This is a genomic window from Hoeflea sp. TYP-13, from assembly GCF_040932035.1.
In the GTDB taxonomy this organism is placed as follows: domain Bacteria; phylum Pseudomonadota; class Alphaproteobacteria; order Rhizobiales; family Rhizobiaceae; genus Hoeflea_A.
In genome coordinates, this window is sequence record NZ_JBFRBB010000005.1 from 115,343 (window position 1) to 230,685 (window position 115,343).

Consider the following 115,343-nt stretch of genomic DNA (forward strand, 5'->3'; position numbering starts at 1 on the left):
CTTCCGGTTCCACCGGCGGATTGACGACAATATCCCGAAGCGGATTTTAATGTCCCGGCGTGATTTCCAGTTGCCAATGTTCCTTGCAGCCCGGTCCAACAGCTGGAATCTGCGGTCCTTGGCCGCATTGATGCGGTCGAACCTGTCAGGATCGAACTCCGCTGCTCCGAGATAGGACAGCACGCTCCGATAAACCAGAGCAGGATTTTGTTTAAGGTCGTCAAACAGGATGACATGAAGCTGGTTTTGCGGCACGGTTTCGACAAGACGCCGGAGCTGCCAGCCAAGCGCGCATGAATGGAAGTAGGCGAGATGATCGGCCGGGTAACCTGATCCGACGCCGGTGGTGTGCCCATTCAGCCTTTCGTCATTGAGATCGAGCGCCGCATTCAGATCGCTTACAAGTTCATCGCTGTTGTAGCATTGATGCCTGTGCATTGACGGCACCATTTCGACGGGATTTCGCACCATCGCTATGAATTTGGCATATGGGTTGTATTCAAGGATATTTTGGACCGCAAACGGCGAATACATGTGCCAGACAGAAGCTTCGCATAGCCATTTGCTGCTGGGCCCAGCATCAACAAAGAGCTGTTCGTATGCCCGCAGAGACGGCGTCAGTCGAAATTCAGAGCTGAAATAGTGAGGCTCCTTTGTCGGACAGACGAATATTTCCGGGTGCTCGGACAGCCAGGTCGCCAGGGCCGTCGTTCCGCACTTCGGGGCTCCGACTATAAAGAGATTGGGCTTTCTCATGGTTTCGAGATCGATCTGCGAACCGCAAAGAACGGTGTGCTGTCTATCCCCAGTAGCCGCCGCGCGCTGATCCAGAAACAGATGTTCCACAGGACGACGGAAACTGCTGTTGCTGTGGCCGCGCCTTCGGCACCGTGGAGCGGAATGAGAATTGCGTTAAGAACTACATTCGCCGAGGCCGACGCGGCAAGTCCCTTAAGGTTCTCCCGCTCATGACCGGACATGGCAAGAAGGTTTCCGACCGGACCGAAAAAGGCACTTACACTTTGGCCGAGGCACAAGATGATAAGCGCGACGAAGGCCACGCTGTAATCCACCCCAAACACCAGCGACAGAAACGACTTTCCGCCGAGCGTAAAGAAGATCAAAACCGGCAATGTCGCTCCCATGGAAGCAACCGACCCGATCGACACCAGCCTTTGCAGCCGGACAGTATCGGACAGGGCATGGAACCTGGCGATGTAAGGCTGAATGACAATATTGACCGCCGTCAATCCGAATATGGCGATGCCCGCGGCAGACAGTGCCACACGATAAAGACCGACTTCGGCATCCGACCGCAGCAGGCCTAGCATGAGCAGATCGGTGTAGTGATTAATCAATTGCAGACCGCCGATCATCGACAAAGGTATGATGGCGCGAAGCCACCGACTATTTTCGAAGCGCCTTGTCCGGTTCCCGCGGAACTCGTCCGGACACGCCCTTATCAGCAGCACTGATCCCAAAATAGCGACCAGCAGGGCTGCCAAACCGTGCAGTGCTAGTGCCTGAGTGGCGCCCACGATTCGGGAACCGGCGGCGGCTGCAATCACCACAAAGCCGGCGATCATCAAAGGACGCAGCACATTTTCCGGGAACTGTCCAAGGAAAACGCGGTGAAGTCCCCTAAGCGCCGCCGCGCGCGCTTCTCCGAGAGCAAGAAGCGGAATCAGCGGTAAACTCCAAAGAAGGGCGCGGTATCTGCCGGGCTCCATTGTTTCGCCAAAGATGCCGGCCCACGCCACAATTAAACCGATAACAATGACCGAGCATGCCAGGATCGCTGCGGTTGACCAAACCCATACACCCCGTGCGAGTGGCCAGTCCTCCATTGCGAGAGCGGTCGATGTTTCGCGCACGATCAAAGTGGGAAGCCCCATCTGAACCGGCAGGGAAATGATAGAAACCACAGCCAGGATAAACGCGTAGATGCCGTATTCGGAAGGACCAAGCAACCGGGCCAGCGTAACGGTACATGCGAGCGAAGCCAGCACGGCCAGCACACGCACGAAAACGGACCAGCCGCCATCCCGTAACAGCCGGACCCAGATGGAATCCGAACCGATCAGTCGGTGCAAGCGGACGGTTTTTGCGCTGCCTACGTCAAGGCTCACAGCCTCAGATCACTCTTGTCCGCAGCCATCATATGCTTAAGATCATAAAGCACATGGCCCTCTCGCCCGAAACGGCGCGCGCAGGCCTTGCCTCCTTCGCCGAAAGCGGCGTGAGCCACCGTAAGGATCACACCGTCATATACCCCCGCTTCCGGTTCTTCCACCAGGTCTATTCCGTACGCCTGCCGGGCTTCCAGCGCGTTGGCCCAGGGATCGTGTACATCGACCACAACACCATAATCCCGCAATTCGCTAATGACGTCGACAACGCGGGTATTCCTCAGGTCGGGGCAGTTTTCCTTAAAGGTCAGTCCCATGATCAGTACCCGTGCGCCGTTGACATGAATGCGTCGCTTCATCATCGCCTTTACCATCTGGCTGGCCACATAAGCTCCCATGCCGTCATTGAGCCGCCGTCCCGCCAGGATGATTTCCGGATGGTAGCCGATGGCCTCAGCCTTGTGGGTCAGGTAGTACGGATCGACGCCGATACAATGACCACCGACAAGACCCGGTCTGAAAGGCAGGAAGTTCCACTTCGTGCCTGCGGCTTTCAGAACGGCCTCCGTATCGATGTCCATCCTGTTGAAAATGATTGCCAGCTCGTTGATAAGCGCGATATTGAGATCGCGCTGTGTGTTTTCGATCACTTTGGCGGCCTCGGCGACGCGAATGCTTTCGGCAAGATACGTGCCGGCCTTGACGATGCTGGCATAGAGCGCGTCCACTTGAGCTGCAATCTCCGGTGTCGAGCCTGAAGTGACTTTCTGGATTGTCGTAAGCCGGTGTTGCTTGTCACCCGGATTCATGCGTTCAGGACTATAACCTGTGAAAAAGTCCTCGTTGAATGTAAGACCTGAGGTTCGCTCAAGAACCGGAACACATACCTCCTCCGTAGCTCCCGGATAGACGGTAGACTCGTAGATAACGATGTCGCCCGGCTTCAACATCGGGCCCACGGTTTCCGATGCCTTGATCAACAACTGAAGATCCGGTCGTTTATGCGCATCGATCGGGGTGGGCACCGTAATGATGTAGATACAGCAATCGGCAATGTCAGCTGATTGACTGGTAAATGTGAGATGATAAGCCTCAGCCAGTTCTTCTGGTGTAACCTCCCTGGTGCTGTCGCGCTGCCGCCGCAGCTCATCTATGCGTGCCTCGTTGATGTCAAAGCCAACAACGGGACGGATCTTGCCGAATTCGACCGCCAAGGGTAGCCCGACATAGCCGAGGCCGATCACCGCGATCTTCAACGTTGCTGGCTGCATAGCCGTTGCCAAGTCTGCGACCCTCTACATTCGGTGATATTCACGGAACCAGGCAACAAACCGGGAGACCCCCTCACGGTAGTCAGTTTGCGGACGATAGCCCGTCAAGCTTTGAAGCAACGTCGTATCGGCAAAAGTTGCCGGTACATCACCGGTTTGCATGGGCATGTAGTTACGCTTCGCCTCCATGCCGAGGCTGTCTTCGATTGCTTCGATAAAATCCAGCAGTCGCACCTTCGCTGAATTCCCGATATTCACGATCCGGAATGGCGCGGCACTGGAAAGACTGTCGCCCTCGATGGCAACGCCGTCCCGGTGTTCGGGACTCAGCGGCGCAACATCGATCAGCAGTCGAATTCCGCGCGCAAGGTCATCAACGTAGGTAAAATCGCGATACATATCGCCGTGGTTGTAAACGTCGATGGGCTGTCCTGTGAGAATTGCCCTGACGAACTTGAAGAGCGCCAGGTCCGGTCGGCCCATTGGACCGTAGACGGTAAAAAAACGAAACATGGTGGTCGGCAAGTTCCACAGATGTGCATAGGCATGGGCCATGCTTTCATTGGCTTTTTTGGTCGCCGCATAGATTGTCAGCTGTGTGTCGGCCTTTTCGGTTTCGGTAAAGGGCATTGTCTCATTGGCGCCATAGACCGAAGAGGTAGATGCCATCAACAGATGCCGGACAGACATTCTGCGCGCAGCCTCCATGACATTGAAGGTGCCGATGACGTTGCTGTCGAGATAGGCCCGCGGGTTCTCGAGACTGTAGCGAACGCCCGCCTGCGCCGCGAGGTGAACAATTACATCCGGCTGAAACGTTTTCACCGTCTGCCAGACCAGATCATCGTCCTCCAGCATACCCTCGTTAGCGCTAAAGTCCTCGAATTGGAGCAGCAGATCGTGGCGCTTCCGCTTAAGGCTGACGTCGTAATAATCGGTCATTCCGTCATAGCCGTGCACACGGTGCCCTTCATTCAGCAATAGTCTGGCCAAATGAAAACCGATGAAGCCGGCCGTACCGGTTATCAGGATACGCATCGTCAATTGGCGATCGGCCAATCTTGCCGATAGGCCGTCCGGTGAATCCGGGTGTCCATGGTGACTTGTTTCCCTGCAGCGATTACCGCTTCCAAAGTGTGAAACCGTTGACCAACGCTGTGTTTGTTCGGCAGCAAATAGCAGCGACACGAAATACTCTGAAACCCGAGCACAACAGCTAAACCGCAAATAACGCTGCACATAACAAACACAAACCGGCGGCTGCACGCGTCTTGGAAAAGAAACATTGAGATTGGAGATCTATCGCACGCTACCGCACCTGAGGTGACTGCTTTCCACCTCAGGAATCGAACTGGCGCTGTTCGAATCGCTTTACGATATATTCGCGTTCTATAACCACTGGGATGCGACCATGCAACATCTGGAGCAGAACCCGGACGCGGTTTTTTCCGTCCAGCCTGTCGATGTTGCCTAATGTCTCTGCAAACGGACCGTTTGTTATCCTGATCGCATCGCCAGGCTTCAGATCCTGCGGTGGGCGCACGAAGCCCGATTCATCAACGAGGGAGCGGAGGTTTTCCACCATTCCGTGTGGTGTCGGCAGCGGCCGTTCGCCCTGCATGACCAGGGAGCGTACACCGAAAGTGCCATTGACCGACCGCCATCGGTCGGTCTGCAGGTCTAGCGAAACGAACAGGTAACCGGGAAAGAACGATGCTATTCGTTTGACTGTTTTGCGGGCATGGCGAACAGTTTTCTGCTGCTTTGGAACGAACGCCTGAAAATTCTGATTTTCAAGTTGATCTGCTGCGAAACATTCTCGATTCGGATGGGTATTTACGGCATACCAACGCCGGCTACAACACGTCTGGGCGCACATGTGATGACCTCAACAATTATCATGTCGCCCAAAAATTATCTGTAACTTATAGTAGTCTCTCGGCACAAAACGGTTGCCGAAAGGCGCTAGACGTCGACTCAATTTTCCCCAACGAATGAGAGCTTATACACACAGCGTTCGTTCGTTCAAGAAGCAGAAAATATGCACCAGGATTTTTGAGGACTCACATGCCTTTGATTTTACTATATAATTCAAAATGAATCCCATTGCCTTCCAGTATTCCTATGTGAATAGTCAAAGGTTTGAAAAATTTGTTGCGGAAAAAAAATCCATGCGACCCAGTAAGAGCATGCAACGGCAGCGTGAATTTTCAATAGATTTTTATTAGTGAAGTTTTCTTCATAATATAATCGATGCGTACATGAAAATTCGCACATCAATCGAATTTTTCGTAATAGAATTTACACCCGAAACAAGCTGAAAAAAGACCCAAAAAATTTTTGGAATCGACGCCAAGTTCGTGGAACTTCGGCCGGCACAGGCGGTCGAAGCGCTGTGCTTGCGCCGATGGCGACCCTCAAATGACAACGGAAACGGGTTCGCTGCAATAATTCCAACACAAGAATGCCGGCTGTCATCTCGTCACGCCTTCGCTGCGTTCCAGCCGAGCACAAAGATGGGATGAGTCTCACAAAAATTGGCGTTCTCACGCTACAATCCAAGCGGGAAGACCAGTCGTCATGTCCGTTTTGGGGCTTTCCGTGCTCTATCGTCAGCGGGCTTTCATCAACCGAGCTAAGCCGATATGAAAGTGGAGACGATCAATCGATCTCTCATCGCAACGGTCCACGTTCCGGCGATACCTTTATCCACCCGGTCTCGCATCAAACGGAATGACGGGTATGCTCACAACCACGGGAATGATGCCGGGGCACGTGATCGCCTCATCAATAGGGAGCTCAGATATCACACCGCAATGAATCGGTTCGTGTGCAAGATGAAAACAGTGCAGGATCAATACGAAACGAGACAACCGCAACACATGAGCAATGTCACCCGCCCGTGCGTTCCATGGCGCGTTTGAAGGCCGGTCGCGTAAGGTTGCGCTCCAGATAGGCATTGAGGAGAGGATGGGGCTGCAACTCGCCCAGGCGGTTGGCAAGCTGCAGAATATAGGTCATGCCAAAATCCGGAGCCTGCAGCTGTTCGCCGAGCAGAAACGTCTTGTCGCCGAGAAAATCCTGAATATAGCCGAGCTGCAGCGCCACTTCTCCATTGGCAAAGGCCCCGATAAGCAGCGGATGCGGTTCCTGTTCACCGCGCAGGAGCAGTTTCATCAGCAGCGGCGCGAAAGCCGAACCTTCCGTATAGTGGAGCCATTGCGTCCATTGCGCGCGGGCGGCGACGTCGCTGCGCGGCGGCGCCAGCAGGCCGTCCTTGTCGTATGTGTCGACAAGATATGTGGCAATCGCACCGGATTCGGCAAGTTTCAGGCCACCGTCTTCGATCACCGGCGATTTGCCCAGCGGATGGGCTTCCTTTAGATCCGCCTGTGCGCGAAAATTGCGGTCCCGCTCATAAATCTTGAGCTCGTAATCAAGGCCGAGCTCCTCCAGCAGCCAGACCGTGAAAACCGATCGCCCGATGCGCAAATGGTGAACCAGAATCATCTATCGCCTCTTTGATTGGTCGATTGGCGCTCATTTGTCAGAACTTCACACAATGCCCGGACCTTGGGTGATGCGACACCTTTGGGCCAGATCATCATCGTGCGCAACCGGTCCCGCCCATGGGGCAGCGGCGTCACCCGCAGACGTTTGGCCTCGGGAAAGGTCGAGATAACGCTTTTTGGAACAAGCGCCGCGCCCATGCCGGTCAGCACGCAGCCCAGCATGGCGTGATATGACCGAAGCTCAACCGTTCGTTCCGGCAATTCCTTGCGCAGGGCATACCACTCCTCAAGCCGACGTCGATGCGGACATCCATGCTCGAAAACCAGCATCGTGTCCGGAACATCCTCATCAATCGGCGGGTAATCTTCGGATGTGACGATCACAGGCTCTTCGTCGAATGCGACGATCCAGTCGAATTTGGATTCCGCGATCGGCTCGGCCACAAGCGCGGCGTCAATCTCGCCATTCAGCAGTGCCGTGGAAAGCTGTGTCGGATTGCCGGTGCGCATTTCAAGAACGACTTCCGGATATTTTCGCGAATAATGCGACAGCGGGCCGGGCAAACGCACGGCGGCCGTGCTTTCCATGGACCCCAAACGGAAAAGGCCGCGCGGCTTTTCGTCCTGCAGAGCAGCCTCGGCCTCCTCGGCAAGCGCCAGCAGACGCTCGGCATAATCCAACAGCATATGCCCGGACGGGGTGAGCACGAGTTTCTTCCCTTGCCGCAGAAAGAGTTGCGTGTCCAGACGGTCCTCGAGTTGGCGAATACGCGTTGTCACATTGGACTGCACGCGGTTCAGATGTTCAGCCGCACGTGTGATGCCGCCTTCGTGAACCACCGCAGCAAATATCCGCAGATCTGACAGGTCCATCCATCTCTCCCGGAGAATGAAATCATCTTAATTATTCATTTTTTTGTTGAGACGAAAACCCCTATATCGCCAGGCACAGCAATACCCTCCCGATACCGGGCACCAATAGAATGAAAGGATTTGTCATGCCAATGGGATATTGGGTCGTCCGCGTTTCCGTAAAAAACGCCGAAAACTATCCTGATTATCTTGCTGCTGCAGCGCCTGCATTTGAAAAGTTTAATGCACGGTTTCTGGTGCGCGGTGGACGTTATGTAGCGCCCGAGGGGCAAGCGCGCGACCGCAATGTCGTTGTACAGTTTCAGGATTATGACACAGCGCTCGCCTGTTATCATTCGCCTGAATACAAAGCTGCCCGGGAAATCCGCGTCGCCAATGCGGAAGCGGATTTTCTGATTATAGAGGGCAGTTCGTAAGTGAAATGCACTCGTGCCGCTCGGAAACAGGCGGCACGAGCGCAACAATATAACGACTTTCTATCGTCCCGGCGTTGCGCAGTTTTCATAACCAGCCAATTTCAACTCGGCGTTCGAATGACGAACGTTCCTGAGTTTCGCCTTTTCAGGATTTTCGCCCCGGCCGGAAATCTCCAGCACCAGTTTGCGCCGGATGGAATGGGGAAATTCCTGCCAGCTGAGTGCAGTGACTAGAAACGCACCAAGTCCGCCTATCACGCAGTCGCGGTAATACTGGTCCAGCATTCTCAGATCGAATCCGAAAAAACGCTCATTGGCATTCACCATGATCGGTAATCCATTGATGGTAATGCCGTCATCGACCAGCCTGTCGCGCGCGTCCCTGACATGCATTCCGTGGTTGTTGGGCCCGTCTCCCGAGATATCCAGAATGAGTTTTCCCACCTTGCCGCGTTTGAGATTCAGCAGTTCCTGACCGAACAGCATGGCGCCGGAAATCGATGTCGTGTCGAGCCGCCTGACAGTGTTCTTGTTCAAAAGCTCGGCAAACGCATAGGCGGTTTCCTCGCTGTCGATCACAAACCACGGCACAACAATGGTCGGCTCAATGCCGCCAGACCATTCAAAATAGGTCACGGCAATCGATCCGCGGGGCCCTGATAAAATGGCTTCGATGACCTCACTGGACCGGAAAGCCTCGACATAGCCGCGCCTTTGCAGCAGCTTTTCTTCCTCATTGACCGAAATCGAAACATCCACCGCCAGCGCCAGTGCAATATCCTGGCGGTCCTCGGTACCGGCCGCTTTGACGGAAAATGCAATAAGCAGGTACGCTGTCAGCAGCAATTTTATACCGGTGTGCAATTCACAACCTCCAACGCAAACACCGCGATTGCTTCCCGCGGTCCTCTCAACGACATGCACTGAAGAGCGATCGTAACGGATCACTCGGCACACCTGCTGTCAGCAGTGTTGTTTCGCCTGATCATACACTATCCGGCTCGGAAATCCCTGACAAAACAGCATCCGTATCCGCCCCCATTTGAGGTGGCGCGCGCCGGTAGCTGACCGGTGTTTTCGACAGTTTCAAGGGATTGCCGATGAGCGAAACCCGGCCGTCCTTCGCGGCGGGTGTGTCGACTGCAATCTTCATGTCACGCGCCGCCACCTGGTCGGATCCGAAGACGCGGTCGAGCGTGTTGACCGGCCCAACAGGCACCTTGATTGCTTCAAGCCCTTCAATAATCTCGTCGCTGGCGCGCTCATACAGCAACGCCTGAAGAATGGCGGTTAGCTTATCGCGGTTTTCAAGCCTTGCCGGATTGGTCGCAAAGCGCTCGTCCCCGGCAAGCTCGGCTCGGCCAAGCCAACCTGCGAACCGTTCGAATTGCGCGTCATTGCCAACGGCAACGATCACATGGCCGTCAGCGGTTTCGAACACCTGGTAGGGCGCGATGTTCGGATGTCCGTTGCCGCGCCGCTTAGGTACTTCGCCCGAAGTCAGATAGTTGACGCCCTCATTGATAAGCCAGGCGATCTGGCTGTCGACCAGCGCCAGGTCGATGTGCTGGCCCTCTCCGGTCCGCGCGCGGTGGCGCAGGGCGGCAAGGATGCCGACGGCCGCGTACATGCCACACATGACATCGGCGATACCGACCGCCACTTTCATTGGCTCACCCTCGGGCTCGCCAGTCAGGCTCATGATGCCGCCATAGCCCTGCGCCATCAGATCGTATCCGGGTTTCGAAGCATTGGGACCCGTCTGGCCGAAGCCGGAAATCGAGCAGTAGACGAGATGCGGAAAGTCCCCGAGCATCGTTTCGAAATCAAGGTCGTATTTCGCCAGCGAACCCGGCTTGAAGTTCTCAATTACAACATCGCAACCGGCCGCGAGCCGGCGGACAACGCGCTGCCCCTCTTTGCTGCTGATGTCGAGCGCGACGGATTTCTTGTTGCGGTTGGCGGCCATGAAATAGGCACTGAGATCCGTCGGTTTTCCCGCAGTTCCATCGACAAAGGGCGGCCCCCAATGCCGCGTATCGTCACCGCCCGTCTTCGGATTTTCGATCTTGATCACCTCTGCGCCCAGATCCCCGAGCAATTGGGTGCAGGTCGGCCCCGCAAGAATCCGGCTGAGGTCGAGGATCCGGAGACCTTCAAGAGCGCCTGTCATTGTCACGTCTCCATTGTCTAGATCCGGCCGTCATAGGATTTCGGATCTATAACGGCTGCAATAACCGTGAATGTATCGGCAAGAAGCGCTTGCCTCATTGCGTCGCGAAGCTCCGCCCGGCTTGTCACCGTGTGGCCGTTGCCGCCGAACGCCCTGCCGATGGCTGCGAAGTCGTGCCGGGCGAAATCGACTCCTTTGTTGCCAAGCTGCCGCTGGCGCTGCTTGAGTTCGATCAGAGCCAGGCTGGCATCGACGAATACCACGAAGATGACTTTGCTCTTCAGTTCCGCCGCCGTCGACAGCTCGCCGGCGACCATGAGCATGCCCGCGTCACCGGAAAATGAGACGACCGGCCTGTCCGGTTCGGCAATCCTGGCGCCGATGGCAAGCGGCACGGCGCAGCCCATGGTGCAAAGGGCGGACGACTGCAGCAAAGTGCGCGGCTCATGACATGTCCACATCTGCGACAGAAGAATGCGGTGCGCGCCGGAATCGACCGTCGCGATAGCATCCTTCGGCAGGGTTTTTCGGCACTCGTCGATGACAGCCGCTGGTCCCCATAGATCGTCCGCCGGGAAATCCGCCGCCAGAGCGACCTTGGCCTGTTCAATTTCGCCGCCCTTCCATGTTTCGCCGGCGGCAACACCGGCCTGAAGGGCTTCAATCGTCGCTCCCGTATCGGCAATGAAATGCAGGCCGGCCTGGTGCATATAGTGGTGGTTGGGCGCTGCGGAGATATCAAGGACATGAACCTTCGCCGGATCCCACATTTCCCGCCATCCGGTGCGCATCTCAATCGGATCATAGCCGATACACATAACGAGATCGGCGGATTGAACGAGGGGCACCAGGGTCTTGTCCGCCAGAGGCGAAAGGCCCGCTCCGCCAAGACACAACGGGTGGTCTTCAGGCACAATCCCCTTGGCCTTGTAGGTCGTCACGAACGGGACATTATAGCTTTCGGCAAAGGACAAGATGGCGCTACCGGCTTCGTCCTTCAGGGCATCAAGCCCGATGATCATTAAGGGCCGTCTGGCACGGCGCAGCCACTCGCGCGCGCGGTCGAGATCAGCGCTTTGGGCCGGCACCGTGGACGAAGCCACTGCCCGCCGCCGCAGCCGGACCGTACCCGGCTCCGCATCGGCAACGGAAATCGGAACATCGATATGAACCGGTCCGGCACGGCCTTCCGTTGCGATGCCGATCGCCTTGTCGGCGATGATGTCAGCGCCCGAAGCCGTCAGGCGGAATGTGGCCTTGGTGATCGGTCCCATCACCGCCTGATGGTCCAGAACCTGATGTGTGTAGGTCAGCACCTCGTCCGCATCGACACAGCCAGTCAGCACGATCAGCGGCACCCGGTCCTGATGTGCATTGGCAACAACATTGACGCCGTTGAGTGCGCCGGGCCCGACAGTCGAGACCAGTATGCCCGGCGCACCGGTACGGTGATGAACGCCTTCCGCCATGAAACCTGAATTGTTTTCATGTTTTGCGAGAATGAATTCAATACCGGCTTTTTGAAGGGCATCAACAATGGTCAGCACCTCGCCGCCGGGCATGCCGAATGCGTGGCGGCATCCCGCCTCATAAAGGCGCTGCGCAAGCAGATCCGCTGCCCGGTAAGATCCATCAGTCATGGCGGCCTCCTGACCGGGCGGCGATCTCCTGATAGCCCTGTCGGGTCTGCGGCGTCTTGATGCCCAGAAGCTGACCGGCAACCTGTGTGCGCAAAATCTGCGCCGTGCCGCCACCGATTGTGAACATGCGCACATCGCGATACATGCGCTCCAGCGGTTCCTGGTCGCCATATCCGCGCGCACCGAAAATCTGCAATGCATCGCTGACAACCTTGATGGCCGTCTCGGATGCAAACAGCTTGGCGCGGGCGGCCATCATGATATCGGGAAACGGGCTGCCATTGGGACCGCGCGAACGCGCTGCTTCATGCAGCATCAGACGCGAGGCATGAACACCGGCGTCCATGTCGGCGAACATCCACTGCAATCCCTGGAATTCAGCCAGTGGCCGGCCGAACTGTTGACGCTCGAGAAGATAGTCTCTTGCATGATCCAGAGCGCCGGCAGCAATGCCCATGGCAACAGCGCCGGCACCGACACGCTGGCTGTTATAGGCATTCATCAGATCGGCAAATCCGCGCCTGTAGCCGGACGGCGGCACGACGGCCATTGCGCTATCGACTTCAAGATCGCGGAACGCAAGTTCGGCCTCGGGCATGCCGCAAAGGCCCATCGTGTGTTCTTTGCGAACGATTTCCAATCCCGCCGGCTCGATGCCGTTTTCCGGATCGCGGTGGACAATGAACCCGCCAATGCCAAGCTCCTCGCCGCTCTCGTCCATCACCCGTGCAAAAATCAAATGGAGCTTCGATATCCCACCACCGGTGATCCAGTGTTTTGTTCCATTAAGGACGAACCTGTTACCCGCCTTTCGCGCCGTGGTGCGCATTTCGGTTGCCGCACTGCCGGCCTCTGGTTCCGTAATGCAGATCGCCGGCTTGTCGCCCGCAAGAACGATCGGCGCACAAAAGGCTTTCTGCTCATCGGTGCCGTAGGCCATGATGGCGCTGATGCCGCCCATATTGGCTTCAACCACGATCCTTGCGGAAAGTGTGCAGGCCTTGGCGATCTCCTCAATCACCAGAACCACATCGTGGAAGGACGCGCCCTTGCCACCATATTCCTCCGACAGGGTCATGCCCATTATGCCGGCGTCGGTCAGGTCTTTGACATTGTCCCAGCAGTAAGTCCGGTCCTTGTCCCACCCGCTGGCCCGGGGCGCGAAAATCGCGGCCAGCTCCCTTGCTGTTTCCTGATACGCATTTGTTGAATTGGTCATGTGACGGGTCCCTTCGACAGATGACAAACATCCTATCGTCCATTAAATTCATCACAATCGAATAAAATATGAGACCAAATTCAAAGATTGTAGATTTATGCAGACGCGATCCCTCAGAACACTTGTGAAAATCCGGCAGGTCGGATCCTTTGCGATCGCAGCAGACCAGCTCAATATGACCCTTTCTGCGGTATCGATGCAGATGAAGACGCTGGAAGAGGAACTCAATGCCCTGCTGTTCGACCGCTCCTTCCGCCCGCCCAAGCTGACGCCGCTCGGCAGGGCGGTCTCGGAACGGGCGGTGCAACTGCTCGGAGCCGAGGACGATCTCGTGCGCATCTGCAGTCCCAGCGACAGGCTTGTGGGCAGGTTCCGCGCCGGCTTCGTATCAACGGCGAGTGTCCGCCTGCTGCCCGGCTTTCTGATGCAGGCCGCAGCAGTGGCGCCGCGTGCCCGGTTCGACCTGCAAATCGGCCTTTCGGAAGCGCTGGAAGAGAAGGTTCTTGCCGGACAGCTTGACTTTGCAGTGCTGACGGCTTCCAGCAATCCTGACCCGCGACTCGAATATGCTTTGCTGCGCGAGGAAGAGCTGGCCTTTGCTGTACCCGCCCATGAGGCCGGCAAGCCTCTGACGGCCATTGCTGCGCAAATGCCGTTCCTTCATTTTGCGCCGGGTACCGGCATCGGCAAACTGATTGCAAAATATATGAGCCAATCGGATGGGCAGCGCCCGGAGGAAATCATCGTGCTCGACGGTGTCGAGGCGATACTGGAATGCGTCAAGGCGGGCATCGGCTTCACGCTTCTGCCGGTGCCGGATATCAGCCATTACGGCGATGACCGCATCACGATGCTGCAACCGGACGGCACCGGCCTTACCCGACAGATCGTCCTGACCATGCTCGAAGGAAGCCCGGCCCATGGAAGACGCAAGCTCCTTGAGGCCCTTTTCTAGAGATGTCCTGATTGGAGGAAAAAGACCTAGGGCGGGTCGCGTCTGAGCTCAACCCTGACGGCATTTCCGGTAATATCGAGCGCGCCAAGCCAGGTTTCCGGTCGATGGCCGGACCGGATCCTTGCCAGTTCCTCAGGCCCCGACAATCCGCGCAGAACGGAAATCGCAGCCGGCGACGTTGCCGCGACGGAATGATTCAGGCCCTGGCCATCTGCAAGATCAGTCACGTCTATGACGGTGACATCGATGTCATCCAGCCCGTCCAGATATTCAATCGATCCGAGGCGCTGCTGCGTGCGGGTGATAAAAGCCGACAGGCGCAGCGCGCGGTCCTGCCTAGCCACAAACAGCACAAACGGTTCTGGAAACGGCTTGATTGCCTTGGCCTGGGAGCGGAACACCTCGACATCGATATCCGGTGACATCAAAACAACGCCGTTGAGTTTATTCAGCGCCGCGGTTTTCTTTTGCAGCGACATCTGCCGCAATGTTTCGGTGACGAGGTAGCTTCCCATGGAATGGCCGATCAGAAGGATCTTCTTGTTGCTTTTTTGGGCCAGATCCTCAAGCAGCGACTGCAGCCGATCCCGTGCGTGAACCGCGCTGTCGCGGTCGTAAACATATCCCGCCGCCTGCGCGGCGGAGGGCCAGGAAAAGAGAATTTGTGTTCCCGGCCCTTCAAAATCATGCGTCATCTGGGCAACGCGATAGACGCCTTCGGCAAGGTTGGTGTTGTAGCCGTGAACAAAAATAGTGATCTCGCTACTACCAGACGGCGTGACATTGTTGTGCGCCACGGCCCTGTAAAAGTCCGACGGCGTTCCGAATTTTTCCGCCTTGGCAACATAAAAATGCTTGTCGGGATTAAGCCGATCCTTCGGCCATTCGATTTGACCGGTTTTGTGGCTGCCCGGCACTGAAACATCAAATCTCATAAATTGCGTTTCGTTCGCGCGACCACGGCCATAGGTGTATGGCCCGTCCTCCTGCTTTCTGCTGGTGGCAACCAGAATTGTGTGCTGTTTGGCCTCCAGGGGATTGGCGTCACTGAAAGCAAACTCACCGCGGCTGCCGCATCCGGAGAGAATCAACATGAGGACCACAGTCGGCAACCAAACCGTTCCGGGAGCTATCCGCCTTGATATCATAACCGCACCACATCCATTCCAGCCGGAACTCAATACGCGTGCGCACGGCCTTTAACAAGGTGCGCGCAAACCCCGGAACAACCTTCTTTCGAGCAAGGATCCGGATACGGTCAGCACACATCAAGGCCGCAAACATGGACGCACATCGTATACCGTCGAAATCAGAAAAAAAAAGAAGACCCCCACAGGGAGGGGCCTTCCACCACGCCCGGTAAAGGTTAGGGGTAAGGCGCGGATCAGTTATCCACCGTAGACACACTGCAGGCGTGCTACTTCAAAGAGGTTCCTAAACCGGCGCCATAAGAACCGAACGTTCCACATTTTACGAATACAAAAACTCTAGTGCTGCTATGCCGATTTTGTAATGCTATGAGCTCACGAAACCTGTGCCGGTTCGGGGGCTGTTTTTGCCGCCGATTGCCTGTATTCGGCAAGCACGTCAGGACACGGATAAAGCTCGTCCATCGACATGGATTTTCCATTGTCCTGAACAACACGCACATGCATGCGGCGCAGGAGCCGCGGCCGCCGCACGCCACAGGAATGGGCAATGACCTCGACCTCGTGGATCATGTTTTTGCAGTAACCGGCCACCCGGACGGCCTTGCTTTCCGGATTGAGCCCTTTTTGCAGTCTCGTGTTGTGGGTCGTTATTCCGGTCGGACATGTGTTTCTGTTGCATTTAAGCGCCTGAATGCATCCGAGCGAGAACATGAAGCCGCGCGCGGAGGTAACAAAATCGGCGCCGGCAGCAATCGCCCAGGCAACTTCCGACGGTGTGATGAGTTTCCCGGATGCGACAACGCGGACGCGGTCCCTCAGACCGTATTTCTGCAATATGTCGGCCACCAGCGGCAGCGATTCCCTGACCGGCAAGCCGACATTGTCCATCAGGGCCATCGGTGCCGCGCCGGTCCCGCCGTCGCCGCTGTCGATGGTGATGAAATCGGGCGCGCTTTCGATGCCGCGCTCATGGATTTCCCTGCACATGGTTTCAAGCCAGCCAAACGCACCGATAACGGCCTTGAAGCCCACCGGCTTACCGGTGACATTGCGGATGCGCTCGATCACATCGAGCATCTCGCTGGCATTGTCGATTTCGGGGTGCCTGTTGGGCGAAATCGAATCCTGCCCCTCGGGAATCCCGCGTATGGCGGCGATCTCCGGCGTCACCTTGATCCCCGGCAGGATACCGCCTTTGCCGGGTTTGGCACCCTGGCTCATTTTCAGCTCGAACATCTTGACTTGCGGGTGGGCAGCGACCTCCTTCAGTTTTTCATCGCTCATCGCACCGCTTTCATCGCGCACACCGTATTTGGCCGTGCCGATCTGAAAGACGATGTCGCAGCCGCCCTCCAGATGATAGGGCGAAAGCCCGCCTTCACCGGTATTCATCCAGCACCCGGCCATCCGCGCTCCATTTGACAAGGCACGCACCGCAGGTGTCGAGAGCGCGCCGTAGCTCATACCGGAAATATTGAAGATAGATGGCGCATGAAAGGGTTCACGACAGTAGGGGCCGATTTCCAGCGGTTGGACCTGCGAGGCATCTTCCGAAAGCGTCGGAAACGGACAATTCACGAATATGGCCGTACCGGGCGGCGTCAGGCTCTTGGTGGAACCGAAGGCGATCGTGTTGTCCTTGTTTTTCGCCGCCCGGTCGACCCATTCGCGCTCGGCGCGGTTAAACGGCATTTCCTCGCGGTCCATTGCAAAGAAATACTGGCGGAAGAATTCGCCAAGCATCGAAAACAGATAGCGGAACCGGCCAAGCACCGGATAGTTCCTGCGAACCGCATCGCCGGTCTGGCTCACATCCAGAATAAACAGAATGATCACCACCAGCACCGCCGCCCCTATGGCGACGACGAACAGTGTCGATAGAAACTGCAATGTCGCCACAACGACCTGGTTGGATAGGCTGTCCATCATGATTCAGCTCCCCGGCTTCAGTGCACCGATCAACAATTATGGGAGCCGGACGGCAATTTTACGGTCCGCTTGGGTAGCCGGGATCGAAACCATGGGCGCGGTCATCGGCCAGCCATCCTCCCAATGGCGATTGACTGAGCCTTAATGCTCTTATGCGTCGATCAATCGCAAGACATATTCCGGTGAGAAATCCGTGATCGGCGCCTGCTCAGTCCGGCGCCGTCTCTAGCCGCCGGTAAAGGTCTATCATGATCGCGTCGCGGTTGACGTCATAGGCCTCGCGCATCAGATGACGGCCCTCCGGGTGCTGCCAGTAGAGATCATCATCGAGCACCGGCGAGCGCACGAGCATGGTCGGCACCCATTCTGGATCGAACAGCCAGGCGATGTCGATCAGGTCCCACAACACCCAGCTGCGCTCTTCCGGATCGGTGATCGCAAACATCTCGTGCAGCGGATTGTGCGTATAGAGATGGTGCAGATAGGAGGCGATCGCACTCTTGCCGTGGACGAAACGCTCCATCTCCGGAAGCGACATCTTGAGCTGGGCACCGACAAAATAACCGGGCAGATAGACATGCGGTACGCCGCAATCGAAGATCAGACTCGAGGCCAGTGGATCCTGAACCAGATTGAGAGACGGAGCGTTGCAGTGCGGTGAGTGGCTTGGATAGGCAGAGGTCCAGATGACCACGACATTGCGGATGATGTCTGGCGCCGTCAGGAAAGCCGAAGCGATATTCGTGACCGCGCCCATGGCGCAGATGTAGAGCAGCTCGTCCGGCTTGGCCCGTGCACGTTCGATGATGAAATCAGCGGATGGCGAGGTGATCGGTTCGTCGAGCGATGTCAGATAGCCGGGCGATCCCCGGAACACCCTGCCTTCCGGCGAAACCCGGCATTCATCATAGACCCTCAGGATTTCCTCATAGGAAAGCTCGGCACCCTCGTCGGGAGCGACGAACTTGATATCCTCTGCATTGCGGCCGGCGGCGATCACCCGTTCCGCCCAGCCGCGCAGGCTGCCGACCTTGTCGTCGCTCGCCGAGCGCCCTTCCCGCAAATGGTTCACGCTCTCGATGATCGCATCGCGGTGGTGCTGGAATGAAAACGGCACCGCAGTCACGCCTTCGAGATGCAGTCGGTCGGGCGACAGCAGCGCCCAGGCAATGGCGAACTGATCGTCGATTTCGTTTGCGGCATCGGTGTCGATGATCACGCGGACCGGCTTGCCGGGATGCTCCAGCCGCTGGCGCATCTCGTCATCGCTCAGTGTCGGGAAACGCTCAAGAATGTGGTCCGGTGTTTTCATCTGCCCAGCCTCCTGGTCGGTTGGTCCGCCGCATCGCGGGTTGTTTCTAATTGCCGAAGCCCTTGCCGAAAGCCTCTTCCTTGATGAACCGCTCCGAGATCACCAGAAGGATGATGCCGGGCAGGGAAACGATGAGCGTGATCCCGGCCGCAGAAGCATCCAGCGTTCCGCCGGAGATTTTCGAAAACAGCAATGTCGGCAGGGTGATGATCTTGCCCTGCCCCAAAAAAAAGGTGAGCAGGAAGATGTTGCTGGAGACGAGGAAAGTAAAAAGAGCACCCGCAACAACACCGGGCATCAGCATCGGCAGCGTCACCATCCTCAAAATCTGCCACCGGTTGGCGCCGAGGATCATCGCCTGTTCCTCGAATTCGCGTCCCAGCCCCTGATAGACTGCGGTCAGCATGCGCACCATGTAGGGTATGGTCGGGATGAGATGGGCGATGATGATGCCCACATAGCTGCCGGCAAGGCCAAGATTGATGAAGATCATCAAAAGCGCAATGCCGATCGCCGCTTCCGGCACGATCAGCGGCAAGGACAGGAAAAACTCAAAACCGTTTTTGCCCTTGAAGCTTTCACGCGCCAGCACCCGCGCCGCCGGCAGGCAGATAGCCAGGCAGATGACGGTTACCGCAAGACCGATCGCCATTGTGTTGATAGTCGCCTCGTAGATCCGCGAATAGGGCGAAAGCACATAGTCCCAGGCCAGCGGTATGGGCGATTTCTCGCGCTGTTCCAGCCACCACACGGAAGGCAGGAGATTTGGCCAGGCCCAGCGGAACGCCAGGCTCTGAACAATCAGCGGAGCGAACGGGCCGACAATCAGCGCCGCAACCGCGATCAGATAAAACCGCTGGAAAGGCGAAAGGCGGTTGAACGTGTTGGTGACTTTCCGGCTGGCCATCTCAGGCTCTCCCGCGCATGCGCTCGTAGCGCCGGTAAGTGGCAAGATATCCGAACAGGATCACGCCCGAGACGATGCCGATGGACACAACCGTCGCCATGCCCTGCAGCTGGAAGGCATAGTTGGCATCGTTGAAGTAACGCCAGGCAACCACCGGAAGCGTGTCTGGATAGCCGCCGCCGAGAATGAAAGGAGCCTCGAAAGCACCGACATTGAAGGCAAAGCAGATCAGCGTCGACGAAACGATACCGGGAAGGATCTGCGGCAGGGTGACGGAAAAGAAGATCTGCCGGCGATTGGCGCCGAGAATGGCTGCCGCCTCCTCGGTTTCGCGCCCAATGCCAAGAAGCACCGCATAAATCGCTAACGTCATGAACGGAACCTGTTTCCACACATAGACGGCGATGATGCCCCACCCGTAATGGGTCTTGAGGATCTGAGGGAACTCTCCCGGATTGTCGATCATGCCGACAAAGGCCAGCAGCCTCGACATGATGCCGCCATTTCCGAGCATCAGCACGACAAGCGCGATGCCCACCGTATAGGGGATCATCAGCGGCAGTTTGTAGAGATATTTATAAAGGGTCTTGCCGCGGAACGGCTTGATCAGTGCAAGGCTGAGCACGATCGCCATGATCAGCGCAATGATTGTCGACACGAATCCGTAATAGAGCGTCAGCCACAGCGACACCCAGAAGGCGGAAGATCCCCAAAGCGCACCGAAATAGGAAAAATCCGGAAACGTGTTGACGCCGAACCACGGGGCGAAGCCGAGACTTTGAAGCACGGCAAGCACCAGCGCACCGCCAAACAGAACAAACAGCACGATGACGACCGGCGACAGTTCGGCAATCAGCAGCAGCCGCGCCTTGCGTTGTTCGACAGTCCGCTTGGGCTTAACATTGCGCTGCTCGGCTGTCATGGTCGTCACGTTCATCGGGCACCTTTCCGGATAAAGACCAAGCGCCGCCGGCCGGGGCCGGCGACACCGGATTCGAGCGCTACTGCGCGATTTCCTTGGCCGACTTGGCGACGATCTCTTCAATCGAAGCGGATGAGCCGCGCTCGATATATTCGAGCCACGTGGCTTCGATCACATCGACCAGACTTGCATTGGTGTCCGGCGCCACATTGGCGTCGAGCTCTTCCTGGGTAACGCCATAGTGCTTGGGCGCAGCCTTTTCGACCATGGCGGCCTGTTCTGCGGTTAGTTTCCAGATGTCGATGCCCACCGGCATGCCGGCTTTTTCAAGTTTGGAAGCCTGCGATTCGACCGAAGCCATATAGTTCGCAAAGACAAGGGCGCTTGCCGGGTTCGGGCTGTTTACCGGAATGGCAAGGTAGTTCTTGTTGGCAATCATCAGCCCCTTGGGAAAGATGAATGCTTCAGCCTGCTCCGGATAGGTCCCCGTCTGCAGCCCGGTATGCACCGCGTAGAGACCGAATTTGCAGTCGAAATAGATCTCGCCGTTGAGGAAAAGACCGTCAAGCGCGGCAATATCCTCCGGATAACGCGCCTTCCCGCCATCGGCACCGAGCAACATAGGTTCGATGGATCTGAGATATTCCATTCCCGGTTTGATCAGCCGTGCCAGCTCTTCGGCTCCAAGTTCGTCGATCGACTTCTGGAACGGAATGGCGCCGTTGCCGTCCGGGTTGAAGGCATAGACCACCGACTGCACGAACGTGTTGCCGATATAGTGCGGCGGCTTCACATAGGTGAACTTGCCCGGATTCTTTTCAAGATAGGCCTTCATCTCCTCGAAGGTCGACGGCGTATCGGCCGCATCGACATATTGCCGGTTAACGGCACAGACATATTGCTGCCCGGACCAGGGGATTTCCTGGCTGTTGGTCACGACACCGAAATCGCGCAGGTTCAAGAGCGAACGCGGATCATCCTCATTCCAGTCGAAATTGCCCGAATTCGGCACCTTCTGCGCAAAAGACCCAAACAATGCGTCCTGCTGGGAAAGCGTGTAGAAGTTTTCGCCGTTGAGCCAGATGGCATCGACACTGCCTTCGCCAACGCCCTTGCCCGCGTTCTTTTCCGCAAGCACCAGATCAACCGCATCCTTTGTGCCGGTGATGCGCACCGGATTAAGCGTGACGCCCTCTGCCGCCAGCGCAGGGATAACGACGCTGTCGACCCACACATTGATGGTGTCGCTGCCGCCCCAATAGTAGAAGTTGATCTTGCCCTCCTCAGCGGCGCGTTTCTTCACGTCTTCCCAGCTTGCCTTGCCGTCAAGGAAATCCATTTGAAACTGCTTGGCCGCGTCATCGCCATGGGCAAGTGACGTCATCAGCGCGAGCGCACCCGCTGTCGTCAGTCCTTTGCGCAAAGCGCTCTTTTTCATACCAGTCATGATATTCCTCCCGTTTATGGCGGCTTCCTGCCACCGGTTCAGTTAGCTGGTTCCGTCCGGAAACAGCCAGATCCTGTCGCGCGGCAATTGCAGATAGACCGGAGTTCCGGGCTCCAGCTTCTCTGTTGAATGCTCGTCAACATTGAGTTCGAAATCGCCGACCTGCACGACGTAGGAAACGGTCGCGCCGAAGAAATCGGCGGTGCGGATTGTGCCGGAAAGCTGGTTCTGAACATCGGTTTCCGGCTGTTTCAGAAGTCTGATGGCCTCGCTGCGCACCATCGCCTTGACCTGCGAACCGGCGCTGAATGCACCGCCATCGCCGACACTCAATTCGGCAAATGCCGTGTTCAGCGCACCGTCTGCGACAACACCGTCGATGATATTCGACGCGCCCATGAATTTCGCCACACTCGTCTTGTCGGGCCTGTGGTAAATGCCGTCGGGCGTATCGAACTGCTCCAGACGCCCGTCAAAAAGCACCGCAACCCGATCGGACAGCTCCATGGCTTCGACCTGGTCGTGGGTCACGAAGATCGTGGTGATATTGAAGCGCTGCTGCAGCTCACGGATGAACCGCCGCATCTCTCCACGCAGGTTGGTATCGAGATTGGCCAGCGGCTCATCCATCATCAGGACGGATGGCTTGGTAATAAGGGTGCGGGCGATTGCAACGCGCTGCATCTGCCCGCCTGAGAGCTGCGCCGGAAACCGGTCTCGAAAGGCCGTGAGCTGGACAATATCCAGGATCTCCTCAAGGCGCTCGCCAACCTCTTCAACCGGAATATTGCGTACGCGCAGACCGAAGGTGATGTTTTTTTCGACACTCATATGGGGAAAAAGCGCATAGCGCTGGAACACCATGCCGACATTGCGGTCGCGCACCGGCACGTCCGATACGTCCTTTCCGTCGAAAAAAATCTCACCGCTTGTCGGATTGTCGAGACCTGAAATCATGCGCAACGTCGTCGTCTTGCCGCAGCCGGACGGGCCGAGCAGGGCCACGAGTTCGCCGGATTGGATGTCCAGATCGATGTGCTCGAGCGCAACAAATGATCCGAACTCCTTTCTGACTGCCTTGAGCTGTACCTGCGTCACGGTGTCAGCACCGCCCGGTCAGGCAATGAACAACGCGCCGGATAGGGTCAAATTCTGTTCGCATCAGCGCCTCCCAACAAAATTTGTTATAAACAACTGAATAATACTAATTGGCATTCCTGTCAACAATTCCCTGCACCTGAAAGATGGCTGCGAGGCCCCGGAAACGGGCGGAAAACACCGCCACGACAACAGGGTTTCGCATGACCTGAGCTCCCCCTCGGGTCAGTTTGGATCCGCATCTGAATTCATAGTCGCGGCGGGCACGCCGCCGTCGGTCATTAAAGGCCCGGATCAAGATGATTGCGCGCCGTCAGCCGCTTGAGGGGCGCCAGCCCCGCCCAGGCCGCGAACTCCGCAAGCACCTCATGATGATGTCCGGGAACAAGTACAAAATGATGTTCGACACCGTGCCCCATTACCGTTGTAATCACATCGTCGAGCGATGCCGGTTCGCGGGCGAAGGAAAATCCCCTGAGCCAGCCGCGGCATCCGCTGAAACCGGTCGGCGAACGTCCAACGACACGCGCTTCCATATCAAAGATCGCGGTTGCATCATCTGAAATGCGCATCGCGGTGACCGCCCCGTCGCGGAATACCAGATCGCTGATCGTGCCGAAACGGGGGCCTTCTTCCGTGCCGCGGCCGATCATCGGATGGTTGATCCATCTGGCGCCCGCATCATCTGCCAGATAGAGCGGGCCGCCGCCGCCGTGCCACATCAGGAGATCACCGTGGTCGAGATCCGGCTCGGTCATGTCCAGAAGATATCCGACCTTGCCGGTCATCGACTTGGCTGCGAGCTGGGTTACCGCTCCAAGCAGGTCTCCCTCGGACGCGACGGGAATGCCGTCGACTTCCTCAAGCCAGGTAAAGGCCGCGCCCGGGTGCATGCCGGGTTCGACCTGCAGCGCCGGCCAGTCGGAAACCGCCAGCGCATCGAATTCGCCTTCTGCACATGCGTCGCGCAGCGCCAGAGCCTTGCGGGCGCTCAGCTCCATTTGATCGTCCGTGACGCCATCGACTGTCGCTGCAGCTGCCATTTTGGCAATTTCCGCGCTTGCACGCGACGGATCGATGGCGCTCATGCGGCCGGTGAGTTCCGCCATCTCAAAGGCTTCAACATCGATTTGGAAACGCTGTTTGAGCGTATTGGAGGACACTTCCATATTATAGAAGGTCGGGGCCAGGCCACCGATCAGGGCAATGCGCGCATGGGTCATGGCTTTGACCATGGCAAGCGCGCGGAACGTATGGGTAAATCGCGCCTCGATTTCCGGGCTTCCGGGGGCGCCGAAATACCATTGAAGCGGGTGTTTTTTGAGGTCCCGCACTTTTTTGGCAATCGACATTGTCATATTGAGCGAGACAAAATTATTGAGCTGGATATCGCCTTCAAGCGTTGGCTCGGGCGTTGCCCAAACACCCATCGGAACCGGTATGGTGGCAAGCGTATGGGCGACATCGCCCATGGTGAAGCCGCCATGGATGAGAAGCAGGAAATCGGCGCCTTCCGACCTGCAGAATTCGGCCGCCTTGCGCGCCTCCGACCCGTTCATCGGCCTGTCCGGTGCAACAATCAGCCGCGCGCCTTCCGCATCACACAGTTTTTGAAGACCCTTCTGGCAATCCTCAAAAACATTGTGCTCGTCCGGAAAATAGCTCGGCAGCGAAGCATGGATCACGCCAATGGTCAGATTGTCACGCATAACCGACCTTTCTACCGCGCCTGCCTTGTGGCGCCGGTGAGGTTGAAACTGACTTTGCCGATCCGGTAGACCTGCTCGTAAAAGACCACGCCACCTTCCTCGTCAAAGGCGGTACAGGCCTGAACCAGCAATGGCCTGCCCGGTTCGATCTGCAGATATTTGGCAACATCTTCGGGAGCGCCCGCCGGGCTGATGTCCTCACACGCCGCATTCCATTCCAGCCCGAAGCGCTGCTTGAAAATGCGCAGGATCGACTGCTCGTGGCCGGTGTTCGGAAAGTCTTCCGGTGCGGCATTCGACAACAGGCGCGCAGGAACCCAGGTGCGCACCAGCATCTGCGGTTTGTCGTCGACCAGCCGCAGCCGCTCGATGCATGTCAGCCGCTCATGGCGCAGTTCCTCGATCAGTTCTTCGCCATGTGCATCGGCTTCCTGCGTTGAGATGCGGATGAGTTTCGAAGAGGGTTCGCGGCCGGCGCGCAGCATGGCATCGGTAAAGGACGACAGACACATGGAAGAGGGCGGCGAAAGCGAGATGACCGTGTAGCCGCTGCCCTGCCGCCGCTCCAAAAAGCCCTCATTAACCAGCATGTCCAGCGAACGGCGGATCGTCACGCGGCTGATGTCGAAAGTTCTCGCCAGTTCATCCTCGGTCGGCAGGCGCCCGCCAATGGGATAACGCCCTGAAACCAGCCTGCTCAAAAGGGCTCCGTAGGCAACTTTGTATTTCGGTGCGGCACGCGCTTCCAATGGTCAGTCTCCCTCATCCTTTGCATACCAATTTGTATGACTGAATGCGGTGTGTCAAATAGGACCCTAGGCCAGCCAGACGCTCTTTGTCTGCGAGTAGAGCGCGATGGCGTCCTTGCCCATTTCGCGGCCATAGCCGCTCTGTTTCATGCCTCCGAACGGCGAGGCGGCATCGGTTTCACCCCAGCAATTGATCCAGATCGTGCCGGCTTTCAGGCGCGACGCCATTGTCCGCGCGCGCGTGACATCCTGCGTCCACAGCCCGGCAGCAAGACCGTAATCGGTGTCATTGGCGCGGGCGAGGACATCGTCCTCATCGTCAAAGGAAAGCACGCACAGAACCGGTCCGAAAATCTCCTCGCGCGCAATCCGCATGTCGTCCGCGACGTTCGTCAAAACAGTCGGCGCAACGAAAAAACCTTCTTTGCCCAGTCGCCCGCCTCCGGCGACACATTCCGCGCCCTCGCTGACGCCGCTGTCGATATAGCCCGTAACCGTCCGCATCTGCCTCTCGCTGATGACCGGGCCGAGATCATGACCATCCGCCGCCATGCCCGGGCCGACGGACAGCTTGGCGGCAAGACCGATAAGCCCTTCCAGCACCCTGTCATGAATGGAACTGTGCACATAGAGCCGGGCACCTGCCGTGCACGATTGCCCGTTATTGCCGAACAGCGCCCAGAATGCGCCCGGTATCGCCTTTTCGAGATCCGCATCGGCAAATACGATATTGGCCGCCTTGCCGCCAAGCTCCAGGGAAACCTTCTTCAGATTACCCATCGAGGCTTCGACGATGCGCCGTCCCGTTGCTGTGCTGCCTGTAAATCCCACCTTGTCGACACCCGGGTGGGCGGCGAGCGCCGCACCTGCTTCCGTGCCGAAACCCGGAACAACGTTCAGCACGCCTTCGGGAAAACCCGCTTCAAGCGCAAGGTCGGCAAGATAAAGTGCGCTGAGCGGCGTTTGTTCCGCCGGTTTCAACACCACGCAATTGCCGGCGGCAAGAGCCGGTGCCAGTTTCCACGCCGCCATGAGTAGCGGGTAGTTCCACGGTGCGATGAGACCGCACACGCCAACCGGTTCAATCTTAGTGTAGTTGAGGCGATCCGGTTCAGAGACCGGGATCGTCGCACCTTCGATTTTGCTTGGCCATCCGGCAAAATAGCGAAAATGACGGGCCGAATAGGCTGCATCCACATCACGGGCCACCGCGAAGGGCTTACCGTTATCGAGTGCATCGAGCTGACCGAAAACCTCCGCTCGCTCGTCGATAAGCTCCGCCAGACGCCATAACAGTTTGGACCGCTCATCGGCCGTTAGCGCCGACCACGCGCCATCAAATGCGCGGCGTGCCGCTGCAACCGCAAGATCGACTTCCCTTTCGCCAGCTCTGGCAACGGTACACAAATGCCCGCCCGTGGAGGGATCGACAACATCGAATTCCCCGTCGCCATCGAGCCTGTGGCCACCGATGCGCAGCGATAGCGGGCCGGCAAGAAAGGCCTCGACGGAAGACAGCAATGGAATTGTTGCAGTCATAGCGCCGCCTTCAGCCGCGCCAGCCGCCGGCGGCCCTCGCCCGCCAGCCAGTCATTGAGGCGGGCTTTTCCGCCCTGGCCGAATTCCGAGATCGCGTCCGACCAGATAGCCCGTCCGCACATGAAACCGGCAGCTTCGACACCGGCCTCCGCTGCAAGCTTCAAGGACTGCTCGAACCATTCGAACGAAACCCCGGCACTCAGATAGACGAGCGGAATTTCACCCGCTGGCGCCGCCGCGTCCCGGAAGGCCTCCAGCGCCTGCTCATGGTTGAAATCGCCCGTGCCGAAGCCTTCGACAAAGGCAAGATTGACCGGGATTTCAACCTTCAGGACATCGATCCTGAAATCAGGGTGAGCAAATATCCGCGTCGCATCCCGGACCAGTTGAGGCTTTAGCTTCGCAAATTCGAGCGATGACGCATCGTCGATTTCATCGTCATAGACGATCGGTTCAAACAGGAATTCAATGCCATGCATGGCGCATTGCGCGCCGATATCGCGCACAAGCGCGTGTTTCTTTTCGTTGGTCGATGTGCTGCTGCGCGGCCCGTAATAGAGAAAGAACTTGAGACGGCGCACGCCGAGCCCTGCGTAATCCGCAACGGACAGATTGTCCGGAAGTGCTGTAATGCGTTCGCTTGTGGTGATGTGATAGACGTCGGCCTCGTAAGCCAGCAGCTTTTCGCATGACGCATCGTAATGGGGCAGCAGTTCGCGGCCATATTCGGCATCCACAAGCAATACCGAGGCTTCCGGGCTGAGGCATTCGACGACGGCTTTTTTGAATTCAAACAGATCCGTCTCAACTGCATCCGCACCACGTGCTTCGGCAATCGCAGCCTTCAGCCCGCTGCCCTGGTCCACAGCAACACCATACATGGGCGATATGGATTCCGGTTTGCTGTTGCCCATGTCATTCAGCCTGTCTTGATTGCCGGAAAGCAGGGCGTGTCGGATGGCGCGCACCAATAGCGCAGCATTTCCGCTGTCGGCGTCAGAATTGATATGGAAAACCCGCCCATCTCCTGCGTCGTCACGTAGGAGCCGATCATTGGAGCAACGGCCGAAATACCGCGCTCGGCGAGCGCCTTTTCCGTTTGCCCGTAGATGGTCAGAAGTTCCATCAGCGTGGTGCCGCCCATGCCGTTGACGATCACGGCGACCGCTTCGCCGGATGCAACCGGACGGTCTTCGAGCAACGCATCAACGATCGTGTGAACCAGCCCGGACACCGGTCCGTATTTTTCTCTGCCGATGCCCGGTTCCCCGTGCACGCCCATGCCGAGATAAATCTCGTCATCGGGCAACGAAAACATCTCCTTGCCCGTCAACGGAGACACACCCGGACTGACCGCGGCGGCGAGGGTGCGGGTGTTGTCCCGCACGGCTTCGCCGAGCGCATAAAGCGGATCCAACGCCATGCCTTCTTCCGCCGCGGCCCCGAGGATCTTGTAGATAAACATGGTGCCGGGCGCACCGCGCCGTTCATGTTCCTCGCCCTTCGGCGCTGAGGAAATGTCGTCATACATGTAGAGAGGCCTGACCCGCAGGCCCTGCTCTTCCGCAAGCATTACCGCCGCGCCGCCATTGATCACATCGCCTGAATGCTGGGATACCAGCAGGATCGACCCGGCCTTGCCGTTGACTTCGGCGATACCGTCAAGGATTAAGTCCGCCGACGGGGCTGCGAACACGTCGCCAACAACATTGGCGTCAAGCAGGCCCGCGCCGACAAAGCCCATGGCAATCGGCTCATGGCCCGAACCATTGCCGATCAGGAGCGTCACCTTTTCATCATTGCCCTTTTGCGTGGCACGCACGACGATGCGCGGATCGTTGCGTCCCCGTTTGACCTGCGGATAGGCGGCAACAAAACCGTCGATCATATCGTCGACCATTGTCTCCTGACTGTTGAACAGCTTTTTCATGGCTGTTCCTCCGCATCAGCCAATGCCTGAAGGATCAGGCAAACAGATGTCGCGCCCGGATCGAGATGCCTCGCGCCTGCATTTTCGACATATCGGGCGCGACCGCGGCGCGCTGCCATGTCGCGGGTTGCATCGCGACCTTCGGCAGCGGCCGCAACCGCAGCGTTGATGCCCCGGCCGGCATCAAGCGTGGTAACGGCGGGTTCAAGAGCATCCACCATGCTCTTGTCACCAGGTTCTGCTTTTCCCAGGACCTTGATCCGGTCCAGCGCACGGTTGAGATGGAATGCGAGTGATTTGTCGCTACCGTTCAAATGAAGCTCGATTTCATGCAGAATCAGACCGAAGAGCGTACCTGACGCTCCACCGGAGGCGCGCATGAAAGCCTTCGCCTGTTTGTTTGCATCGGCCTTTTCTGAGGCTTTAAGGCCGCGCAACATGGTCGTCCCGTGGTCGCCATCGCCAATGGCCGCATCAAGTTCGTCGAGGCGCTGTTGTTCCGACACGTAAACGGAAAGCAGCCGCTCGAAATATCCGCGCGCGCTCATTGGAACGTCGCCTTCATGAATTGCAGCGCCTGGCGGGCAGCTTCCGTCGGATCTGTTTCGATGTCCCGCCAGATGTTCAGGTCGGCGCTTGTCGGATGGCCGGGCACCACGAACATTTCAGCCGTTATCCAGCCGTCATATCCGGTTTCGCTGAGCGCTTCGGCACAGGATGCGAAATCAAAATGCCCGCTTCCGGGCGTGCCGCGATCATTGTCCGAAACGTGAAAATGGAAGAGACGTTCGCCGGTCTTATTGATAGCAGCAGGAGGATCCTTTTCCTCCATATTCATGTGGAACGTGTCGAGGAGTACTCCGATGCGCGGCGAGCCGGTGGCTTTGGCAAGCGCGGTGCCCTCGCCGGCTGTGTTTGTCAGATCGGTTTCGAACCGGTTGATGACTTCGATGCCCAGAACGACGCCTTCATCGGCCAGTAGCGGATCGATCCTGCCAAGAACTTCCGCTGAACGCTCAGCCCGTCCGGCCTTATCCGTCGGGTCGAACACTCCCCATGGGGCGGCAAGGACACCGGCGAGCTGTCGCGATCCAAGCGCGGAGGTGATACGTATGGCATTTTCCAGCGCCGCCTGCGCGGCCCTGCGCATTTCCGGATCCCGCGATGTCGGATCCTCGTCAACGCCAAGTCCGGTCGAACAGGTAATCTCGAGCCCACAGTCGCTGGCGGCGGCCTTCAGCGCTGCTGCGCGTTCGAGGGTTATTCCAAGCAATGAAATTTCAACACCGTCAAAGCCGAGATCCGCCACAATCGACATGATCGGATCGATCTCATCGGTCCAGCGCGTCATCCAAAGCCCGGAATGAATACCAAATTTCATCTAAATCACCAAATTTGTAAATACAGATTAGTACTTTCAAATCATGCCGTCAACCGGCTTCCTGGAGCCGCAGCGCTTTGCGGTTGATCTTGCCCGAGGATGTCAGTTCGAAGCTTTCTACAAATTCGACCTCGCGCGGTGCCTTGTAGGGCGCGAGCCGGTTTCGTACGTGATCGGAAAGCTCTTTTTTAAGTTCCGGAGATGATTTCGGGGTGTAATTTGCCGCCAGTCTGACAAAGGCTTTCACGATCGAGCCGCGCTCCGGATCGGGTTTGCCGACAACCGCCGCCTCGGCAACGGCCGGGTGCGCGATCAGACACTCCTCGATCTCCGCCGGGCCGATCCGGAAGCCGGAGGATTTGATGAGATCGTCTGAGCGGCCCTTGTACCAGAAGTAACCGTCGTCATCGCGCACCGCCAGATCGTGTGTCCGCATATAGGGCCCAAGGCGCAGTTCGGCTTCCTTTTCCGGATTGTTGAGATAGCCGAGATAGCGGGTCGGTGCATCTGCGGTGGTGACGATCTCACCGATCTCACCTGGCCGCACGTCCTTTCCCTCTGCGTCGACAAGCAGCACCTTGTGACCGGGATAGGCAAGCCCCATCGAACCGGCACGGCGCGGATAGAGCGCCGCGCAATTGCCGATCAGATGGTTGACCTCCGTCATCCCGTAAAACTCGTTGCAAACCACACCGAGCGCATTTTCGGACCACTCCAGGATTTCGGCCGCAAGTGCCTCCCCGCCGGTGCAGATCACCCGCAGAGACAGGTCGTGATCCTTTCGCGGCTGCCGCGTTTGCGCCAACCGCCGGATGGCGCTCGGCGCAAGGAAAGTATGGGTCACCTTGTGGCGCGCCATGAATTCAAAGGCCCATTCGGCCTTGAAGCGGGCTTCGGATGTGACAACGGGCCGGCCAGCAAGCCAGGCGGGAAACAGCATGTCGAGAAGCCCGCCGACCCAGGCCCAGTCTGACGGCGACCAGTAGACAGCATCGCCGTCGGCGAGTGATAAATTGAAGAACAGGTTGATCGACGGGCGATAGGACGCAAGCACCCGGTGGCCATGCAGAATTCCTTTCGGCATGCCGGTCGAACCGGATGTATACATAAGCAGCGCCGGATCGTCGGCACCGGTTAATTCAGGCCCGAAATCGGATGGGGCAGGGGCTTGCAATACGGCGTCCAGATCTTCTTCCGGCCCCGTGCTGAAGCTTGCCAGAACATACCGGAGCTGCGGAAACAGCGTGGCGGATTGCGACCGCAGAGGCGCCCAGGCAGCTTCCGTCGTCAAGAGGATGGTCGCACCACAATCGTTCAATGCATGGGCCAGCGTATCGGGGCCGTAAAGCTGCGACAGCGTGACCGCCACGGCGCCGATTTTGCAGATCGCCATATGTGCAATGGCCGTTTCGGGGCGCATGCCGCAGTGCAGGCCTATATAATCGCCGCGACCGTAGCCGAGTGCGCGCAACCGTGCTGCGAGCGCCGTCGAAGCGCGGTCCACTTCGGCGAATGTATAGTGCACCATAGTGCCGTCGGCCTCTTCGATACTGATCGCCCGGCGATCGCGCGTGTCAGGACCAAGATAGCGGCCAACGGTCATGGAAAATATGTTGCAGTCGGGTGCGACGGCAATTTCCAGACCGCCATTGCGGCATGAAAGCCCGATTTCCGCCAGGTCTTCTGCCGGCCATTTATCCAGCGGTTTCAAGGGCTTCTCCCGTTAGTTCGATCAGCAGACCCGGCGCGCCATCATGAACAGCCAACAGCCGTGCATGCTCACCCTCCATTACCGGGTTGGCGATTCTGCAGACCGCCTGGTTGTCAGCGCCATCGAAGCGCACCAGGGCGAAACTTCCTCCCGAACCATCCGTTCGGTGAACAAGCGCCGCTGTCCCGGCGAGTTGCTTCCAGCCATACGAGCCGGCAAGATTATCACTCGATTGACAGCCGCAGGCCCGCTCCGGCGGAAAGGTCACCCGGTCGCAGCGCCGGCATTGCCGGGCAATGGACTTGCCTTCACGAAGCCCGTTCAGATAAGGCTCCAATGCACCGGCGCCGAGTGTGTATTCAAGGGTCAGACGATGCTTCAATTTCCGCTCCCCTCGAGCACTGTAACCGCACAGGTCGTTGCAATCCCGCCATGGGTATCGGCGACCGCATGGCGCGGCGGTTTTCTCATTTGCAGGCCGGTGTGATAGGTGCCTTCTATCTGCTGCGCGCAGGCGGCCACCTGGGCAACCCCCGTTGCCCCGACCGGCGCGCCCTGCCCCATCAGCCCGCCGGACAGATTGACCGGAAGCCTGCCCGAGGGAGAAAACCCGCCCGAGCGATGTTCCTTCAAAAAATCGTTCGAGAGACCGAGCGCCTCTATCGCCTGGAGCTGGGCGCCCGAATAGGCATCATAGATTTCTGCCAGATCGATTTGCCGGGCCGGTTCCGAAATTCCGGCCAAGGCATAGGCTCGTTTTGCCGCGACCTGCTTGGCCTTAAACAATCCCGGATCCTCCCGGTCGCCAAGACGCACCCGATCATTAGCGGCTCCGATACCGGCAATGCGCGCGGCGTTCTTCCTGTCGGCCGGCGCGGCATTCGGATCCGTCAAAATGATCGCAGCGGCACCGTCGCTGAGAGGCGAACAGTCCAGCCGCCTGTATGGGTCAGAGACCATCAGCGATTCGCGCACCTCCTCTTGCGTAATTTCAAGCGGCAGATGCGCCTTCGGATTGTCCCGTGCGTTTTCGCGGTTCTGAACCGAAATTACTGAAAAATCGTCATGGTTGGCACCGCAACGCGCCATGAAAGCCTTTGCCGAAAGCGCATAGAGCGCGGTCGCTGAAATGCCGGTCATGCCGTCGGTCCAGGCGTCAAAGGAATAGCCGTAGAGTTCGGAAACGGCGGCGCCGCTCAGATAGGAGGCCGACGGCTCGAAACCGACGACGGCAACCCGCCGGGCCGACCCCGACAGAACCATCGCGACGCCGGCGTGAACGGCAAGCTGACCGGAGGCACCGCCACCCTCAACACGCTGGCAGGCTGCACCTGCAAGACCGATATCATCGGCAAGAACCGATGCTGGATTGAGCTGCATGGAGAAAAAGTCGCTTTCGCTGGCAACCACCAGAGCATCGATGTCGCCCCTGCCGAGCTTGGCCGAAACCAGCGCCTCCCTGAGGGCTTCTTCCGCCCAGTCGCGGAACCCGCTGCCGTCCTTGCGGCGGTTGAAAGCGGTCATTCCCGTACCGGCAACCAATACCATTACTCACTCCCAGTCGAAGTGAGCAAACAAAACCCAAGCTTATTTGTCAATACAAATTATTTAAGATGACCTTGCATCGGCGGTCCCGACAAGCACCTGCATCAGAACGGCAGCCCGACGTAATTTTCCGCCAGTGCTGTCGACGCTGCTTTCGAATGGGTAAGCTGGTAGAACTCGGCCTGCTGGATGCGCCGGTCGAATATGCTCATATCCGGGAATCGGTGCATCACACTCGTCATCCACCAGGAAAACCGCTCGGCGTTCCAAATGCGATGCAGCGCCTTTTTTGAATAGGTATCGAGGCCGGCATCGGAGCTGTCGAGATAATGTTCGCGCAGGGCCTCGAACAGATAGTGCACATCGCTTGCGGCAAGGTTGAGCCCCTTTGCACCCGTCGGCGGAACAATATGGGCCGCATCGCCGGCAAGAAACAGCCTGCCGAAGCGCAGAGGTTCGGAGACAACCGACCGCAACGGCGCGATCGACATTTCCAGAGCCGGGCCCGTGGTGACCTGTTGCGCAGTTTTGTCCGGCAGACGCCGCCGCAATTCGTCCCAGAAACGGTCCGCCGTCCAGTCTTCCACCTTCTCGGTCAGAGGGCATTGGACATAATAGCGGCTGCGTGTCAGCGACCGCATCGAACACAACGCAAATCCACGGCTGTGATTGGCGTAGATAAGCTCCTCGTGAACGGGCGGCACATCGGCCAGAAGGCCAAGCCAGCCGAAGGGGTAGACCTTTTCGAAGGTCTGCATCGCCCCCTCCGGCACGACCTTGCGGCTGACGCCGTGAAAGCCGTCGCATCCGGCGATGAAATCGCAATCGATCCGCTGGCTGACCCCGTCCTTTTCAAAGGTCACATAGGGGCTCGTACCGTCGAAATCGTGCGGACGCACATTGTCCGCCTCATAAAAGGTCTTGAGGCTTTCGGCTTCGCGGGCTTCCATCAGGTCCTGGGTGAGCTCCGTCTGCCCATATACATGCACACGTTTGCCGCCGGTCAGATTGTAAAGATCGATCCGGTGGACCTCGTCGTCAAAGACAAGGTCAAACCCGTCATGCGGAAGGTTCTCGCGCTGTAGCCGTTCACCGACCCCGGCCTTGTCGAGCAGCCACGCCGTGCCCTCTTCCAGAACGCCGGCTCTGATACGGCCCAAAATGTGGTCCTTGCTGACACGGTCCAGAACGATATTGTCGATCCCGGCCTTGTAGAGAAGCTGGCCGAGCAAAAGTCCCGCCGGCCCGGATCCGATGATAGCTACCTGTGTCCGCATGTTTAAACCTCCCTGATCGGTTGTTTCTTGCCGATCCAGATCATCAGCGCCGACAATATGACAATGGCAATCGCCAGCATGAGAACGGACATGCCGAGCGCATCGTCGTTGCTGAAATAAACGAGAATCGAGACAATGGTTGCGCCACCCATCTGGGTTGCGAAACCGAATATGGAAACCGCAAACCCGGCCCGGTCCTGATGCGGATCAAGCACCAGGCTGGTTGCATTGGAATAGAAAACGAGAAATCCGGCATTGGCCAGCGCCAGCAGCAACGGCAGCACAATCACGCTCAGGAGATCGCCGACCGTGAGGGCTACGAAAATACCGGACATCACCATCATGACGGCGCTTGCAACGGCAACCGACGGAACAACGCCGATAGAATGGATAAGCCGCCGGTTCAGTATCTGCCCGGCGATGATCCCGAGACTATGGAGCGCAAAGAGGCCGGCAAACACAAGACCGGTAATGCCGAACTCGGTCTCGTAGAGCGGCGCAGCGCCGGTCAAAATCAGCAGCATGAACGCCATGGCGAGCATCGACACGAGCACGAAAAAGCACGACTGCGGATGGGTGAACAGCGCCACGAAATTCGCTTGTATGCGTGACATCTTGAGGGCGTGCGCGTCTTTCAGGCTGGATGTTTCGGGAAAGAAACCAAGCATGAAGATAAGAACCAGCGTCAGGCAGGAAAGCCCGAAAAATATGGACCGCCAGCCGGCAAAATCGGCGATCAGGGCTCCGATTACCGGTGCCAGCATCGGTCCGACCGCAAAAACCAGCGAAGCCATTGCCATGTTGCGCGCAAGTTCCTTGCCCGAAAACAGGTCACGCAATATTGCCCGGCTGCCGACAATGGCGGACGCGGCGCCAAGTCCCTGCACGACACGGGCCAGCAGCAGCAAGGTTATTGTCGGAGCGAGGACAGCCAGCGTCTGCCCGACCAGCAACACGGCAAGCCCGATAAACAAAATCGGTTTGCGGCCGAACCGGTCCGACACCGAACCCCAGAACAGCTGCCCGGCTCCGGCGGCAAAAATGTAAGCGGTCACCGTCCACTGGACATAGGAATAGGGCGTGGCAAATTCCTGCACCATGTCAGAAAACGCCGGCAGTGTGATGTCGACGGAAAAAGCTGACAGAGACATCAGCAAGCCGCAATAAATGACAATCAGGCGCTGGCTCATGGGCTCGCGCCGCCATTGTCTTCGGTGCCGAGCGCATCGATGTTTTCCACGAGACGCACGGCGGTGCGAAGCGCTGCACCGGTTGCAACGACCATCTGTGGCAATAACATCCACTCCAGCGTCCAGGCTGAGCCCGACCGCTCGTTTTCGTGGATAAGAGCCGAGTGCGTGCCCGAAACAAGTGAGGCATTGAAGCCGGCAAGCGTGACAAGAATTTCAGCGGCCACCGGGTTTTGCTTGTGCGCCATGGCCGATGAAGTGCCACCGCCGGAAAGCGTGATGTCGCCAACCTCGTTTTGCGCCATCAGTGTGACGTCCCGCCCGATCTTGCCTAGAACGCCGGTAATCTGCGACAGCCAGCCGGCAAAATCGGCAATTGCAACCCTGTTGGTGTGCCAGCAGCCTTCATAGGCAAGGCCCAGTTCCCTGGCCAGCCGCTCCGCCACTTTCACCTTCTTGTTGTCGAGGCGGTCGAGCGTTCCGACAGCGCCGCCGAATTGCAACCGCAACACCCTGCCTTTCACCGGCCCCAGGGCATCTTTCAGTTCAGCAAGCGGCGCCCGCCAGGTTGCCACCTTGTCCGACACATTGACGGGAACCGCACGCTGCATGCGCGTATGCGCCATCAGCCACCCGGCCCCAAAGCGGGCATCGACATCGCCAAGCAGAGCCGTCAGTGCATCAAGACGCCCGTCCAATTCCTCAAGCGCGGTTTTGAGCCGCAGAACCAGCGCCGTGTCGATTACATCCTGGCTTGTTGCGCCGAAATGGACGTCCACCGCAACCTTCGGGTCGGCCGCAGTCCGCAATTGCCGCACCAGCTCCGGTACGCATACGCCGTCACGGGCGGTGGCATCGCGCAAAGCGGCAATATCTGGCCTGATTTTTCTGCACGCTGCCGCAATTTTCGCTCCGCTGCCTTTGGCAATGACACCTGCGTCTTCTTCGGCAATGGCCAACGCGGCCTCGAATTGCAGCATTGCCTCGATCTCGGCTGTGACCGCAAACAATTGCGAAAGCGGTTCGTCCCCCAAAAGCCCCGACAGGATGGGGTGCTCAAAAACCGAGACACTCATTCAGGCACCCCCGGATTTTCTGTTGCTTTGCCGTTTTCCAAACGGTGATCTGCGGTGGCCATCTTCAGTTGACCGTCCCACCCTCTTCGGACAGCAGGTCCACAAAGGCCTGGATCGCGTCGGTAAGAACAACCGGCTGCTCGATGCAGGGAAGATGACCGGCATTCGGTATGACCTGGTAACGGGCTCCGGGAATGAGCTTTGCCATTTCACCGACAAGTTCCGGTGGCGTTGCACCGTCCTGATCACCCACTACGCACATCGCCGGCACGGCGATTCGCTTTGCTTCTTCCGTATAATCGGTGTCCCGGATTGCCGCGGCGGTGCCCATGTAACCGGCAGAGGGCGTTCTGCACAGCATATTGCGGTATCCGGCCAGCGCCTCGGGTTGTTCCTGTCTGAATTCGGTTGTGAACCAGCGCTCCAGAATATTGTCGGAAATCGCCTCGATACCTGCTGTTTCTATGGCGTCGATGCGGCTGTTCCACATGTCGGCCGTGCCGATCCGGTGGCCGGTGTCGCAAAGGACCAGTGCACGCACCAGATCCGGGCGGCTTGCATAAAGCCCCTGCGCGATCAGACCGCCAACCGAGAGACCGCAGACAATCGCGTTCTTCACGTCAAGGAGATCGAGCAACCCGGCAAGGTCAGCGACATGGTCGTCCATACTGCAGGGCGTTGTGCCGGTATCGGACAGCCCGTGGCCGCGCTTGTCATAGGTGATGATGGCGAATTCACCGGCGAGGCGCACGATGACATCGCGCCATATCCTGAAATCCGTTCCCAGCGAATTTGAAAAGACAATAACTGGCTTGCCCGCCGGCGCACCGATCAACTGGTAGTGCAGCGTAACGCCGTTGATATTTGCAAATTGCACGTTCTTATCCTCCGGAAGTCAGGCCCGAACGCACTCTCGCCAGGCAACTCGTTGTCCGAAATCGGATCGGCCCAACGGTATTACGGGCATGAAAGCAGATTGATTTCGGAAGGTAAAATGAAAAAACCCGGCTTTTTCATACCGGGTCTGATATGAGTTTTCGCACCAAAACGGCCAGACCCTACGTCACGGCACCTTTTACCATGAACCTGTCCTGTCTCCATTCCTCGGTCTTGAGGACGTCCAGCAGGTGGTCAACCGCATCATAAACATCGACGAAGCGCACATAGAGCGGCGCAAAGCCGAAACGTAAAATATCCGGCGCACGGAAATCTCCGATCACTCCGCGGGCAATGAGCGCCTGCATGATCGGAAAGGCATTTTCATGTGCAAAGCAGATCTGGCTACCGCGTTTTGCCGCATCGCGCGGGCTGGCCAGCGACAGGCTATATCCCGCACAGCGTTCCTCCACCAGCGCGATGAACAGTTCGCACAGTCTTACGGATTTTTCGCGGACCGCCTCCATGGAAACGCCGCTCCATATATCAAGCGCCGCATCAAGTGCCACCATGGACAGGATTGGCGGCGTGCCCGTCAGGAAACGATGAATGGTCGGCGCCGCTTTGAAGCTCGGCTCCATGGCAAAGGGCGACGTGTGCCCGAACCAGCCTGACAGGGGTTGCGCGACCTTGTCCTGGAGACGCGGTGCCACGTAGACAAAGGCCGGTGCGCCGGGTCCTCCATTTAGGTATTTGTAGCCGCATCCGATGGCGAAATCCGCGTTAGCCGCAGCCAGGTCCACCGGCAGGGCACCGGCCGAATGGGCAAGGTCCCAGATCATGACGGCACCCGCATCGTGAACCTTCGAGGTAACATCGGCCATATCATGCAGTTCACCGGTGCGGTAATTCACCTGTGTGAGCATGACTGCCGCCACGTCCTCGTCGATCGCACCGTTCAATTCGTCCGTCGAATCGATCAATCGCAATTCGTGCCCGCGGCCGGCAAATTCGGCAAGGCCTTCCGCAATATAAAGGTCGGTCGGGAAGTTGCTGCGCTCGGAAACGATCACGCCGCGGTCAGGACGCATTGAAAGAGCGGCTGCCAGTACCTTGAACAGATTGACCGATGTTGAATCGGTCACCGCCACGTCGTCCTTGCCGGCGCCGATCAGCGCGGCGATCTTTGCCCCCACCGTCTGCGGCAGCCTGTACCAGCCGGCACTGTTCCAGGAGGCGATGAGATCCTGACCCCATTCCTTTTCAAGACACCGCTGAACGCGTTCGGTTACGCATTGCTGCATCGGTCCGAGCGAGTTGCCGTCGAGATAGTTCAGCCCGTCACGCAGAACGAAAGCATCGCGCAATGCGGCCAGGCTGTCCTGCGCATCGAGTTTCAGGGCGTCGTTTCGGTCGGTCACCATATTGCTCTCCGTTCCGCTTGCGGCATTTGTTTTATGTTTAAAGTATATTGCCCCCGATTGGCAAACACCAAAATTGCGAACAGAAAATAATCGGCTTTGCGACATTGACGCGGGCCCGCGCATCTGTTTTCTCAGCGCCAATGAAACGATCGAAACGCACACGATGACCGAAAGAGCAGAAACAGCGCCCCGTCGTGTCAGCATATTCGGATCCACGGGTTCGATAGGCCGCAATACACTCGATGTCATTTCACATCTGGGCGGGCGCGATGCCTACAAGGTCCTGGCGGTCAGCGGCAAGGGCAATACCGATCTTCTGGCCCGTCAGGCGAAGGAATGCGGCGCCGAAATCGCGGTCACAGCCGATGAAACCCGGTATGGCGATCTGAAACAGGCCCTCTCCGGCAGCGGCATCGAGGCAGCGGCCGGAAAGGCGGCGCTGATCGAGGCAGCCGAGCGTGAGGTCGACTGGTTCATGGCGGGTATTGTGGGCATGGCAGGCCTCGCCCCGACCCTGGCTGCAGCAGGGCGCGGTGCCGATATCGCACTTGCCAACAAGGAATGCCTGGTATCTGCGGGTGAACTTTTTCACCGTGAGATCGAATCCGGCGGCGGCCGCCTGCTTCCGGTCGACAGCGAACACAATGCGATCCACCAGGTTTTCGACAACAGCCAGCGTCACAGCATCGAGCGCATTATCCTGACGGCGTCAGGCGGGCCGTTCCGATCGCTTAACCTTGATGAAATGGCCGCCGTGTCGCCCGACATGGCCGCTGCCCATCCGAATTGGTCCATGGGCGTCAAGATTTCCATCGACAGCGCCTCGATGTTCAACAAGGCGCTGGAGATGATCGAGGCAATGCACCTGTTCGACATGCGCCCCGACCAGATCGAGGTCATCATTCATCCGCAGTCGGTCATACATTCGATGGTCGGCTACAGCGATGGATCGGTGCTGGCGCAGCTTGGAACGCCCGACATGCGCACCGCCATCGGCTACAGCCTCGCCTATCCGAAAAGGCCGTCCCTGCCGATCGAGCGGCTTGATTTCGCGCGCCTCGCCCGGCTCGATTTCGACGCCCCCGACGAAAGCCGTTTCCCTTCGCTTGGGCTTGCCCGGCGCGCCATGGAAGCCGGCGGTCTTTCCGGCGCCATATTGAACGGTGCCAAGGAAGTGGCTCTCGAAGCCTTTATCGACCGGCAGATCGGCTTTCTTGAAATGGCCGACATCGTGGAAAATGTCATGGACAAGCTGGGGACCGGTGGCGAGGCAATATCCATAGAGGCCGTCTATGAGGCAGACGATACCGCACGGCTGCTTGCGCGCGAGCTTGTGGCGAACCGTTCTGCAAGACCGCTTGTAAACTGAATTTCAGTTAATTCTTGAACCCGTTTCCGCGCCGTTCACTTTGCGTTCATCCAGCATCGACTATGGATTCCGCGTTCTGAAAATGAGCCGTTTGCGGGGATATTTCAGCACTGCGTATTTTCACTTCGCCGGAAAATGGCCGCAAGGTGATGCAACGGTTGTGAAATTATGTATTCTGCAATCTTCTTTCCTGCGGTGGGAAAGGTATCGGAGGCTATGACATGAAGAATATTCTGGCGCTCGTCGTTGTTGGTTTGGCCATTGCCGGCTGCACACCGACGCAGCAGGGCGCAACAATTGGCGCTGCATCGGGGGCCGCAATTGGCGGCATTGCAACCGGTACAACCCAGGGAGCACTTGTCGGGGCCGCAATCGGCGGTGTCGCCGGTGCACTGGTCGGCCGCGTGGCCGAGAACTCTGACGACTGCTATTATCGCGACCGCTACGGCCGCCGCTACACGGCCAGATGTCCTGACGGTTATTGACCGTCCGGACTCCACTACCCGCACCCAATCAACAGACAATATGCCCCCGGGGTTCACTCCGGTGGCATCATGGCATATGCCGCAGTTCTTTTATAAAAATATGTCGGTCCCAAGCCGTTCTTCAATCGCGCCCAATCCGCGGTTCAGCGCTTCAAAGTTCTCGTTTCCCAGTATATCCTTAAGTCCGGTCTCGAATGCATGGGCAAGTTCCGCGAGCTTCTTGTAGCTACGCGCGCCTTCCCGCGTCAGCACCAGATGTTCGACCCGCCGGTCGTTTTCGTCCGTGGTTCTCTTCAGCCATTTGCGCTCCTCGAGTGACTGGACGGCCCGGCTGACCTTGGTTTTGTGCATCGATGAATGCGCGCCGATGGCGGTCGCCGTCAGGGTTCCGTATTGCCCGAGGGTCGCAAGCGTGCGCCATTCGGGGCGGGTCAGGCCCGCATGGTCCTTGTAGATGGTGGCGAAGCGGCGGCTAACCAGTTCATTGGCGCGGTTGAGTTTGTATGGAACGAACGCTTCAAGCGCTAGGGCGATCTCGTCTGTCTGATCCATGGGCGACTCCGTTTGATAGTTACAAATTCAATTGTTACATGTGAAACAAAATTAGAAAAGCGTATATGAGGGATAAAATGTCTGACGCCTACATGCCTGGCTTCGGCAATGATTTCGAAACGGAATCGCTGCCGAACGCACTGCCACAGGGGCAGAACAGCCCGCAAAAATGCAATTACGGGCTTTACGCCGAACAGCTTTCCGGCTCTCCGTTCACCGCACCGCGCGGCACCAATGAACGGTCATGGCTTTACCGGATCAGACCGAGCGTACGCCACACATCCCGTTTTTCGGTCCACGAACATGAACACTGGAAGACCGGCCCGCATATCTGTGACGATGTCATGCCGATCGGCCAGCTGCGCTGGGATCCGCTTCCCATGCCGAATGAAAAGACCAGTTTCATCGAGGGCGTGCGCACCATGACCACGGCCGGCGACGTTCACACCCAGGTTGGCATGGCGACCCATGCCTATGTGTGCAACACGCCGATGGTCGACGACTATTTCTTCAATTCCGATGCTGAGCTGCTCGTCGTTCCCCAGACAGGAACGCTGGAAATTTTCACCGAGATGGGCAAGATCACCGTTGAGCCCACCGAAATCTGCATCATCCCGCGCGGCATGATCTTCCAGGCAAGCCCGGTGGACGGCGAAGCGCGCGGCTACATCTGCGAAAACTACGGCGCCAAGTTCACCCTGCCGGACCGCGGCCCCATCGGCGCCAACTGCCTTGCCAATCCGCGCGATTTCAAGACGCCTGTTGCCGCATGGGAGGACAAGGAAACCACCTGTCGCGTGCATGTAAAATGGTGCGGGCGCTTTTATGTGACGGAGATCGGCCATTCGCCGCTCGACGTCATTGCCTGGCACGGCAATTACGCGCCCTACAAATACGATCTGAAGACCTTCTCGCCGGTCGGTGCGATCCTGTTCGATCACCCCGATCCGTCGATCTTCACGGTGCTGACTGCGCCGAGCGGCGAAGCGGGCACCGCTAATATCGATTTCGTCATTTTCCCGCCGCGCTGGATGGTCGCCGAGCATACGTTCCGGCCACCCTGGTATCACCGCAACATCATGTCCGAATTCATGGGCCTCGTTCACGGCCAGTACGATGCCAAGGAAGAGGGATTCGTGCCGGGTGGCATGAGCCTGCACAACATGATGTTGCCGCACGGACCCGACACGATGGGTTTCGAGAAAGCGTCGAATGTCGACCTCGGACCGACCAAGCTCGACGAAACCTTGGCCTTCATGTTCGAAACGCGCTTTCCGCAGCATGTCACCGCCTACGCCATGGGCCTGGAAACGCTGCAGGACGATTATATCGATTGCTGGAAGGGGCTGAAAAAACGCTTCAACGGCACAATTGAGGGAAACTGGGACTGATATGAAACTCGCTACACTCAAAGACGGCACACGCGACGGAAAACTGGCGGTCGTGTCAAGGGATCTGACCTATTGCACGGTCGTCAATCACATTGCACCGACGCTGCAGGCAGCGCTCGATGACTGGGCCAATGTTGCGCCGCGCCTCGAGCGGGCCGCCGAAACGCTGGAATCCGGCTCACAGCCGACCGAGCGTTTCCACGAGCACGATGCAGCTTCACCGCTGCCCCGCGCCTATCAGTGGGCCGACGGTTCGGCCTATGTCAATCACGTGGAACTGGTGCGCAAGGCGCGCAACGCCGAGATGCCGCCGAGCTTCTGGACCGATCCGCTGATGTACCAGGGCGGCTCCGACGCCTTTCTAAACCCCCGCGATCCGATTGTCATGGAAGACGAAGCCTGGGGCATCGATATGGAAGGTGAAATCGCCGTTATCGTGGATGATGTGCCGATGGGTGCAAGCATTGACGAGGCACGCGATGCCATTCGCCTCGTCATGCTCGTCAACGATGTCTCGTTGCGCGGTCTGATCCCGGCGGAACTCGGCAAGGGCTTCGGCTTTTTCCAGTCGAAACCCTCGTCCGCCTTTTCGCCGGTCGCCGTCACACCCGATGAACTGGGCGATGCGTGGGATGGCGGCAAGGTCAACCTGCCGCTCCTGGTCGACTATAACGGCCAGCCCTTTGGCCGCGCCAATGCCGGCATCGACATGACCTTCGATTTCCCGCAGCTCATTGCGCACGCAGCAAAGAGCCGTCCGCTTTCGGCCGGCGCCGTCATCGGCTCGGGCACGGTCTCCAACAAGATGGAGGACGGCAGCCCCGGCAAGCCTGTCGCTGAAGGCGGCGTCGGCTATTCCTGCATTGCCGAAATCCGCATGATCGAGACCATCAATGACGGCAAGCCGGCAACCGGCTTCATGAAGTTCGGAGACACCGTGCGCATCGAGATGAAGGATGGCGACGGCCACTCCATCTTCGGAGCGATCGAGCAGACCGTCGAACCCTACAAGAAGGAAGCCTGACAATGGCCAAGGAATTTGCGTCCCGCGGGGACATGACCGACAAAAATATCAGCTTCTCCGAAATCGGCCGGGACCTTTGGGCCTTCACCGCCGAGGGCGATCCGAACACCGGCGTCATCATCGGCGACGACAGCGTTATGATCGTCGACGCCCAGGCAACGCCGCGCCTTGCCAACATGGTGGTGGAGAAGATTCGCTCCGTCACCGACAAGCCGATCAAATATGTGGTTCTGTCGCATTACCATGCCGTGCGCGTGCTCGGTGCCTCGGCCTACAATGCCGAGCAGATCATCGCCTCCGAAAAATGCCGCTCCATGGTCGCCGAGCGCGGCCAGGAGGACTGGGATTCAGAGTTCGAACGCTTTCCGCGGCTCTTCCAGGGCCATGAGAGCATTCCGGGCCTGACCTGGCCGACCATGACCTTCACGCAGAAGATGACGGTCTATCTCGGCAAACGCAGGATCGATCTGATGCATCTCGGCCGTGCCCACACCGCCGGTGACATTGTCGCATGGGTGCCCGATGAGGGCGTCATGTTTACCGGCGATATCGTCGAATACCATTCGGCCTGCTATTGCGGCGACGGCCATTTCGGCGACTGGAGCGCAACACTCGACGCAATCGAGTCCTTCAACCCGCGGGCAATCGCCCCGGGACGCGGCGATGCGCTTGTCGGCGACAAAATGGTAACGGCGGCGATTGAAAGCACCCGCGATTTTGTTTCCAGCACCTATCGCCCGGCGGCAGCCGTTGCCGCACGCGGCGGCACCCTCAAGGAAGCATGGGATGCCGTTCGCGCCGAATGCGATCCGAAATTTTCCGACTATGCGATCTACGAACACTGCCTGCCCTTCAATGTCGCCCGCGCCTATGACGAAGCGCTCGGCATGGACACGCCGCGTATCTGGACCGCCGAACGGGACAAGGAAATGTGGGAAGCCCTGCAGGGCTAAACCAGACGCAGTTAGTACAGGGAGGTCAATTTGAGTAAGATTTTCGAAACGCCGCTTTACCCCTATCACCGCTCACCGGATCAGGATGCGCCGTCGCCGGTGCGCCATCCGGTCATCGTGATCGGCGCCGGCCCCATCGGGCTGGCGGCGGCCATCGACCTGGCCCAGCACGATGTGCCTGTCGTTGTCGTCGATGAGAACGACAAGGTGAGCTTCGGCTCACGCGCCATCTGCTACGCCAAGCGGCCTTTGGAAATCCTCGACCGCCTTGGATGCGGCGACGAGTTTGTCGACAAAAGCGTCGTCTGGAAGCTCGGTAAGGTCTTTTTCGACGATCGCCGTATCTACGAATTCGATCTCTTGCCCGAGGAAGGCCACAAGCGGCCCGCCTTCATCAATCTGCAGCAGTATCATTTTGAGGAATACCTGGTGCACCGGGTGCAGGCGCTGCAGGAAGAGGGCAAGCAGATCGAGATACGCGGCAACAGCCGCGTCGCCAAGATCGATCCGAAGGACGATTTCGTCGCTGTCACCATCGACACACCGGAAGGCTCATACAAGCTCGAATGCGACTGGCTGATTGCCTGCGACGGCGCCACCTCGCCGGCACGCAAGATGCTCGGTCTCGACTTCATCGGCCGCGTCTTCGAAGACAACTTCCTCATTGCAGATGTTATCATGGAGGCGGACTTTCCGACCGAGCGCTGGTTCTGGTTCGACCCGCCCTTCAACCGCAACCAGTCTGCACTTTTACACAAGCAGCCCGACAATGTCTGGCGCATCGACCTGCAGCTTGGCTGGAACATCGACAAGGAAAAGGAAAAGAAACCCGAAAACGTCATCCCGCGGCTGAAAGCGATGCTCGGCGAGGATGCTAAATTCGAGCTCGAATGGGTGTCGATCTATACGTTCCAGTGCCGCCGCATGGAAAAGTTCCGTCATGGCCGTGTGCTGTTTGCAGGCGATTCCGCCCACCAGGTCTCGCCTTTCGGTGCGCGCGGCGCCAATTCCGGGCTTCAGGACACCGACAATCTGATCTGGAAGCTGAAGCTCATCATGGACGGCATCGCACCGGAAAGCCTGCTCGACAGCTACGATTACGAGCGTGTTCTCGGCGCCGATGAGAACATCATGAACTCATCCCGTTCAACCGATTTCATCACACCCAAGTCCGAAAACAGCCGGACATTCCGCGATGCGGTCCTCGATCTTGCCGAGCGGTATGAATTTGCCCGTCCGCTGGTGAATTCCGGCCGGCTTTCCGTCCCGAGCATCTATGACGGATCGTCCCTTAACGGCGACGATCACCCGGATCTGCCGCCGCGCACAAGGCCCGGCGCACCAGTCGTGGACGCACCGGTGGGCGAGGAATGGCTGACGGACCTTACCGGCAACCGTTTCCAGCTTCTGGGGATTAACTTGCAGGTGCCGGAAAGCCTCGATATCGACGGTGTTGCGGTCGAAGGGCTGAATATCCAGTCCCATGATCCGAATGACCATCTGCACAAGCGTTATCTCGGAAAGGAAGAGCAGGCCGTTTACCTGTTCCGCCCCGATCAGCACGTTGCCGCGCGCTGGACCGGCTATGACGAGGCGACGGTGCGCGGTGCCGTCAACCGGGCAACCGGCCGGGTCTAGAACGAGATGGGAAACGACATGACCAAACTCAACACCAAAACAAACATCAGCAGCCCGGACGATTTCTATGCCGACCTTCTGGCGGCCCATGAGGGGCTGAGCAAAGCCGAGAGCGATGCATTCAATGCCCGCCTCATCCTGCTCCTGGCCAATCACATCGGCGAGCGCAAAATCCTGGCGGAGGCGCTGGAGGCCGCAAAGGCGTAGCCAGCCTCTGCAGTCGGCGGAAATTACGGTGCCGGAGCCGGCTTGGGGCTAGATAGTTACATTTGTAACTATTATTGTCTGTGCATACAAACAGTGGAGACCAAATTATGAAGATCGAACAGATCCACCACGTCGCCTATCGCTGCAAGGACGCGAAGGAAACCGTCGAGTGGTATTCGAAGATGCTGAATATGGATTTTGTCCTGGCAATCGCCGAAGACCATGTCCCCTCGACCCATGAACCGGACCCGTATATGCACCTGTTCCTGGACGCCGGCAACGGCAACGGCAACATTCTGGCGTTTTTCGAACTTCCGACAAAGCCCGAAATGGGCCGCGATCCAAACACGCCGGTCTGGGTCCAGCACATCGCATTCAAGGTCAAGGACCGCGATGCGCTGCTTGAATACAAGGAGCATCTGGAGAAGAACGGTGTCGAAGTGCTTGGCGTGACCGACCACTCCATCTTCCACTCGATCTATTTCTTCGATCCGAGCGGCCACCGCATCGAGCTTGCCTGTCCGGATCCGGAAGAAGAAGAAATGCTCAAGCGCATGGATGCGGTCAAGTGGGATATGCTTGAAGAATGGTCAAAGACCAAGCGTGCACCGAAACATGCCGACTGGCTGCATGCCAAGGAACTTGATAAACAGCTCTAGTCGCTTGGTTTGCGCGCCGCTTGCCGGCGCGCAAACCTGCAACGGGGAGATCAAATGACACCGGTTCTTTACGACTACTGGCGTTCATCGGCGAGCTACCGGGTGCGCATTGCACTGAACCTGCTCGGTATCGACTACAACGCTGTCAATGTGGATCTTCTCAAAAAGCAGCACCTGGACCCGGATCATCTCACCCGCAATCCGCAGGGACTGGTCCCCGCGCTTGAAATCGACGGCGAAATGCTCACGCAATCGCTGTCGATCATCGAATATCTCGACGAGACCCGTTCGGCCGGCTTCCTGCCGGACGGTGCCGTCGACCGCGCCCGAGTGCGGTCGCTTTCCTACATCATTGCCATGGAAATCCATCCGGTCTGTAACCTGTCGGTTGTCGCCGATGTCATGGAGCGTTCCGGCGGCGGCGATCAAGTCCGCTCCGAATGGATGCAGAAATATATCCGTAAAGGGCTGCTCGCCTTTGAGGCAAAACTCGGTGACGGCAAATCCGGCGCCTTTTGCCACGGCGACAATCCGACCATGGCCGATATCTGCCTGATACCGCAGATCTACAACGCCAACCGCTGGGGCGCGGATATTTCAGATCTGTCGCGCATCAACGCCATCGTCGCGAATTGTGCTGCTATTGAAGCCTTCGCTGCTGCCCACCCGGACCGGATCGGCCCGCCAAGTTAGACAGCATTTGCGGAAGGGCTCCTGAATGCCTTTCCGGCAGGTACAGACAGCGTACAAACCCAACCACTGAGATCGCGGCCTATACCAGCTCTCGACCCACTGCGGACCTTCGGTTCGTCGCCCGGTCACCCCAAATTGGCCAGCAGCTTATCGGCCTTTGCAAGATCCGGCATTCCGGCCCCTTCTGTAAATCGGGCGCGCAATGGTTTTAGCCAGTCGCGCGCTTTGTTGCGCTCGCCGGCATCAGCCCACAGCACCGCGAGATCGCACATTGCGCGCAACTCAAGCGACAGAGCCTGCTGGTCGCGGGCTATTTCTATTGCCCTGAGAAGTTCACGTTGAGCCTCATCGGTCAGTCCTACGCTTTTGCGTGTTAAAGCCAATGCACGCAAGCGATGAATGTCGGAAGCAAACGGTTTGTCGCTACTTTCTTTCAGCACTGCGAATGCACTGGCAAACAGCCGGTCCGCATCATCATGGCGACCCGACGCCGATTGAGCATCGGCAGCCAGACTCAAATGAAATGCTTCCAGCCGTGCCGCACCTATTTGCCGGGCAGCCTCCAGGCCGGATAACAAATGTTCGATACCATCGCCTGGAACATCCTTGGACACTGCCCAGCCCAGATAAATGCGGCCCCACGCATCCCACAGCGCGAGCGACTTTTCTTCGGAAAGGCTCAGGGTTTCTTCGGCGGCTTCCCTGACACGGTTGAAATCCCCCAGCCAGATATTCGTCAGGCAAACACCGTAGCAGAGCGAAAGACCAATCGTGTTGGGATGATCGGTTTGCCGTGCCCAATCAAGTGATGCTTCCGCCGCTGACTGAGCCTGTTCCATATATCCAAGATGCCACAGATTCCACGCCTTGTAATTTGTTGCCGCCACCCGGGGATCATGTCCATAGCTGAAGGCGAGGTCGCGGTGACGGCTTTCGTCATAAATATTCAACGCCCGTTCAACCAGCTCGAGCGATTGCCTGTACTCGGTCATATGAAAACGCTCAAGCGCGAGCATACGAGCGGATATGCATTTGGCACCATCGTCGTCTGTTGTCGCAACGATTTCTGCGAGCCTGTTGGCAATTTCCAGAGACGGCTTGTTGCTGATGTATCGGCTGGCCCAGAGGCCGAACAGGGACGGAACCAGCAGCTGCGCCTCGCCAATCACCTCCGCGAGTTCCAATGCGCGCTCAAAAGCGTTCATGGTGGCCGGTGCCTGGTAGCCAAGATGTGCGATCAGTGCCTGACCAAGCTTCACCTGAAGTTCCAGTTCCCGATGCTGCCATTCCGGCCCCTCTTCAAATCCCTGAATGAGATGAATCGCGGCTTGGAAGCTGGAGATCGCTTCCTTGTAGGCAGGGCGCTCCATCGCCAGCGCTGCTGCCGCGGACCAGTGCTCAATGGCTTTTACTGCCATACCGGCAGCTTCGGCATGACGAGCAAGAACCTCCGGAATAACGTCTTCCTGCTGCTCTAGTATCTTAACCAACCTGCCGTGGAGGTCCTGCCGCTTACGCTTAAGCAGGCTTTCATATGCGGCATCTCGAACCAAAGCATGCTTAAAGATGAAGCCGCCCGCCGCCGTTGAACCGCGCCGAAAGACCAGCTCGGCAGCAATGAGCCGATCCAATGCCGATGCGAGTTCGGGTTCCTTGCGGTCAACGATCTGCGCAAGCAGTGGAAAATCGAATTCGCGACCAATACAGGCTGCCGCCTGGGCGACTTCCTTTACATCGGGGAACCTGTCCAAACGCGACATGAGCGAGTCATGTAAGGAGGCAGGGATCGTTGTTTCACCCGTTTCCAGCACCGCCTTGGTCAATTCCTCGACAAATAGCGGCACGCCATCGGTTCGGGCGATGATGGTTTCTATTGTCTCCTGCGGCAAACCTTCACCGCCCAATCGTTCGATAATATCCTTCAAACCTGCGCGGCCAAGTCGATTGAGCGTCAGTCGCGTAACATGCGGATGACCGGCGAGTTCGGGTTGGTTGTCCGGGCGGCTCGTCAACAATACCATGACAGAACAGTCCGCAATCACATCGAGGCTCCGTTCGAGCATTTCCAAAGTGGTTGGATCAATCCAATGAGTATCTTCAAACACCACCAGAACGGGTTGATGCGCGGCCAGTTCGGTGAGTTGATTGATCAAGGCTTCCAATGTCCGCTCACGTCGCACCGGAGGTGTGAGGTCCAGTCGTCGATACTGCGGGCTTTCGTCCAATCCGAGCAAATCGGCGAGGAGCGAAATGTCTTGCTCGGACGAGTGAGTTGCCAGCAACAGCTTTTCCAACTTCTCAAGCTGCGCGGCAGGATCATCCCGGGCTTCAATACCAGCGGCATGGCGCAATTGCTGCACGACCGGCCAGAATGCACTGCCTGCGTGAAACGGTGAGCACTGATAGCGAATGCGCGTATGTGCCTGGCTCGCCAGGCTGTCAATCAAACCTCCAACGATGCGCGATTTGCCGATGCCTGCTTCGCCAACAAGGAGTACGCCCTGGCCTTCACTACCGTCGACTTGAGTCCAACGCTCCAATAACAGCGCCAACTCCTGATCACGCCCGACCATTGGCAGGATTTGAGAACCTCTAGCCTCATAGCGGCTTTCAACAGAGCGCTGGCCGGTCACCCGGAACACTTCAATGGGTTCGGTGATGCCCTTGAGCTTTTTGCTGCCCAAAGAAACGTAATCGAAAAGTCCACCTGCCAGCAGCTGAGTAGACTTGGCGATAGCGACCGAGTTCGGTTCGGCCAGTTCCTGGAGCCGAGCAGCAAGGTTCGGTGTTTCACCGGTGACGGCGGCCTCCTGCGCGGCTCCCTCGCCGATTATGTCGCCAACGACCACCGGACCGGTGGCGATGCCGATGCGAACTTTCAAATGCTCAGTCTCGCCTCCGGCAAGCTCGATTTGGGATACAGCGTCCACCAGACCCAGCCCGGCGCTCAACGCTCGTTCCGCTTCATTCTCATGACCATGTGGCCAGCCGAAATAGGCCAGGACCCCGTCTCCCATGAACTTGGCAACATAGCCGTCATAGCGGGCTATGATGCCGGCACAGACATCCTGATACGCGCGTATCGCTTCCCGGTAGTCTTCCGGATCCAAACGGGTTGATAGTGCCGTGGAACCCGCAAGATCGCAGAACATGACCGTTAGCTGGCGCCGCTCGGCCGTCGCATGATGTTCAACAGGTTGATCGGCGCCATCTTCAACCGCGACTGTTGCAGGTTCGTGGTCTGCTTCTGACCGCAAGGCCTTGAGTATCCGGCGTCGCGGCCCGAGGGGCAGTCCGATATCCTTTAGATCTTCGTCGCTCAATTCAGCCAGGTCGGCATACTCGACCTCATTATCGGCAAAATTTGCGGCGTACTTGCCAAGCCCCAACGCTTCTAGCCAATTTACCAATTCAGACATCGCCGTGCTCCCTGATTGCCAGTTTACTTCCGCAGGTCGATCTCTGGAAGCGGTATCAGGAAAGTCGACATGGCGCCTCTCACCCTTCACCAAGGTCACGGTGAATTGGACTTGCCGCCGCATGGCCTTCGGCATCCGGCGGCTCGTTTTCTGGCCGGTCCTTCAGCCCTGTGGTAGTCTGCTTGGCGGTTGTTGGAGTGAAAATCTGATGTCTCCGGGTAGCATTGAGATCCTTCTCGGCACCACCAAAGGCGCCTTTGTTCTGTCGGGTGGAGAGAACCGCGCCGATTGGAACATCAAAGGCCCGTTCTGCGATGGCTGGCCGGTCAATCATGTTATCGGCGATCCGGCCACCGGCACACTTTGGGCCGGCGGTGGCGGTGACTGGAACGGCGCCGGCATCTGGCGTTCGGACAATGGTGGCGAAACCTGGGACGTTACCAGACTCACCAAGGGTACAATGGACGATTGGGCCGCCGGTGATCCGGATTTTGCAAGCACGATCGGCTGGAACGACGAACCGCTGCCTTTTACAGATGAGTTCTCCCAGATCTGGTCGCTCGCCCAGGGACACGGCACACTCTATGCCGGCACCAAGCCTGCAGGCCTGTTGGCGAGCAAGGACGGCGGCAACACCTGGACAAAGGTAAAATCGCTGACGGACCATCCATCTGCAAAGGACTGCAACCCCGGCGCCGCCGGACTGGTGCTGCACACAATCGTGCCCGACCCTTCCCATGCTCATAGAATGTGGATCGGCATTTCCGCAGCGGGCGTGTTTGCGACAGAGGATGGCGGGGAAACCTGGGAGCGCCGCAATCGCCTGTCGAACGCGGAGGCCTGCGAAACGCACGATCACCCGGCCGCTCCGCGCGACGGCGAAACCGGGCACTGCGTTCACAATATGATGCTCGCGCCCGGCACCAGTGATCTGCTTTACCAACAGAACCATCATGGCGTCTGGCGTTCCTCCGATGGCGGCCGCAGCTGGGACGACATCACAAAAGGACTTCCTTCCACTTTTGGCTTTCCGATACGGATTCATCCACGCAATCCGAAAACGATCTGGACGATACCGCTGAACGGCGACAGCATCGGGCGCTTTCCACCGGATGCTGCGGCAGCCGTCTGGCGCTCGCGCGATGGCGGGGAAAGCTGGCAGGACATGCGGGATGGATTGCCGCAAGAGGGCTGCTTTTTCACCGTGCTCCGTCAGGCCATGGCCGGGGATGCACGCGAGCCTGCGGGCATCTATTTCGGCACAAACAGCGGCTCGGTGTTCGCCAGCTTGAACGAAGGTGACAACTGGCAAGAGATTGCCCGGCATCTGCCGACCATTCTTTCGGTCGAAGTTCTCGACCACGGCCGGTAGCCGGCCGCCAGCCTCCTTGGCTGATCCACTGCAAACAGGTTCCGCAAGGGGCGCGCAGCATTTACTCCATCGGCATCGATGTCTAGCGCCATTGCGCCAGGGCCGCTTCCTCGGCACTGATCCGCACCGTCAGCATTGCCGCATTGAGAGCGGAGAATATGGCGGCGACGGTGGGCAGGCCGAAGATCATCGGCACCGTGAAAATCTCGGCTATGACCAGCAGGTAGTTTGGGTGTTTGACCCATGCAAATGGCCCTGTGGTCACCAGCGGCGCGGGCAGCACGATTATGCGCGTGGTCCACCGGCTGCCCAGGCTGCAGATGATCCACACACGCATCGCCTGCAAGGCCACGAAAACTGCCAGCCACGGAAACGAAAGGATCTGCCCGATCCCGAACCAGGCCAGCGCCGCGAACCAGGCGCCATGCAGGCCGATCATGTAGGGATAATGCCCGGCCCCGTATTCGGTCGCGCCTTTCGCCAGCAACCTTCTGGTGTTCCGTCCAGACAGTAACAGTTCGCACAGCCGCTGAACCACAAGGAAGACCAGCAGGATCAGTGCAGGTAGGGAAACCGACAATTCAAACACCCTCAATTGGCAGAAAGGACGCGGTGAATCCGGGGCCAAAGGCGCACATCAGCATGTCGCCCTTCTGGTCCGTTTCAAGAACCCGTTTGAGGACGAAAAGCACCGTCGGTGCCGACATATTGCCGAAATCACGCAGGACTTTGCGTTCGACGCCCAGACTGTCCGGTTGCAGATCCAGCGACTGTTCGATCGCCTGCAGCACCTTGGTGCCGCCCGGATGGAAGACGAAGCGGTCGATCTCGCCTGCATCCATGCCGAGATTTGAAAGGGCATCGGAAACGGCAGCGGAAAGGTGTTGCCTGGTGAAGTCTGGTATCGCCTTGTCGAAGATGACTCCCAGAGAATTGTCGCTGACGTCCCATCCCATGATTGAAAGTGTCTCGGGCCAGGTCTTTTGCGTACCCCTGCCGATGAGAATGTCGCGCTTTCCGAGACGGCCTGAAGCGGAGGTGACGCATACAGCGGCAGCGCCATCGCCGAACAGGGCCGCGCCGATGATGTCGGCCTTGCGTGGGACGCCCGCACAGAAGGAAACCGAACAGGCTTCGACCGCCACGAGCAGCACCCTGGCACCCTCATGCGCCGCCGCCAGATCGCGGGCGATCGCCAGGCCTGAAACTCCTCCGGCACAGCCGAGCCCGAAAACCGGAACCCGCATGATATCGTCGCGAAATCCCATTTCGATGAGCGCCCTCGCCTCAAGTGACGGCGTCGCGATACCGGTTGAAGAAACCGTGACGACGGCATCGACTTCATCCGCTGCCCAGTCCGCATCCTTGAGCGCGGCTCCTGCTGCTTCAACAAAAAGCGCTGTCGTGCCGCGCAGATAGGCTTCATTGCGTTCAGGCCAACTCTTCGGCGTCTCGAACCAGGAAACATCCGTCACCGTATAGCGTGTGTCGATACCGGCATTTTCGAATGCCTTTGCCATACGTTCGAACTGGCCGAATTTGGCGCCAAGGGTACGGCGCGCCCAGTCCAGGACCACGTTTTGCGGTATTCTGACGCCGGGAACGGCGGTGGAAATTCCGGCCAGTCTCACACGCAACATACATCTCCAAGATAATGTGGTGTAAATCTTCCGGTTCCATATAGGCGGAAGGCTCCATCGGCCGATATGACGGGGCGTAAACTCTGATGACGTTCTGGTGAAGCGCGTTATGACCGCGCGTGCAGTGCGCCTGCCGGCGCTGGGGTTGACAATCGCTCAGACCTAAAAAAACCCCGCCGCGTCCAGCGCAGCGGGGTTTCCTTTTTGAAGAACCGGCCGGGCCGCTATTCGGCCGCGTCCACCTTCAGAACGCCGCGGCGGATCTGGTCTTCCTCGATGGATTCGAATAAGGCGCGGAAATTGCCCTCGCCAAAGCCTTCGTCACCCTTGCGCTGGATGAACTCGAAGAAGATCGGACCGATCACGGTCTTCGAGAAGATCTGTAAAAGGATCTTCGTCATGCCGCCATCAATGACACCTTCGCCGTCAATAAGGATGCCGTGTTTGGCCATCCGGTCGAGCGGCTCTTCATGACCGTTGACCCGCTCATGCGAGTTTTCATAATAGGTCGGCGGTGGACCCGGCATGAATTTCAGCCCGTTGTCGGCAAGCGCGTCGGTGGCGTCGTAAATATCGTCGGTGCCAACGGCAATGTGCTGGATGCCTTCGCCCTTGTACTTGCGCAGATATTCCTCGATCTGGCTCTTGTCGTCGGTCGACTCGTTGAGCGGAATGCGGATTTTCTGGCATGGCGACGTGATGGCGCGCGAAACGAGCCCGGTCATCTTGCCTTCAATGTCGAAGAAATGGATCTGTTTGAAGCCGAACATTTCGCGATAGAAATCCCACCACTTGTCCATATTGCCACGGAAGACATTGTGGGTCAGATGGTCGAGATAATAAAAGCCGACACCCGTCGGCTTGGGGTCGCGCTCGCCGAGCCATTCGAATTCGGCATCGTAGACCGACCCCTTGTCGCCATAGATGTCGACAAAATAAAGCAACGATCCGCCGATACCGACAATCGCCGGCACATCAAGCGCCTTGTCGTCACCTTCATAGGGCGTCGCACCCTTGGAAACCGCGTGGTCGAACGCATGCTTTGCATCGACGACACGCCAGGCCATGGACGGAGCGCACGGGCCGTGCAGATCGATGAAGCGGTCGGCGAACGAACCTTTTTCTGCATTCAGTATGTAGTTGACGTCACCCTGGCGCCAGACCGTTATGTTCTTGGTCTTGTGGCGTGCCACGGGCTTGTAACCCATCTTCTCGAACAGAGCTTCGAGCTTTTCCGGTTCGGGATGCGCAAATTCGACGAATTCGAAACCGTCGGTACCTGCCGGGTTTTCTTTGCTGATTTCTGCCGGCGGCGCGTTGTGTGGAAACGGACCCATAGGAGCACTCCTCAATTTGTTTGATTTATTCGTCATTATCGCGCAAAAACACCGCACAATGCTTGCAATCTGCACTCGTAATGGCGATTATTCGCACAGTTCTTGCATAAACAAAGAGAAAGACGCACGATCCTATGCTCGATCAATTCGACCGGAAAATCCTTGAGGAATTGCAGAAGGATGCGCGGCTGACCAATGGGGACCTGTCGGAACGGATCAACCTTTCACCGTCCCAGTGTTCGCGCCGGCGCATACGGCTTGAAGAGGAGGGTTACATACTCGGCTATTACGCCGGACTGGACCGCACGATGCTTGGCCTGGGCATTGTGAATATCATTACCGTGACGCTCGACACCCACAACAGGGACAATGCCCACCGCTTCGGAGAACTGATCAACCGGCTGCCCGAGGTTCTGGAGGCCCATGCGCTGACAGGCGAGATGGATTACATGCTCAAGGTCGTCACCGCAGACCTGAAGGCGCTCTCCGGTTTCGTCAACGATGTGCTGTTGCCGCACGAATCCGTCCGCCACGTCAAATCGGCCATCGTGCTGGAAACCCTGAAGGACACCCACGCCCTGCCGTTGAACTGACTTTATTCAGACAATCGCTCTAGACAGTTACAAAAATAAGCCGTTGCATGCGGCCGCGCTCCGAAGGGTCAGTTCCCGACCGGGCGCTCAAAAATACTGCGGTCGGCCGCTCGGCTTTATGCCTTGCGGACCGGTCTGCCGAACAAACAGATCGAAGGGGTACGAACAAGGAAACATTCAGCGTCATGGCGTCGCCGCTATGCGTATCCGATTGGCATGTAAACCATATCGGCATTGATATGCATCAGGCGGGTTTTTTCATTTTACCTTCACATTTCAAACTGCTTTCATGGTCGCAGGCATTTGTAGCAATGCGAATTTCGACCGGTCGGCAGCCAGGTAAATGGAGCTGGCACGTCTGCGCGATAAGAACGGTCATAGGCCGGGCACAATGCCGCAACGCGCCGAATGACACTTGATTTGCATAAAACATCTGCCGGTCATTGCCGGCAAGGCAATATAGGATCCATATCGTTTTCGGGATCTCAGGGAGGATACTGATGAAGAAACGCACTTTGTTGAAATCGCTGGCTGCTGCAGCAGTCGTTACCGCCGGACTTGGCGCGGGCACACTGCCGTCGCTGGCGCAGGAAGTAACCCTGCGCATGCATCAGTTCCTGCCGCCGCAGGCGACAGTGCCCGCAAAGGTGCTGATCCCCTGGGCTGAAAAAATCGAAAAGGAATCCGACGGCCGCATCAAGATCGATGTCTTCAGCGCCATGGCGCTCGGCGGCACGCCGCCGCAACTCATCGACCAGGCCCGCGACGGTGTCGTCGATATTGTCTGGACGCTCCCCGGTTATTCGCCGGGCCGCTTCCCGCGCGCCGAGGTCTTCGAGCTTCCCTTCATGATGACAAATGCCGAAGCCGGTTCCCGCGCCTATTGGGAACTGTTTGAATCGGACATGAAGGACAACGACTTCAAGGATCTGAAGATCCTCGGCACATGGATGCACGGCCCCGGCATGTTCCACGTCCAGGGCGATGGCATTGCCAAGCTGGAAGACATGGAAGGCAAGAAACTGCGCGGCCCGACCCGCGTCATCAACGGCCTTCTGTCACAGATGGGTGCGACGCCGGTCGGCATGCCGGTTCCGGCCATTCCGGAGGCTCTTTCCAAGGGTGTCATCGATGGAACCGTTATCCCGTGGGAAGTCACGCCGGCGCTGAAGGTTCCGGAACTGGTCAACACCCATACCGAGTTTTCCGGTGACCGGGCGCTTTATACGGCCGTCTTCGTGCTTGCCATGAACAAGGCGAAATACGACAGCCTGCCGGACGACCTGAAAAAGGTCATCGACGATAATTCCGGTCTCGAGTTCTCTGCATTCGCCGGCCGCACTATGCAGGAGTTTGACGCTCCGGGTCGCGCCATTGCCGAAAAGGCCGGTAACAAGATCATTGTTCTTGACGAGGCGGAAGTCGCCCGCTGGAAGGAAGCATCCAAACCTGTCATCGACAACTGGATTTCCGAAATGGATGCCAAGGGCATCGACGGCCGCGATCTCTACGAGCGCGCCCAGGCGGCAATCGCCAAGAACACCAACTAGGGTATGCCATTGCAGAGGCGGACCTGATCTCCGCCTCTGCACAATCGTAAATGAGCCACCGACACCGCCTCCAATTGGAACCGGTAAACGACAGCGGACACTAATCCACAAGGTCAATTTTGCACTGGCCGGCATGCGCAATATGCTGCAGCCGCACAGGGCAAGAAACACAAATGACCGGCGACAAAAGCATCAACATCAAACGGATCGAGGGACCGGCGGCACCGCCGGATGGATACTGACATGTCGGAGCGCATTGAACGCTGGATACAGGTGCTTGCACGCCTGACGGCGCTGGCGGGCGGGCTCGTCCTGACCGCACTCATCATCATCACCGTCATATCGGTGACCGGCCGTGCACTGGTCTTTGCCGGCCTCGGCCCGATCCCCGGCGATTTCGAGCTCGTTGAAGCCGGCACGGCCTTTGCCGTCTTCGCCTTTTTGCCCTGGTGTCACCTCAGGCGCGGTCATGCAGTCGTCGAGGTCCTCACCATGCATTTCAGCGACAATGCCAATCGCCTCATCGAAATCGTCTCCAATTTCCTGATGCTTGTCTTTGCGCTCCTCATCTGCTGGCGCCACTGGCTGGGCACGATCGACAAATACAACTACACGGAAACGACTTTCATCCTGCAATTTCCCATCTGGTGGGCCTATGCGGCCGGCCTCTTCGGCGCGGTCGTCTTTGTCATTGTAACGCTCTGGTGCTTCTGGCGCAGCGTGATCGAATACCGGACCGGATCGGACATCGCCATCAGCGGGGAACTGTCGTGAGCAATCTTGAAATCGGCATCTGGTCGTTTCCCGTTCTTCTCGTTTTGATCTTCCTGCGCATTCCGATCGGCCTTGCCATGCTCGCCGTCGGCGTTCTGGGCAGCTACATGATCAACGACTCCTTTCTGATGATATTCGGCCAGCTGAAGAACCAGACATACGGAACATTCTCCAGCTATTCGCTGTCGATTGTGCCGCTGTTTCTGCTGATGGGAAATTTTGCCCGTCTTGGCGGCATGTCGACCGCCCTCTTCAACGCGGCCGAAACATGGCTCGGCCACAAAAAGGGCGGCGTCGCCATGGCCGCCGTCGGCGCCTGCGCCGGGTTCGGCTCTATCTGCGGCTCGTCGCTGGCAACGGCAGCAACCATGGGTCAGGTCGCCCTGCCGGAGCTCAAGCGCTACGGTTTTTCCGGCCCGCTCGCCACGGGAACGCTTGCGGCCGGCGGCACCCTCGGCATTCTCATCCCGCCCTCGGTCGTGCTTGTTATCTATGCAATCCTCACCGAGCAGAACATCGCCAAGCTTTTCGTTGCGGCGGTCATCCCGGGCATTCTGGCCGCCGTCGGCTATATGCTCGCAATCTCGGTCTATGTGCGCATCAGGCCGAACTCCGCCGGCACCCGCGAACGCGTGCCCTACGGCGAGCGCTTCCGCGCCCTGCTTGCCGTCTGGCCCGTGCTGGTTGTCTTCCTGCTGGTTGTCGGTGGCATCTATCTCGGCATCTTCACGCCCACCGAGGCAGCGGCGGTCGGCGCCGCCGGCACCGGCCTCATCGCTCTTGCCAATCGCGGCCTGACCTTCACTACCCTCAAATCGTCGATCCTGGACACCGCGAACTCGACCGGCATGATTTTCCTGATCATTCTGGGCGCTGCCATCTACAACGGCTTCCTCGCCCTGTCGCAACTGCCGCAGGAAGCGGCGCTCTATGTCACGGAACAGGGCTTCTCACCCTGGCTGGTGCTGACCATCATCCTGCTTTTGTATCTGGCATTCGGCTGCGTCATGGATTCGCTGTCCATGATCCTGCTCACCGTGCCGATCTTTTTTCCGATCGTCATCGGCCTTGATTTCGGACTGCCGCCCGAGGAGTTTGCTCTGTGGTTCGGCATATTGGTGTTGATTGTCGTCGAGGTGGGATTGATCACACCGCCTGTCGGCATGAACCTCTTCGTCATCAACTCTATGGCCAAGGACATCCCGCTCTCGCAGACTTATCGCGGAGTCTTTCCGTTCGTCGCCACCGACCTCATCCGCGTGGTCATCCTGGCGCTGTTCCCGTTCATCACGCTCGGGCTGGTGCGTTGGCTGTATTGAGCGCCTGATAGGTCCACACGGTCGCCGGCGGCAGATTGCCCCAGATTCGGCGTGAGCGCACGGCTTGCATGCCGGCAGCCGGTGAAATCGGTGAAACGGGACCGTAGGTGAACTGCACAAGCCGCCCGTAGGGACCGACCAGGCGAAGCGCATGCTCGCAGAATGTCCGGCGGGTTTTCGCGGGATAGATATAAAGCGGCAGGCTGGAGACGACCGCCGCAGCCTGGCTGCCGGACACAGCAAGGGCCTCGACGGTGGCGAATGCGTCTTGACTGATAATCGTCGCCTTCGGAAAGCGCTCGGCAAGCAACCGGACAAACGCGGCGTTCGTTTCCACCAGAGTAAGCGCCTCTTCCTTCACGCCTGCCCGCAGGAGCGCATCGGTGACGACGCCGGTACCCGGTCCAAGTTCGACGACGGCCGCATCAGGCCGCAGACCAGCGGCAAAAGCCATATGGCGTGCAAGTTCACCGGAGCTGGGGGCAATGGCGCCGGTACGCATCGGCGCCTCAACCCATGCACGGGCAAAACGCATATAGTCCCGTGCCCGCATCGCGGCATGCCCGGTTTCCTTGTGCAACGTCTTCATCGCTCCATTCCTCATCGCAGGATCCGCTCCGCCAGCGCCGGCAAGAGCCTGTTCACAATCTTCAGAAGTTTTGCCCGGGAGACCCAGATTTCCGTCCTGCCTGCCTCCAGGCCGCCGATCAGGCTGGCCGCAGCGTGACAGGGCGTGATTTTTCCGCTGCCGCGGCCACGCGTCATATCGGTATCGACCAGTGCCATGATGACCTCGCACACCAGCACATTCGGCGCTTTCTGGCGGCACTGGTAACGAAGCGCCTTTGTGAAGCTGCGCATGCCCGCCTTTGTCGCGCAATAGACCGGCGAGGCTTGTTTGGGAGCAATGGCAAGCGCCGAACCCACATTGACGATCGCCGCCTGCGGCTGCCTCTTCAGTTGCGCAAGCAGCCCGATGGCAAGTGCAACCACCGCCTGCAGATTTACCGCAATCTCCTCGCGGGCCTCCGCCGTCCAGTCATGTTCGCAGCTGGAATGAAAATCCATCTCGGTCTGGATGGCCGCATTGTTGATGAGAACGGACAGATCGGCATGATCGGTGCGCAACCGCGCAATCAGGTCATCCACGGCCTCGGCGTCCGACAGATCGGCGGCAATGGCTGTCACCGCTTCGCCAAGATCGGACACAAGACCGTCGAGACCGGACCGGTTGCGGCCGACAATGATGACCTTTGCGCCCTTTGCCACGAGCTGGCGCGTTATCTGTGCGCCTATGCCGCGGGCCCCGCCGGTGACCAGTACCGATTTACCGCTAAGCTGCATGATGGATGACTTGTGTTGTTGTGTTGGACATTGCATGTCATAATATGAGCAATTGCTCGCATTAGGTACTCGCATTTCATGGCACAACCGCCAACCGTAATCGAACCCAGAAAAAAGCCGCGTCAGGCGCGGTCCACGGTGACAGTCGACGCTGTTCTGGAGGCGGCTGCTCGCATCCTGCAGGAGGGCGGGCTGGACGCCCTGAACACAAATGAAATTGCCCGGCGGGCGGGCGTAAGCGTCGGATCGCTCTATCAATACTTTCCCACCAAGGAGGCTGTCCTTGCCGAAATCATCCGCCGCAAGCGGCTGCGGCTGTTCAACGGACTGACGGCAGCCCTTGAAGAGACCAGGGGCCGGCCTCTCGAAATCACGATATTTCGGCTTGTCGAAGTCACCATCAGCCATCAGGCGGACAAGCCGGGCTTCGCCCGTGCTTTGGAATACGCCTATTCCGCACTACCCCTGCAACAGGAGACGGACGATCTCAAGGACGGGATCGTAGCGGCGATCTCAGGATTGCTTGAAGAACATGATGTACCCGACCCGCGGCAGGCGGCACGCGATATCGTCGCCATTGTAAGGGGCATGGCGGAAGCGGCGGGCCTGCGCGGCGAGAAAGACCGCGCGGCATTGGCAACCCGCATCTGCCGGGCTGTTCTCGGTTATCTCACCACAGATGTTGCGGCACACTCTAGAGCGGCTCCCGGATCCAGCCATCGGCAAAAGCCACCCGGTCGCAACCGGTAAAGCGGCGGACCCGGTCAAGCTCGGCCTCCAGCCGCCTGATCCGCCCTTGCCCAAGACGCACTTTCGGCTCGGGCCACAGTGCCGATACGTCAAGGACGCCGGCATCGCGCCGGCATTTCATGTCGATGCGCCCAATCAGCCGGTCGCCCTCAAGCAGCGGAAAGACGTAGTAGCCGTATTTGCGTTTCGGTTCCGGCACGAAGACCTCAATGCGGTAGTTGAAGCCAAAGAGACGTTCGGTGCGCTTGCGGTCGCGGATCGCCGGATCGAAGGGGCTGAGCACCCTGATGCGTGCCGGCGGCTCGGCCGCTGCCTCCGCCTGTTCGGCAACATCCGGACGCGCCAGGACCTTGTGCGGCTTGCCGCTGACAGTCCCGATTGCCACTTCGATCAGTTCTTTGCCGAGTTTTTCTGCGCACCAGGCCTTTGCTTCCGCCGGGCGCACGCCATCCCAAAAGGCGGCAATCTCGCCCGATGTGCCAAACCCGAGCCGGTCGAGCGCACTGGAACAGGCCCAGTCGACCGTTTCGGCTTCCTCCGGCCTGTTCGACCGGTGCTCGTCGGCAATCACCCGTTCGCTTAGGTCATAGACCTTCTGAAAACCTTCGCGGCCGCACACGGCAAGCCGGCCGGTGCGCCACAGATATTCAAGCGCCGTCTTCGATGGGTGCCAATCCCACCAGCCGCCATTGTTCTTTTTCTCACCCTCGCCCATATCGCGTGACATCACCGGACCGTGCTGCCTTATGTGAGCGAGCACGTCGTCGAATTTTTCCTCATAGCCTTCGCGCCGCCATGTGCGCCAGCGTTCCTTCAACCGTTCCTTGTTGCGCGCAAAGCGCATCTGCCAATAGGGATAAAAACAGGTCGGAATGATCGACGCATCATGGGTCCAGTGCTCGAACAGCGAGCGCTCTTTTTCCAGAAGCGACTTGAGTTGTTTCGGCCGGTAGCACTGCCGGCGCGAAAACAGGATCAGATCATGGGCGCGCGCCACCGTGTTGATACTGTCCACCTGGACGAAACCGAGCCGCTCGATCAGCGACTGAAGTTCATCCTTCACAAGCCGCCGCGACGGATCGTCCGCAAGCCCGTGGCGCTCAAGGAACAGCCGGCGCGCCGCACGGTTGGAAAGACGCAATGGGGAATCGACATCTGCTGATGGCATCGCGGCCAGTTCTCCCGAGCCAGGAAACAAAACATGAACAAGTTATAGATCGAGTCGCACCCAAATGAAATATGAAAAGTTGCAAACCGGAGGCTGATTGAATTCAGGTCTCGCCACGCCGTCCGAAACTCCGCCTGGGCCGGCTGTCATGGGCCGGTTCGACCAAAACGGTGTTTGTCCTGTCGCTTCTTGCCTGTCTGAAAACGATAATTGCCAGGGCAGCGGCAAAGACAGCAAGATCGGCCCAAAGCAATCTCAGCGGCGAAATGCCGAAACCGGCAAACCCCGCCAGCCGGTTGAACAGGATGATCAGCTTGGAAGAAGCGGCAAGTCCTGCGGCACCGAAAATCCGGACAAAGAAGGGAATGACCAGAAAGCCGGATACGATCTTTGCAGACAGCAGCATCGTGGCATGGATTGCGGCGATGGTGGCTGCCAGCCAGGCTGTTCTCCGTCTGACATCCAGGCCGTCCGTCACCGGATAGTCGGCAAAGCACAGGAAGACGACCAGCGTAAGCAGAAACGGCAGCAGGCCGGGCATCGAAACATTGATGAGGCCAAGCGAAAAATTGGCTCCCCAATAGTTGCGCACGGCAAGCAGGAACGGAATGGCGCTGATGAGCCACAAACAGGCAAGAACCGTCCAGCCGGCGCTGATTTCAAGCCATCGTATGCGCCTGTGCAAGGCGCGAATGATGAAGAACCCGATGACGAGTATCACCGGGGTCTTGCCGTAGACGCCTATTACCGAGGCAAGCGCGCCGCAGGCTCCGCCGACGCCCTGACAGGCCGACACTTTCAGCAGGGCCGTTAGCATCAGGGGAAAGAAAAACAGGAATGTGAATAGAACTCCAAACCAGATCAGCATGGAGGACCGGAACTGCCCCTTGTCCAAAGTGCTGCCTTCCCATCAAACAACATAAGGTTGCAAACAGGGCTATATGCAATTTATTGCCAATTCATTATCGCAACGCGCTAGGTTTTGGGAATTGCCGTATTCAGCAACGTTGCCCCGATTTGTGAGGAATGACACAGACGCCGCTGATAGAGAGCGTTACCGTTGTGGATCGTTCAACCAACCGGAGCAGTTTCCATGACAGAAGAAGAAAGCAATGTCGCCATACTGCGCCACGCCTATTCCGCCTGGCACGAAACAAAGGGCGACGCCAATGTCTGGTACGATATCCTTGCCGATCATATCGACTGGGGATCGGCGGCCGACGGAAGGCCCGGCATGGAATTTACAAAACCGCGCGCCTCAAAACAGGAAGTGATTGGCTATTTCGAAGGATTGGCAAACGACTGGTCCATGGAGTTCTACCACATCAACGAATATGTCGCGCAGGGCAGCCGGGTCGTGACGATCGGCGAATGTTCCTGGACCCACCGGCGCAACGGCAACACGGTGACCATACCCAAGGTCGATATCTGGCTGTTTGAAGACGGCAAGGCGACCCAGTTCATGGAATATTACGACACCTATACGGTGCTCATGGCGAGCCAGGAATAAAGTAGCGGAAGCGCCTAGCCGGCTTTTGTCAAAGTATGTGTGCCAGCGTGATTGATCATTGCGGCGATATCGTCGGCTGACTGTGGCTTGCCGAAATAGTATCCCTGGATCTGCTGGCACCCAATGCCACGGACAATCTGGTATTGTTCGGCGGTTTCCACGCCTTCGCAAAGCACCTTCATGCCGAGACCTTCCGCCAGAACCTGCGCGGACCGGACAACCGATTGGCTGGCACGTTCGCCGGTCATGTTCTGAAGGAACATTTTGTCGATCTTGATCTTGTCGACGGGAAAATTCGCCAGATATCCGAATGATGAGTACCCGGTGCCAAAATCGTCAAGCGACAGCGAAACGCCCAGTTTCTTGAGCTGCGCAAGTTGAACGAGAAGATCGTCGGTCGCATGGAGGAAGCTGGATTCGGTAATTTCCAGTTCAAGCCGATGAGCGGCGAGCCCGCTTTTGGCCAGCGCCTGTTTCACGTCTTCGACCACGCTGCCGCGCAGGAACTGCTTGGCGGAAACATTAACTGCCACGGTTATATGGCCGGGCCAGCGACAGGCGTCGCGGCAGGCCTGTTCGAGCACCCATTTTCCGAGCTGCAGGATAAAGCCGTTGGCCTCCGCGATTTCTATGAACTCGCCCGGTGAAACGGGTCCAAGTTCCGGATGGGTCCAGCGCAGCAGTGCTTCCGCCCCGGTGAGTGCTCCATCATCGGTTGCCACCTGGGGCTGATAGGTCACCCAGAACTGCCCTTCGCGCAAACCGTCGCGCATCTCCCTTTCAATCAGCAGCGCCCGCTCCTGCTGAGCAACGTCTTTCGGATCGAAATAGGCCACATTGCCGCTCAGGCCCCGCGCCGATTCCAAAGCAAGCTCCGCATTACTGATCAACCCATCCGCATCCTGTCTGAGCAGGTCCGATGTTTCGGCAACGCCCGCATAGAAATCTGCCGAAACCTGCATATTCTCCAACTCATAGGGCTTGCTGAGTTCCCGGATCAACTTGTCCGCAAGGTGCCTCGCACCGGATTTGCTGATGTCGGATACCAGATGCATCACAAAAGTATCGCCTTCCAGGCGCGCCGGTCGTGAAACCGCAAGTTCAATATGTTCAAGCCGTGACGCAATCGCCTGCAGCAGCAGGTCGCCGACGGTGCGCCCAAGTGTCCGGTTCAGGGCATTGAAGCGGTTTATGTTTATGGCGACCACCACCGCACGGCCACCACCGGAGCAAAGGTCGACCAGGTGCTGGTTCAAGACCTTGACGTACTCCCTACGGCGCATCGCGCCGGTCAAATCATCAAATTTGGACAGGTATTCCAGCTTGGCGCGTTGTTCGCGCTCCACGCTCACGTCGCGCGCAGTAACAGAAGCAAATACGGGATCGTCGTTTTCCCCGTTTTCGGACTGGAGACCGGTGAGAACCGAAGGCGTGACCGAATATTCCACGACCCGTTCAACACCGGATACACGGTCCCTGAATTCCGATCGCGCCACAGGTGTCAGGGTTTGACCATCAAATTTCGCAATCGCCTTGCGAATGTCGGCCACTACGCCCTTGGGCAATGCATCGAAGATGCATTCGGCCGACAACTGTTCATCGGTCAGTTTGAACAGTTTCTTGAAATTCTCATTGATTTCCAGGACTTCGCCGCTTTTTCCGACCACCAGGAATCCATCGGCACTGTCCGCAAAAACCTGGCTGAGCACCTTGCGGGTGTTGCGGTTTTCAATTTTTGCAACACGAGCAACCAGCGCCAGCAGGTTGAGTTCCGTTACCGCGGTAAATACCGCCAGGACTGCCACCGCCGCATGGACCGGAACGGTCGACAGCGCGATGGCATAGTCCTTTTGCAGGAAAAAAGCGGCCGTTTCCACGACAGCCGACAACAGCCCCAGGATTGCCAGTCGCACAGCCAGTCCAAACTTAATGGACGACGTCAGGGCGACCGCAAGCACCAGCAATACGAGGCTTGCGGTTAGCCAAATGCTCGATGGGACAAGCGACCGGTTCTGCAAAAGCGTTTCCGCTGCAAGAATCTGCAACATCGTTCCGGGGATGACCGAATGAACCGGAACGGCAAAGGTATCCCTGAGTTCCAGTGCATGCGCACCGATGATTACGGATTTGTCGCGGAGTGCCGCATCCGGTACGGCGCCTGCAAGCAGGTCTGAAACCGAATAGGTCGGAACGCTGGAGGGATCGATAGAATAGTCGATTAAAAACCGCCCGGTATCGACATCCGAACGCGCTGCAAGAATTGCAGCCGCTGAAGGTATGGTTTCCTGATTCAGATGGACGCCCAGATAAAAGGACCGCACAATCCCGTCGGAATCCGGGGTGACCCGAACGCTGGCCATCCAGGAATCTTCCTGGAACATCGCCAGCGGCATGGTCTGAACGTGGGGCGAACCCTCTACAGATCTGACGGACTGCTGCTGCACGAAGGTCGGAAACACAACCGATCCGCCTGCCATCTGCAGCGCTTCTAGCAACTTCCGATCCTCGTTCGGATCCGACCGGCTGCTGAAATCCACGTCGAAAACGATATCCGCTGCTTCTGCTTCGACCAGTGCCTCAATCACTTTTGCGTGGACGGATCGCGGCCATGGCCACACACCAATCTGCTCAAGAGACTGATGGTCAATTGCAATGTAAACGATTTTTTGCGACGCCTGCCGTGGCGCAAGCTCGGCGCGCTTTTCTATAAACAGGCTCTCCAGGCCCGCAAACGCTCCGAAGAACTGAAGCGCGATAATGCCAAGGCACAGAGTTATCTGCACCATGGCATTCGATGATATCGCGGGCTTATTCATGAAATGCGGACTTCGGAATCATCAGCAATGCTGACCGGAACTAACCGCTGTTCCCGTTGCCGTTGCCATTTCCATTGCCGTTGCCATTGCCACCGCCATTTCCGTTGCCGTTGCCATTTCCATTGCCACCGCCATTTCCGTTGCCGTTGCCGTTGCCGTTGCCATTTCCGTTACCGTTGCCATTTCCATTTCCGTTGCCGTTGGCATTTCCGTTGGCTTTTCCGGCAGCCGCATTGGCACTCGCCACGGCACTGACGCCATTTGAGGCGGCAACGGAGACATCCGCTGCGTTGGAACTTGAAACGGATGCGGTCTGGCCGGCACCGACACTTACCGCACGAGATGATCCCGGTGCGGATACATCCACGACACCGCGCTCAACGGAAACCGCAGCAGCATCATCGCCCACCGACACTGAAAAACGCGTACCCTTGACCACGGCAGCCAAAAACGGCGTTTTAATTCTAACGTGCTTGTGGTTTCGCGTTTCCACATCGAGCAGCAATGAACCAAACCTCTGGCGAAGATAGGTTTTGCTGCGGTCCTTTCCCTCGCTGATAAGCGCAGCCAGGGTATTTGGACTGTAATTGATCATTTCTTCACCGCGGCGAAGCTGCAGCCGGCCGCGCCGGCCGGTATGGATCCAGCTGGCGACCGGAATTTTCATGCCACGCTTGATTTGAAACCAGTTCTTGCTGTCTTCCGTATAGTATGAGGGCTGGCTGACCTTATGGGCGATCCAGTCCTGCGCCATCGAATGGATGGGCGCAAATAACAGCAGGAAAAATGAAATTGCTACGGCAAAACACCGGTTATACATCACACTACCCCCCAGTGGTTAGCCGAAAAGATACTGAAAAATTGCTAAGAATTTGTTGATAAATCCGCCAGATATTTACTTGAAATTAAGGCCGGCAAACAGTTTCAACTGTCAACCGGCAAGTAAAAAACAATCATAAGACGAAACAATTCTCTCGGATGCAACCCGGGGAGCGCCGGACGGCGGTGTGAATTCGACGTTGAATGCGATCTCCAGCGTAAACAGCCGTTCTCCACCTTCGCGGTCTGCATTCCATGACCGGCACAGATAGTGCGCATACTGAGCCGCCAGGAACGGGCGGACGGGCAGATAGGACTGATCTTCCAGATTGGAGAGAAACTTGCGCCACCGGTAATTTGCATAGGCTGCCGATACGAACTTCGGCTTTGTGCGGTCCACACGGCCGTCCATTCCACGGTAGACATCGACAGGTTCGCCGTTCAGCAGTCTGCCTTCGATCACCGGCCACGGACTTGTCAGCTCGGGATGCGGCGCAAACATCGTCCAGTTCTGGTAGAGGCCCAGTGCCTGGCGCACCAGAATGAACTGGCGCGGCAATTGCCAGTTCGCGAAGGGCAAAGTTGAAATGTTCTGGATTGTCACGAACACCAGAAATATGCCTGCAAGGCCGTTGGAAAACCGGCCGGCCCGGATAGGAATCGGCCGCCAGGGAAACCAGCTTTCGCTCATGCGGGCAAGGAACTGCCGGTTTGCGGCAACAATATCGTATGCTTTGTCGCCAAGCCTGCCGACCCAGGCAAGGCGCATCGGCAATGCCAAGGGGCGAAACAGGGGCGACGCCTGCACCAACGGGTGCATCGCGTCCCATTTCAATGAGACAGCATCACCCCTGGTGACAACCCATGAATTGTGCTGTTCAAGCACCGGGCCGATTTGCGCGTCTTGCTGTGCCGGACGTATTGGAACATCGCCGAGAAACAGCAGCATTCGAAGCAGGCGGCAGGCTTTCAGGCAAAATGAGCAATCCTTGTCATACCAGATGGCAAGGCCGTCCACCCGCCTGCGAGCCAGCCAGCCATCGGCCCTGTCCCAAACCCAGGAGGGCAGGAAGGTCAGGTTCATGATGATTGAAATGACGGGAAACAGACCGATCTCGAGATAGGCCCAAAATCCAATATGCATGGTCATGAACGCAACCATCAGCGCGGTGCGCAAGGTGCGGTGGAATATGGGGGAAAAAATCAGGAACGGACCCACCAGTTCCAGAAAATAGACGTAATAGGTAAGCCCCTGCATCAGCGGTTCAAACTGCCGGAACCACAAGCCGAACGGCGTCGCCATATATTCAAGATTGAGCGCATAGTAGACAGCCGTGCCGTCCGGAATCCACCTGGCATCGGACTTTAGCAGTGCACTGAAGAAGTACATCGACATGCCCTGCACCAGCAGAGCCATCGTCGCGATCGAGAAATAGCGGTTGTCGGTCGTATCCAGATTGCGGTCGAGAACTGCATCAACCGAGTAGCGGGCCCCGAGCGGCAAGAACATCGCCCAGAAGGTCAAAAGCACCGCCAGATTATCCTCACCGGACAAGATGAACGTATTCCGGTTTTGGACCGACAGCAGCAATATCCAGCTTGCGACCGTCGCTACACGCGTTCGGTAGCCGATGATAAGACAAGTGGCCGCCAGCGCCGCCATTGCGAACAGACCCGCCTGAAAAAGCGCCGAGCCATTGGCCAGGTGCAGGGAAACCGCACCGGCGGACAAATGGTTCAGCTGGGCCATCCGCGGCATGATCCCGGCATCCGAATAGTGTGCGGTAAGGTCCCGTAGACGCAGGCAGATGTCGGCAAGCAAATAGAGCCCGAGCAGAATGCGAAACAACGCAAGCGTTCTCAGATCGATACCGAAAATCGTTTGAATTCCAGCCAAACCGAACCGGACGCCCTCTGGCCGGCCCACATCGACGCCACCGGAAGGAATTTCTGATTGCAAATTTGTATCTGGATTACCGGTCATGCCTGGCAGACTGGCAAAATGTCTTGAATTGAGCGTTAACGGAACGTAACCGCACCAGGTAGCTGCCGCCGTTATTTGGACCTAGCCCGCGTCGCTTGCAATCTTGGTTGCGTCCAACAGCCGCCAAATCTCCTGTTCGGAAAAGCCGCGAATGTCACGCGTTCCAAGGCTGTCCAGCTCGAACTGATCGCGCAGTTCCAGCGCCATTTCGTGCTGTACGCTGATCTGCATGGGTTCGGAAAACTCCTGCAGCCTTGATGCCAGGTTCACCGCCGGCCCGAATATGTCATAGACATATTTCTGAATGCCGACGACAGATCCGACAACCGCGCCGGTTGCCAGGCCAATCCGGCAGCGCCACTGGTTCGGATGGCTCAAATTGCGCCGTTCCAGATAGCGGATGAACCGGATGGCGGCGTTGGCGACCGACTTGGAGTGGTCCGGCGTCGGATCGGGAAGGCCGGCAACAGTGATATAGGCGTCGCCGATCGTCTTGATACGCTCGCAGCCGAACTGCTCGCCGATGCGGTCAAAGGCACTGTATATGTCATTGAGCTCAGTCACCGTGACGCTCGGATCGGCCGATGCCACCATGTCAGTGAACCCGACGAAATCCAGCATCAGCACCGAGACCGGGTCGTAGAGCTGTGGCGTGACGACACCGAAGGTCTTGAATTCCTCATAAACCGAACGCGGCATGATGTTGAGCAGCAGCTTTTCCACCTGCTCCTTCTCACGCTTGATTTCACGATTGTTGCGCTCGACCATCATCGAATAGGAATCGATCATCGATTCCAGCTCACGGATGCGGGTAATGTTCTGGCACACCAGAACCGCAATATCCTGCCCACCTTCCGACGTAGGTGCGAAATCCACGGCGATAACCATCGTGCGCCGTTTTTTCTTGAACCTGGTTTCGGCCGTAAACCGGCCGTTCTTCTCCAGGCCATCGCGAAGCGCATCCAGATCGAGCTCCGCAAATAAATCGGCCAGCGTCGCAGCCTCCTCGGGCCTGCCGAACCACTCCTCGAATGTATCGTTGTAGAAATGGAAGGAAAAACTGGACCGGTCGAGCAAGGCGACACCCACGCCGATGGCGCGCAGCAACTGTTCATTGATGGCTTCTATCGACATGGCCTATCCCACAATCAGAGTTCTGCGGCTTTCGAATTCCTCCAACACCGCATCAATATCGGCGGCGTCGAAGCCGTGGCTTTCAAGAGTTTCTCTCAACACGATCTTCAATTCATCGAAGTGGCTGTTTTCAATGTCGAGATGCGAATGCAGTTGCCTGAGCTGATTATCCGTGTAGGACGCCGGTCCGCCGAGCAGGGAGGCGATGAACTTTGTCTGATGATCCACCATGCGTGACATGTCGACATCGTCAAAGAATGGCCCAATATCATCGCTGTCCAGCAACGTGTCGTAAAAAGCAAGTACTACTTTGCTGACACTGGAAAAGCCGCCGTATTTTTCGAAAAGCGTTTGCTCAACCATTGCCTGCCACTCCCTGAGATCTTGCCATTCGAGTTCTTTTTGTTCGAATTTGCAAGCAATTATAACACGATAATCTTCGCTATAGTCTCTAATTACTAAACCGGGCAATGATTATCGCCCGGTTCCCGATATGCCGGTCCACCGGCGGCGGCAACTCAAGCCTTGACTATGACGATTTCGGCATAATCGGAGGGAACAAGCATTGTTCCGTCCTCTGCGATGTCGAATTCGGCGATCGTATCCAGAATATCGTCGTTAAGAGCCTTTCTCTGCTCGTTTTCGAGCATCAGAAACGTTTTGTGCACCGGACCATAGAACGTACGGAAGAAATCGACGAAATATTGCGGCGACGGATAACGGAAACCGAAGCGTTTGACCTTTATCGATATCGACTGCGCCTGCGGCTTGAAGGTTTCGCCGACCCACCCGCGTGCGCCCCACAGCGTGGGCGAATCCAATCCGGCGGGCGCTGGCGCATATTTGCCGATCGTCTTGAACAGCGCTCCGATAAAGCTGTCAGGTGTCCAGTTCGCCAGTGCAATCTTGCCGCCGCTGCGGCAGACCCGCACCATCTCGGCGGCCGCCCTCTGCTGGTTCGGAGCAAACATGACACCGAACGTCGAGACAACGCCGTCGAACTGTCCGTCATCGAAGGGAAGATTTTCAGCATCGGCAACGCGGAACGTTGCATCAAGGCCTTCCGCATCGGCACGCTGGCGGCCGGCTTCCAGAAGCGTGGCAACATAGTCGGTCGACGTAACCACGCACCAGCGGCGGGCAAAAGCCAGGGTCGCATTGCCGTTTCCGGCAGCAACGTCAAGAACCGTTGAACCCGGTGCGATATTGGCCGCCTCGGCAAGTTCTTCTCCTGTGATCTGCAGTGTGATGCCTATTTTTCCGTAGTCGCCCGAAGACCAGGCACCATTTTGTTTGGTTTTGATTTTCCCGTAGTCAGGGGATTCAGCGATGGGGGTTACAATGTTCATTGGTCATTCCTTTCACTGGTTCGGGGCACCGCCCCATGTTTAAGCGGCCGACCGCTGCGGCCAGTTGCAGTTCGCAACCTGCCTTTCGCTGCCGACGATATGTTCGCAGATCCGTGGATCGACCCATTCGGGCTCGAATACGGGCGCCATATGTCCCAGCCCCGGCAGCATCGCCAGGCGTGCATTGGGAATGGCACCGGCGACTTTGACCGCGACATGCTGCGCGACTTCCGGCGATTCCAAGCCCATCAGAACAAGGGTCGGGATATTCAGCCTGCCTATGTCCTCCAGCGTCCATGTTTCTGAAAGACCGCAGGCAAAATCCGTCAGAATAGACGGTGCCAGGGCACTCAGCTTTTCCCGGCTCTTTTCCGGCAGACCTGCCCAGGTCCCATTCCCGTTCCAGAAGTCGATGAATGTATCCATGCCCCGGTTGGCGGTTCTGTTGGCAACCGCTTCCGAAACGGCGTTGCGGACGCCTTCTATTTCGCCAAACAGCGCTTTGTCCTGGTCGTCACCCTCTTTCAGAAAGTGAAAGGCGGCAGGTTCATAAACCGTCAGGCTCTTGACCAGATCCGGGCGCATCAGCGCAACTTTCACGGCAATGGCAGCACCGTAGGAATGGCCGACGAGATGAACCGGCTGTCCGAATTCAGCGATGTGTTCGATGACCGGTGCGGCGATAGCGGCAGTGCCCGTCATTGCGGGATCGATCGCCATTTCCGACAACCCATATCCGGGCAGATCGGGAGCGCTCAATGAAAAGCGCCCGTTCAGTTCGCCGGCAAGGTGCTTCCACTGTATGCTGCAGGAAGCCGAAGAGTGGAGGGCCACGACCGGGGCACTGAAAATATCTGCGATGTTGGTATATACGGTCATCAGACTTACTCTGCTGTATTTTCGTTTGACCGCACTTTCAGGCGTGAAAGTTTCGTTTTATTTTCAGATCAACCCGTTTTGTGTTTCATTTGTTATCGCATCGGCAAAACAGGCTTAAAAAACTATTCTGGGAATTCAAGGCGTTAACCAACAAGGCGCTCGGGCCTCTGAAACAATTGAAACATTAGGCCCTGGTACTGAAAACCGACTGAAACACTGGCGGGATAGGAATTTGTCATGTCCAGGCTCCAGCACGCAGATACAGACACAATAGCGCGGCAAACCACCGCCGTTGCGCGTTTCGGCGCCGACGGACGGCTCGTCGATGCGAGTGGCGAATTTCTCGAGCTGGCAAGCGTGATATCGGACTCCGCGACACGCGCGGAGGTCCTGAGCGAATATATCGAGCGTCTGGAATCGGTTAACCGGGGCCAGTTGGGCGATAGCGGCGAGGAAAAACACAAGATCGCAGAATTGTGGAGCCGCCACGACAGCCCTGCCCTGGAGGCAAAACTGAAACACGGTGGCTGGCGCATGCTTTCCAGCTGTCCGGAGCCCGGCGGCGGGACGCTTTATTTCAGCGTCAATATCGACCAGCATATGCGCAAGCAGGATCTTGCGCATTTCCTCGTGGAGCACATTCCCTTGCCGATGTGGATCAACGAGATCGAAACCGGCGAAGTACTTTATTCCAATCCCGCCTCCAACCGCCTCTACGGCGTCGGCCCGGACGCCCAGGAAAACCGCTCCATCTCTGAATTCTTTCTCGACAGGGACGACAGTCTGGAAATGCTGAAAAAGCTCCAGTTGAAGGGCTCGATTGAGAACTATCCGGTCAAGACAAAGTCAGAGACAGGACGCGAGATCCTTGTCGAGGGCTGCGCGAAGGTGTCCCAGCACAACGGGCGGCATCTGGTGGTGAACGCGATTCAGGACCTTACCGACCGGACCGAACTTGAAGAGGATACCGCCAAGGCGCGCGATATGTTGCGCGATGCCATCGAAGCCCTTTCGGAGGGCTTTGCGCTATATGATGAGGACAACCGCCTGGTGCTCTTCAACAACCGCTACCGCGAGATGAACTACGCTGTCGAGGATATACTGGAGCCGGGTCTCGAATGGGAAATCCTGATGCGGGAAACGGCGCGGCGTGGCGTCTACGCCGAAGCCATCGGTCACGAAGACCAATGGGTGACCAACCGGCTCGAAAACGGCATCGAATACATTCAGGACTATGAGTTGAAGCAAACGGACGGAACCCATTACCTGGTTTCCGTGCACCCGACCAAACTTGGCGGGTTTGTGGTGACCCGCACCGATATAACCGAGAAGAAAAAAGCCGAAGCCGCCGAGCGCGAAGGCGATCAGCTGATCCGCCAGGTCCTGGAGGCAAGCCCCGTCCCGGTGGTGATGGCAAGGGTGGGCGATGGAGAGGTGCTCTACCGCAATCCGGCCGCGCTGGAATTGCTGGGCAAGGTCAAGACGGCGATCGATTCCTACAGAAGCATTGACGAGCGTGCCGACTACATCACCGCCCTTCTGGCGGACGGCCGCGTAGACGACTACAAGCTCACCCTCATCAACCGTGACGGAGAAGAGTTTCCCGCATCCTGTTATGGCCGCATCGCCGATTACAGGGGCGAGGAGGTCGTTGTCACGACCGCCATGGATCTGACCAGCCAGAACGAAGCCGATAATCTGATACGACAGGTTCTGGAGGCTTGCCCGGTACCGGTGCAGATGACCAATGCAGCGACCGGAAAGCTGCTGTTCCGAAGCCCGGAGACAACCGCTCTGTTCGGGCCGGTCGAAATGGCGAAGGATTATTATGTCAATCCGCAGGATCGCAGAGATTATTTGCGGATGTTGCGTAAAAAGGGCTGGATCAATGAGCACAAGGTAAAGCTCATAAACGCCAGGGGCGAGGAGTTCTGGGGTTCAATCTCGGCCCGGCTGATCGATTTTCACGGCGAGCAGGTCATCGTCTCCAACACCCGCGACCTGACCGGGGAGCTTGCCCTGCAGGAAGAGCTCTCCAACCAGCGCGAAATGCTGTTCCAGAACGAAAAAATGTCGGCGCTCGGCGAACTGCTGGCGGGCGTTGCGCACGAGCTGAACAATCCGCTCTCCATTGTCGTCGGCCACTCGCTGATGCTGCGGGAGGAGGCGCACGAGCCAGAAACAATCAAACGCATCGAAAAGATCAGCAACGCGGCCGAACGCTGCGCAAAAATCGTCAAGACCTTCCTCGCCATGGCGAGACAGCAGCCGACGAAGATGGAAAGCACCGACATCAATTCGGTGATCTCCACAGCCGTTGACGTTACCGGGTACGGACGGCGGGACGATGGCCTCGAAATTGCCTGTGACCTTTCCGATAACCTTCCCAATATTGTCGCCGATGCCGACCAGATCACTCAGGTCGTCATCAATCTCATCATGAATGCCGAACAGGCGATCGCCGGCGCCGGCAAGGGCGACCGCATCACCGTATCCACCGGCATCGCCAAATCAGGCGAATTTGTCCAGATCGATGTTACGGACAACGGCCCCGGCATCCCCAAAAATATCATGGCGCGGATTTTCGAGCCGTTCTTCACCACCAAGGAAGTGGGCGACGGCACCGGCATCGGCCTTGCGTTCAGCCATCGCATCATCCTGTCCCACGGCGGACACATCTGGGTCGACACCGAATACCAGGGCGGCAGCCGTTTCTGCATATGTCTTCCCATGGCCGGCAAGGCTGCTGAAAAAAGTGCCAATGGCGACGATGCCGGGCGGCACGGCGGCGGAGTAAGGGCGTTGATCGTCGATGACGAAGTCGAGGTCGCCGAACTGATAGCCGAAATACTCAAAAAAGAAGGCTTCCGGGTTGACCTTGCCCATTCGGGCGATCGCGCCATCGAAATGCTTGAGGACGAGACTTACGACCTTCTGCTCAGCGATCTCAACATGCCGCAGCTCGATGGCCGCGGTCTTTATGAAGCCATTCGGGACACACATCCGGGTGTATTGGAGAAAACAGCTTTCATTACCGGAGATACGATGGGTGCGGCTTCGCAGGCGCTCTTACAGGAATCGAAGCGGCCCTATCTGGAAAAGCCGGTATCCCCGGCGGAATTACGCGAGCTTGTATATGGCATATTGAACCAAAGGAACTGAACTTTGACCCATTTTACTGGAGCGGTCTTTAACGGCGGAAAAGACGGATAAATGGAAAACAGTCACTATCACCTGCTGGTCTGCGATGACGAACTGGATGTTCGTGAAATGGTTCACGAATATCTGTGCAAACGCGGCTTCAAGGTTTCCAAGGCAGCGAGCAGCGACGAGCTGCGGTCGGTCCTGTCAGGAAATAGGATCGATCTGATCATCCTGGACATCAACATGCCGCGCGAAGACGGCCTGACGACCCTGCGGTCGCTGCGCATTGATGATCAGACGCCCGTCGTCATGCTGACGGCAGCCGGTGAAGTCGTGGACCGGATCATCGGACTTGAAATGGGAGCCGACGACTATCTCGGAAAACCGGTCGATCTGCGCGAACTTGAAGCCCGCATAAAGGCTGTCTTGCGGCGCAGGGGCGCAGATAGCCCCAAGAAGAAGGCTGAAGCCGGAACGGCCATGTTCGGTGATTATGTCCTCGACATCGAATCGGCAAAAATGCACGCACCCGATGGCGAAGAGGTTCCGCTCACGGCAATGGAATTCAACCTCCTCAAAGCCTTCGCCGACAACCGGGGCCGCGTTCTCAACCGCGATCAGATCCTTGAACAGGCGCATGACCGAAGCTGGGATCCCTTTGACCGGAGCATCGACATCCGGATCTCCAGGCTGAGGCGCAAGATCGAGAAGAACCCGGCCAAACCGGCGATCATCAAAACCGTACGCGGCATCGGCTATATTTACGATCCAGAAGGCAGTTCGTAGACGCCGGGCATTTTTCGATCCGGCACGTCAACGCAGGAAATTCAGCGCCAGACAGGATTGCACCAGGCCCGTTTTCCGGCGCGATCAACAATGGTGATCCGCAGCCAGGGCGAATTTGAAAACCGCATCAAGGGCACCTCCGCTCGGGTCATCGCATCGCCATGCAGCGAGACAGCCGCCGAACCCTGACCCTGCACGATGACGGTCGACACGGCACTGCTATCAACTTCGACGGATTTGTCGTTCCAGACGATGTTGTGAAAATCCGGGCCCTGGCTGGAATAGTAGTGTCCGGCCTTGAGGGCCGCGAGGAGACTGTCTGGGCTGTTCTCCTGCGCTTTGACCATGACCCAGCCGCCGAAATGGTCCGGCTCGGTGAAATGCGCATCATCGGTTGCGCACAAATCGAGTTTCCTTCCTTCCGACAGTAAAAGATCAAGCGTGTGGAAGCCGTCGGCACGGTCGGCACTGACCGCGCAGCCATGATTGTAGATCTCAACCGCATGGGCAGCTTCGATACCGCGCGCGTCATCAAGGCTCATGCCGGACCATTGCGGATGGGCAATTGCCACATAAGCACCGGCATCGCGGGCGCGCCGGGCAATCTCCGCACCGGTTTCCTGACCATCGACGGGTCCGAAGTGAGGGGCATCCGGTGGTGCGAATTCCTGTGGCAATCCGACCGCAAGGATATGCCATATCTCACCGTTCTGCATGGTTCCCGAATGCAGCTCGGCACCAAGGATCGTTGTAAACTGATTGTCCCTGAACGGTACCGTGTCGGTTATCGGATATTCGTAAATACCGATAAAATGATCCGTAAGCGCCAAGAAGTCATAGCCTTCCGCCTTGTAGCGCCTGCACACCTCTTCGGCTTCCAGCGCACCATCGGAACGGTTGCTGTGAGTGTGGAGATTGCCTCGGAAAAACCGGCCGGGGGCCGCAAACATAGTATCGGTCATTCACGCCTCTCAAAATGTCGGATCTCCATGCCCGTCACATGTGAAGGCTTCATGACAATGGGGCCCGAAGTCAATGATGAAAGGGACCTCCATCCAAGGCGGCAGCGCTTCGGTTCACAATTGAAGCAAGTCCGGCAAGGAAGGTTCTGCAGCGCGGACAAATATCATGCCCCGATCGCCTCGATCGCCTCAAACAACTGCGGATCGACGGGAATTCCGTTATTTTCGTAATCGCGCCTTATCTGCTGGCGGCGACGGCCGGGCAATCGTGCACCATCGGTCGACTGGATCATCTGGGCCATCATCGCAAATCGTTGCAGTCCATTGACACCGAATGCGCCCGGGTCGATGGCGATCAGCGTTTGTCCTGCACCCGGCGGGCCGCCTTCGGCATTCAGGAACGAACTCTGCTCAAAACTGTAATTGGCGCCTGTCAGCCCAGCGCAGATAAGCTCCACCATAAGCGCCATCACGGTACCCTTGGCATCGCCCAGCGGCGCCATGGTGCCGGCAAGGGCGGCCTTGGCATCGGTGGTCGGCGCCCCGTCGGCATCGAAGGCCCACCCTTCTGGAATATCCTCGCCGCGCTGATTGGCGGCCATGATCTTGCCGCGCGCGACACGCGAAAGGGATATGTCGACGGTCACCGGATCACCACCGGCAACCGGGGCTGAAAAGGCAATGGGGTTAGTGCCAAAAAGCGCCCGTGTCGCGCCCCAGGGCGCCATCGCTGCCGGTGTATTTGCAAAAAGCAGTGCCACGAGGCCTTTGTCCGCAAGCGATTCAACAATGACACCCGCAACACCGCAATGATGCGAACGGGTTATCCCTGCAACGGCTATCCCCTGTGCGGGACAGACCTCCGCCAGCCAGTCGCGCGCAAGGTCGATTGCCGGATAGGCAAATCCGTTTGCGGCATCGACGAGCGCCGAACCTGGCCGGTGCCGGGTAAGACCGGCCTCAGCTTGGCCGTCCACCTTGCCACAAGCTGCCTGCGCGGCATAGGAGCCAACGCGGCGCAAACCATGACCGCTCTGCCCCGCGAGTTCTGCCGCGAGCAGCGCATCGGCAACACTTGCCGCATTTTTTTCGGACGTGTTGCTGCGCACCAGTGCGCTGCTGATCAACTGGCGCACGTCACCGGGACTGAACCTGTTATCTTCGCTCATAAATGGATCGCCTGCTCGCCCGCATCGTCCAGATGGGCAAGAACCGTCTGCGCTGTCATCGCACTGACGCGGACATTTGATTCCTGCGTCACGCCGGCAATATGCGGTGTAAGAATGATGTTCTTCAGGCCGCTGAATTTCATCGCTGCCTCTGCAGACAGCGGCTCGGTCTCAAAGACATCAAGCGCTGCGCCCGCCAGTTTCCCCTGAGAAAGCGCGGAGGCCAGCGCCTCCTCGTCGATAATGCCGCCGCGGGACGTATTGATGATCACCGCCTGGCTTTTCATCTTTGCCAGCGCCTCAGCATCGATCATGTGTTTCGTATCGCCGGTGAGCGGAACATGAAGGCTGACCACATCGGCGTAATCCAGAACCCCGTCGAGCGAAACATTGCGGGCGAGCTGCCAGCCCGGATCATCAGCAAGGCAGTAGGGGTCATAGGCGACGACCTGCATTCCGAGCACGCTGGCGCGCACTGCAACCTCGCGGGCAATCCCGCCAAATCCGACAAGCCCCATCACCCGGCCTGCAAGCTCGTGACCGATGAGCGCCTGGCGCGGCCATTCTCCCTGCAGCATCGCTTCGGTGGATTGATAGGCCCCGCGCAGGAGCAGCATGGCATTTGTGATGACGTATTCGGCAACGCAGAGGTTGTTTGCGCCAGTTGCCGGATATACGGTGACACCGCGCTCCCGGCAGGCCTCCATGTCGATATTATCAAGGCCGACACCGAGCCGACCGACACATTTGAGGTCGGGTGCCGCGTCCAGGAGGTCAGCCGTCACCTGCGTGCGATTGCGCACGATCAGCGCAGCGGCATCGGCGACCAGCGGGACAATCTCGTCCTGCCGGTCAGCAAGGGTTTGATCATAGAAAACGTCGTACTGCTGCTTTAGGGCATCCACGGCGGCGTCATCCATGAATTCGGTGATAACGATTTTTGCCATTGTCGGCTCCTACCGTATGAAACCTGCAAATTGTCCCATAAGTCAGGCGCTTCGGTAAAGTTTGGTCATGACGAACTCGCGGTGACCGAGCGCCTCGGCGGCGGTATTGCGGCCATTGGCCGTGCGCACGATCATGTCGATCAGCGCGTCGCCGGCCTGGTTGATCGTCATATCCCGGCGCAGGATGCCTGAAACATCGACATCGATATGCTCGCCCATGGTGCGAACGGTCCGCGGATTACCCGATATCTTGACGACCGGAACGATCGGATTGCCGACAACATTGCCCTGGCCGGTCGGAAAAGTATGGATCACATATCCGGCCGCAGCCATCAGCGTGACACATTCGGCCGCTGCTGACGACGTATCCATGAAATAAAGGCCTTTGCCCTTTTTCGGTTCCTCGGCCGGTCCCAGCGCATCGATATAGGTTGACGTGCGGCCGATCTTTTCTAGATTTCCCAGCGCCTTTTCCTCGATGGTCGTCAAACCGCCCAGAATATTGCCCTTGGTCGGCTGGCTGTCGGAAAGGTCGGATGTCTTGTGCGCTTCGATGACATCGTCCTGATAGGACTTCCAGATTTTCATGAACTTGGCCGCCGCTTCCGGATTGGCGGCGCGCGCCTCGCACAGATGTTCCGCCCCGGTGATTTCCGAGGTCTCGCCGAAGCAGCCGTAAATGCCTTCCGGCAGCAGTTTATCGTACATATTGCCGACGGTCGGGCATGACGAAAGCCCGGTTGTCGTGTCGCTCTCGCCGCATTTTGTCGAAATCCAAAGATCCGATACATCGCATTCTTCGCGCTGCAGTTCAGTTGCCCAGTGCACATAGTCCTTGGCGACACGCGATGCGGCTGCAACGGTGGCGATATCGCCGCGCTGTTCGATCGAAAGACCGGTCACCGGCTTTCCGGTCTCGGCAATGCCGTCAACGACGATCTTCGTCCATTCCGGTTCGATGCCGATGACGACGACGGCCGCAACGTTCGGATTGGCGCCCGTTCCGATCATGGTGCGGAAATGCAGGTCGAGATCCTCGCCGAATTGCAGCCGCCCATAGGCATGCGGCAGCGCCATGGTTCCCTTTATATTGTTGGCGACCGCCTCGCAGGCGGCATTGGAAATATCGTCCAGCGGCAGGATGACAACGTGGTTGCGAACGCCGACCCGGCCGTTTTCACGCCGATACGCCATAATTTTCTGTGACATGATCGGTCTCCTACCAGCGCTTGGTCTTCAGATTGTGCACATGCACGTGCTCGCCCTTTTTGATGGGCGCAACCACCTTGCCGATATCCTCACCATATTTGACGACCGTGTCGCCGACGGCCAGATCCCTGAGGGCAACCTTGTGCCCGATCGGCACGTCATTGCCGCAGGTCAGCTCAAAATCGGAATCATCATGCGTTACGACACAGGTCATATTCGTACCGGCCGTCAGATTTTCCACAACAACGACACCAACATTGTCTTCATGGTCGTGAACCAGCAATTGCGGGATACTCAAGGCTGCCTCCAAAAATAACAGGATATTGGACCCTTCTGGCCCAAGTCTTATATATTATATAAGATACAACATACTGGCGTTGTCAACCAGATCACGCTAAACAGGAAAAAAAGACAGATGGACTAGGTTTTGCAGGACACAGACACCAATATCGGCTTCAAACCGCTCTATGCTCAGGTCAAGGACCAGCTCATTCGCCGCCTTGTCGACGGTACGTGGCAGCCGGGCATGAACATCCCGAGCGAGCAGGAGCTGGCAAGACAGCTCAGCGTCAGCCAGGGAACGGTGCGCAAGGCGCTGGATGCCATGACGGCGGAAAATCTGCTGGTTCGCCGGCAGGGACGCGGCACCTTCGTCGCGGAGCCCGAAGATTCTCGTATTTTGTTCCAGTTTTTCCGGCTGACTTCCGACGAAAGCTCCGATGAGGACACCTTTCCCGATTCAAGGCTGTTGTGCTGGTCGCAGGAGCCGGCAACGGCGCAGGAGGCAGGATTTCTCGAGATTGAATCCGATGCGCCCGTATGGCGTATCGAACGCGTCCGCCAGATGGTCGGCAAATCGGTCATTGCCGAGACGATCACCATTCCGACCGCCAAATATCCGGGCTTCGAGGATCTGACGGAAATCCCGAACAATATCTACCAGCTCTATTCCAGCCGTTGGGGAATAACCATCGCCAAGGCCGATGAGCAGCTCAAGGCGGTCCTGTGTGATGAGCGCGATTCTGCGGCATTGGGCTGCGGCGTTGGCGAACCGCTATTGCTGATCACCCGCATCGCCCGCGATCTTGAGGGAAAACCGGTTGAACTGCGTTGTTCCCGTTGCCTGACGGCAAATATGCATTATGCAGTCAACCTGCCCTGACAGGCCATAGCCGCGCTTCCTCCGGGAGACTAGAACAATCGTGCCGCAACAAACACTGTCCGCCTCGCCGAACAGGATCGACATCTGGACCGCCCGGCCCGACGACGTGGCGGACACCGCGCTGCTGAGTGGATATCGCCGCCTTCTGTCGCCGGACGAAGAAACGAGAATGCAGCGCCTGGTGCGCGATACCGATCGCCACCGCTTTTTGATCACCCGGGCACTGACGCGCACGGTCCTCGGCCGGTATCTGTCAATGGATGGCGCGGAACTGACCTTCGGCAAAAACCGGTATGGACGGCCGTTCCTGAAGAACGGCGGTGACGGGTCCGAAGCTCTGTCATTCAATATCACACACACCCATGATTGCGTCGTGATGGGCGTTACGCAACAGCGGACCCTTGGTATCGACATCGAGAGCACCGGCCGCAAGGCGGCGGCACTTGGCGTTGCCAACCGGTTTTTCTCCGATCTCGAATGCGCCGCACTCAACGCCCTGCCGGCTTCACGGCAACACGACCGGTTCTTTGCCTATTGGACGCTGAAGGAATCATACATCAAGGCCCGCGGCATGGGTCTGTCGATCCCGCTTGGCAAGTTCAGCTTCGACTTTACCGGCACGGACCAGTTCAGCCTGGCGGTCGACAAATCGCTCTCGGATGACGCGACGCGCTGGCGGTTCTGGCAGATAGGCGTTGAAAAGGATTTCCTTATTGCCGTATGCGCCAGCGCCTTGAACGATACGCTGCCCGAGCTGCGCCTGCGCCGGATCGTTCCGCTCGCCAGCGAAGATCCGCTGGAATTCAGGCCGGTCGCATCGTCCCACGGCTGGCCCCGGTGATCACAGCATGATCGGCAGGCCTGTCCGCGCCGATTCCTCCGCCGCCGCGCCGATTTCGACCGCCTTTGCACCGTCCGTCATCGTCACTTCCGGCTCGCCGCCCTCGCGGATCAGCCGCAGGAACTTCTCATGCTGGTAGTAGGTGGAGCCGTGATGGTCTCCGGCCGACAAAATCGCCTCATCGATCATGATGTCTTCAATGATCGGTGCCTTGCTCTCGCGCGGTGAGATGACAACCTGCGACGCCCGCTCCTTGCCACCCGGTGCAAAACGCGCAGGTCCTGGAACAAAGGCATCGATGCGTGCCTTGTCGCCAGCGACGCTGACGCTCTCCTGCCAATAGGCGCCTTCCGCAAACATGCACAGATCAAGCATGCCGCGCATGCCGTTTTCAAAATCGACAATCACAAAAGCATTGTCGAGCATGTCGGCTGCACGTCCGTCGACTTTTTCATCACGGAAATTCACATCCATGCCGCCCGAAGCGTAGATGCGGGTCGCTTCCGCCCCCGCTACAAGTCGCATTAGGTCGAAAAAGTGGCAGCACTTTTCGATCAGCGTTCCACCGGTCTGGTCCTGGAATCGGTTCCAATTGTCGACCTTGCTGAGAAACGGGAAACGATGCTCGCGAATGGCGATCATTTTCGGTGCGCCCGCGGTTCCAGCCCGCAATTCCGCAAGCATGCGGGCGATCGGCGGCATGTACCGGTATTCCATTGCCACCCAGACCGGCGCCCTGCGCGGTGCGGCCTGCCGGATGATCGCTTCACATTGCGGCCCGCTGATGCCAAGCGGCTTTTCGACCAGCAGCGGCATTTCCAGCGGCAGGACATCATTGAGGATCGGCTGGTGCAGATGGTTCGGTGCCGCAATGACGATAGCATCGCACAGGTCTGCATCGAGCAGCGCCCCGTGATGGTCAAATGCGGCGCAGCCCGGCCCCGCCAGCGCCGCTGCGCTGTCGCGCATTTGCGTATTCGGATCGGCGACGGCACTGACCTCGGTGCCGTCGATCAGGGCAAGGTTGCGAATATGCTCTTGTCCCATCATGCCTGAACCAATGATGCCATAGCGAATGTTAGTCATAGGTGTGCAACTCTCAAAGACGAATGACGGGAATATCAAGTGCCGCCGCGGCGGCGAGCAGCGGCTCGGTATGTTCGCCATAGGCAAGGGCCATATGGTGTTCGAGCCCGCTATTCATGATGTCGGGCAGGACGTCACCAGTATGCCGGTCGAACCGCACGACGCCGGAGGTGCCGGTAAACGCCATAGGGCGCTTCAGCATTTCGCCGGACGCGATGATCATTTTCTGCCGGCCGCGGGCCTGGCTCAACCGCATGAATGTGACCGGCCCGGGTTTGAGCGGAAACTGATAGAGCAGCGGCATTTTTCGGTTGGTGTGAATGGTTGCTTCTGCAACGGCATCGGGATCAGCCATGGAAATCGGTGCTTGCCCGCAGTGCCACACAACGCCGGAATTGTCGGCAGCATCCATATCGACCAGATCAACCAGAAAGACAGGTGCATCAGCAACGGCCTGCAGCAAAAGCTGCGTCGCAGCACCGTAGACATCGGCCTCGCAGGCACACGGCACATGCGCCTCGCCCATCATTGAAACCGGGCCGCAGACCGCACCGCCATATTCGGTGAATGTTTCCGGCCAGCAGCGCACGGCAAATGCGTCGTAACCGCCACGTTCTCGGATGATTTCCATTGCCGCTTTCAGCCGCAGCGAACGGTCGAGCTGTTGCTGGTCGACCGCCTCAAGCCCGGCGAGATCCCGTTCCGCGGCGGCCCTTATGTGATCAACTTTTATTTCGGGCACTGTCAGGGCCTTGTCGAACAGGTCCTGAAGCGCCAGCTCGTCCACCTCGATACCCGCCAGCGCGTGAAGCCGCGACTTATCGTAGCGGCAGGTGTCGAACCCGTCCGGATGGGCTCCAAGCCGTCCTATCTTGAGGCCGTTTAACTGGGCGGCGATTTCAAGACCTGTCTGACTGTCCGCGGGTGACGGCTCGCCCTCCATCGGTGCGACCTTCCGGCCACCCGACAACAGCGCCTCCAGTTCCGCACCCACACCGGCGCCTTGCGGATCGGCATAAATCCAGGAAAACTCCCGTCCGTTGAGCCCCAGGGCATGAGAGGCAAGATTGAGGCCGCAAAACGCATTCAGGCGAAGCCGCCCACCGTCTCGCGGCTCCGGTACGGCCCAAAGGCAAAGTGGCTGATCAAAACGACCGGCAATACGCATTGTCGCAGCGGCATCCGTAAAGGTAACCTGCAAAATCAGCACGATATCGGGAGCCGCCGTTTTGATCTGTTCAATCGCATCGTCTGTTTCTGCACCGTTCATCAACAGCTTGCCGGGGCCAAGCAGTGTCTTGCCCGTAGCCGCCAGAGCGTTCAACATGGCGCTGAGTTTTTCTTCGGCAAAGGCGACATCGAATGTCGGCCGACCGAGCGGCAGAACGCCTAGGGTCTGTACCTCTTTCATTTGCCGATTAAACTCCTAGATAATTTTGTATCGGAGCCGCTGTATGAAACGACGTCCCTTCGCCTTTGTAGCAATCGTGCTGATGATTTTTTCATTCGGCGCATCCAAGGCTGGTTCAACAGAGGCTGCATGGGCTCGGCTGGCGACAGGCGGCTATACAATCCTTCTGACGCACGCGCTGGCTCCAGGCACCGGCGATCCGCCCTTTTTCGAGCTGGACGACTGCACGACCCAGCGCAATCTTTCCGATCGCGGCCGTCAGCAGGCCCGGCGGCGCGGGGTACGGTTCGCCGCCCGTGCGGTTTCCATATCGCGTGTCTATTCCAGCCAATGGTGCCGCACGCTCGAAACAGCGACCAATGCTTTTCGAGATGATCCTGAACCGCTGGAGGCACTTAATCTCGTCGAGGACGATTCCGAGGCCCTTGCCGCCCAATCCGAAGAGATCAAGAAGATCATTCGCGAGTTTCGCGGTCCGGGAAACCAGGTGATGGTCACCCATCCCGAAAATGTTGAGGCGCTGACGGGCATCATGCCGCGGGAGGGCGAGGCCATTATCGTTGCCCCGTCCCGCGACGGCGACCCCGGCAATCCAGGGCTCGATGTGGTTGCCCGTCTGCTGCTGGATTAGAACTCCCGACATTTCGGCTCGACCGGTCACAGTCCGAAATCTCTGTATATGTGCCGGAACGAAGCATCGGCCGGCGAAAACTGAGCGCCGCCTTCTGTAAAGGCGTCGTGGGCGTGCCAGGGCAGCGCTTCGCCGTCGGTCAGTTCATTGAGATTGTTCATATAGTCAACTGACTCATTTGCGAGGCCGACCCGCATCCGGTCCCAGTCCGGAAAATGCGAAAAGGCGTCCAGCCAGATTGCACGCCCCGCAAGATAGCCCGATGCGCCGGCGCGGTAGGCATGGGTGAGGATATTGCGGAATTGCGGCTTGCCTGCACCTGCCGACAGCATGACCCACGGGCGCCCGGCCAGGCGGCCCATTTCGTCAAACGCGGACTGCGCTTCTTCCCAGCCTTCATTGCCGACGCCCGGAACGTCAGCCGCATTGAGAGGGCTCTCTAGCTTGAAGACATCAACGCCGTAGTCCGGCTTCGCAAACTCCTCGACCGAGGCCAGCACATCGTCCGCCTTCTTGCCCTTCAGCTCGACATAGTCCTTGGTCTGATGCGCATCGCTTGCAAGCGGATAGACCAGCAACTCAAACAGAAAGGGAATGTCGTAGAGGGCGCATGCCTCGCCGATCCGCTTTACGAAATCCTTTTGATGCGTGTTGACCGCCTCTGACGCATCCGGCCGGTACCAGGCAAGCACCTTGACCGCATCGCTGCCCATGCGCTTGATCTTGGCCACCGACCAATCGTCGATCTCGCTGGAAAGCCGCCCGCCGTCTGTTTCCTGAAACAGCGAATCTTCCAGCGTGACGATCAGTCCCTTTGTCGGCGATAGATTTCCTATACCGCGCGGGACGGCAAAATGTGGGTCGAGCAGCATTGCCGAAGACTGATCCTGCAAAACCTCCGTCAGCAGCGCCTTGAAGCGGGCAACGTCATCATAGGGCGCCTCCTCGACACCGTAATGGGCCGCAATGGGGTTCTTGATCGGCGGACGCTGATCGACCGCCGTCATCTTGAAGCGCCCAGCATCATCCGCCATGCGGCGCATGCCCCAGAGTTTACCGGCTGAAAGTTGCATTATCCGTTCTCCATGAGAAATGTCGTGACATCGCTATCGGTCGGCGCGCCGGACCGGCCGCCGAACTGCCGGCATTTGAGGGCGGATGCGGCGCTGGCGAACCGGATCGCCTCACTTTCGCTATCACCCCTTGCCAGAGCTAGGGCGAAAGCACCGTGCCACACGTCGCCCGCCCCGAGAGTGTCCACCACTTTGACCTCGAATGCCGGCATGTGCCGCATGGTGCCGTTGTCGAGCCAGCGCACACCATCGCCGCCTTCGGTGACACAGACCCAGGCGCCGGTTTCCTCTGCTGCCTGCCTGAGTGCTGCTTCGACGTCGTTGATGTCGTTGAAATCGAGCAGGCCAGGACGCGAAAAAGCGATATGTGTCGCATCCATAAGCGCCGCCTGGGCTTCGCGCACCGGCGCCTCCCCGTCGATGACGCCGGGTACGCCGCGTTTCAGCGCCGCCCGCATCGCCACCCGGGCGCCGTCCGGCCAGCGGGTATCGGCCAGCGCCGCGTCAAATGCCGGCAGTTCCTGCAGTTCGAGCCAGCCGCCGCCAAAATCGATATCCATGTCGCGGAAATTGACAATGCTGCGCTCACCGTCAGGATCGACAATGACGGAGGAATAAGAAGAACGGCGCTCTTCAAAACGTTTGACGAGATTACTGTCGACACCCTCTTTTTCGAGGTCGGAAATGATCATGTCGCCAATTACATCGTCACCAAGCCGCGCGGCCAGCATGGCCTTCCCGCCGAGCCGGGCAACAGCAACGGCGGCATTCGCGGCACATCCCCCGCCAACGATTGCCGCGTCCCGCGCCCGGTGCTTTTCCGAGCGGGATGGTGCTTCATCGAGCTGGAATATGAAATCGACGACGGCGGAGCCGACGGCAAGAACTGTGGTCATGACGGCGCAGACGGGCCTCCTTTGTGGAGCAACTTATCAAGTCTTATATAATATACAAGACTTGATTTTTCTATTCCCGCTTCCCGGCCCATCGGCGTGAAAAGCTCAATCGACAGGCAACCCGCTGGGCACCGATTGCGGTCTGCCCAACCGACCCCTGATGCTCTTTTCGCCCGTTAGCGTGTTCAAGAATGCGACAAGCTGCTGCACCTCCTGATCGTTGAGGTCAACCGGCCTGATATCCACTGCATTGCGGACGCGCATGCGCTCGCGCCGGTCTTCCAGCGCCGCAAAATCAACATCTGCCAGCCCTTCATGGACGGGCAGCGCAACGTGGTCCCGGCTCCAGCGGTCAAAAGCTGCCTGCGGCTCCAGATGGTGGCGGATCATCTCCTCAAGGCTGGCATAGGCGCCATTGTGACCATAGGGTCCGGTCAGCGCGCTGTTGCGCAGGGACGGCGTGCGGAACCGGTAGGCATCTTCGAGCCTGTCGGTTTCGCCCATGCGGCCGACATCGCGCACGATGAGGTCGAAGGTCCGGGTGCGCCCGGGACCGAATTGCGGCAGAGCCAGCGCATGAAATTCCTGATCCGAAAACAGCGGCCCGCTGTGGCAGGCGGCGCATCCGCCTTTGCCGTAGAACACGGTCATGCCGACCCGCTCTTTCGCGTTGAGAGCCTGGCTGTCGCCATTCAGATAGCGGTCAAAGGGGCTGTCGAACGAGCGCCATTCGGAAATGACGAAATCACCGATCGCATTGGCGATATGCACAATTGATATGTCCACCGGTTTGTCGATATCCGGATAGGCTTCCAAAAACAGGGTTCCGTAGCCGGATATGTTGCGTACCCGCTCGGCCAGCAACGGCCACACATAGTCGATCCGGTTGTTGCGCGCTCCTGCTATTTCGTTTTCCTCCGGCCGACCCGCCATTTCCGTTTCCGAAGTCATGGGAAACAGCGCCTGCGCTGCAACGATGTTATTAAGGCCCCTGGGCAGATATTCCTCAGCCGGCGAATTGAACCCATTGCCAAATATGTTGTCGACGCTGAGCCGGCCGTCATGGAAGAGATGCCGGATGTCCTTGTGCCCCAGATTGAACAGCGCCGGGGCATTGCGCGGCACGCGCCGGTCGATGCGCTCACTGCCGCTGCCGACCGTTCGTTTACGGCCAATGCCCCTTCCACCCTCGCCAACACCGAGCGGTAAAGCATCGGCACTTGCAAGATCGTGGTGATGACAGGTGCCGCACGAAATATTGCGGTTTCCCGACAGAACCGGATCGTAGAAAAGCAGCCGGCCGAGCGCCGCCCGCTTTTCATCAAATGGCAGGAAATCCGCTTCACTGAGGGTTGGCGGCAAGACGTGTGTTGTATCGTCGTCGCCGGCGTGGACAGGGCCCGCGCTAAAGACCAGCGCCAGCGCCAGAGAAGCGGCGGCAAGACGATTATTCCGCAAACAGCGCTTGCCCGCCGGCAGTCCGTTGCTATTGTCTGTGGGCACGATCAACGGCAAATCAGGGGAGCAGAAACTATTATGAGCCACCTCAAACTGCGCATTGCGGCCCTGGCCATGGCAACCGTTCTCCCCGCCGCTGCGGCGTTGGCCGACATCGAAACGGCGCGTGATCTTATGGAGACGAACCGCTTTGAAGAAGCGATGCAGGAACTGCTGCCCGCTGCCCGTTCCGGCAATGCCGATGCGGAGGAACTCATCGGTGTGATGTATGCGATGGGGCTCGGCGTTCCGCGCGACGATGTGCGTGCCTTCGAGTGGTATCTGCGTTCCGCGATGAAAGGGCATCCAGGCGCCCAGTCCGGTATCGGCTGGTACTACGAGGTCGGACGCGGCATGCCCGAACCGGATCTTGTCCGCGCCTATCTGTGGTACGTGCTTTCCGCTATCGGCGGCGACCCCGATGCCGCGATCAGCCTTGAGGAGGTGGTCAAGAAAATGACACCGCAACAGATCGAACACGCGCAGATCCTCATCAATGACTACAAACCCTGGATGTACCCGTTCCGCTGACGAATGCAAAAGGCCGCACAATGTGAGCGGCCTCGTTGCTCGTCGGTCAAATCCGGGCATGGCCCAAAATTGATCGGGTCCGCCTATTTGACATCCATCGCGGCGTTGCCGTCGATTTTCGCTTCGGCGCCGGCAGCAGCGTCGGTCAGGGCCGTGAATGCGGCCTCACCGTTGTTGATGTTGGCTTTGAACCAGTCGTAAACCGGCGCTGCGGCTTCCTTGAACGCGGCCTTTTCTTCCGGAGTCGGTACGTAAAGATCGCCGCCCTCAGCGACAAATTCCGAATAGGCCTGGATCGACTTGCGCTTCGGCGACGCGAAGGTTGCCTGCTGCAGCGCTGCAAAACCGTCCACCACGACGCGCCGCATATCTTCCGGCATCGACAAGAACTGCTCGTTGCTCATCCACCACAACGCGCCCATGTAGGCATGCCCGTCAAGGGTAACGTATTTCAGGCCGGCATCCGGGAACTTCATGCCCATGATGTCGGTGATGCCGTTTTTCGAACCTTCCACGACCCCGGTCTGGAACGAGGTGAAGAGTTCCGGCCACGGGATCGGCGTCGGAGATGCGCCAAGAGCCTTTACCAGCTCCTGCGGCAGGTCGGCAACGACGGTTCGAATTTTCAGGCCTTCCATGTCACCAGGGCCCTGAACGCGCCGCTTGGTGTTGGCAAAGTTGCGCCAGCCGCCGGTGTTGCCGATTGTCATCAGACGGATGGTGTCGCCGGAATCGGCCAGTGCCAGATCACGGAGTGTACGGGTAAATGTGCCTTCGCTCAGCACTTCTTCCGCAATTCGGTCGTCCCGCAGCAGATAGGGAAGGTCGAGCACCTGCACATAAGGAAAGATCCCGGAAGCACCGCCGGATGTAGAAATGTAAATGTCGATAGTCCCGTCAGAAATGCCCTGCAGGCATTCCGCACCGTTTGAGCAAAGCTGCGTTCCGATGAACAGCTCAACTTCGATGGCGCCGTTGGAGGCCTTTTCGACATAGTCCTTGAAAACGATCAGACCGTCATAGTCTTCGTCATTCTCGTTCGAGTTGGCGGTTGCGCGCAGTTTGTAATCTGCTGCTTGTGCTTCGGTTCCGCCGATGATGGCGGACGTGGTCGTCATCGTCAGCCCGAGCGCCAATGCACCCAAGATGTTAGCAGTCTTTTTCGCGATCATTTCATTCCTCCCGAATTCAATCGCCGACAAGTCTTATATAAGATATAAGATTAAAGACTGAACGACGCTTGTCAAGCACACGGCAATTGTCCACTGCCATGTTTCACTTATTGGAACTGTCCCGGATTATTCTATTTGATAAATCCGAAGAACTCCGGCACTGCCATGGAAATCGGCGGGAAATAGGTGATGAGGAAGATCACCAGAATTTCCACCGCAAGGAAAGGCAGGATCGTCTTGGCGATTGTCTCCACCTTAACGCCCGAGACGCTGGAGGCCACGAACAACACCAGTCCCATGGGCGGCGTGGCCAGACCGACGGTCAGATTGACGCTCATGATGATGGCGAAATGCACGGAATGGACGCCAAGATCCGTGAAGATCGGCGCCAGGATCGGTCCGAGGATGATGATCGCCGGTCCGGCATCCAGGAACATGCCCACAATGAACAAAAGCACGTTGATGAGAAACAGCAGCAGATACGGATTTTCCGTCAGGCTCAGGATGAAGCCGGCCAGGATTTCCGGTGCGTGGCTGAGGCTGACCACCGTCTTGAACGCCATTGCCGCACCGACCAGCAGCAGCACGACCGACGTCGTCAGCGACGCCTTGATCAGCACGTTGGGCAGATCGGACCAGACCATCGTCCGCAGAATGAACATCGAGACAATGAAAGCGTAGACGGCGGCGACGGCGGCGGCTTCGGTCGGCGTGAAGACACCGGCAAGGATGCCCCCAAGAATGATCACCGGCGTCATCAGCGGGAAAAACGCCCGGAGAAACGACTGTCCGCGTTCGCGATAATTGGCGCGCGGCGCGGCCGCAGGAAAATCATTGGACTTTGCCATATAGGCGGTCATCAGCATAAGACCGACACCGACCAGGACGCCGGGCACAATGCCGGCAAGGAACAACGCAGCCACGGATTCGCCCATAACATAGGCATAAATGATCATGATGCCGGACGGCGGTATGATCGGCCCGATCACCGATGAGGCCGCAGTGATCGCCGCCGCGAACCTGCGCGTATAGCCGTTTTTCTCCATCGCTGGAATGAGCATCGAACCGAGCGCCGACGTATCGGCGACGGCCGAACCCGACAGGCCCGCAAACAGCATTGACGACAGGATGTTGACGTGTGCGAGCCCGCCGCGCAGGTGACCCATCAGCGACTGGCTGAACTCGACGATCCGCAGCGTGATGCCGCCCCGGTTCATCAACTCGCCGGCCAGCATGAAGAACGGAATGGCCATCAGCGGGAACGAATTCATGCCGTTGTAGACATTCTTGTAAAGCAGCGCGAAGTCGCGCGGCTGGTCAGCCAGCCAGAGCAGGATGCCTGGTGCCGCAAGCAGGGCGAAGAAAACCGGCAATCCGACCATCAGGAAAACGAGAAACAGCGGAAGAAAGAAAAACAGCATTGGGCTTACTCCGCTGTAATGACCAGGTGATCCTGGTCTGCCGGCACTTCACGGGTGGGATCGATGATCCCGGCGAGTGTTTTCAGGCACAGCTCGATGTTCACCAGCAGCAGCAGGATGACCCCCACGAACACTGACATGTACATCCACGCCTGCTTGACGCGGACAAGTCCCAATCCCATGGAACTAAGATCGAGCTTCAGCGTTTGCGAAGCGAACAGCCATCCGGAATTGACGTGGTTGTAGCCGAGTTGCACTGCCACCACGAGAACAAACAGGCTGACCAGCAACAGGACCAGCGCCAGCACGCTGCCGAGGCGCTTTGGCAGCAGATCATGAACGATGTCGATGGAGACGAAACCGCCCCAGCGATAGGCGCTCGGCGCGATCAGTCCGGTCATCCACAGCATCAGGAAGCGCGCGGCCTCTTCTGACCAGGACAACGCGTCATTGAGCAGATAGCGGAAAACGACCTGAAGCACGATGATCAGGACCATCAGCCCCATTGCCACCCAGGCAATGTTCCGGCCGATACGCAAGAGCACCGTGTTGAGCCAGGCCAGCGGTTTTATGATGGCGATAATGGCGTCCATAATCCTCCCCCGCAGACGAACGGATCGGCAGCCGCAACAGTGACACATCCTCCAATGCGCGCCAGGACGACCGAGTCTTATATATTATATAATAATGATCCTTACTCGGCCTCCATTGTCAAGCCAAGCTGCACCTCACCCACGTGGATAGCCGGCAAAGCAAATTAGTCAAATAATTGATTTACACCCAATAATTACGAACTAGCTACGGGAAAAAATGTAGTCCGTTTCCTGACGAAGCTGTTCCCCGGGACGCAATACGGCGCTTGGAAACCGATCGTGATTTGGAGAATCGGGCCAAATCTGGCTCTCAAGACAGAGCCCGGCATGGGCGCCGTAGCACCAACCGTTCAGTCCCTCGACGGGTATTGCTATCTTGGAACCGCCATAGAACTGGAGTCCCGGCTCACCGGTCCATATTTCCATTGCCACACCCGAATTGAGGCTCCGCACCAGAGCCACGGCTCTTTTTGCCATTCGCGCATCCGACAGGCAGAAATTGTGGTCATAGACAAACTGCCCGTCGGCATCCTCATGCCTGATGGGACTCATCTCGCGGAAGTCAAGCGGTGTACCCGCGACAGGCATCACTTCTCCCGTCGGGATGAGGCTTCCATCCACCGGCAGGTAGTGGTCCGCCGCAATCATCAGTTCGTGGTCGAGTATTGTTTCACCGCCATCCAGATTGAAATAGCTGTGATGGGTTATATTGCAGAGCGTCGGACGGTCGGTTTCGGCCTCGTGGATGATCGAAAGAACACCGCCGGACTTCAATTGATAGGTGCAGGCAATCCGGCAGGTGCCCGGATAACCCATATGGCCGTCGGGGTCTGTAATTTCGAAGCGCACGAAATCGTCGCCAAGATCAGCGATTGTCCAGACCCGCTTGCCAATTCCCTGCGATCCGCCATGCAGATGGTGCACGCCGTTCTGGTTCCGGTCGAGCTGATAGTCCTCGCCGTCCAGCCGGAAGCGCCCGTTTGCAATCCGGTTGGCATAGCGCCCGGCTGTGGCGCCGAAATAGGGCGAATAGGCCGGGTAGCTGTCGAATTCGGAAAAGCCGAGAACAAGCGACGGACTATGACCCTCGAGGTGAAGGTCCTGAAGGGTTGCGCCCCAGCTCATAAGGCGAGCCGTCAGTCCGCCTCCGTGAATTTCCACGCGCTCGATGTCTGTCCCGTCCGCAGTATTTCCAAAAATCTCGCGTTGCATTTATCCCCGCACCTGTCCCGCTAGCGGGACAGTTCGCGCGTTGCCGATTCCAGCCCGGCGAGCGTCAGTGGATACATATGGTCGGAAAACAGTTCTTTGATCAGACCGATGGAATGGGTGTAGCCCCAGTGTTTCTCCAGAGTCGGGTTGATCCAGACAACCTTTGAAAAATGATCGAGAACCCGGCGCAGCCACACCTCGCCCGCCTCCTCGTTCCAGTGTTCGACCGCACCGCCCGGATAGACAATTTCGTAGGGGCTCATCGCCGCATCGCCGACGAAGATGACACGGTAATCCGACCCATAGGTGCGCAGCACGTTATAGGTCGGCAGCACCTCCGAGTGCCGGCGCCGATTGTCCTTCCACACGCCCTCATAGAGGCAATTGTGGAAGTAGAAATATTCCATGTGCTTGAACTCGGAACGCGCCGCCGAAAACAGCTCCTCGACCACCTTGATGTGTCCGTCCATCGATCCGCCGACGTCGAAGAACATCAACAGCTTGATGGCGTTGTGGCGCTCTGGTCGCGTCTGCACATCCAGATAGCCGTGTTCGGCCGTCGAACGGATGGTGCCGGAAAGATCGAATTCCTCTTCGGCGCCAGCTCTGATCCAGCGCCGCAGCCTCTTGAGCGCAACCTTGATATTGCGCGTTCCAAGTTCGACCGAATCGTCAAAATTCCTGAAATCGCGCTTGTCCCAGACCTTGACCGCCCGCTTGTGCCGGCTTTCGCTCTGGCCGATGCGGATGCCTTCGGGATTGTAGCCATAGGCCCCAAAAGGCGAGGTTCCGGCTGTGCCGATCCACTTGCTGCCGCCCTGATGCCTGTCCTTTTGCTCCTCGAGACGTTGCTTCAGTGTTTCCATCAGCTTTTCAAAACCGCCGAGGCTTTCAATCAGCGCTTTTTCCTCTTCACTGAGGTGCTTTTCGGCAAGCCTGCGCAGCCATTCCTCGGGCAGTTCGACCGCCTCCGGGCCGCCCTCTCCGGAAACCGCCTCAACCCCGCGGAAGACATGGGAAAAGATCCTGTCGAAACGGTCGATGAAGCGCTCGTCCTTGATCAGCGCGGAGCGCGCCAGATAGTAGAACCCTTCCACGTCGTAGTTGACAATGCGCGCATCCATGCCGTCGAGAAGCGTCAGATATTCTCGCAGCGAAACCGGTATCTTCGCCGCCTTCAGCTCCAGAAAGAAGGGTATGAACATGCGCGTTTCCCTTTCTGGCCCTAATCCCCGCCCCGGTTCATTGTACGGTCGTCGCCGATCTTGCTCATGTCATAGGGCGTCGTCTGATAGAGCGTATTGATCCAGTTGCCGAACAGAAGATGGGCGTGACTGCGCCAGCGGTTCTGCGGTTCTGCTTCCGGATTGTCTTCCGGAAAGTAATTGTGCGGAATCTCGATCGGTTTTCCTTGGGCGACATCGCGATGATACTCTTCCGCCAGCGAAAATGAATCATATTCAATATGATTGAATATGTACAAGCGGTTACAATAGGCCTCGTGCACCAGGCACACACCCGTTTCATCCGACTTCATCAGCACTTCAAGCCCGGTCGCCGGATCGATGTCGCTGTCGCGCACCTCCGTCCAGCGCGAGACCGGAATCTGGAAATCGTCGGAAAACCCGTTGAGGTAGGGCGAGGCCGGGTTGAGGTTGTTGTGCCTATAGACCCCGAATGCCTTCTTATCCAGCGCGTATTTGGGCACCCCGTGAAAGTGGTTGATGGCAGCCATCGCGCCCCAGCATACATTCATGCTGGAGTGGACATTGGTCACTGTCCAGTCGAGAATCTGCTGCATTTCGTTCCAGTAGGCAACCTCCTCGAAATCGAGCAATTCGATGGGCGCGCCGGTGATGATGAAACCGTCGAACTTGCGGTGCCTGACTTCCTCCCACGTCTTGTAGAAGGCGAGCAGATGGTCTTCGGGCGTGTTCTTGGCCTTGTGCTGGCCGATGCGCACAAGCGTCAGTTCCACCTGAAGCGGCGATGCGCCGACAAGCCGCGCCATCTGCACCTCGGTGCGGATCTTGTTCGGCATCAGGTTCAAGAGGCCGATCTGCAACGGGCGGATATCCTGCCGGATCGCGGCAGTCTCCGTCATGACCGTCACGCCTTCCTGTTCAAGCGTTTTACGCGCAGGCAGCTGGTCTGGAATCTTGATGGGCATGGAACTGTCAGTCTGATTTCATGGAAAACGAAATACGTCTTGTACTAGGCGCCGTCGCGCCGCGCCATGAATGCCAGCCGCTCGAACAGGTGTACATCCTGTTCATTTTTCAGCAGCGCGCCATGCAGCTTAGGAAGCGCATTCTTGGCGCTGCCGCGCAGATCCGCAGGCTCCACATCGTCTGATACCAGAAGCCGGATCCAGTCGAGCGCTTCCGAGGTCGACGGTTTCTTCTTTAAGCCAGGAACATCGCGGATTTCATAGAACTGCGTCAGCGCGGCGCTTACCAGCTCCTGTTTGATGCCCGGATAATGCACGTCGACGATCCGCTGCAGTGTCGGCGCATCGGGGAATTTGATGTAATGGAAGAAACACCGCCGCAGGAATGCGTCCGGCAGTTCTTTTTCATTGTTGGACGTTATGATGACGACCGGCCGCTGCACGGCATTGATCGTTTCACCGGTCTCGTAGACAAAGAACTCCATCTTGTCGAGTTCCTGCAAAAGGTCGTTCGGAAACTCGATATCGGCCTTGTCGATCTCGTCGATCAGAAGCACGACCTTCTTGTCCGCGCGGAATGCATCCCACAGTTTGCCGCGCTTGATGTAGTTGCGCACGTCATTGACGCGGTCGTCGCCAAGCTGGCTGTCGCGAAGGCGTGAGACGGCGTCATATTCGTACAGCCCCTGCTGGGCCTTTGTCGTTGATTTGATATGCCATTCGATGAGTTCGAGACCCAGCGCCGAGGCCACCTGCTTGGCAAGTTCGGTCTTTCCTGTGCCGGGTTCGCCCTTGACCAGAAGGGGTCGCTCCAGCGTGATCGCGGCGTTGACCGCAACCTTCAGATCTTTTTCCGCAATATAGGCGCTTGTGCCTTCAAACCGCATAATCGTCATCTCTCACATATTTTTGCCGGGACAGTAGAGCGTGTCTTGCATAAATGGAAGCTTTTGATGGTAAAGGCTTCGAAACAGGACGCCGCTTAAGTTCATCCGCGCAAACAACTTGCGGGTAAATTGCTTCAGGACGCGCCGTTTTCAAGCGTCTCGCGCAGCATTTCCAGCTCCAGCCATTCTTCTTCCATTGCAGAGAGCTTTTCACGCAACGCGGACAATTCGTCAGCCAGACGGTTAAAACCTTCCACATCGCGGGTAAAGAGATCCGGATCCGCCATCTTTTCCTCGAGTTCGGAAGCACGGGCTTCCGCCTCGCTGATCTTTTCCGGCAAAGTTTCAAGGGCGAATTTCTGTTTATAGGAAAGCTTGTTTTTCTTGTCCGCTGGTTTTGAAACCCTGTTGTCCGATCCGGTCTTTTCCCGTTTTGGCTTTGCCAAAACCGGCTGCACCTTCCCGCGCTGCGCCAGCATGTCCGAATACCCGCCCGCATAAACCAGCCAGCGTCCATCCGGCGATTGCGGGTTTGCAGGCGCGATAATCGAAGTCACCGTACGGTCGAGAAAATCGCGGTCATGGCTGACGAGAATGACTGTGCCGGCAAAGCCTGCGACGATTTCCTGCAACAGGTCGAGCGTCTCCATGTCGAGGTCGTTGGTCGGCTCATCGAGAATGATCAGATTGGCCGGTTTTGCGAGGTTGCGCGCCAGGATCAGCCGCGCCCTTTCGCCACCCGACAATTCTCGAATGGGGGTGCGGGCCTGCTCCGGCTGGAACAGGAAATCCTTCATATAACCGGTGACGTGACGCTGCTCGCCATCGACGAGCAGGTTGCTGCCGCGCCCGTCGGTCAGAAAATGCTCAAGCGTCTCGTCGGGATTGAGCGCATCGCGTTTCTGGTCAAGCACTGTGGCTTCCAGGTTGGCCCCGAGGCGCACGGTTCCGGCGTCCGGAGCCAGCTGGCCCGTCAGCATTTTGAGCAGCGTGGTCTTGCCGGCCCCGTTGGGTCCGACAAGCCCGATACGGTCGCCGCGATGCACCTTGATTGAAAAATCCGTAACGATGCTGCGCCCGGAAAAGGACTTGGCAATTGCCTCGGCCTCGATCACAAGCTTACCGGAATCGCGGGCGCGGGATGCGGTCGCTTCGATCGTGCCTGTCGGGCCGCGATGGCTGCGGTGCCTGGCGCGCATTTCGTGCAGTTCCGAAAGACGCCGGACATTGCGCTTGCGGCGCGCGGTCACGCCGTAGCGCAGCCAGTGCTCTTCACGCAAGATGGCGCGGCCGAGCTTGTGCTGATCGCGCTCTTCTTCCTCAAGGGTCTTGTCGCGCCAGGCTTCGAAAGCGCCGAATCCCTTTTCGAGCCGGCGGGTTGCGCCGCGATCGAGCCAGACGGTCGAGCGCGACACGTTTTCCAGAAAACGGCGGTCATGGGAGATAACGACCAGGGCGCTGCGCGTGCGCTGCAGCTCGCCTTCCAGCCATTCAATTGTCGGCAGGTCCAGGTGGTTGGTCGGCTCATCCAAAAGCAGAATGTCGGGTTCGGGCGCCATCACGCGCACCAGCGCCGCCCGCCGTGCTTCACCGCCTGAAAGGCGCTCCGGCACCTCATCGCCGCAAAGGCCGAGATGCTCGAGCAGATAGCTCACCCGATGCGGATCATCGCCCGGGCCAAGCCCCGCCTCCGCGTAGGAACGCACCGTCTCATGGCCGGCAAAATCCGGCGCCTGTTCCAGATATCGAATTGTCGTCGACGGATGCCTGAATACCTCGCCGGACTGCGCCTCGACCATTCCCGCGGCGATTTTCATGAGCGTCGATTTGCCTGAGCCATTGCGGCCGACAAGGCAGATGCGTTCGCCCGCCTCAATCTGCAGATTGGCACCGGCGAGCAGCGGCGTGCCGCCGAACGTCAGATGGATATCGTCGAGTTTAAGGATCGGTGGCGCCATTGTTACCTGCCGGAAAGATCGAACGGGCGCGCCACCAACAGCGCGGTTCCGGAGTCAATTGTGATTGTGACCGGGCCTTCCGCAACGTTCGAAATTGTCCGGGAGGAACCAAACGGCAGGTCGTATTGCTTGAGTGGATACCGCGCACCCTCAATATTCAGCCCTGACACATCGTCGAAATTCAGGATCGAGAACATCGACGATGGCGGCAGGTCGATGATCTGCGCGCCGCGACCGAGCGGCCAGCCTTCCTCAAGGCCCGATGTCAACAGCGCACCGACGCCGCGCCCAAGAAGTGCGCAGGCAAGGGTCATATGGAAAAACGCATGGTCGCTGCGTTCGCCTCCGAGCGCACCGGCCAGAATAATTCTCTCCGCTCCAAGGGCCAGTGCCTCTTCGACGGCAATCTCCCCGTCCGTCAGGTTCTTGGCGGCGGGGAACGGTTTTCGCTGCGTCCCTGACCAGCGCTGCTGGAGCTCTTCAGGCGAAGAATCGAAATCGCCAACCCACATTTCCGGCTTCAGCGACAGACCATGTGCATGAAACATGCCGCCATCGGCGGCAATCACCCGCGCCCCGGCGATTTGCTGCCGCAGCCGGGCGGTTTTTTCCAGATTCCCGCCGAGCAGGATCAAAAATGTCGTCTTACTCTTCATTGTCCGAAGCACATAGCAGCTTTTCCCGCACTTGCCAGCGCTGGCAAGGCCGATTATGACGGTTCCTGCTCTAACGGGGTGCCAGCCGCAGATGCGGTTTGCTGAGAGGCTCACGCCAACCCGAGGAACCTGATCCGGCTTGCACCGGCGGAGGGATTAGACGCAACAAAGCGCCTTTTTCCCGGATAACACTATCAAAGGAGGCGCTTATGCCCGTCAAACCACACCGTTTCACAACCGCTTTTGCTGCGGTCCTTGCCGGCGCGTCGCTCGCCACCGGCGCAATCGCTGGCGATCGCGAGTTAACCGTCTACACTTACGAAAGCTTCGTTTCGGACTGGGGCCCGGGCCCGGTCGTAAAAAAAGCCTTCGAAGCGGAGTGCGATTGCACCCTCAACTGGGTTGGCATTGCCGATGGCGTTGCGCTTTTGAACCGTCTGAAGCTCGAGGGCGACAACACAAAGGCCGACATTGTTCTCGGCCTGGACACAAATCTCGTGACCGAGGCAAAGAAAACCGGCCTGTTCGAGCCAAGCGGCATTGACCAGTCAAACGTGAATGTGCCGGGAAACTGGTCGGACGACATCTTCATTCCCTATGATTTCGGCTATTTTGCTGTCGTTTACGACACCGACGCGCTCGATACGCCCCCGGCCAGCCTGAAGGAACTCGTCGAAGGCAACCCCGATGAGAAAATCGCCATCCAGGATCCGCGCACGTCGACGCCCGGTCTTGGCCTGCTATTGTGGGTCAAATCCGTTTACGGCGACGAAGCACCTGAGGCCTGGGAGAAACTGAAAGACCGCGTCCTGACGGTCACGCCCGGCTGGTCGGAAGCCTATGGCCTTTTCACCAAGGGCGAAGTTCCGATGGTGCTGTCCTATACCACCTCGCCCGCCTACCACATGATTGCCGAGGAGACCGACCGCTACCAGGCCGCAAGCTTCGATGAAGGCCACTATATGCAGATCGAAGTCGCCGGCCTCGTCAAATCGTCCGACGACAAGGAACTCGCCGGGAAATTCCTTGAATTCATGACCGGACCATCGTTCCAGAACGCCATTCCGACAACCAACTGGATGTTCCCCGCCGGCAAACTGTCCGAGCCGCTTCCGGCAGCCTTCGGCGACCTGGTGAAACCCAAAAAGACGCTGCTTTATTCGGCTGATGAAGTATCCGAAAACCGCAAGGCCTGGGTCGACGAATGGCTTGCGGTCATGAGTGACTGACCAATGCTGGGCAGGCGGCAGATGGCCACAAGCATAGGCGCGGGCTATGCCGTGCTGGGCACAATGGCCCTTGTGATCGGTGCCGCCGTCCTTGCCCTGTTGCTGACAGCCGCTGGCGCCTCCGATAGCGAGGCGCCGTTCTTTTCCACCTATATCTGGAAGGTCACGCGGTTCACGCTGCTGCAGGCATTCCTGTCGACGCTGCTGTCCGTCATTGTCGCCATACCGCTTGCACGCGCGCTTGCCCGCAGGCAGCAATTCTTCGGGCGAAAATGGCTGCTACGCCTTTTGGCCGTGCCGATCGGGCTGCCGCCGATCGTTGCGGCCCTCGGGCTGATTGAAATCTGGGGGCGGCAGGGCATCGTCAATACGGCACTCGTGGGTATGGGCATGGACGGCCCCGTTTCAATCTATGGACTGACCGGCATCCTTATCGCCCATGTTTTTTTCAACATGCCGCTTGCAACCAGGCTGCTTCTTTCGCAGCTCGACCGCGTACCTTCCGAACATTGGCGCAACGCAAGCCAGCTTGGCCTTGGGTCCTGGACCGTCTTCCGGCTGATAGAATGGCCATTCATGCGCAGCCATCTGGCCGCGGTCTGCGGCCTCGTCTTCATGTTGTGTGTCACCAGTTTCACGCTGGTTCTGCTGCTTGGCGGAGGCCCGGGAGCAACAACCATAGAAGTTGCCATCTACCAGTCGCTGCGCTTCGATTTTGATCCGCAACGGGCCGTTGTCCTCGCCCTTATCCAGTTGCTGCTGACATCATTCCTGCTTGCCCTGCTCGCCCTCATCGGCGGTGCGCCGGAGGAGAGTTCAACACTCGGTCAGCCGGCCATGCGCTATCCGGGCAAGGGCGCGGGTGCACGCTATTGCGACTTCGGCCTGATCGCGGCTTGCGCCCTGTTCCTCATTGCACCGCTTGTTTCCATCGTCCTGTCCGGACTGCTGGCAGACCTTGGCCGCCTGCTCGGCGAAACCATCGTCTGGCGGGCCATAGCCACCAGTCTGATGATTGCTCTGATAGCGGCGCTTCTGTCGGTCTCGATGGCATTGATGCTTGTGCGTGCCCGCTACGCCGCCCTGCCGCTGGCAAAACAAAAGAAATGGGCGCGTGTTTTTCGCATTCTGGCATCCGGCGCCTCCAGCCTGGTTCTGCTTGTGCCGCCCATCGTGCTTGGCGCGGGCTGGTTTGTTTTGCTGCGCAACCAGGTGGATGTCTTCGCTATCGCCCCGGTCATTGTCATTGTGGTCAATGCGCTGATGGCTCTGCCATTTGTCATCCGGGTCCTCGAACCGGCCCACACGACCCATATGGCCCGCACTGCGCGCCTTACCGCATCTCTCGGCATTGCCGGGCTCGACGGGCTGCTGCTCATCGACTGGCCGGGACTTCGCCGCGCCTTTCTCCTGGCAACCGCCTTTGCCATGGCGCTGTCACTGGGCGATCTCGGCGCCATTGCCCTCTTCGGCAGCCAGGATGTCGTCACCTTGCCCTATCTTCTGCTTCAGCGCATGGGCAGCTACCGCACCAACGATGCCGCCGGACTGGCGCTCATGCTCGGCATAGTCTGCCTGCTGCTGATGGTGTTTGCCGATCAGGAACGGCGCAAAGGTGAAGCCGGAGCGCAATTGTGATTGGACAGGATCTGGCGATAGAGGATGTTTTCCTTGCGCGTGACGACTACACGATGCACTTCGACACACGTGTTGCCGCCGGCACGATTTCGGCTGTGATCGGACCGTCAGGCGCTGGAAAATCGACGCTTTTGAACATTGTTGCCGGATTCGAGAAACCCGATAGCGGCTGTGTGCGTATCGGCGGTGCCGACGTCACCGGTGCCGACCCTGCCGACCGTCCGGTCTCGATGGTGTTTCAGGAAAACAACCTGTTTTCCCATCTTGATGTCGGAACCAATGTGGTGCTCGGCATCCGCCCGAAACTGACAACCGACCCCGCAGATCGGGAAATTGTGGCCGCGGCGCTGGACCGCGTCGGCCTTACCGGGTTTGAAAAACGCATGCCCGGCACCTTGTCGGGCGGAGAACGCCAGCGCGTGGCAATCGCCCGCGCTCTGGTGCGCCGGAAATCCGTTTTGCTGCTCGACGAACCCTTTGCCGCCCTCGGGCCTCGATTACGCCGTGATATGCTGCTATTAATCCGGCAATTGCAAGTTGAAACCGGTATGACCCTGTTGCTCGTGACCCATCAGCCGGAAGAAGCTGTCGGCATTGCCGACACGATTATTTTTTTGGATAAGGGTATGACCGTCGCCAGTGGCGCTGCAAGCGGCTTTTTTGACAGGGGCGATATTCCGGGACTTGCCGACTATCTCGGTCATGGAGGACAATAGACCGGGTCACTTGAAAATCGCCTTCAGGGGTAAAAAACAGGTGGTTTCATTTATGCGCAACTCGCTCTAGAAAGCGACAGGACACACCGAGAACCGACAAGGTACAGATTAAATCACGCATTCGCTTCCAATCGACGGGTCTTCCGGAACGAAACCGGGGCGCCGCAAGCTCGGCAGGGCGGCTTTGAAAAAGCTGCTGGCGGGTGTTCTGTGCCTTGGGCTGGCCGGCTGCCAGTCGCTGCTCAGCGAAACGAATTCGTCATCGATCGGCCCTTCGGCAAATCCGCAGACGGTCGGGCGGCTCGAAAAAAACGATCCGCGCGCGCGCCTTGGCGCCAAGGAACATCCGCGCATTGTCGCAAGCTATGGCGGCGAATACAGCGATCAGAAGGTCGAGCGTCTTCTTGCCCGCATCGTCGGCGCCCTGACATTGGTGTCGGAGAACCCGAAACAGACCTGGCGGATCACCATACTGAATTCCCCCGCGGTCAATGCTTTTGCCCTGCCGGGTGGTTATCTCTACGTCACCCGCGGCCTGTTGGCGCTTGCCAATGATTCATCCGAGGTCGCCGCCGTCATTGCACATGAAATGGCGCATGTGACCGCCAATCACGGCCTTCAGCGCCAGCGGGCCGAGGAAGCCGAAGTCATAGCCAGCCAGGTCGCCGCCGAGGTCCTGTCCAATGAAATTGCGGGACAACAGGCCATTGCGCGCAGCAAATTGCGGCTCGCCGCCTTTTCAAGGCAGCAGGAACTGCAGGCCGACGTCATTGGCGTGCGCATGCTCGGACAGGCCGGCTTCGACCCATACGCAGCGGCCCGCTTCCTGCAGTCCATGGAGGCCTATAGCCGTTTTCGTGCCGGCGACGCGGACGCCGATCAGAGCCTCGATTTTCTGTCGAGCCATCCCGATGCGCCCAAAAGACTGGAGCTTGCCACACGCCATGCACGCGCCTTCGGACCACCGGGAACCGGAACCCGAGACCGCGACATGTATCTCGATGGCATCAACGGGCTCCTATACGGCGACAGCCCCAACGAGGGCTACGTTCGCGGGCTGACCTTCCTGCATCCGCGGCTCGGCATCCGTTTCAGCGTTCCAGAAGGTTTTGAGATCGACAATACGGCGCAGGCAGTCCTGGCAACCGGTCCCGGTGACATTGCCATCCGCTTCGACGGGGTTACGGACAAGGGAAAGAAAGCCCTGACCAACTATATTTCCAGCGGCTGGGTAAGCGGCCTCGATCCTTCGACCATCAGGAAAACGAAGATCAACGGGCTCGACGCGGCAACGGCGCGCGCCTCGGCCGACAAGTGGGATTTCGATGTCACGGTCATCCGGGTGAAGAACCGCATATACCGACTGCTAACCGCCGCACCATCCGGCAGCCGCAGTCTTGAGCCGACGGCCATGCTGGTGCGCAATTCATTCCGCAAGATGACCTCATCCGAAACGGCTTCGCTGAAGCCGCTCAGGATAAGATTGTACAAGGTCAAACCCGGCGATTCCATTACGTCGCTCGCCGGCCGCATGCGCGGCACCAACCGCCGGCTGGAACTTTTCCGGCTGCTGAACGCGTTGCCGCAGGGCGCAAGCCTTTCGACGGGTCAGAAGATCAAGATCGTGTCCGACCGGTAGGCCGGATGGTTCAGATTGCTTTGAGCCAGGGCAGTTTTTTCATGTCGCGATGATAGGGAAGCCGCTCCCTTGCCGCTTTAACCTGTGAAATGTTGAGACTTGCAAACAGCAATTGCTCGCTGCGGCCGGCACGTGCAAGATCTCTGCCGTCCGGGGCCACAATGCAGCTTGCCCCGAGATAATCGATGCCGTTTTCATGGCCGGCGTGATTGGCATAGCACACAAACATGCCGTTCTCGAAAGCCCGCGCCGGAATGACCTTATGCGCAACAACCTCCCACTGTGCTGCCAGGGCCGTCGGAACCAGAACCAGGTCTGCCGCGGCCACATGTCTGAAATTTTCGGGAAATTCGGCGTCGTAGCAGATCAGCGTTGCAATCGTGAACTGCCCGATTTCAAACGTTCGGCATTCCCGGCCAGCCTCAAAGTGGTTGGCTTCAAAACCTGGCGGCAAAAGCAGCTTTCGATGGGTTGCGACAACAGCCCCGTCCTTGCCGATACAGGCTGCGGCGTTGAACAGGTGCTCCCCGTCCCTTTCGGCATAGCCGAAATGAATAGCGATATCGTGCCTGCGGCAAAGACCGGCAATCTGGCGGAATGCGTTTCCATCACGGCCTTCCGCCCATTCATCGACCGTGTCACCGACATTGTATCCGGTCAGGAACAATTCCGGCAGAACAATTAGATCGGCACCGCGCTCCCCGATTGAGCGGATTGACGTCTCAAGCCAGGCCAGACGTTCTGACGGACCGACCAGTTCCGCAGGGCTTTGGGCAACAACGACATTCAGATTGTCTTGCATGGATCAGCCGTTGCTCAGAAGGATTTCGCGCGGATAATTGGTGATGTATTCCATGCCGTCATCCGTCACGACGATGGAATCGCCGATCCGGCCGGCTGTCGCGCCGTCAATCGAAATACCGCCGTCGACGGCGAAAGTCATGCCGGCCTGCAGCGGTGTCTTGTCACCGGCCTTCAGCTCCGGAGCTTCAAGATAGGCAACGCCGATCGAACGGCCCGTGCGGTATCCGGTTTCGTATCCCCGTTCCTGATAGACCTCGTTTGCGGCGGCGGCCACATCTTCGGCAAGAACGCCGGGGCGAATGGCCGCGATTGCAGCCTGTTGCGCGGCAATCGCGGCCTCCTGAACGCGGGCGGCCTCATCCTTCACCGCTCCGATATGGAACATGCGATCAAAGCCAAGCTTATATTGTTTGAACTGGGCCATGTTGCAGAAGCAGAAATAGACCGGATCGAACTTCTCGTAGGCCTTTACGCTGGCACGCCGATGAACCATGGACGTATCCGCACCACTTTGCAGGATCTGTAGATTGTGGATCATCGGCGATACGAACCGGTCCCAGCCGCGTTCGGTCAAGAACTTCGCAGCCGCGCGCGAGCCGGCTTCGATCACCGCAATCGCCGATTCATATTCATGGGCGCCTTCGGCAAGCGAATTGTGAGCCGCCGCCATCATCGCCTCGGCAATGCTGCCTGCCTGTTTCATCACACCGATTTCGAACGGCGTCTTGATAACACGCAGTTCGCCGAGGACCGGGGAAATATCGCTCAACTTTGCATCAGGGTATCTGTCGTCCAGATAGTTGCGCACGATTGCCGGGATATGATTGCGTTCAATCCACAGTTCCGCCGGGCTTTCGCCGACGATTTCGCTCAAGGCCCGTCCCCAGCTGCGCTGGCCGGCATCCTCCCAGACGCGGATGTCTTCGACCCAGGTCATTTCCCGGACCATTTCGGATTCCATCAACGGGGTGACTATCACGGGTGCATCGTCCGCATCGACAACCAGCATTGTCGGCCGGCCAAACTCGATCCCGAGATAGCCCCAGAAGCCGGCGAGATAAGCGATAGAGCTTTCGTCGGTGAAAACCGCTTTGCGAATGCCCCTTTCCTTCATCCTGATCTGCAGGTTTGCTGTTCTTGTCTTTGCTTCCTCGAGCATTTGAACGGTCCTCCGGCCTGAAATCACGGCATCCGAAAAACAGGCCGTGAACTCTATGCATGTGCGCTTTCATACACCAATTGACGGCGTAGCTGTGTACAGCTTGGCTGTCAATAGCAATAATATTGGCATAATAGCACTCTAATTTGCTATAATGTATACAGCTTGGGGAAATTCGAATGACACAGATTTTTGATAGGGGACACCATCACAGAGCAAAGCTGGGCTTCGTCCTGCTGGCGACGGAGCAGACGATTGAGGAGAACATGTTCCGCATGTGCCCGGACGGTGTCGGACTGCATTTCACCAGGGCAGCCATTCCCGACAGCATCACAGTGGAAAATCTTCAGGGTCAGGCCGGCGATCTGGCGCGTGCTGCTTCGACATTGCTTCCCGACGGCAGTCTTAATGTCATCACCTACGCCTGCACATCCGGCAGCCTGGTCATCGGCGAGGATCGGGTCTTTGACGAGCTGAAGAAGGGCGCACCCCAAGCCAAACCGACTTCACTCATAACCTCCGTTATCAGGGCATTGAAGCAGGTCGGTGCCAGACGTATTGCAGTTGCCACGCCCTATCTTGAGGAAATAAACCGGCAGGAGGCCGTTTATCTGGAAAATGCCGGCTTCGAAGTCACGAACATCGCCGGGCTGAGCCTCGAAAAGGACAGCGACATGATCAGGGTCCGTCCGGACTATCTGGCAGAATTTGCCGTGCAATCGGACAGGCGTGATGCAGATGCTCTTTTCATCAGCTGCGGCGCACTGCGCAGCATCGACATCATTGGGAAACTGGAGCAGCGCCTTGCAAAGCCTGTTATCTGTTCTAACCAGGCCATGATGTGGGACATGCTTCGGCTGGCCGGGATCGACGACCGGATCCCGGGCTACGGCCGGCTGTTGGCTGACCACTGAGATGGCGGAAACAGCGTATAGACAATTCAAGCCAAGGAAACGATGTGTCCCTCGTTGAACCAACCCACAACCGGCAAGCCGGCAGCGACAAGAAGCAGCTTGCCGCCGATTTGCAGCGCATCATCCTCGAGCGCATCTGTTTTCTGGAATACAAGCCTGGAGATCAACTGAAGGAGGCGGACCTTGCGGCGGAATTCGGAGTGAGCCGTACGCCGGTTCGCGATGCCCTTGGCCGCATCAGCCATCTGGGTTTGATAAAATCGCGCAATGGCGTCGGCACCGTCGTTGTCCAACTGTCCGACGGCGAAATCGCTGATATTTACGAAATGCGCCTGCAACTGGCTCAGCTTATCGGCGCGGTCCATCCGGCCAATATCAGCGATGTTCATGTAGAGCGGGCAGAGCGCCTGCTTGTTCAGGCACAGGAACTTGCCCGGAATTTTGACTCAAAAACATATGTGCAGTTGAACCATCAGCTCAATCAGCTGATTGTAGATCTGATCGGCAACAAGGTTCTCCGCTCATTCTGGCTGCAAACCTATTGGCAGGCGGCAAGCACCTGGCATCAGGTGGCGGAAAAGGCCGGCCATGAAGTCGCCGACTCCCTGGTCGAGGAACTCTCCGGCCTGAAGACCGCGCTGAAGCAGAACGACCTGCAGGCCGTTGGATATATCCAGCGCATTCACATCGGTTTTGGCTACGCGCGCATAAGAGCCCACATCCTTTCATGAATGTGGGCCGCTATAGGGTTTGGTTCTGAAGGACCGTCAGATGCTGGTGATCGCGGGCGAGTCTTTTTCCAGCGCCACTTTGAGCTTTTCAAGCGCGCGGTTTTCGATCTGCCGGACCCGTTCCTTCGATATGCCGAGGCTCGATCCGAGCGCCTCCAGCGTCGCTCCGTTCTCGCTCAACCGCCGCTCCTGGATGATCTTCATTTCACGCGGATTCAGCTTGTCCAGCGCCGACTTGATCCACTCTGACCGGCGCTCCTGATCGATCATGATTCCGACCTGTTCGTCCGGCAGCGGATCATCGCTCTTGAGGAATTCAATGCGGTCCGAGCCCGGTGATTCCGAATCTGAAACCGGCGCATTCAGGGACGTATCGGATCCTGAAAGCCGGGCGTCCATGACTGCCACGTCTTTCACATTGACGCCGACCGCCAGCGCGATCTCCTGGTGGATTGCGCTTTCACCCATATTCTCGTTGCTGCGCCACAGTTTTGCGCGCAGCCGCCGCAGGTTGAAGAACAGCGCCTTTTGCGCCGAACTGGTGCCACCGCGCACGATCGACCAGTTGCGAAGGATGTAGTCCTGGATAGACGCACGGATCCACCACGTGGCATAGGTGGAGAAACGCACATCGCGTTCCGGTTCGAACCGGGCCGCCGCTTCGAGCAGACCCACATGGCCCTCCTGAATGAGGTCGTTCATCGGCAGACCGAAATTGCGGAATTTAGCCGCCATCGAGATGACAAGCCGCATATGGGCGGTTGCTATTTTGTGCAACGCCTCCTGATCCTTGTTTTCCTTCCAGCTGACCGCGAGTTCGTGCTCCTCTTCGCGATCGAGGTAGGGGGCTGCCATTGCAGCCTTGATCATGTCATTTCCGGCACGAACTCCGCTCATGTCGCACTCCCAAATGAAAAGTTTTCTGCAAACTCTCCCAAATGCGCCCTTCACACGCCGGACCTTTGGGGCCGGCTTTCCCCATTATGAGGGGAAACGCATTCTTCATACGTAACAATCGTGTGTATGGATCATCGGAAATACAAGGAAACGCTGTGTTCACCATTTGGAACCAATCGTTTCCGAATACATAAAACCTGAGTAAAAAACGCAAAAAACCCGGCCATTGGCCGGGTTTTCGTAAAATTTTAGGCAATTTGTCGCCTTATTCACATTCCGGTGAACCAGGCCGGAAGAGCGTTTTTAAGCCGCTGCTTCCTGCTTTTCGCCATCATTTGCGGTGTCGTCTTCAGCAGCTTTGCCGCGTTTCGGACCCTTGTTGAGGTTGGTCTCGATCAGGCGCACTGCTTCCGTTTCCGACAGCTTGTTGACGGCCGCAATTTCGCGGGCCATCCGGTCAAGTGCCGCTTCATAGAGCTGCCGTTCGGAATAGGACTGTTCCGGCTGGTTGTCGGCGCGGTATAGATCGCGAACGACTTCAGCAATGGAAATCAGATCACCGGAGTTGATCTTGGCATCATATTCCTGGGCACGACGGGACCACATGGTGCGCTTGATGCGCGCCCGTCCCTGAACCACTTTTAGCGAACGGTCGACAAAATCCGTTTCGGCGAGCTTGCGCATGCCGATTGACGAGGCTTTTGCAACCGGTACTTTCAACCGCATCTTGTCCTTGTCGAAATCGATGACAAAAAGCTCGAGCTTGTGCCCCGCAACTTCCTGTTCTTCAATTGCCACGATCTGGCCAACACCATGGGCCGGATAGACAATATACTCATTGGTCTTGAAACCCTGACGCTGAGAAGACTTTTTCTGCTGGGTTGTCATACGTTCTTCATACTCCCTGTTACAGCCCCGGAGACCGCCGGGTTGGGTACTGATCCGAACTGGAGGGCCATGCCGGACAAAAACTTCAATCCGTACGCCCTGAATTTATATTGACGACTGCACACGCGGACAATCAACCATCCGGCCAAATCCGACAGCTGAACATTGAAGTCGCTGTCACAAGAACTCAGGTTCGCGGGGATGTTATTCTTCCGTGGTCGTGGCAATCATGGCGGGTTCATCGAACCTGCCTGTGGTCAGTCACACATAAATAGCACAAAAAACCGCGCGAATCAATAATTTGCCGCACCTGCACAATAGTACGGCAGGCTTCAATACAATATTGGTTAATTCTTGAACATTTTCAAGATGGCGGCAATCACCGCTTGTTTAGGCTGCGCGCCACAACCGGCAACCGCAGGTCAATCGCCTTCGCCGGGTTCAGCGGAGAAGAACTTCTCAAACTTGCCTTCCATGCCGTCATATTTTTCGGCTTCAGGCATCTCGTCCTTCTTCATGGTGATGTTGGGCCACTTTTCCGCAAACTCGGTATTGATCTCGAGCCACTTTTCCAGACCCGGCTCGGTGTCTGGCTTGATCGCTTCTGCCGGGCATTCCGGCTCGCACACGCCACAGTCGATGCACTCGTCCGGATGAATGACGAGCATGTTCTCGCCCTCATAGAAGCAATCCACCGGACAGACCTCCACGCAATCGGTATATTTGCATTTGATGCAATTATCGTTGACGATATATGTCATGGATGGCTCCGGCTTGGTCTTGGTCGGTTGTTAGACTGTCGTTCAGGTAGCGGCTTTGATTTGCCTTGGCAAGACCGGCATATCAATGCAAACCGCAGTGTGGCTTTCCTGCCCGGTTCTTCCAGAAAAAGCGTTCTATTTTTTGCGCCCCCAATGAGCATATCCGTGTCGCAGAACCACCGCTTCGTAAAGAATCTTGCGCCTGTTACAAATTGTCGCGCTTATTCGGACTGAAGCCATATGCGCTATTCGCCTGATGATTTCCATTTGTCCATCTGACGTCGTTCGCGTTTTGTCGGTCTGCCGCTGCCCGCTTCGCGGAAAGGCGCCAGCGCCGCGGGCCGCTTGTCCGACGCGACCGGCGGCGGGCTCAGGTCCTCATAGAGCAGTTTCGCCTCCTCATAGGGACCGCGCCGCTCACCCGGCCCGAGGATCTTCAAAACCATGATCTTGCGGTCGAGAGTTACCGTCAGCACATCGCCGGCGGCAACCTGCCGGCTCGGCTGGTCGATCTTGTCGCCATTGACCCGCACGCGGCCCGATTGCGCCAGTTTGGCCGCCAGCGACCGCGATTTCACCACACGGGCGAAAAACAACCACTTGTCTATGCGTTGCCGGTCCTGACCCATGGCACAAGCGCTATTTGTTGAGTTGCTCCTTAAGAGCAGCGAGCTTTGCAAACGGTGAATCGGGATCAATGGGCTTGTCCCGGCGCGGCGGCCGCGATGAATATCCGCCGCCCTTGGCCTGCTTGTTCGGCTTGCCCTTGAAGCCGCCCTTGCCCTTGTTGGCGCCCCGTTCGCCGTCCCGCTGGTTGCTGTTGCGGTTCTTGCCGCGGCCGGCACCCTGGTGACCCTGCTTTTGCTGATGTCTGTGGCGGCCGCGCTGGCCGTCGGAGCGTCCTGCCGGACGCCACAACAGCACCGGTTTGGGCGCTTCGTCGGCCTCCTCCTTGGCTTTGTCACCGCCGTCTGAGGTGGCTGCTGCTTCCGTTGTCTCGCCTGCGCCATCGGTTGCAGCAGCGCCGGCTGCCGGCGCATCCGCCTTGGCCGGTTCATCGCAGGTCGCCGCTTCAGCTTCCGTTACCGTAGCAACCGCGGGCTCCAGTGTTGGTGCATCGGTGGCGGCACTGCCTTCATCTGCCTGAGCCCCGTCATCGCTGCCTGCTGCGGCTATTTCGCCCTTTTTATCGTCGTTTTGTGCAGGCGCTTTAGCAGGCGCCTCATCAGCCGTCTTTTCAGCGCTTGCCGCCGCCCCCGCAGCCTTGGCATCGACGGACGTAAGATGTGCCGCAACCTCTTCGGCCTCGACCGGATCGGCACGATAGCCGAGCCCCTTGAGAATTTCCTCGATATCGTCCGGTGTCGCACCGAGAATGGAGAGCATCGACGGCGTCGTTACGAACCGTCTTCCGTCATAGGCGCCTTCCGGGCGCGGACCGGACTGCGGTTTCCACTGCAAAAGCGGCCGGATGATATCGGCCAGACGCTCCAGTATATCGATACGCACGGCCCTTTTACCCAGGAACCGGAAGCCGGCGAGACGGTAGAACTCGCGCTCGAACGTCGGATCGGTAACCACGGAAGTCCGTCCTGCCGCAAGCGCTCCGGTGATCTCGCCGTAGCCCGGCTTGTCGAAACCGTCATTGCGCAGTGACCACAACATGGAAATCAGCTCCGCGGGAGCCGGCTTCAAAAGCGCCGGCATGAAGACGTGGTAGGCGCCAAAGCGCACGCCATAGCGGCGAAGCGAACCGCGGGCATCCTGATCGAGCGCCTTTACATCGGCTGCAACATCGCGACGGAACAGAATGCCGAATGCCTCGACAAGCCGGAAGGCCAGCCCTTTCGCCAGGCCTTCCAGATCTTCCGCGGATGCCAGATCGTCGAGCGGTTTAAGCACTGTGCCGATGTGATGGTTCACATAGCGTTCGATCCTGGCACTGACGACATCGCGCGCCTGTTGCGACAATTGTTCGTCGGCCAACAGGACAGCGCGCGGACGCAAGACTTCCTCGCTATCGGTTAGCCGGGCAACGGGATCGCCCATCCAGCGCACAACGCCATCGGATCCAAGCGCAAAGTCACCATTGCCGGAAGCGTGCAGTCGCGCGGCGCGCGCCTCGAATTCCAGCACCAGCGATTTCTGTGCGGCAGCAAGCACTGCCTTGGCGTCCGGCCCTTCGGCACTCGCATCCGGCGTAAATCGAAATCCGTTCAGTTGCCCCACATGATGTCCTTCGACAAAAACATCACCGTCAACACCAATTTCAGCTTCAAGCATTGCGTTCTCTCTCAACCGCTTCATAAGCACAGATGTCCTGCGATCAACGAAGCGTTTCGTCAACCTCTCATGCAGTGCATCTGACAGCCGATCCTCTATTTCTCGCGTCTTTTCTTGCCAGTGTGACGGATTCGCCAGCCATCCAGGCCTGTTTGATGCGTAAGTCCACGTTCTTATTTGC

Annotated in this window: 105 protein-coding genes and 1 riboswitch (2 of these 106 running past the window's edge); of the genes, 30 read left to right on the top strand and 75 right to left on the bottom strand. The window is 58.0% G+C overall.

Translation table 11 applies throughout. The features are described 5' to 3' along the window. From ABVT35_RS23615 to ABVT35_RS23645, 7 genes are all read right to left on the bottom strand, one after another. A protein-coding gene (locus tag ABVT35_RS23615; protein ID WP_368469881.1) for a sulfotransferase crosses the window boundary here: on the bottom strand, nucleotides 1-756 show its 5' portion. It extends 120 nt beyond the left edge of the window; the window shows 756 of its 876 coding nt (coding positions 1-756); its start codon is at nucleotides 754-756; its stop codon lies beyond the left edge, outside the window. Further along, complete coding sequence (locus ABVT35_RS23620) at nucleotides 753-2,129, bottom strand: flippase (protein ID WP_368469883.1); 1,377 nt, start codon at nucleotides 2,127-2,129, stop codon at nucleotides 753-755. The genes ABVT35_RS23615 and ABVT35_RS23620 overlap by 4 nt, the downstream gene beginning before the upstream one ends. Next, nucleotides 2,126-3,400: a Vi polysaccharide biosynthesis UDP-N-acetylglucosamine C-6 dehydrogenase TviB gene (gene tviB, locus ABVT35_RS23625; RefSeq protein ID WP_368469885.1), complete on the bottom strand. Its 1,275-nt coding sequence runs from the start codon at nucleotides 3,398-3,400 to the stop codon at nucleotides 2,126-2,128. Before tviB ends, ABVT35_RS23620 begins: the two co-directional genes overlap by 4 nt. 24 nt (nucleotides 3,401-3,424) lie before the next feature. Continuing rightward, on the bottom strand, nucleotides 3,425-4,438 hold the full coding sequence (locus ABVT35_RS23630; protein ID WP_368470440.1) for an NAD-dependent epimerase/dehydratase family protein: 1,014 nt from the start codon (nucleotides 4,436-4,438) through the stop codon (nucleotides 3,425-3,427). A 301-nt stretch (nucleotides 4,439-4,739) separates the two neighbouring features. After that, entirely contained in the window at nucleotides 4,740-5,279 is a 540-nt protein-coding gene (locus ABVT35_RS23635) for a transcription termination/antitermination protein NusG (RefSeq protein ID WP_368469887.1), read from the bottom strand. A 1,013-nt stretch (nucleotides 5,280-6,292) separates the two neighbouring features. Next, entirely contained in the window at nucleotides 6,293-6,910 is a 618-nt protein-coding gene (locus ABVT35_RS23640) for a glutathione S-transferase family protein (RefSeq protein ID WP_368469888.1), read from the bottom strand. Then, nucleotides 6,907-7,785 carry a LysR family transcriptional regulator gene (locus ABVT35_RS23645; protein ID WP_368469891.1) on the bottom strand — a complete coding sequence of 293 codons (879 nt, stop codon included), beginning with the start codon at nucleotides 7,783-7,785 and terminating at the stop codon, nucleotides 6,907-6,909. The genes ABVT35_RS23640 and ABVT35_RS23645 overlap by 4 nt, the downstream gene beginning before the upstream one ends. A 125-nt stretch (nucleotides 7,786-7,910) precedes the next feature. On the opposite strand from ABVT35_RS23645, the gene ABVT35_RS23650 reads away from it, so the two are divergent. Then, nucleotides 7,911-8,201 (top strand): DUF1330 domain-containing protein, encoded by a 291-nt coding sequence (locus ABVT35_RS23650; RefSeq protein WP_368469894.1) that lies wholly within the window; start codon nucleotides 7,911-7,913, stop codon nucleotides 8,199-8,201. Nucleotides 8,202-8,261: 60 nt separating this feature from the next. Here the strand turns inward: ABVT35_RS23650 and ABVT35_RS23655 are convergent, their stop codons facing one another. The 4 genes from ABVT35_RS23655 to acdA all read right to left on the bottom strand — a co-directional run bounded on the left by ABVT35_RS23655 (nucleotide 8,262) and on the right by acdA (nucleotide 13,233). Then, on the bottom strand, nucleotides 8,262-9,065 hold the full coding sequence (locus ABVT35_RS23655; protein WP_368469895.1) for a DUF1194 domain-containing protein: 804 nt from the start codon (nucleotides 9,063-9,065) through the stop codon (nucleotides 8,262-8,264). Nucleotides 9,066-9,186: 121 nt separating this feature from the next. After that, complete coding sequence (locus ABVT35_RS23660; RefSeq protein WP_368469896.1) at nucleotides 9,187-10,374, bottom strand: CaiB/BaiF CoA transferase family protein; 1,188 nt, start codon at nucleotides 10,372-10,374, stop codon at nucleotides 9,187-9,189. Between the two features lie 17 nt (nucleotides 10,375-10,391). Further along, the gene (locus ABVT35_RS23665) at nucleotides 10,392-12,014 is read right to left on the bottom strand and encodes a thiamine pyrophosphate-binding protein (protein ID WP_368469897.1); all 1,623 of its coding nucleotides are present in this window, start codon (nucleotides 12,012-12,014) and stop codon (nucleotides 10,392-10,394) included. Beyond that, nucleotides 12,007-13,233 carry a 3-sulfinopropanoyl-CoA desulfinase gene (acdA, locus tag ABVT35_RS23670; RefSeq protein WP_368469898.1) on the bottom strand — a complete coding sequence of 409 codons (1,227 nt, stop codon included), beginning with the start codon at nucleotides 13,231-13,233 and terminating at the stop codon, nucleotides 12,007-12,009. The genes ABVT35_RS23665 and acdA overlap by 8 nt, the downstream gene beginning before the upstream one ends. Nucleotides 13,234-13,330: 97 nt before the next feature. Between acdA and ABVT35_RS23675 the strand changes: the two genes are divergently transcribed. After that, the gene (locus ABVT35_RS23675; RefSeq protein WP_368469899.1) at nucleotides 13,331-14,188 is read left to right on the top strand and encodes a LysR family transcriptional regulator; all 858 of its coding nucleotides are present in this window, start codon (nucleotides 13,331-13,333) and stop codon (nucleotides 14,186-14,188) included. Between the two features lie 26 nt (nucleotides 14,189-14,214). On the opposite strand, the gene ABVT35_RS23680 is transcribed toward ABVT35_RS23675, so the two are convergent. From ABVT35_RS23680 to kynU, 22 genes are all read right to left on the bottom strand, one after another. Beyond that, the gene (locus ABVT35_RS23680) at nucleotides 14,215-15,282 is read right to left on the bottom strand and encodes an alpha/beta hydrolase (protein WP_368469901.1); all 1,068 of its coding nucleotides are present in this window, start codon (nucleotides 15,280-15,282) and stop codon (nucleotides 14,215-14,217) included. 429 nt (nucleotides 15,283-15,711) lie between these two features. Continuing rightward, the gene (locus ABVT35_RS23685) at nucleotides 15,712-17,268 is read right to left on the bottom strand and encodes an FMN-binding glutamate synthase family protein (protein WP_368469903.1); all 1,557 of its coding nucleotides are present in this window, start codon (nucleotides 17,266-17,268) and stop codon (nucleotides 15,712-15,714) included. A 208-nt stretch (nucleotides 17,269-17,476) separates the two neighbouring features. Further along, nucleotides 17,477-18,580 carry a nucleoside hydrolase gene (locus ABVT35_RS23690; protein ID WP_368469904.1) on the bottom strand — a complete coding sequence of 368 codons (1,104 nt, stop codon included), beginning with the start codon at nucleotides 18,578-18,580 and terminating at the stop codon, nucleotides 17,477-17,479. A 46-nt stretch (nucleotides 18,581-18,626) separates the two neighbouring features. Beyond that, the gene (locus ABVT35_RS23695; RefSeq protein WP_368469905.1) at nucleotides 18,627-19,487 is read right to left on the bottom strand and encodes an ABC transporter permease; all 861 of its coding nucleotides are present in this window, start codon (nucleotides 19,485-19,487) and stop codon (nucleotides 18,627-18,629) included. A gap of 1 nt (nucleotide 19,488) precedes the next feature. After that, complete coding sequence (locus tag ABVT35_RS23700; protein ID WP_368469907.1) at nucleotides 19,489-20,424, bottom strand: ABC transporter permease; 936 nt, start codon at nucleotides 20,422-20,424, stop codon at nucleotides 19,489-19,491. A 64-nt stretch (nucleotides 20,425-20,488) separates the two neighbouring features. Further along, nucleotides 20,489-21,856 carry an ABC transporter substrate-binding protein gene (locus ABVT35_RS23705; RefSeq protein ID WP_368469908.1) on the bottom strand — a complete coding sequence of 456 codons (1,368 nt, stop codon included), beginning with the start codon at nucleotides 21,854-21,856 and terminating at the stop codon, nucleotides 20,489-20,491. A 42-nt stretch (nucleotides 21,857-21,898) separates the two neighbouring features. Continuing rightward, on the bottom strand, nucleotides 21,899-22,954 hold the full coding sequence (locus tag ABVT35_RS23710; RefSeq protein ID WP_368469909.1) for an ABC transporter ATP-binding protein: 1,056 nt from the start codon (nucleotides 22,952-22,954) through the stop codon (nucleotides 21,899-21,901). Between the two features lie 281 nt (nucleotides 22,955-23,235). Further along, nucleotides 23,236-24,663, bottom strand: a complete 1,428-nt coding sequence (locus ABVT35_RS23715; RefSeq protein ID WP_368469911.1) for an L-fucose/L-arabinose isomerase family protein — start codon at nucleotides 24,661-24,663, stop codon at nucleotides 23,236-23,238. 11 nt (nucleotides 24,664-24,674) lie between these two features. Continuing rightward, nucleotides 24,675-25,412, bottom strand: coding sequence for a GntR family transcriptional regulator (locus tag ABVT35_RS23720; RefSeq protein ID WP_368469913.1), 738 nt, complete (start codon nucleotides 25,410-25,412; stop codon nucleotides 24,675-24,677). 66 nt (nucleotides 25,413-25,478) lie between these two features. Next, the gene (locus tag ABVT35_RS23725) at nucleotides 25,479-26,951 is read right to left on the bottom strand and encodes an aldehyde dehydrogenase family protein (protein WP_368469915.1); all 1,473 of its coding nucleotides are present in this window, start codon (nucleotides 26,949-26,951) and stop codon (nucleotides 25,479-25,481) included. Then, nucleotides 26,948-27,865: a tagatose 1,6-diphosphate aldolase gene (locus tag ABVT35_RS23730; RefSeq protein ID WP_368469917.1), complete on the bottom strand. Its 918-nt coding sequence runs from the start codon at nucleotides 27,863-27,865 to the stop codon at nucleotides 26,948-26,950. The genes ABVT35_RS23725 and ABVT35_RS23730 overlap by 4 nt, the downstream gene beginning before the upstream one ends. A 5-nt stretch (nucleotides 27,866-27,870) precedes the next feature. Next, a complete protein-coding gene (locus ABVT35_RS23735) occupies nucleotides 27,871-28,881 on the bottom strand; it encodes a dihydroxyacetone kinase subunit DhaK (protein ID WP_368469919.1) in 1,011 nt (336 codons plus the stop codon). After that, nucleotides 28,878-29,429: a DAK2 domain-containing protein gene (locus tag ABVT35_RS23740; RefSeq protein WP_368469920.1), complete on the bottom strand. Its 552-nt coding sequence runs from the start codon at nucleotides 29,427-29,429 to the stop codon at nucleotides 28,878-28,880. Before ABVT35_RS23740 ends, ABVT35_RS23735 begins: the two co-directional genes overlap by 4 nt. After that, nucleotides 29,426-30,262: a sugar phosphate isomerase/epimerase family protein gene (locus ABVT35_RS23745; RefSeq protein ID WP_368469922.1), complete on the bottom strand. Its 837-nt coding sequence runs from the start codon at nucleotides 30,260-30,262 to the stop codon at nucleotides 29,426-29,428. Before ABVT35_RS23745 ends, ABVT35_RS23740 begins: the two co-directional genes overlap by 4 nt. Nucleotides 30,263-30,311: 49 nt before the next feature. Further along, on the bottom strand, nucleotides 30,312-31,973 hold the full coding sequence (locus tag ABVT35_RS23750; protein ID WP_368469924.1) for an acyl-CoA synthetase: 1,662 nt from the start codon (nucleotides 31,971-31,973) through the stop codon (nucleotides 30,312-30,314). Beyond that, nucleotides 31,957-32,355, bottom strand: coding sequence for a zinc ribbon domain-containing protein (locus ABVT35_RS23755; RefSeq protein WP_368469925.1), 399 nt, complete (start codon nucleotides 32,353-32,355; stop codon nucleotides 31,957-31,959). Before ABVT35_RS23755 ends, ABVT35_RS23750 begins: the two co-directional genes overlap by 17 nt. Further along, entirely contained in the window at nucleotides 32,352-33,521 is a 1,170-nt protein-coding gene (locus ABVT35_RS23760; RefSeq protein WP_368469926.1) for a thiolase family protein, read from the bottom strand. Before ABVT35_RS23760 ends, ABVT35_RS23755 begins: the two co-directional genes overlap by 4 nt. 101 nt (nucleotides 33,522-33,622) lie before the next feature. Then, nucleotides 33,623-34,795 carry a 4-hydroxybenzoate 3-monooxygenase gene (pobA, locus tag ABVT35_RS23765; RefSeq protein WP_368469927.1) on the bottom strand — a complete coding sequence of 391 codons (1,173 nt, stop codon included), beginning with the start codon at nucleotides 34,793-34,795 and terminating at the stop codon, nucleotides 33,623-33,625. Between the two features lie 2 nt (nucleotides 34,796-34,797). After that, nucleotides 34,798-35,985, bottom strand: coding sequence for a Bcr/CflA family efflux MFS transporter (locus tag ABVT35_RS23770; protein ID WP_368469929.1), 1,188 nt, complete (start codon nucleotides 35,983-35,985; stop codon nucleotides 34,798-34,800). After that, the gene (locus ABVT35_RS23775; protein ID WP_368469930.1) at nucleotides 35,982-37,061 is read right to left on the bottom strand and encodes a 3-carboxy-cis,cis-muconate cycloisomerase; all 1,080 of its coding nucleotides are present in this window, start codon (nucleotides 37,059-37,061) and stop codon (nucleotides 35,982-35,984) included. The genes ABVT35_RS23770 and ABVT35_RS23775 overlap by 4 nt, the downstream gene beginning before the upstream one ends. A gap of 64 nt (nucleotides 37,062-37,125) precedes the next feature. Further along, nucleotides 37,126-37,938 (bottom strand): 3-oxoadipate enol-lactonase, encoded by an 813-nt coding sequence (gene pcaD / locus ABVT35_RS23780; RefSeq protein ID WP_368469931.1) that lies wholly within the window; start codon nucleotides 37,936-37,938, stop codon nucleotides 37,126-37,128. 181 nt (nucleotides 37,939-38,119) lie between these two features. Beyond that, a complete protein-coding gene (kynU, locus tag ABVT35_RS23785; RefSeq protein ID WP_368469934.1) occupies nucleotides 38,120-39,361 on the bottom strand; it encodes a kynureninase in 1,242 nt (413 codons plus the stop codon). A gap of 163 nt (nucleotides 39,362-39,524) precedes the next feature. On the opposite strand from kynU, the gene dxr reads away from it, so the two are divergent. Next, a complete protein-coding gene (gene dxr, locus ABVT35_RS23790; protein ID WP_368469936.1) occupies nucleotides 39,525-40,730 on the top strand; it encodes a 1-deoxy-D-xylulose-5-phosphate reductoisomerase in 1,206 nt (401 codons plus the stop codon). Nucleotides 40,731-40,951: 221 nt separating this feature from the next. After that, nucleotides 40,952-41,215 carry a YMGG-like glycine zipper-containing protein gene (locus tag ABVT35_RS23795; protein ID WP_368469937.1) on the top strand — a complete coding sequence of 88 codons (264 nt, stop codon included), beginning with the start codon at nucleotides 40,952-40,954 and terminating at the stop codon, nucleotides 41,213-41,215. 90 nt (nucleotides 41,216-41,305) lie between these two features. On the opposite strand, the gene ABVT35_RS23800 is transcribed toward ABVT35_RS23795, so the two are convergent. Next, nucleotides 41,306-41,767 (bottom strand): MarR family winged helix-turn-helix transcriptional regulator, encoded by a 462-nt coding sequence (locus ABVT35_RS23800; protein ID WP_368469939.1) that lies wholly within the window; start codon nucleotides 41,765-41,767, stop codon nucleotides 41,306-41,308. A gap of 77 nt (nucleotides 41,768-41,844) precedes the next feature. On the opposite strand from ABVT35_RS23800, the gene hmgA reads away from it, so the two are divergent. The 7 genes from hmgA to maiA all read left to right on the top strand — a co-directional run bounded on the left by hmgA (nucleotide 41,845) and on the right by maiA (nucleotide 48,332). After that, nucleotides 41,845-43,158: a homogentisate 1,2-dioxygenase gene (gene hmgA / locus ABVT35_RS23805; RefSeq protein ID WP_368469940.1), complete on the top strand. Its 1,314-nt coding sequence runs from the start codon at nucleotides 41,845-41,847 to the stop codon at nucleotides 43,156-43,158. A 1-nt stretch (nucleotide 43,159) separates the two neighbouring features. Beyond that, nucleotides 43,160-44,182 carry a fumarylacetoacetate hydrolase family protein gene (locus tag ABVT35_RS23810; RefSeq protein WP_368469941.1) on the top strand — a complete coding sequence of 341 codons (1,023 nt, stop codon included), beginning with the start codon at nucleotides 43,160-43,162 and terminating at the stop codon, nucleotides 44,180-44,182. A 2-nt stretch (nucleotides 44,183-44,184) separates the two neighbouring features. Then, nucleotides 44,185-45,135 (top strand): MBL fold metallo-hydrolase, encoded by a 951-nt coding sequence (locus tag ABVT35_RS23815; protein WP_368469942.1) that lies wholly within the window; start codon nucleotides 44,185-44,187, stop codon nucleotides 45,133-45,135. A gap of 30 nt (nucleotides 45,136-45,165) precedes the next feature. Next, nucleotides 45,166-46,773 carry an FAD-dependent oxidoreductase gene (locus tag ABVT35_RS23820; RefSeq protein ID WP_368469944.1) on the top strand — a complete coding sequence of 536 codons (1,608 nt, stop codon included), beginning with the start codon at nucleotides 45,166-45,168 and terminating at the stop codon, nucleotides 46,771-46,773. Between the two features lie 18 nt (nucleotides 46,774-46,791). Beyond that, the gene (locus ABVT35_RS23825) at nucleotides 46,792-46,980 is read left to right on the top strand and encodes a DUF2783 domain-containing protein (protein ID WP_368469945.1); all 189 of its coding nucleotides are present in this window, start codon (nucleotides 46,792-46,794) and stop codon (nucleotides 46,978-46,980) included. A gap of 107 nt (nucleotides 46,981-47,087) precedes the next feature. Next, complete coding sequence (locus ABVT35_RS23830) at nucleotides 47,088-47,639, top strand: VOC family protein (protein ID WP_368469947.1); 552 nt, start codon at nucleotides 47,088-47,090, stop codon at nucleotides 47,637-47,639. A 54-nt stretch (nucleotides 47,640-47,693) separates the two neighbouring features. Further along, on the top strand, nucleotides 47,694-48,332 hold the full coding sequence (maiA, locus tag ABVT35_RS23835) for a maleylacetoacetate isomerase (protein WP_368469950.1): 639 nt from the start codon (nucleotides 47,694-47,696) through the stop codon (nucleotides 48,330-48,332). 125 nt (nucleotides 48,333-48,457) lie between these two features. Here the strand turns inward: maiA and ABVT35_RS23840 are convergent, their stop codons facing one another. Beyond that, nucleotides 48,458-51,751: an adenylate/guanylate cyclase domain-containing protein gene (locus ABVT35_RS23840; RefSeq protein WP_368469952.1), complete on the bottom strand. Its 3,294-nt coding sequence runs from the start codon at nucleotides 51,749-51,751 to the stop codon at nucleotides 48,458-48,460. A 208-nt stretch (nucleotides 51,752-51,959) separates the two neighbouring features. On the opposite strand from ABVT35_RS23840, the gene ABVT35_RS23845 reads away from it, so the two are divergent. Next, nucleotides 51,960-53,123, top strand: a complete 1,164-nt coding sequence (locus tag ABVT35_RS23845; RefSeq protein ID WP_368469953.1) for a WD40/YVTN/BNR-like repeat-containing protein — start codon at nucleotides 51,960-51,962, stop codon at nucleotides 53,121-53,123. An 82-nt stretch (nucleotides 53,124-53,205) separates the two neighbouring features. Here the strand turns inward: ABVT35_RS23845 and ABVT35_RS23850 are convergent, their stop codons facing one another. From ABVT35_RS23850 to hppD, 3 genes are all read right to left on the bottom strand, one after another. Further along, nucleotides 53,206-53,703 carry an isoprenylcysteine carboxyl methyltransferase family protein gene (locus ABVT35_RS23850; RefSeq protein WP_368469954.1) on the bottom strand — a complete coding sequence of 166 codons (498 nt, stop codon included), beginning with the start codon at nucleotides 53,701-53,703 and terminating at the stop codon, nucleotides 53,206-53,208. 1 nt (nucleotide 53,704) lies between these two features. Next, on the bottom strand, nucleotides 53,705-54,763 hold the full coding sequence (locus tag ABVT35_RS23855) for a type III polyketide synthase (RefSeq protein ID WP_368469955.1): 1,059 nt from the start codon (nucleotides 54,761-54,763) through the stop codon (nucleotides 53,705-53,707). A gap of 224 nt (nucleotides 54,764-54,987) precedes the next feature. Then, the gene (hppD, locus tag ABVT35_RS23860) at nucleotides 54,988-56,100 is read right to left on the bottom strand and encodes a 4-hydroxyphenylpyruvate dioxygenase (RefSeq protein ID WP_368469957.1); all 1,113 of its coding nucleotides are present in this window, start codon (nucleotides 56,098-56,100) and stop codon (nucleotides 54,988-54,990) included. Nucleotides 56,101-56,234: 134 nt separating this feature from the next. On the opposite strand from hppD, the gene ABVT35_RS23865 reads away from it, so the two are divergent. The 4 genes from ABVT35_RS23865 (at nucleotide 56,235) to ABVT35_RS23880 (ending at nucleotide 60,336) form a co-directional block, all read left to right on the top strand. Beyond that, nucleotides 56,235-56,693 carry an Lrp/AsnC family transcriptional regulator gene (locus ABVT35_RS23865; protein WP_368469958.1) on the top strand — a complete coding sequence of 153 codons (459 nt, stop codon included), beginning with the start codon at nucleotides 56,235-56,237 and terminating at the stop codon, nucleotides 56,691-56,693. Between the two features lie 500 nt (nucleotides 56,694-57,193). Continuing rightward, entirely contained in the window at nucleotides 57,194-58,243 is a 1,050-nt protein-coding gene (locus ABVT35_RS23870) for a TRAP transporter substrate-binding protein (protein ID WP_368469959.1), read from the top strand. A gap of 243 nt (nucleotides 58,244-58,486) precedes the next feature. Further along, the gene (locus ABVT35_RS23875; RefSeq protein WP_368469960.1) at nucleotides 58,487-59,017 is read left to right on the top strand and encodes a TRAP transporter small permease; all 531 of its coding nucleotides are present in this window, start codon (nucleotides 58,487-58,489) and stop codon (nucleotides 59,015-59,017) included. Continuing rightward, on the top strand, nucleotides 59,014-60,336 hold the full coding sequence (locus ABVT35_RS23880) for a TRAP transporter large permease (protein WP_368469961.1): 1,323 nt from the start codon (nucleotides 59,014-59,016) through the stop codon (nucleotides 60,334-60,336). Before ABVT35_RS23875 ends, ABVT35_RS23880 begins: the two co-directional genes overlap by 4 nt. On the opposite strand, the gene ABVT35_RS23885 is transcribed toward ABVT35_RS23880, so the two are convergent. Continuing rightward, the gene (locus ABVT35_RS23885) at nucleotides 60,305-60,925 is read right to left on the bottom strand and encodes a class I SAM-dependent methyltransferase (RefSeq protein ID WP_368469962.1); all 621 of its coding nucleotides are present in this window, start codon (nucleotides 60,923-60,925) and stop codon (nucleotides 60,305-60,307) included. The genes ABVT35_RS23880 and ABVT35_RS23885 overlap by 32 nt on opposite strands. 11 nt (nucleotides 60,926-60,936) lie before the next feature. Next, nucleotides 60,937-61,680, bottom strand: a complete 744-nt coding sequence (locus ABVT35_RS23890; protein WP_368469963.1) for an SDR family oxidoreductase — start codon at nucleotides 61,678-61,680, stop codon at nucleotides 60,937-60,939. A 78-nt stretch (nucleotides 61,681-61,758) separates the two neighbouring features. On the opposite strand from ABVT35_RS23890, the gene ABVT35_RS23895 reads away from it, so the two are divergent. Further along, a complete protein-coding gene (locus tag ABVT35_RS23895) occupies nucleotides 61,759-62,430 on the top strand; it encodes a TetR/AcrR family transcriptional regulator (protein WP_368469964.1) in 672 nt (223 codons plus the stop codon). On the opposite strand, the gene ABVT35_RS23900 is transcribed toward ABVT35_RS23895, so the two are convergent. Both ABVT35_RS23900 and ABVT35_RS23905 read right to left on the bottom strand, forming a co-directional pair. Next, nucleotides 62,375-63,598 carry a winged helix-turn-helix domain-containing protein gene (locus ABVT35_RS23900; RefSeq protein ID WP_368469965.1) on the bottom strand — a complete coding sequence of 408 codons (1,224 nt, stop codon included), beginning with the start codon at nucleotides 63,596-63,598 and terminating at the stop codon, nucleotides 62,375-62,377. The two genes, ABVT35_RS23895 and ABVT35_RS23900, sit on opposite strands and share 56 nt — an antisense overlap. Before the next feature lie 103 nt (nucleotides 63,599-63,701). Continuing rightward, nucleotides 63,702-64,493: a hypothetical protein gene (locus ABVT35_RS23905; protein ID WP_368469966.1), complete on the bottom strand. Its 792-nt coding sequence runs from the start codon at nucleotides 64,491-64,493 to the stop codon at nucleotides 63,702-63,704. Between the two features lie 198 nt (nucleotides 64,494-64,691). On the opposite strand from ABVT35_RS23905, the gene ABVT35_RS23910 reads away from it, so the two are divergent. After that, the gene (locus ABVT35_RS23910) at nucleotides 64,692-65,108 is read left to right on the top strand and encodes a nuclear transport factor 2 family protein (protein ID WP_368469968.1); all 417 of its coding nucleotides are present in this window, start codon (nucleotides 64,692-64,694) and stop codon (nucleotides 65,106-65,108) included. A 14-nt stretch (nucleotides 65,109-65,122) separates the two neighbouring features. On the opposite strand, the gene ABVT35_RS23915 is transcribed toward ABVT35_RS23910, so the two are convergent. The 7 genes from ABVT35_RS23915 to ABVT35_RS23945 all read right to left on the bottom strand — a co-directional run bounded on the left by ABVT35_RS23915 (nucleotide 65,123) and on the right by ABVT35_RS23945 (nucleotide 74,089). Then, complete coding sequence (locus tag ABVT35_RS23915; protein WP_368469969.1) at nucleotides 65,123-67,924, bottom strand: EAL domain-containing protein; 2,802 nt, start codon at nucleotides 67,922-67,924, stop codon at nucleotides 65,123-65,125. Between the two features lie 40 nt (nucleotides 67,925-67,964). Next, a complete protein-coding gene (locus tag ABVT35_RS23920) occupies nucleotides 67,965-68,744 on the bottom strand; it encodes a FecR domain-containing protein (protein ID WP_368469971.1) in 780 nt (259 codons plus the stop codon). Nucleotides 68,745-68,855: 111 nt separating this feature from the next. Further along, complete coding sequence (locus ABVT35_RS23925) at nucleotides 68,856-70,703, bottom strand: HTTM domain-containing protein (RefSeq protein ID WP_368469972.1); 1,848 nt, start codon at nucleotides 70,701-70,703, stop codon at nucleotides 68,856-68,858. Between the two features lie 105 nt (nucleotides 70,704-70,808). Then, nucleotides 70,809-71,861 (bottom strand): adenylate/guanylate cyclase domain-containing protein, encoded by a 1,053-nt coding sequence (locus ABVT35_RS23930; RefSeq protein ID WP_368469973.1) that lies wholly within the window; start codon nucleotides 71,859-71,861, stop codon nucleotides 70,809-70,811. A 3-nt stretch (nucleotides 71,862-71,864) separates the two neighbouring features. Then, nucleotides 71,865-72,224 (bottom strand): group 1 truncated hemoglobin, encoded by a 360-nt coding sequence (locus ABVT35_RS23935; RefSeq protein WP_368469974.1) that lies wholly within the window; start codon nucleotides 72,222-72,224, stop codon nucleotides 71,865-71,867. Nucleotides 72,225-72,379: 155 nt separating this feature from the next. Beyond that, nucleotides 72,380-73,210, bottom strand: coding sequence for a class I SAM-dependent methyltransferase (locus tag ABVT35_RS23940; protein ID WP_368469975.1), 831 nt, complete (start codon nucleotides 73,208-73,210; stop codon nucleotides 72,380-72,382). Nucleotides 73,211-73,249: 39 nt separating this feature from the next. Then, a complete protein-coding gene (locus ABVT35_RS23945; RefSeq protein ID WP_368469976.1) occupies nucleotides 73,250-74,089 on the bottom strand; it encodes an alpha/beta fold hydrolase in 840 nt (279 codons plus the stop codon). Nucleotides 74,090-74,326: 237 nt separating this feature from the next. On the opposite strand from ABVT35_RS23945, the gene ABVT35_RS23950 reads away from it, so the two are divergent. After that, nucleotides 74,327-77,251, top strand: coding sequence for an ATP-binding protein (locus tag ABVT35_RS23950; RefSeq protein WP_368469978.1), 2,925 nt, complete (start codon nucleotides 74,327-74,329; stop codon nucleotides 77,249-77,251). Nucleotides 77,252-77,302: 51 nt separating this feature from the next. Further along, on the top strand, nucleotides 77,303-78,019 hold the full coding sequence (locus ABVT35_RS23955; protein ID WP_368469980.1) for a response regulator: 717 nt from the start codon (nucleotides 77,303-77,305) through the stop codon (nucleotides 78,017-78,019). Nucleotides 78,020-78,060: 41 nt separating this feature from the next. Here the strand turns inward: ABVT35_RS23955 and ABVT35_RS23960 are convergent, their stop codons facing one another. The 5 genes from ABVT35_RS23960 to ABVT35_RS23980 form a co-directional block, all read right to left on the bottom strand. Then, a complete protein-coding gene (locus ABVT35_RS23960; RefSeq protein WP_368469981.1) occupies nucleotides 78,061-78,981 on the bottom strand; it encodes a PHP domain-containing protein in 921 nt (306 codons plus the stop codon). A gap of 164 nt (nucleotides 78,982-79,145) precedes the next feature. Next, nucleotides 79,146-80,150, bottom strand: a complete 1,005-nt coding sequence (locus tag ABVT35_RS23965; RefSeq protein WP_368469982.1) for an Ldh family oxidoreductase — start codon at nucleotides 80,148-80,150, stop codon at nucleotides 79,146-79,148. Then, a complete protein-coding gene (locus ABVT35_RS23970; RefSeq protein WP_368469984.1) occupies nucleotides 80,147-81,097 on the bottom strand; it encodes a hydroxyacid dehydrogenase in 951 nt (316 codons plus the stop codon). Before ABVT35_RS23970 ends, ABVT35_RS23965 begins: the two co-directional genes overlap by 4 nt. Nucleotides 81,098-81,139: 42 nt before the next feature. Further along, entirely contained in the window at nucleotides 81,140-82,306 is a 1,167-nt protein-coding gene (locus tag ABVT35_RS23975; protein ID WP_368469985.1) for a UxaA family hydrolase, read from the bottom strand. A gap of 10 nt (nucleotides 82,307-82,316) precedes the next feature. After that, entirely contained in the window at nucleotides 82,317-82,604 is a 288-nt protein-coding gene (locus tag ABVT35_RS23980) for a UxaA family hydrolase (RefSeq protein WP_368469986.1), read from the bottom strand. Between the two features lie 129 nt (nucleotides 82,605-82,733). On the opposite strand from ABVT35_RS23980, the gene ABVT35_RS23985 reads away from it, so the two are divergent. Together ABVT35_RS23985 and ABVT35_RS23990 are read left to right on the top strand one after the other, a co-directional pair. After that, nucleotides 82,734-83,468 (top strand): GntR family transcriptional regulator, encoded by a 735-nt coding sequence (locus tag ABVT35_RS23985; RefSeq protein ID WP_368469988.1) that lies wholly within the window; start codon nucleotides 82,734-82,736, stop codon nucleotides 83,466-83,468. Between the two features lie 40 nt (nucleotides 83,469-83,508). Beyond that, nucleotides 83,509-84,309, top strand: a complete 801-nt coding sequence (locus ABVT35_RS23990) for a 4'-phosphopantetheinyl transferase superfamily protein (RefSeq protein WP_368469989.1) — start codon at nucleotides 83,509-83,511, stop codon at nucleotides 84,307-84,309. Here ABVT35_RS23990 and ABVT35_RS23995 read toward each other — a convergent pair whose 3' ends face one another. Continuing rightward, the gene (locus ABVT35_RS23995) at nucleotides 84,310-85,395 is read right to left on the bottom strand and encodes a Gfo/Idh/MocA family protein (RefSeq protein WP_368469990.1); all 1,086 of its coding nucleotides are present in this window, start codon (nucleotides 85,393-85,395) and stop codon (nucleotides 84,310-84,312) included. It lies immediately after the preceding gene. 13 nt (nucleotides 85,396-85,408) lie between these two features. Next, nucleotides 85,409-86,806: an L-fucose/L-arabinose isomerase family protein gene (locus ABVT35_RS24000; RefSeq protein WP_368469991.1), complete on the bottom strand. Its 1,398-nt coding sequence runs from the start codon at nucleotides 86,804-86,806 to the stop codon at nucleotides 85,409-85,411. Nucleotides 86,807-86,849: 43 nt separating this feature from the next. Between ABVT35_RS24000 and ABVT35_RS24005 the strand changes: the two genes are divergently transcribed. Then, entirely contained in the window at nucleotides 86,850-87,437 is a 588-nt protein-coding gene (locus ABVT35_RS24005) for a histidine phosphatase family protein (RefSeq protein WP_368469992.1), read from the top strand. Between the two features lie 26 nt (nucleotides 87,438-87,463). Here ABVT35_RS24005 and ABVT35_RS24010 read toward each other — a convergent pair whose 3' ends face one another. The 3 genes from ABVT35_RS24010 to ABVT35_RS24020 form a co-directional block, all read right to left on the bottom strand. Continuing rightward, nucleotides 87,464-88,510: a tagatose 1,6-diphosphate aldolase gene (locus ABVT35_RS24010; protein ID WP_368469993.1), complete on the bottom strand. Its 1,047-nt coding sequence runs from the start codon at nucleotides 88,508-88,510 to the stop codon at nucleotides 87,464-87,466. After that, nucleotides 88,510-89,406, bottom strand: a complete 897-nt coding sequence (locus ABVT35_RS24015; RefSeq protein ID WP_368469995.1) for a PfkB family carbohydrate kinase — start codon at nucleotides 89,404-89,406, stop codon at nucleotides 88,510-88,512. The genes ABVT35_RS24010 and ABVT35_RS24015 overlap by 1 nt, the downstream gene beginning before the upstream one ends. Before the next feature lie 105 nt (nucleotides 89,407-89,511). Then, entirely contained in the window at nucleotides 89,512-90,864 is a 1,353-nt protein-coding gene (locus ABVT35_RS24020; protein ID WP_368469997.1) for a cytochrome-c peroxidase, read from the bottom strand. A gap of 78 nt (nucleotides 90,865-90,942) precedes the next feature. On the opposite strand from ABVT35_RS24020, the gene ABVT35_RS24025 reads away from it, so the two are divergent. Continuing rightward, nucleotides 90,943-91,434, top strand: coding sequence for a tetratricopeptide repeat protein (locus ABVT35_RS24025; protein WP_368469998.1), 492 nt, complete (start codon nucleotides 90,943-90,945; stop codon nucleotides 91,432-91,434). Between the two features lie 83 nt (nucleotides 91,435-91,517). On the opposite strand, the gene dctP is transcribed toward ABVT35_RS24025, so the two are convergent. The 9 genes from dctP to ABVT35_RS24070 all read right to left on the bottom strand — a co-directional run bounded on the left by dctP (nucleotide 91,518) and on the right by ABVT35_RS24070 (nucleotide 101,503). Then, complete coding sequence (gene dctP, locus ABVT35_RS24030; protein ID WP_368470441.1) at nucleotides 91,518-92,552, bottom strand: TRAP transporter substrate-binding protein DctP; 1,035 nt, start codon at nucleotides 92,550-92,552, stop codon at nucleotides 91,518-91,520. 185 nt (nucleotides 92,553-92,737) lie between these two features. Beyond that, nucleotides 92,738-94,027, bottom strand: coding sequence for a TRAP transporter large permease (locus ABVT35_RS24035; RefSeq protein WP_368469999.1), 1,290 nt, complete (start codon nucleotides 94,025-94,027; stop codon nucleotides 92,738-92,740). 5 nt (nucleotides 94,028-94,032) lie between these two features. Continuing rightward, entirely contained in the window at nucleotides 94,033-94,620 is a 588-nt protein-coding gene (locus ABVT35_RS24040) for a TRAP transporter small permease (RefSeq protein ID WP_368470001.1), read from the bottom strand. A 201-nt stretch (nucleotides 94,621-94,821) separates the two neighbouring features. Next, nucleotides 94,822-95,832 (bottom strand): aldose epimerase family protein, encoded by a 1,011-nt coding sequence (locus ABVT35_RS24045; RefSeq protein ID WP_368470002.1) that lies wholly within the window; start codon nucleotides 95,830-95,832, stop codon nucleotides 94,822-94,824. Between the two features lie 20 nt (nucleotides 95,833-95,852). Continuing rightward, entirely contained in the window at nucleotides 95,853-97,037 is a 1,185-nt protein-coding gene (locus ABVT35_RS24050) for a VWA domain-containing protein (protein WP_368470004.1), read from the bottom strand. A gap of 20 nt (nucleotides 97,038-97,057) precedes the next feature. Further along, nucleotides 97,058-98,002, bottom strand: coding sequence for a homoserine O-succinyltransferase (gene metA, locus ABVT35_RS24055; protein WP_368470005.1), 945 nt, complete (start codon nucleotides 98,000-98,002; stop codon nucleotides 97,058-97,060). Nucleotides 98,003-98,046: 44 nt separating this feature from the next. Continuing rightward, entirely contained in the window at nucleotides 98,047-98,889 is an 843-nt protein-coding gene (locus ABVT35_RS24060) for an AAA family ATPase (RefSeq protein WP_368470006.1), read from the bottom strand. Nucleotides 98,890-99,023: 134 nt separating this feature from the next. After that, nucleotides 99,024-100,847: an ABC-F family ATP-binding cassette domain-containing protein gene (locus ABVT35_RS24065; protein ID WP_368470008.1), complete on the bottom strand. Its 1,824-nt coding sequence runs from the start codon at nucleotides 100,845-100,847 to the stop codon at nucleotides 99,024-99,026. 2 nt (nucleotides 100,848-100,849) lie between these two features. Beyond that, nucleotides 100,850-101,503 carry a thiamine diphosphokinase gene (locus tag ABVT35_RS24070; RefSeq protein ID WP_368470009.1) on the bottom strand — a complete coding sequence of 218 codons (654 nt, stop codon included), beginning with the start codon at nucleotides 101,501-101,503 and terminating at the stop codon, nucleotides 100,850-100,852. A gap of 64 nt (nucleotides 101,504-101,567) precedes the next feature. Then, nucleotides 101,568-101,676: riboswitch (TPP riboswitch) on the top strand. A 36-nt stretch (nucleotides 101,677-101,712) separates the two neighbouring features. Between ABVT35_RS24070 and thiB the strand changes: the two genes are divergently transcribed. From thiB to ABVT35_RS24090, 4 genes are all read left to right on the top strand, one after another. After that, nucleotides 101,713-102,732 carry a thiamine ABC transporter substrate binding subunit gene (thiB, locus tag ABVT35_RS24075; RefSeq protein ID WP_368470011.1) on the top strand — a complete coding sequence of 340 codons (1,020 nt, stop codon included), beginning with the start codon at nucleotides 101,713-101,715 and terminating at the stop codon, nucleotides 102,730-102,732. Nucleotides 102,733-102,753: 21 nt separating this feature from the next. Continuing rightward, nucleotides 102,754-104,370: a thiamine/thiamine pyrophosphate ABC transporter permease gene (gene thiP / locus ABVT35_RS24080; RefSeq protein ID WP_368470013.1), complete on the top strand. Its 1,617-nt coding sequence runs from the start codon at nucleotides 102,754-102,756 to the stop codon at nucleotides 104,368-104,370. Nucleotides 104,371-104,423: 53 nt separating this feature from the next. After that, nucleotides 104,424-105,086: an ATP-binding cassette domain-containing protein gene (locus tag ABVT35_RS24085; protein ID WP_368470442.1), complete on the top strand. Its 663-nt coding sequence runs from the start codon at nucleotides 104,424-104,426 to the stop codon at nucleotides 105,084-105,086. Nucleotides 105,087-105,270: 184 nt separating this feature from the next. Beyond that, nucleotides 105,271-106,725 (top strand): M48 family metalloprotease, encoded by a 1,455-nt coding sequence (locus ABVT35_RS24090; protein ID WP_368470014.1) that lies wholly within the window; start codon nucleotides 105,271-105,273, stop codon nucleotides 106,723-106,725. A 10-nt stretch (nucleotides 106,726-106,735) separates the two neighbouring features. Here the strand turns inward: ABVT35_RS24090 and ABVT35_RS24095 are convergent, their stop codons facing one another. Both ABVT35_RS24095 and ABVT35_RS24100 read right to left on the bottom strand, forming a co-directional pair. Next, nucleotides 106,736-107,527 (bottom strand): carbon-nitrogen hydrolase family protein, encoded by a 792-nt coding sequence (locus ABVT35_RS24095; protein WP_368470015.1) that lies wholly within the window; start codon nucleotides 107,525-107,527, stop codon nucleotides 106,736-106,738. 3 nt (nucleotides 107,528-107,530) lie between these two features. Beyond that, nucleotides 107,531-108,688, bottom strand: coding sequence for a M24 family metallopeptidase (locus ABVT35_RS24100; RefSeq protein WP_368470017.1), 1,158 nt, complete (start codon nucleotides 108,686-108,688; stop codon nucleotides 107,531-107,533). 179 nt (nucleotides 108,689-108,867) lie between these two features. Between ABVT35_RS24100 and ABVT35_RS24105 the strand changes: the two genes are divergently transcribed. Beyond that, a complete protein-coding gene (locus ABVT35_RS24105) occupies nucleotides 108,868-109,602 on the top strand; it encodes an arylmalonate decarboxylase (protein WP_368470018.1) in 735 nt (244 codons plus the stop codon). Between the two features lie 44 nt (nucleotides 109,603-109,646). Continuing rightward, nucleotides 109,647-110,333, top strand: coding sequence for a GntR family transcriptional regulator (locus tag ABVT35_RS24110; protein ID WP_368470019.1), 687 nt, complete (start codon nucleotides 109,647-109,649; stop codon nucleotides 110,331-110,333). Between the two features lie 36 nt (nucleotides 110,334-110,369). On the opposite strand, the gene ABVT35_RS24115 is transcribed toward ABVT35_RS24110, so the two are convergent. The 5 genes from ABVT35_RS24115 to ABVT35_RS24135 all read right to left on the bottom strand — a co-directional run. Beyond that, nucleotides 110,370-111,230, bottom strand: a complete 861-nt coding sequence (locus ABVT35_RS24115) for an RNA polymerase factor sigma-32 (RefSeq protein ID WP_368470021.1) — start codon at nucleotides 111,228-111,230, stop codon at nucleotides 110,370-110,372. Between the two features lie 303 nt (nucleotides 111,231-111,533). Continuing rightward, complete coding sequence (locus ABVT35_RS24120) at nucleotides 111,534-112,118, bottom strand: CarD family transcriptional regulator (RefSeq protein ID WP_368470022.1); 585 nt, start codon at nucleotides 112,116-112,118, stop codon at nucleotides 111,534-111,536. A 422-nt stretch (nucleotides 112,119-112,540) separates the two neighbouring features. Then, nucleotides 112,541-112,879 carry a ferredoxin FdxA gene (gene fdxA, locus ABVT35_RS24125; RefSeq protein ID WP_368470024.1) on the bottom strand — a complete coding sequence of 113 codons (339 nt, stop codon included), beginning with the start codon at nucleotides 112,877-112,879 and terminating at the stop codon, nucleotides 112,541-112,543. Between the two features lie 245 nt (nucleotides 112,880-113,124). Then, entirely contained in the window at nucleotides 113,125-113,508 is a 384-nt protein-coding gene (locus tag ABVT35_RS24130) for an RNA-binding S4 domain-containing protein (protein ID WP_368470026.1), read from the bottom strand. 10 nt (nucleotides 113,509-113,518) lie between these two features. Then, a protein-coding gene (locus ABVT35_RS24135; protein WP_368470028.1) for a helicase-related protein crosses the window boundary here: on the bottom strand, nucleotides 113,519-115,343 show its 3' portion. 1,268 nt of this gene lie beyond the right edge of the window; only the last 1,825 of its 3,093 coding nucleotides appear in the window; its start codon lies off the right edge, out of view — the gene reads right to left on this strand; it ends in the stop codon at nucleotides 113,519-113,521.

Coding starts and splice junctions, on each gene's coding strand:
- ABVT35_RS24000 (WP_368469991.1), bottom strand. CDS start 86,806: ATGAAAGAGGTACAGACCCTAGGCGTTCTGCCGCTCGGTCGGCCGACA.
- ABVT35_RS23940 (WP_368469975.1), bottom strand. CDS start 73,210: ATGAACATTGTAACCCCCATCGCTGAATCCCCTGACTACGGGAAAATC.
- ABVT35_RS23690 (WP_368469904.1), bottom strand. CDS start 18,580: ATGAAAACACCGGACCACATTCTTGAGCGTTTCCCGACACTGAGCGAT.
- thiP (WP_368470013.1), top strand. CDS start 102,754: ATGGCCACAAGCATAGGCGCGGGCTATGCCGTGCTGGGCACAATGGCC.
- ABVT35_RS23760 (WP_368469926.1), bottom strand. CDS start 33,521: ATGGTATTGGTTGCCGGTACGGGAATGACCGCTTTCAACCGCCGCAAG.
- maiA (WP_368469950.1), top strand. CDS start 47,694: ATGACACCGGTTCTTTACGACTACTGGCGTTCATCGGCGAGCTACCGG.
- ABVT35_RS23915 (WP_368469969.1), bottom strand. CDS start 67,924: ATGAATAAGCCCGCGATATCATCGAATGCCATGGTGCAGATAACTCTG.
- ABVT35_RS23735 (WP_368469919.1), bottom strand. CDS start 28,881: ATGAAAAAGCTGTTCAACAGTCAGGAGACAATGGTCGACGATATGATC.
- ABVT35_RS23885 (WP_368469962.1), bottom strand. CDS start 60,925: ATGAAGACGTTGCACAAGGAAACCGGGCATGCCGCGATGCGGGCACGG.
- ABVT35_RS23745 (WP_368469922.1), bottom strand. CDS start 30,262: ATGAAATTTGGTATTCATTCCGGGCTTTGGATGACGCGCTGGACCGAT.
- ABVT35_RS24105 (WP_368470018.1), top strand. CDS start 108,868: ATGACACAGATTTTTGATAGGGGACACCATCACAGAGCAAAGCTGGGC.
- ABVT35_RS23945 (WP_368469976.1), bottom strand. CDS start 74,089: ATGACCGTATATACCAACATCGCAGATATTTTCAGTGCCCCGGTCGTG.
- hppD (WP_368469957.1), bottom strand. CDS start 56,100: ATGGGTCCGTTTCCACACAACGCGCCGCCGGCAGAAATCAGCAAAGAA.
- ABVT35_RS23700 (WP_368469907.1), bottom strand. CDS start 20,424: ATGAACGTGACGACCATGACAGCCGAGCAGCGCAATGTTAAGCCCAAG.
- ABVT35_RS24045 (WP_368470002.1), bottom strand. CDS start 95,832: ATGCAACGCGAGATTTTTGGAAATACTGCGGACGGGACAGACATCGAG.
- ABVT35_RS24095 (WP_368470015.1), bottom strand. CDS start 107,527: ATGCAAGACAATCTGAATGTCGTTGTTGCCCAAAGCCCTGCGGAACTG.
- ABVT35_RS23975 (WP_368469985.1), bottom strand. CDS start 82,306: ATGTCACAGAAAATTATGGCGTATCGGCGTGAAAACGGCCGGGTCGGC.
- ABVT35_RS23870 (WP_368469959.1), top strand. CDS start 57,194: ATGAAGAAACGCACTTTGTTGAAATCGCTGGCTGCTGCAGCAGTCGTT.
- hmgA (WP_368469940.1), top strand. CDS start 41,845: ATGTCTGACGCCTACATGCCTGGCTTCGGCAATGATTTCGAAACGGAA.
- ABVT35_RS23810 (WP_368469941.1), top strand. CDS start 43,160: ATGAAACTCGCTACACTCAAAGACGGCACACGCGACGGAAAACTGGCG.
- ABVT35_RS24025 (WP_368469998.1), top strand. CDS start 90,943: ATGAGCCACCTCAAACTGCGCATTGCGGCCCTGGCCATGGCAACCGTT.
- ABVT35_RS24130 (WP_368470026.1), bottom strand. CDS start 113,508: ATGGGTCAGGACCGGCAACGCATAGACAAGTGGTTGTTTTTCGCCCGT.
- ABVT35_RS23640 (WP_368469888.1), bottom strand. CDS start 6,910: ATGATTCTGGTTCACCATTTGCGCATCGGGCGATCGGTTTTCACGGTC.
- ABVT35_RS23715 (WP_368469911.1), bottom strand. CDS start 24,663: ATGCGTGACAATCTGACCATTGGCGTGATCCATGCTTCGCTGCCGAGC.
- ABVT35_RS23660 (WP_368469896.1), bottom strand. CDS start 10,374: ATGACAGGCGCTCTTGAAGGTCTCCGGATCCTCGACCTCAGCCGGATT.
- kynU (WP_368469934.1), bottom strand. CDS start 39,361: ATGGTGACCGACCGAAACGACGCCCTGAAACTCGATGCGCAGGACAGC.
- ABVT35_RS23795 (WP_368469937.1), top strand. CDS start 40,952: ATGAAGAATATTCTGGCGCTCGTCGTTGTTGGTTTGGCCATTGCCGGC.
- ABVT35_RS23900 (WP_368469965.1), bottom strand. CDS start 63,598: ATGCCATCAGCAGATGTCGATTCCCCATTGCGTCTTTCCAACCGTGCG.
- acdA (WP_368469898.1), bottom strand. CDS start 13,233: ATGACCAATTCAACAAATGCGTATCAGGAAACAGCAAGGGAGCTGGCC.
- ABVT35_RS23775 (WP_368469930.1), bottom strand. CDS start 37,061: ATGAGTGTCTCGGTTTTTGAGCACCCCATCCTGTCGGGGCTTTTGGGG.
- ABVT35_RS24085 (WP_368470442.1), top strand. CDS start 104,424: ATGCACTTCGACACACGTGTTGCCGCCGGCACGATTTCGGCTGTGATC.
- tviB (WP_368469885.1), bottom strand. CDS start 3,400: ATGCAGCCAGCAACGTTGAAGATCGCGGTGATCGGCCTCGGCTATGTC.
- ABVT35_RS23995 (WP_368469990.1), bottom strand. CDS start 85,395: ATGACTAACATTCGCTATGGCATCATTGGTTCAGGCATGATGGGACAA.
- ABVT35_RS23635 (WP_368469887.1), bottom strand. CDS start 5,279: ATGTGCGCCCAGACGTGTTGTAGCCGGCGTTGGTATGCCGTAAATACC.
- dxr (WP_368469936.1), top strand. CDS start 39,525: ATGACCGAAAGAGCAGAAACAGCGCCCCGTCGTGTCAGCATATTCGGA.
- fdxA (WP_368470024.1), bottom strand. CDS start 112,879: ATGACATATATCGTCAACGATAATTGCATCAAATGCAAATATACCGAT.
- ABVT35_RS24120 (WP_368470022.1), bottom strand. CDS start 112,118: ATGACAACCCAGCAGAAAAAGTCTTCTCAGCGTCAGGGTTTCAAGACC.
- ABVT35_RS23800 (WP_368469939.1), bottom strand. CDS start 41,767: ATGGATCAGACAGACGAGATCGCCCTAGCGCTTGAAGCGTTCGTTCCA.
- ABVT35_RS23960 (WP_368469981.1), bottom strand. CDS start 78,981: ATGACCGATACTATGTTTGCGGCCCCCGGCCGGTTTTTCCGAGGCAAT.
- ABVT35_RS23725 (WP_368469915.1), bottom strand. CDS start 26,951: ATGACTGCAACAATTCCATTGCTGTCTTCCGTCGAGGCCTTTCTTGCC.
- ABVT35_RS23740 (WP_368469920.1), bottom strand. CDS start 29,429: ATGAGCGCGCGCGGATATTTCGAGCGGCTGCTTTCCGTTTACGTGTCG.
- ABVT35_RS24050 (WP_368470004.1), bottom strand. CDS start 97,037: ATGTTCATACCCTTCTTTCTGGAGCTGAAGGCGGCGAAGATACCGGTT.
- pobA (WP_368469927.1), bottom strand. CDS start 34,795: ATGCGGACACAGGTAGCTATCATCGGATCCGGGCCGGCGGGACTTTTG.
- ABVT35_RS23840 (WP_368469952.1), bottom strand. CDS start 51,751: ATGTCTGAATTGGTAAATTGGCTAGAAGCGTTGGGGCTTGGCAAGTAC.
- ABVT35_RS24115 (WP_368470021.1), bottom strand. CDS start 111,230: ATGAGCGGAGTTCGTGCCGGAAATGACATGATCAAGGCTGCAATGGCA.
- ABVT35_RS23875 (WP_368469960.1), top strand. CDS start 58,487: ATGTCGGAGCGCATTGAACGCTGGATACAGGTGCTTGCACGCCTGACG.
- ABVT35_RS24070 (WP_368470009.1), bottom strand. CDS start 101,503: ATGAAGAGTAAGACGACATTTTTGATCCTGCTCGGCGGGAATCTGGAA.
- ABVT35_RS24035 (WP_368469999.1), bottom strand. CDS start 94,027: ATGCTGTTTTTCTTTCTTCCGCTGTTTCTCGTTTTCCTGATGGTCGGA.
- ABVT35_RS23865 (WP_368469958.1), top strand. CDS start 56,235: ATGCTCGATCAATTCGACCGGAAAATCCTTGAGGAATTGCAGAAGGAT.
- ABVT35_RS23910 (WP_368469968.1), top strand. CDS start 64,692: ATGACAGAAGAAGAAAGCAATGTCGCCATACTGCGCCACGCCTATTCC.
- ABVT35_RS23675 (WP_368469899.1), top strand. CDS start 13,331: ATGCAGACGCGATCCCTCAGAACACTTGTGAAAATCCGGCAGGTCGGA.
- ABVT35_RS23645 (WP_368469891.1), bottom strand. CDS start 7,785: ATGGACCTGTCAGATCTGCGGATATTTGCTGCGGTGGTTCACGAAGGC.
- ABVT35_RS23685 (WP_368469903.1), bottom strand. CDS start 17,268: ATGATGGACAGCCTATCCAACCAGGTCGTTGTGGCGACATTGCAGTTT.
- ABVT35_RS24010 (WP_368469993.1), bottom strand. CDS start 88,510: ATGCAACTTTCAGCCGGTAAACTCTGGGGCATGCGCCGCATGGCGGAT.
- ABVT35_RS24015 (WP_368469995.1), bottom strand. CDS start 89,406: ATGACCACAGTTCTTGCCGTCGGCTCCGCCGTCGTCGATTTCATATTC.
- ABVT35_RS23955 (WP_368469980.1), top strand. CDS start 77,303: ATGGAAAACAGTCACTATCACCTGCTGGTCTGCGATGACGAACTGGAT.
- ABVT35_RS23895 (WP_368469964.1), top strand. CDS start 61,759: ATGGCACAACCGCCAACCGTAATCGAACCCAGAAAAAAGCCGCGTCAG.
- ABVT35_RS23930 (WP_368469973.1), bottom strand. CDS start 71,861: ATGTCGATAGAAGCCATCAATGAACAGTTGCTGCGCGCCATCGGCGTG.
- metA (WP_368470005.1), bottom strand. CDS start 98,002: ATGCCCATCAAGATTCCAGACCAGCTGCCTGCGCGTAAAACGCTTGAA.
- ABVT35_RS23650 (WP_368469894.1), top strand. CDS start 7,911: ATGCCAATGGGATATTGGGTCGTCCGCGTTTCCGTAAAAAACGCCGAA.
- ABVT35_RS24100 (WP_368470017.1), bottom strand. CDS start 108,688: ATGCTCGAGGAAGCAAAGACAAGAACAGCAAACCTGCAGATCAGGATG.
- ABVT35_RS23830 (WP_368469947.1), top strand. CDS start 47,088: ATGAAGATCGAACAGATCCACCACGTCGCCTATCGCTGCAAGGACGCG.
- ABVT35_RS23855 (WP_368469955.1), bottom strand. CDS start 54,763: ATGTTGCGTGTGAGACTGGCCGGAATTTCCACCGCCGTTCCCGGCGTC.
- ABVT35_RS23665 (WP_368469897.1), bottom strand. CDS start 12,014: ATGACTGATGGATCTTACCGGGCAGCGGATCTGCTTGCGCAGCGCCTT.
- ABVT35_RS23845 (WP_368469953.1), top strand. CDS start 51,960: ATGTCTCCGGGTAGCATTGAGATCCTTCTCGGCACCACCAAAGGCGCC.
- thiB (WP_368470011.1), top strand. CDS start 101,713: ATGCCCGTCAAACCACACCGTTTCACAACCGCTTTTGCTGCGGTCCTT.
- ABVT35_RS23695 (WP_368469905.1), bottom strand. CDS start 19,487: ATGGCCAGCCGGAAAGTCACCAACACGTTCAACCGCCTTTCGCCTTTC.
- ABVT35_RS23890 (WP_368469963.1), bottom strand. CDS start 61,680: ATGCAGCTTAGCGGTAAATCGGTACTGGTCACCGGCGGGGCCCGCGGC.
- ABVT35_RS24060 (WP_368470006.1), bottom strand. CDS start 98,889: ATGCGGTTTGAAGGCACAAGCGCCTATATTGCGGAAAAAGATCTGAAG.
- ABVT35_RS23970 (WP_368469984.1), bottom strand. CDS start 81,097: ATGGCAAAAATCGTTATCACCGAATTCATGGATGACGCCGCCGTGGAT.
- ABVT35_RS24065 (WP_368470008.1), bottom strand. CDS start 100,847: ATGGCGCCACCGATCCTTAAACTCGACGATATCCATCTGACGTTCGGC.
- dctP (WP_368470441.1), bottom strand. CDS start 92,552: ATGACGACCACGTCCGCCATCATCGGCGGAACCGAAGCACAAGCAGCA.
- ABVT35_RS23965 (WP_368469982.1), bottom strand. CDS start 80,150: ATGAGCGAAGATAACAGGTTCAGTCCCGGTGACGTGCGCCAGTTGATC.
- ABVT35_RS23770 (WP_368469929.1), bottom strand. CDS start 35,985: ATGAGCCAGCGCCTGATTGTCATTTATTGCGGCTTGCTGATGTCTCTG.
- ABVT35_RS23935 (WP_368469974.1), bottom strand. CDS start 72,224: ATGGTTGAGCAAACGCTTTTCGAAAAATACGGCGGCTTTTCCAGTGTC.
- ABVT35_RS23920 (WP_368469971.1), bottom strand. CDS start 68,744: ATGTATAACCGGTGTTTTGCCGTAGCAATTTCATTTTTCCTGCTGTTA.
- ABVT35_RS23680 (WP_368469901.1), bottom strand. CDS start 15,282: ATGTTGATTCTCTCCGGATGCGGCAGCCGCGGTGAGTTTGCTTTCAGT.
- ABVT35_RS23630 (WP_368470440.1), bottom strand. CDS start 4,438: ATGCGTATCCTGATAACCGGTACGGCCGGCTTCATCGGTTTTCATTTG.
- ABVT35_RS24005 (WP_368469992.1), top strand. CDS start 86,850: ATGAAACGACGTCCCTTCGCCTTTGTAGCAATCGTGCTGATGATTTTT.
- ABVT35_RS23950 (WP_368469978.1), top strand. CDS start 74,327: ATGTCCAGGCTCCAGCACGCAGATACAGACACAATAGCGCGGCAAACC.
- ABVT35_RS23815 (WP_368469942.1), top strand. CDS start 44,185: ATGGCCAAGGAATTTGCGTCCCGCGGGGACATGACCGACAAAAATATC.
- ABVT35_RS23825 (WP_368469945.1), top strand. CDS start 46,792: ATGACCAAACTCAACACCAAAACAAACATCAGCAGCCCGGACGATTTC.
- ABVT35_RS23730 (WP_368469917.1), bottom strand. CDS start 27,865: ATGGGCAACAGCAAACCGGAATCCATATCGCCCATGTATGGTGTTGCT.
- ABVT35_RS24040 (WP_368470001.1), bottom strand. CDS start 94,620: ATGGACGCCATTATCGCCATCATAAAACCGCTGGCCTGGCTCAACACG.
- ABVT35_RS23705 (WP_368469908.1), bottom strand. CDS start 21,856: ATGACTGGTATGAAAAAGAGCGCTTTGCGCAAAGGACTGACGACAGCG.